This window comes from Psychrobacter sp. T6-4 (assembly GCF_052258425.1).
Classification (GTDB): domain Bacteria; phylum Pseudomonadota; class Gammaproteobacteria; order Pseudomonadales; family Moraxellaceae; genus Psychrobacter.
On the sequence record NZ_JBQQEZ010000003.1, the window covers coordinates 57,672 to 173,014 of the forward strand.

Sequence of the window (115,343 nt, forward strand, 5' to 3'; positions counted from 1 at the left end):
ATAAGCTGGTGGCGCTGTCAAAAGAGGTAAAAAAGCTCATCGATGAGAAGGCTAAATACACCGATTGGAACAAGCGTGATGACATCAAAGCGGAGCTACAGTTTGACTTGATGGTATTGCTCGACGCGTGGGGCTATCCCCCTGTGGATTCAAAAGAGGTCTACAAGGAGATATTCGAGCAGGCTGAGAACTTTAAGAAGCATAAAGTGGTTTAGACAGAGCAGATATACTATTGGTTTAATTGCCTCTTAATATAGTCGATCCACTATAAAATAAATACAGTGCTACTGGGATGAATTTTGTGCAGCATCTGGAGTGACGGAGTCGCACAGCAAGCAAAGAAAATTTATACCAGTAGCACGCCGTAAAAGCTGCACTCTTTTTATTTAGGACTCACTATATGACGTTTAAACCGAACATTTTGATAGCTTACACATAAAAAAAACACCGCAAATCATAACGATTTGCGGTGTTTTTAGTACTGCTATAATGGTACCCGGAGCCGGACTTGAACCGGCACGCTATTGCTAGCGAGGGATTTTAAATCCCTTGTGTCTACCAATTTCACCACCCGGGCAAAACTTGTATTATCTAATACGTCAATCAGTTGATAGACCATCTGATGACTAGATAAGTGCTCGCTATTATAAGCCGTTATATTAAGAATGCAAGCCAAAATTAACGCAAATCTTATAAACAGTGAGCAAAATAAATGGAGGCTGGGGTCGGAATCGAACCGGCGTCTACGGATTTGCAATCCGCTGCATAACCACTGTGCTACCCAGCCAAGGGTCACTATATTAGCAAAACTAATTTAAATTACAAGCTATTTTTTGGCTAAAGGCCTGTTATTTGTCAATCATCTGTGAGTAACTGTTTAATAACAACCTACTATTAAAGCAGCGCCTAGCGTTTGACTAGACTCGTTAGATAATATCTTTATTATTGCGCTGAGCTTTTTTGATATCACGATAGGTTGCAGTGCATATAAGTACTAGTACCCCGAGTGTTATCGCAGGCCAGATCAAAATATAAAGTCCATAGATAAAAGTGCTATCCATACTGTCTTCTCCTGTTTGCTGATGAATAACGGCTATGACATAAATGACTAGCACTCATACTCTAACCGTCATTTTGTATTAAATCTTTGGTACTGGTTGCACTTTGGCTTTTTTATCATAATCACCAACGCGCTGTTTGATGAGATCAAAGTCAAAACGCTCATTACTCATCAAGCTAATGATGATACAAACAACAGCGCTGACACCATAAGCCGTTAAAGAGGCGAGTAGTACCATATAATCACGCAAAAACCCTGTTGCAAATATCAGCATCAAGATAAAAGTGACGGCAGCGGCGACGAGGCCAATCTTGCGACCTAAGAAACCAAAAACCATCAATCCAATAACGACAGCTGCACCGACGCTTGCCATAACTTCGAAGAATAGAGCGGTAAATCCAGTAATAGAGACCAGCTCAAAACGGGCAATACAGAAGAATAACAGTGCTACTAGTACCGCGGCAGTAAAGGCAGTATTGGTCACGCGATTCCAGTACACGCTAGCGATAACAGGGAATACAACCGCGCCCCATAGTGCGCCGACAAATACGAGCATGACTAAAATATCAAGCTTAAAGCTTGCAAATATCAGTCCTGCTGCCGTCGCGACAATCATCGTGCCACGACCAACGAGCATCATGGTTTTGGGTTTCACGCCGCCTTTTTTGGCGATGTTTTTACCATAGACATCAGCCATCATAATAGTCGATAGCGCCGACAAATCAGAATCCGCAGTCGAGGATAACGACCCTATGACCAAGATAAAGAACAAGGCAATAAAGACCGGATGCAAGTACATACTGACCATTTGCGGAATCAAGTTGTTCATATTGCCATCGAGAGGCTCGACACCGATAGTGAGTGCCATAAGACCTATCATACCTAGGCCAATAACGATACCTGCGTAGCCGACAGTAGCGGTAACAAAGGTCGCTTTGATCTTGGTTTTGTCAATCGCAAACAGGCGCTGAGTAATCGTCTGATTACCGATAGCATAAGCCAAGACAGCAACGAAAAAAGGTGCGCCCTGTTGCAAAAAGGCTTCAGAGGAAAAGAAGTCTTGCTGCTCTAAAGTCAAATTAGATAAACCACTTACCATAACCTCAGGGCCGCCCATAGAGAACAAGACGGCGGGAATAATGACCACACCGATCGCCATCAAGGCAACTAATTGCGCAAAGTCAGTAAAGACTGAGGCGCGAAATCCAGAGGTTAAGGTATAACTGAGTACGCCCACGCCTGCGATGATTACCCCAGTTTGAAACGACAATGGCGATAATACAGATACTAGCGCGCCCGCGGCGGTAAAGTTGACCATCAAGCTAATTAAGCTGCCCATAATGTTGGATATGGCTAAAATTAATTGGCTTGATGAGCCATGACGGGCGTGAATAAGCTCGCCTAACGTGTGACCGTTGGGCGCAAGTTCACGAAAGCGCATACCAAAGGGGTAGATGAACAAAATCATCAGTGCGCCCCAAAATCCGTAATGTATGGGACCTGATACGCCGTATTTATAGCCAGAGGTGGCCGCTGCATAAAATGACGCCGCCCAGATCCAAGTGGCGGTCATGCTGGCTGCGCCCATACCGAATCCAACGCCGTGACCTGCGACCATAAAGCCGGAGGTTGATTCTTTGTCTTTTTTAATGAGTAAAGATAATAAATAAGTACCACCATAAAACGCCAGCAGTAACAAAATGACGGTCAACGATGAGAATTGAAACAATGACTCAGTTTTCAAACTTATACCTCGCAATTGTTAGGATAAAATAGTAGTTATTACATATGCAAAATCACATTATCTGCAAAGCTTACAAAGCTTACAAAGCTTACAAAGCTAAAGAGCCCACAAGTTACTGCTTATAGTAAGACCTATAGCCCTAGTTATCTGTAATACGAAAAATGATAGAGACTACTCTATATAGGCGTCTATTTATGAATAAAGCATAAGCTATAGAGAGCAGATATAGAGTAGTGGTTAAGCGGCCTGTACCATATGACTTTGCAGAGAAGAATGGCTTTGTAGAGCAGATATGAGCTAACAGAACATAAGTATTTAACTTAGAGGCTCGATACGTATTGGTAAGCAAAGCAGATGATAAACTTGCGATATGTTTTAGCTATGTTAAATGTTTGTAACTCATTTGCGTCGTAAGAGTAACCTATTGACCGATGAACCTTAAATTAAATGACTGTAGAGTCATATTTGTAATAGAGGTTGTGGACACAAAAAACCCGCAAAGATTTTTAATCCTTGAGGGTTTTAGAGTAATGTTTAGGGTAGCTAATGAGCTGCGGTGTTAACTCAAGATTAGGCTATCATCGTCAACCTTTTCGCCGCGCGTTTGCTCAAACATGTCGAGTAAATCATGAACCGTCATGCCGCGACGAATATCGCCAGCCACATCGAGTACCACTTGACCTTGGTGTAGCATAACCGTACGCGTGCCATGTGCTAATGCTTGCTGCATAGAGTGGGTGACCATCATTGTCGTCAGATTATTGTCAGTGACGATCTTGTCTGTGAGCTCTAAAACAAAAGCGGCAGTCTTAGGATCAAGGGCTGCGGTGTGCTCATCAAGCAAAAGGATTTTGGAGGGTTGCAAGGATGCCATAAGCAAGCTGACTGCCTGACGCTGACCTCCTGAGAGCAGACCCATACGATCGGTCAAACGATTCTCTAAACCAAGCTTTAGCACCGATAACTTTTCACGAAATAGATCGCGATTATTTGGGTTAAGAGCAAAACTCAAACCACGTTTGCCGCCGCGCTTATAAGCGAGCGCCATGTTCTCTTCAATCGTCAATGCCTCACACGTGCCTGCCATCGGATCTTGAAAGACGCGAGCGACCCAATGCGCGCGCTCATGTGCACTTTTTTTGGTAACATCGATACCATTTAACAAGATAGAGCCGCTATCGACGCGAGTGGTACCGCTAACGGCGTTCAAAAACGTCGATTTACCCGCGCCATTCGTACCGATAACAGTGACAAACTCGCCATCTGCAATATTTAGATCAATACCGCGTAGTGCTGGGTTTTCGATAGGGGTGCCTGGATTAAAGGTCAAGCGTAAATCATTTGCTTGCATCATAATCGTGATTCCTTATGTTTGCTGATCACGCATCTTGTAGGGCGTATTAGATAATCAAACATGTCTAATAATATAAGCGAGCGTTAAACTTTTAGCTTACGCGACAAAAGCTGAGTTTTGGCCTTAGGTAGTACCAGCGCCAATACCACGAGTAGAGCAGTAATCAGGTTGAGATCCTGCGGACCAAAGCCGATACTCCGTAGCGTGTCACTTGATAAAGCGACTTGAATAAATAGCTTATAAAGTACTGCACCGACGATAACGGCAAAGGTAATGAGCCAAATACGCTTAGCAGGGATTATTGTCTCACCAATGATGACCGCAGCTAGGCCGATAACGATAGTACCGATACCTATAGAGATATCAGCGCCGCCTTGCGTCTGCACAAATAGCGCACCTGCTAGGGCAATTAAGCCATTAGAGATTGCCATACCGATGATGGTCATCCATGAGGTATTGATGCCTTGCGCTTGCGCCATACGCAGGTTTGAGCCTGTTGCGCGCATCGATAGACCAGACTCCGTACTATAGAACCAGTCCAAAAATAACTTGGCGACCAAAACCACTGCGCCAATGATCAAACAGCGCATCCAAAAGCCATTGTCATTAGTCACAAGTGAGCTAAATACCGTCGTCTCGCCTAAGAGCGGTAGGTTCGGCGCGCCCATAATACGCAAGTTGACTGAGTATAGTGCAACCATAACCAAGATACTGGCGAGCAATTGCAAGATACCAAGCTTGACGTGTAGCCAGGCGGTGACGATACCAGCAACCGATCCTGCAAGCATACCAAAAGCGCAGGCAATCCAAGGATTGATACCGGCGACGATGGAGATACCGGCGACAGCGCCACCAAGCGGAAAGCTACCGTCAGCGGTCAAATCAGGAAAATCAAGCGTACGAAACGAGATGAGTACACCTAGGGCGACTAAGCCGTAGATAAGACCACTCTCAAGCGCACCGAAAAAGGCAATTAAGGACATAAGAAATCAATAAGTCAAAAGCGCTGCAAGTCACAACGACTAGGCGGTGAATGAAACAGATTTAATAACCTGCAAGAAAGGACTTGGTATTATAAAACAGGTAGCATTTTAAGATAAGTGTCATTTAAACGTCAGTATCTCAAACCTTAAAAAAGCGCATTGAGCGCTTAAAAAACAACCCAGCGAGTTCCAATCTTGACTGGCTTAGCTGGGTTGTTTGCACTCTTATTATCTAAAAATACTATTCTACCACTTCTTTAGCATTATCAATAACCGCTTGTGGCAAAGTTACGCCTTGTTCCTCAGCATTTTTTGGACTGACGTACAAATCAAGCTTTTGCGGAGTGTAAACAGGGATATCACCTGCGCTCTCGCCATTTAAGATACGGCTAACGATTTTGCCCGTCTCACGACCCAAGCTATAGTAATCAACGCCAAGAGCTGCAATTGCGCCGCGCTCAACAGAGCTAGTATCAGAGGCAATAAGTGGGATTTTGCTCTCTCTTGCAACTTGATACAGCGACTCATAGGCGGAGACGACATTGTTGTCCGTTGACGTATAGATCATATCAACGCGACCTTCTAAGCTACGAGCTGCCATGGCAATATCGTTGCTACGCGCAGCAGGCGCTTCTTGTACCGAGATGCCCATAGGCGCAAGCTTCTCTTTTAGATTCTTTAAGATGATCGTTGAATTGACCTCACCTGGGCTATACACATAACCGACGTTTTTAAGACCTGGGATGATCTGACGCATCAAGTCAATTTGCGGCTCATAAGGAAGCGCATCTGAGCCACCTGTAACGTTAGTGCCTGAACCATCAAGACTAGTAACAAGCTTGGCTTCAACAGGGTCGGTTACTGCTGAGAACACTAGCGGAATACTACTGGTCGCGGCTGCCACTGACTGCGCTGATGGCGTACCAATAGCGACGATGACGTCTGACTCATCAGCGACGAACTGTTTGGCAATCTGACCTGCAGTTGCCGTATTGCCCTGCGCACTTTGGAAGTTGACGTTTAAGTTCTCGCCTTCGGTAAAGCCTTGTTCAGCCAGCTCATCAATGACCCCTTTACGGACATCATCAAGGGCAGGATGCTCTACGATAGCGGTGATAGAGACCGTCTTGGTCGGTAGCGTCGTATCGCCGCCTGCTGCGCCGTCGATAGTCTCAGGATCATCGGTTGGTGCTTGATTACAGCCGGTCAAAATAGCAGTACATAGACCGCCTAACATAAAAGCTTTACGAAAACGATTGGGGTTAAACATAAGTCTTACTCCTAAAAATAAAAGGGTATCCATACAAGGTGTTGAATTTTAACGGTTTTGAACATGAAAGCGATGCGATCACTCGTCAGTGTTTGGTGTTTGAGTATCGACGTTGATAGCCTCTTTGAGTAGCGCAGCTGGTATACTCACGCCTTGCGCCTTGGCATGTTTGGGACTGACATACAAGGTTAGCTCGTTCATGACCTCAGGTGTGATACTGCTAGTGGCTTCACCATTTAATACGCGATATACCATCTTGCCTGTAGTACGGCCAAAGTCGTAATCGTTAACGCCCAGCGCTGCTGTAGCGCCGCGTCCAACACTGAATTCATCAGAGGCGATCACAGGTATTTTGAGCTCATTGGCAGCGTTTGCCATCGCTTCAAATGCCGAGACGACATTATTATCGAGCGAGGTATAAATAATATCAACACGGCCGCCCAAGCTGCGCGTCGCCATAGCGACATCAGTAGGACGGTTAGCAGTGACTTCTAATATATCAAGCCCGCGTGCAGGTGCTGCTTCTTTGAGCTGCTTTAGGACGCCAACTGAGTTAGCCTCACCTGGACTATAAACATAACCTATGGTCTTGGCATCAGGGGCAATCTGCTGAATGAGATCAAGCTGCGGCTCGATAGGCAACTGGCTTGATAACCCTGTAACATTGTCTTGCATAGGTACATTGTTAGCATCAATGAGCTTAGCGCCTAGGGGATCAGATATTGCCGTATAAATGATAGGAATGCTGGTCGTCGATGCAACCACAGACTGCGCTGATGGGGTAGAGATAGCTACAATGGCATCTGGCAGATCGCCTGCAAACTGCTTAGCAATTTGTCCAGCGGTAGCAAGATTGCCCTGCGCACTTTGAAAGTTGACGTTTAGATTTTCGCCTTCGGTATAACCTTGCTCTGCCAGCTCATCTAATATACCGCGCCGGATCTCATCAAGTGAGGGATGCTCAACGATTTGGGTTATAGCTAGGCTTTTGGTCTCTATACTATCTTCAGTTGCATTGGTGTCTGCCGTATTTGAGCAACCGATCAAGCCCAGCGCGCCAATAGTAGCAGCATATAGATTGAGACGTAGAGTCGTGGCAAAAGTCATAATAGAAGAACTCTTTTATTAAGTGAGGGGCATATCAGTGCTGATGGTATTGTAACCTTTGCTATATTATGACAGCAAGGTTACCTTGTGCAATAAGAAGCGCAATAAAAACTATACTATCTAAGCCAAAAGGCTCAATCAAAAACACGCCAAAGGCTACGAAATAGCCAAGCAATGACATAAAAAGGTATCTCTACTATATCTATAAAGAAAAACCAATCCCATGTATCCCAGTCAACATGACGCTGTCGACGCGATGTGGGTTTGATGTCTGCTGTAAACCAAAAAAGCAGTATACTAATGAGCGCGCAGCCAATAGCTATCCATAATGCGGTTATATCACTAGTCATGTACCAATAAATGATAAGTCCAAATGCGGTATAGATAAGAATATCAGCTAGCAGCCTAAGCAATACCATAAGACGCTCCAGGAACCGCGGCTTACTTAAGCAAGGGTGTCACCAACGACGCACTCATCAGGTAAAGTCACAACGGTCAGTCCCGTTTTTGGATCACCTGTTGATAGCACCATGCCCTCTGATACACCAAATTTCATCTTACGCGGGGCAAGATTGGTCACGCAAATCACCTTTTTGCCCGTTAATTGTTCAGGCTCATAAAACTTACGGATACCACTAAACACATTACGCGGCTGGTCTTCGCCAACGTCTAAGGTAAATTGCAATAACTTGTCCGCGCCCTCGACATGATTACACTCAACCACATGCGCGACCCTCATCTCAACCTTAGCAAAGTCTTCAATACCGATGTAGTCATCAGCACTATCGTTAGTTTGCTCAGTATTTTTCTTATCGGCTACTGCTTTAGTGTCATTACTAACTGCTGGCGCGTCTGTTTGTGTAAGTGACGCTTTTGAGTCTTCAACCATCGCCGCCACGTCTTTTTCTTCGATACGCTGCATAAGCGGTTTAAACTTATTGATCTTGTGGCCTAGCAGCCACTGGTTACGACTGGCGAAGCTTAAATCATCAATATTTAAGAACGCTTTGGCATTGCCCGTAAGCTCAGGTAGTACAGGCGCAAGATAAACCATCAATTGACGGAAAATATTAATCGCCACCGAGCAGACGTCTTGTACTTCTTGCTCAGTGCCCTCAATCTTAGCAAGCGACCAGGGCTTTTTGTCATCAATATACTCATTGGCCTTGTCCGCGCATTGCATAATTAGGCGCATGGCTCGCGCAAACTCACGATTCTCATAAGCGGCGGCAATCTCATCACCCGTCTTGGTGATATCTTCTAGTAGCGTTGACTCTACGCAAGTATCAGACAGCATACCGTCATACTTTTTGACCAAGAATCCTGCACTGCGACTGGCGATATTGACCACTTTACCGACTAAGTCAGAATTAACCTTTTGCATAAAGTCTTCTAAATCAAGGTTAATGTCTTCGACTTTATCAGAGAGTTTACTCGCAAAGTAATAACGTAAGTACTCAGGATGCAAGTGCTCAGCGTAGGTTTCAGCCTTGATAAAGGTGCCGCGTGATTTACTCATCTTCTCGCCATTGACCATCAAAAAGCCGTGCGCGAAGACACCCGTTGGCGTACGGAATTCACTACCTGCGAGCATAGCGGGCCAAAACAGCGCATGGAAATAGACGATATCTTTACCGATGAAGTGATAAACCTCGGTTTTGTGCTCATTCTCTTGCATCCAATAGCGATCAAAGTCCAGCTCGTTATCGCCGCCTTTGCGCTTATCACACAAGTTTTGAAAACTTGCCATGTAGCCCACGGGCGCATCTAGCCAGACATAAAAGTATTTGTCTGGCTCATCACTTGGGGTATCAGGAATTTTGAAGCCAAAGTAGGGCGCATCACGCGAGATGTCCCAGCTGGCAAGACCGGCATCAAACCACTCTTGGAGTTTGTTGGCAACGGAGACTTGCAAGCGATTGTCACTGCGTGTCCAGTCTTTTAAAAACTGCTCAAACCCTGGCAAATCAAAGAAGTAGTGCTTTGAGGTTTTGAGTACAGGCGTCGCATCTGATAACGTCGAATAAGGGTTGATCAGATCTGTCGCATCATAGGTGGTGCCGCAGACTTCGCAGTTATCGCCGTATTGATCCATCGCACCGCATTCAGGGCATTGACCTTTGACAAAACGATCGGCTAAGAACAGCTGTTTTTCGGGGTCAAATAATTGCTCGACGTCGCGGGTACTGATATGTCCTGCGCTATTAAGACGACGATAAATCAGCTCTGAGAAGTGCTTGTTTTCTTCTGAATGAGTGGTGTGATAATTATCAAAATCAATCAAAAATTTTGCAAAGTCCGCTTCGTGCGAGGCTTTGACTGAGGCGATTTGCTCCTCTGGCGTAATACCGTTAGACTCAGCTTTGAGCATGATAGCGGTGCCGTGAGCATCATCGGCGCAGACATAAGTGACCTGATGGCCCTGCGCTTTCATCGCCCGTACCCAAATGTCGGTTTGAATGTATTCTACAAGATGGCCTAAATGGATGTAGCCATTGGCATAAGGTAAGGCACTGGTTACTAAAATCTCACGCACGTTTATCACCTATATTTTTATCTAAAAAGGGTAGTGGTCAATCGCTCTAGGCATCATTGCCATTATCAACAAAGAGGAGTGCAAAGAACGGGACGCACCAAAATAAAAAATTGTGCCTATGATACCGTAATTTAGCCAAAGTTGTGATAGTGCTTAGTAATAAACCTATGCATTGATGCGATCCGTGTAGCACATACTCATTTAATCAGTTTAAAAGTCAAAACCAAAAAGCCCACCAAGCAAGTGCTAAGTGGGCTTTAAATTATATTAAACCGTTTTAAAGGGTACGTTTAGAACGATCCAAACTTAGAATGATCCGAACAAAGTACCCAAAGTGATGACAGCAATAACAGCGATGAGTGGAATTACCATCGTAACGACTGCTAGATTAAGATAAGACTGCTTATGGGTCAGACCACAAATAGCAAACAAGGTGATGACCGCGCCGCTATGGGGCAAGGTGTCAAGACCACCTGCTGCCATGACAGCGACTCGGTGCATCAGCTCAGGGTCAATACCCGCTTCGACCGCCATTCTGAGATAATCCTCACCTAATGTCGATAGGGCAATACTCAAACCACCAGAAGATGAGCCTGTGATACCGGCAAGCGTAGTCATAGCAACCGCTTCTGATATCAGCGGATTATTGGGATTGAGGTTTAAGATACTATCACGAATGATAAGAAACCCTGCAAGCGAGGCGATAACCGCGCCGTAACCCACCTCTGAGGCGGTGTTAAATATCGGCAACATCGAATCATAAGTACCACGGTTAATGGTTTTTTGTAGATTACTCCAGTGACCGATGCGCAGCACAATCAGCACGATAATAGCGATGACCAAAGAGATGATAATAGACCAAAGACCTAGTGAGCCTTCGATATTAAGATCAGGGAACTGCGTTTGTAAGCTGCTAAAGTCCATCGCAGGAAAGATAAAGTAGGTGAGCATGGCGTTCAATGCGATAACCAAAACCAGCGGAATCATCGCAACCACAAAGGAGGTTTGATGAGTGTTGCGCGCTTCACTTGTTGTCGCTAGGTTGCTCTTAGCGACGTTCTCTTGCGCGACGTTTTCCTGAACAGGCTCTTTTTTGGCATCGATACCACCGACGCCGACGTCTTCGTCGTCATGCTGACCATAACCTTCACCTGCGGCATTGGCTTTTTTGGCGCGTGATTGTAACCACAGCCATCCACCAATGAACATGATGGTACCGCCGATTATCCCTAAGATGGGCGCTGCAAAGACATTAGTATTGTAATAAGGAATAGGGATAGCGTTTTGAATCGCAGGCGTACCGGGCAGGGCGGTCATAGTAAAGGTAAAAGAGCCTAGTGCGATAGCCGCTGGAATCAAGCGCTTAGGGATATCAGCCGCTCTAAATAAGTCCTTGGCGATAGGGTAGATAGCAAAGGCTACAACAAATAGCGAGACGCCGCCGTAGGTCAAGATAGCACAGACTAAAATCACCGCAAGGATAGCTTTGCTTGCGCCAAGCTTTTTGACTACGGTATTGGCAATCGCGGTTGCGGCGCCTGAGTCTGCCATCAAACGCCCAAAGAGTGCGCCTAGTAAGAATATAGGAAAAAACTTCAGTAAGAATCCGCTAAGTGCGCCCATAAAGATATCGGTATAGGCGGGGATACTCGTCAAAAAATCACCCGATAGCAATACAGCTAGTGTTGCCATAATCGGTGCTAAAATCAGTACAGAATAGCCGCGATAGGCAAAAAACATGAGCAGTAATAACGTGATGACAATAGCAAGTGTGCTAAACATAAGCCTTCTCCTTGGCATAAAGTAGACCGCGAATAAATGGTATCCGCGGCCCTATAAATTATTTAATCAATCAGTGTGTATAACGCTAATATAAAAATGCTGACCATAGTACTCAAAGCAGCTATAGGATAACCAGTCGCTATGATATAACGACTGTTATCGAAGCCTCTATCTCTTATCGATACGATATAGCTGCTATCTTTACTATCATCTTAACGTTCTTGGCTAGTCGCTAAGATGATAATATGCTAAGTTAGCACATATGTTGTATACAAGATATATTGATACAAGGTGTATTGTTTTAAATTTTCTGTAGATTATGGGTTAATATTAAAAAATGCTAAATTAGCAAGGAGCTGAGCATGAGTCAATCAAAAGTATATAGTACGGCACAAGATGCCCTAAAGGGTATCGTGAGTGATGGACAAACCCTCGCTATTGGCGGTTTTGGCCTGTGCGGCATTCCAGAAGCGCTTATTGAAGCGTTACGCGATAGCGGTGTCAAAAATCTTACTTGTATTAGTAACAACGCCGGTGTCGATGATTTTGGCTTGGGACTATTATTACAAACCCGCCAAATCAAAAAAATGATCTCATCATATGTGGGCGAAAACAAAGAGTTTGAGCGCCAATACTTGGCAGGCGAGTTAGAAGTTGAGCTGACCCCGCAAGGCACATTAGCAGAAAGACTACGTTCAGGCGGTGCAGGTATTCCCGCATTTTATACCGCGACAGGCGTCGGTACCTTAGTTGCTGAAGGCAAGGAGACCCGCGACTTTGAGGGTCGTACTTATATTCTTGAGCGTGCATTAAACGCGGATATCTCCCTCGTCAAAGCGCTAAAAGCGGACAAAGCAGGTAACTTAATATTTAGTAAAACCGCGCGCAACTTCAATCCAGACTGTGCAACAGCAGGCAAAATTACCATTGCTGAGGTTGAGGAAATCGTAGAGACAGGCACGCTTGATCCCAATGAGATACATCTGCCTGGTATCTATGTGCAACGTATTGTACTCAATAGCGCTCCTGAAAAACGCATTGAGAAAATTACGACAAAAGCCGCTGAGAGCGCTTAAGCACTAAGTTGAACTAAGACCAAAAAGAATACGATAATTTTTAAGGATAAATACCATGGCATGGACAAGAGAGCAAATGGCGCAGCGCGCCGCACAAGAGTTGCAAGATGGTTATTACGTCAATTTAGGCATTGGCCTGCCGACACTGGTGGCCAATTACATCCCTGAGGGCGTAGACGTTTGGCTACAGTCTGAGAATGGCTTATTAGGTATCGGCGAGTTCCCGACCGAAGATAATGTCGATGCAGATTTGATTAACGCCGGTAAGCAAACGGTAACCGCAAAACCTGGTGCTAGCTTTTTTAGCAGCTCAGAGTCGTTTGCGATGATTCGTGGTGGTCACGTCAATCTGGCGATACTTGGCGCAATGGAGGTCTCAGAAAACGGTGATCTGGCCAACTGGATGATCCCCAAAAAGATGGTCAAAGGTATGGGCGGCGCGATGGACTTGGTCGCAGGCGTGCAACGAGTGATTGTACTCATGGAGCAAGTGAACAAACATGGCGATCCCAAAATCCTTGCCAACTGTGAGCTACCATTGACCGGTAAAGGTGTTGTTGATCGCATTATTACCGAACTTGCAGTGCTTGATGTCACAGATCAAGGACTTAAACTTGTCGAACTAGCCGATGATGTCAGCTTCGATGAGCTACAAGAAAAAACCCCAGTAACCATAATCCAGTAAGTACGATTATTCAATAAGTCCATTTAATAAAAAATTAAAGTAAGGAATAAAAGTATGGCGACCGAACTACAACATGATTTGACAGGTAAAGTAGCATTAGTCACAGGCTCAGCTAGCGGCATCGGACGTGATATCGCTGAGACTTATGCCAAGGCAGGCGCTGCAGTCGGTATTGCAGATATCAATTTGGATGCCGCTCAAGAGACAGTTGATGCCATCAAAGAGGCTGGTGGACAAGCGTTAGCAATCGAGATGGATGTTACCTCGGAGGATGCAGTCAACGCAGGTGTGCAGCAGCTGGTCGACACCTTTGGCGGTATTGACATTCTTGTCTCCAATGCCGGTATTCAGATTATCAACCCAATTGACAAAATGGCATTTGATGACTGGAAAAAAATGCTCGCTATTCATCTAGATGGCGCTTTTTTGACAACCAAAGCCGCTGTCAAGCATATGTATAAAGACGACAAAGGCGGTACGGTTATTTATATGGGTTCGGTACACTCACACGAAGCCTCACTCTACAAAGCGCCTTATGTTACCGCCAAGCATGGTCTATTAGGGCTGTGCCGCGTACTGGCAAAAGAGGGCGGCGAGCACAACGTACGCTCGCATGTGATTTGCCCAGGCTTTGTCAAAACCCCACTGGTCGAAAAGCAGATCCCTGAGCAAGCCAAAGAGAAGGGCATTAGCGAAGAAGAAGTCGTCAACGATATTATGCTAGTCAATACCGTTGATAAAGAGTTCACTACCGTTGATGATATCGCTCAGTTGGCATTATTTCTAGCCGCATTCCCAACCAATGTATTCACAGGACAATCCATCGTCGCCAGTCATGGCTGGTTTATGAACTAATGGATTAATGAGCCTAAGCCTTTATCCGCTTGCTTATAAATCACCCATCCGCTAGCATCTTCTTTATGAGATAAAAAAGAGCCAATCATATTGGCTCTTTTTTTATTTATAATCAAATCTTCTCGCATCGCACAGAGCAATTATAATGAACTATCAAGATATCGCGTTAACGTTAAGCGCTGCTATTGAGCAGCAGCAGTTTACGCCCGCAATGAATCAACTACAGGCTTTGCGCCCTATTGATAGCGCTGATGTGCTTGCGCTGATGGATACGACGCTCGCTTGGCAGTTATTGGAGCGCCTGCCCAATCGCTCAACTATATTTGCGTACCTAGAGCCTGATGTACAGGTCGCTATGGCGCACAAGTTCCCGCGTGAGAGTATGGCAATCTTGATAGGGGAGATGCCAGCGGACGCGCGCACTGACCTGTACAAGCATCTTAACCAAGAGCAGCGCGATGCCCTGCTGCCCGCATTAGCGCAAGCCAAACGCGAAGACATTCGCAGGCTATCGGCCTACGAGGAGCGTACCGCTGGGGCTTTGATGACCTCTGATTATGCCACCTTAGCGCCAAAGATGACGGTGGCGCAAGCGCTAGATGCTCTAAGATTAGAGGCACCTGACGCTGAGACGATTTATCATGCCTATGTCATAGATGATGCCCGTAAACTCCTAGGCGTGGTGTCATTACGAGTGCTCATTTTAGCGTCCCCTGAGCAAGTGATTAACGATATTATGATGAGTAGTGTGGTGTCATCTAACGCCTCTGACGATCAAGAAGACGTCGCCAAAGTCGTAGCTCGTTACGATCTCATTGCACTGCCAATTACTGACGATAATGGCGCTTTAGTTGGTATCGTCACTCATGATGATGCGATGGATGTTGCTAGCGATGAAGCGACTGATGACTTTCATAAGTCAGCTGGCGTCACGACTATGGTCGGTAGGCTCAAAGATGTGAGCGTTAAAGTGCTGTATCGTAAGCGCGTCTTTTGGCTGGTCTTATTGATATTTGGCAATCTGCTCTCAGGCTTTAGTATTGCCAACTTTGAAAATGTTATTGCCGCCAATTTAGTACTAGTATTTTTCTTGCCGTTATTGGTCGATAGTGGTGGTAATGCAGGCTCACAGTCTGCCACTTTGATGGTACGAGCGCTCGCTACTGGCGATGTGGTGATGAAGGATTGGTTTTCACTACTAGGCCGTGAAGCTTTAGTTGCACTTGTGCTAGGAGCTACGATGGCGGTCGCTGTCGCTATTATCGGCTATATCCGCGGTGACGCTATCGTATCGGTGGTGCTAGCGCTGAGCATGGTGTCGGTAGTTATCATTGGTAGTGTGATCGGCATGAGTCTGCCTTTTGTACTTAACAAGTTAGGCTTTGACCCTGCCACGGCCAGTGCGCCTTTGATAACTTCAATAAGTGATGCCTCGGGCGTGCTTATTTACTTATTCATCGCTTCAAAGTTTTTGGCGATATAAAGTCGGCTTTAAGCATTAACTAACAAATCATTCGTTCACACTAAAAGGTAACAATCTGTTGACTCATAAGAGTTGCTGGTTTTTTAATAGTGTCAATTGGGCTACACTGAACCTCCAATAATGATTGATGATCCAGCCCATAAAAACCATCTTTTTATAAGAAGTAAAAATAGCTATGTTCAACTTTATAAAAAAAATAACCTCTGACAAACCTGAAACCCCGCAGCAGCAAGCACAGCGCGATAGTGCAGTGGACAAGGTATTGCTTGGCTATGAAGTCGGCACTATTAGTATCGCTACTATGGTGACTGGGCTTGAGCGCAATGGTGATGAGCTGACTTTAGATTTGCGTTTGCCTGTTAACAGTGACCCTGAAACCATCCAACAGGAGCTTGGGCAACTACTGCATCCGCACGGCATCAAGACCATTCATATGAATGTACGCCTACCTGCACCAGCCAAAGGCACAGGGTCAACGTTGCCAAAACAAATGCCAAAGACGATCAATGCTATGGACGCTCAGAGCCAGCCAGCAGCAAAACCTGATAGCATGTCTAAAACAACCCCTAGTACTAATGATACTGACGCCGAACCACCGATTACCAAGGCTGCGCCAACGCAAGCCTCCCTAACTGCGCATCCTCGCATTCGTCATATCATCGTCGTCGCCTCTGGCAAGGGCGGCGTTGGCAAATCAACAACGACGGTCAATATTGCGTTAGCTTTACAAAAGCTTGGCGGGCGTGTCGGTGTGCTGGACGCTGATATCTATGGCCCTAGTATACCAACGATGCTAGGCGTCGCCGATGTCAAACCGCAACTAGAGAACGAGCAGTTCGTCCCAGTTGAGGCGCATGGCCTTGCAATGCTATCTATTGGTAGCTTGCTCGATAGTGATAATACGCCTGTTGCCTGGCGTGGTCCCAAAGCTACTGGCGCATTGATGCAACTGTACAACCAAACCAACTGGCCGCAGCTTGATTATCTGGTGATAGATATGCCGCCAGGTACAGGTGATATTCAGCTGACACTCGCTCAGCGAATACCAGTGACAGGAGCGGTGATTGTGACTACTCCGCAGCATGTAGCGCTGTTAGATGCGCAAAAAGGCATTGAGATGTTTAATAAGACCAATATTCCCGTACTTGGCGTGGTTGAAAATATGGCTTTGCATACCTGTAGCAACTGCGGAACTACCGAAGCTATTTTTGGAGTCGGCGGCGGCGAAATTATCGCTGAGCAGTATCAAGTACCGTTATTAGGTCAGTTGCCTCTCGCTAGCGGTATTCGCGCACAAGTGGATAAAGGTGAGCCTAGCGTACTCGCTGATGATGAGTTTGCATCATATTATATAAATATCGCCAAAAACATCGAAGCCAATATTAATAAGTTCGCTAAGCCTGTTGATGACAAGCGGATATTTTAGAAGGGTAACTCATGATCAATAGCATAAAAAGGGATTTTTAGTGAGCATAATGACCTATGATAACTATCTGAAAAGGCTACCTAAGCAGCATAAGTTATTAAAAATGCTGCGTCCGCCCGTGTATGAGATTGAGTTATCAAATAATCAATTGAATGCGACGGCTTACTATAAAGACGGCAGTACCAAAAGCCATCAGGTTAATGCTAACTTTAGCAACCGCCGTCTGCTATTTATAGACTTCTCTACTGCTACACAAGCAATAGTAGACTTACTATCTAAATTTCCCAAACACTCTTATGGGATCAGTGGTATTGCTATTATTAATGTCAGCGAAGCGTTATTGGATGGATTAACGCCTGTTGAAACTAGGATGATCATAGAATTAATTCACGTTGCATCAAACCAAGCAAAAAGAAGAGCAGTAAGTACAGTAATCAGCTACCAAGGACAATCAGTAGCTGATGAATCAGATAAATAATAAAGGCATGGATAAAACTGATATAAACAATCCTTTATATCTGTTATAAAATCTATAAATCAGCGTCTGAGTTCCGTATAATCACCAGTACCAAAACCTCTTACAAATTTATAAGTTACATATTGTACTCAATAGTTAAGGATAAAAATGTCTATCAAGTCTGATCGCTGGATTCGTGAGCAAGCTCAAAATCATGGCATGATTGAGCCGTTCGAAGCAGGTCAAGTGCGCTTTAATGATGCAGGCGAGCGTCTCATTAGCTACGGCACCTCAAGCTATGGTTATGATGTTCGCTGCGCGCCTGAATTCAAAGTCTTTACCAACGTGCATTCTGTCGTTGTCGATCCCAAAAACTTCGATGAAAAGAGCTTTATCGATATCGTAGGTGATGAGTGTATCATTCCGCCCAACTCGTTTGCCTTGGCGCGTACGATGGAGTATTTCCGTATTCCGCGTGATGTCTTGACGATCTGCTTAGGTAAATCGACTTACGCTCGCTGCGGTATCATCGTTAACGTCACGCCACTAGAGCCTGAGTGGGAAGGGCATGTCACTCTAGAATTTAGCAATACGACCAACTTGCCCGCGCGTATTTATGCAGGTGAAGGGGTCGCGCAAATGCTGTTTTTTCAGAGCGATGCTGATGACGTTTGCGAGACCAGCTATAAAGATCGCGGCGGTAAATATCAAGGTCAACGCGGTGTGACTCTGCCAAGAACCTAAGCTAAAAATTAGAAAGGGTTAAGGTTAAAGCTCTTTTAAACAGGCAGCAAAAAGCTGGTCGTATACAATACGACCAGCTTTTTGTATTTTATACTTAGACTATTTCAACACTTTTAAACCTGCTTTGTTATCGCGTTTGGGTTTTGGCGCAGCACTAGGGCTCTTTTTAACAGCTCCTTCTGCATCGTCTTTAGGCTGATAGTTATCATACTCGTTAGGATCAAAGAACATTCCTTGCGAGTTCTCTTTGGCATAAATACCCATGACTGCTGTCAGAGGTACCCAAATCTCCTGTGACACTCCGCCAAAACGCGCACTAAAGTGAATATAGTCATTTTCCATACTCATATTGCCTGTCGCACGGCTGGCGATATTTAAGACAATACGGCCATCTTGCACATGCTCTGTCGGTATTTGCACATTTTCAGCAGTCGCATCTACCATAAGATATGGCGTCAATGCATTATCTTCTATCCATTGATAAAGCGCACGTACCATATAAGGACGGGTTGGGGTAATGGAGGTTGTTTCACTCATGTTCTAACTTCCTATACTAACAATTGTAAAAGGTTCATTTTTTTGATTTTAAATCAGCGTACGCTCTTTTTGAAGCTATCTCTCTCAAATACGCGAGTTTGGTAGTCAAGTAGAGGACGACTAATAGCACGAGGTAGCTCGATATTCATCTCCTCAAGTCGCCATAATAGCGGCGCGAGTAACACATCACACCAGCCAAACTCATCAGCCATAAAATACGATTTATGGGCGAATAGAGGTGATAAAGTAATAAGAGAGTCTGCTAATTGCTTTTTTGCGACGCCAGCTTGTGCCTTATTAAAACTGTCTGGGTGCATAAGTAGGCGCTTACCTAGTACCAGCCAGTCGTGCTGAATACGCCATGCCAATTGACGAAACTGCGCGCGCTCCTGCGGCGTGTCGGGCAGTAGCTTATTGGCGTGATAACGCTCTTCTAAATACTCAAAGATAACGTTGATCTCATACAGAGCAATCTCGCGCTGTTGTAGCACTGGGAGAGTATGATAAGGGTTTAGCTCCGTCAAATCCTCAGGCCGCTCAGAATGTAGGCGCGATAAGTAATAAGCGAGCTTTTTTTCTTCAAGTAATAGGCGTACCACATGACTATCGTAGCCGTCGTCCGCATACAAAATCAGCTGACTACTTGGAATGTCATTCGCATCAATCATGAAAGCCTAATGTTAATAGTGAAGATTGCCATCGTAAACAAAGTCGCCTTATTTATCAAGATAGCATGCGTAAACAGTGACGAGTATTACCTTAACCTTTCTCTATGGTTTTGCGATTTCATGAATAAATGTCAAAACAAAAAAAAGCACCACCGAAGTAATGCTTTTTAATTCATCTGATATTTTAAATATCGCTCTATTTAACGTCTTTCCAGAACTCTTTATTGAGTAAGTATACTGGAATAAGAAGCACTAATAAGAACAAAATAACAAAGAAGCCAATCACTTGACGATCATGACGAACAGGCTCGCCCATCCATGCCATAAAGTTAACCAAATCACCGACTTCAGATTCAAACTCTTCGGTACTCAAATCATTTTGCAAGTTATTTAATACGTGAGGCATTGCTGCATTTTGTAGTACTAAATTATTTGCGCCCCAAGGACGACTTGGATCTTCATAAAATGACAAGAGGTAAGTATAGACCCAATCATCACCGCGTAATCTGTTAACCAGCGATAGATCAGGTGGCGCTGCACCAAACCAAGAGGCTTGGACTTCAGGATCAATTTCAGGATTAATAAAATCACCGATCTGATCGGTTGTCACCATCAGATACTTTTCGACCAGCTCTGGCGGTATCTCTAAATCCTTTGCAATACGAGAGTGACGTACATACTGCGCTGAGTGACACCCAGCACAGTAGTTCATAAACATCTTAGCGCCATTTTGTAGCGAGCCTTTATTAGTAAAATCAATAGGGGCTTCACTACATAGCAGATGCTCTTCTACGCCTTCAGCGTTGACGAAGCTGCCACATCCGCCGCCGCCTGCTGCCATAGCAGTACCTGCTGTCAACATCAAAGTCGCACCTAAGCCCAAACCGGTTAGGGATTTTGTTAAGGTGTTCATCAGTGACCTCCGGTAACGCGTTCAGGTGGCTGTTTGCACGTCTCAATAGACGTATAAATAGGCATCAATAAGAAGAATAAGAAGTACAATACGGTAAAGATACGAGACATTAGCGTCGCTGTTGGCGTTGCAGGCGTCGCACCTAGGTAACCGAGTACTACAAAGCTGATAGCGAATATAGTCAAAGCGATTTTTGATAGTATGCCTTTATAACGCATGGAGCGTACCGGCGATCTATCTAGCCAAGGTATCAAAAATAGCACTGCAATCGCGCCGCCCATAGCAATAACGCCGCCAAGCTTATCAGGAACCGCTCGCAAAATTGCGTAGAAAGGCGTGTAATACCAGACGGGTGCAATATGCGCTGGTGTCTTCAGTGAGTTGGCAGTCTCAAAGTTTGGTGGCTCAAGGAAATAACCACCGCCCTCAGGGAAGAAGAAGACCACTGCAAAGAATAAGATAAAGAAGACTACGATACCGACCATATCATGCACAGTATAGTACGGATGGAACTCGATACCGTCTAAGGGTACGCCGTTCTTATCTTTTAGCTTTTTGATGTCGATACCATCAGGGTTGTTAGAACCCACGTGATGCAAAGCGACCAGATGCATAAAGACAAGGCCGACAAGTACTAGTGGAATCGCCACAACGTGCAAGGCAAAGAAGCGGTTGAGAGTAATACCTGAGATAATGTAATCACCGCGTACCCACTCAGCTAGGCCATCACCAATGACAGGTAGCGCTGCTGGTAAGTTCAAGATAACCTGCGCGCCCCAAAATGACATGTTGCCCCATGGCAATAGATAACCAAAGAAGCCCTCTGCCATTAGCGCAAGATAAATACCCATACCGATAAGCCAAATAAGCTCGCGAGGCTTTTGGTATGAGCCATATAACAGCGCTCTGAACATATGCAAGTAGACGACAACAAAGAATGCTGATGCACCAGTCGAGTGCATATAACGAATGAGCCAGCCGCCTTTGACATCACGCATAATATATTCAACAGAAGCAAAAGCACCTTCTGCGCTAGGGTTGTACATCATTGTCAGCCAAATGCCAGTAACCAGCTGGTTGACGAGTACGATCATTGACAATACGCCAAAGAAGTACCAAAAGTTAAAGTTCTTTGGTGCGTAGTACTTTGACATATGGTATTCGTAGGTTTCAGTCGCTGGAAAACGCGCGTCCACCCAATGCATTAACTTTTTACCCATACTCATATTAAGCCTCTCCAACCGTCAAGATAGACCCATCCAAACTATAATCTGGAACAGGTAGGTTAGTCGGTGCAGGAACGCCACTATAGACGCGACCTGCTATGTCATACTTAGAGCCATGACAGGGACAAAAGAACCCGCCATACCAGTCATTGCCACCTAAATCAGCCGCACCGACGTCAGGGCGGTAGTTTGGCGCGCAGCCCAAATGTGTACAGACGCCTTCAACTACCAGCAAACCTGGCTCTAAAGAGCGAGTCTGATTCTTGGTGTATTCTGGCTGCAGTGACGCATCAGAAGTGGGATCAGCCAAAAGCGGTTCTACAGCGCTTAGAGTGTCTACCATGTCTGGAGTACGCTTTACCACAAAAATAGGTTTGCCGCGATATTTGACGACGATCATCTGACCCTCTTCTATAGAGCCGATATCTTGAGTCACAGCAGCGCCTGCAGCTTCAGCTTTAGCACTTGGCGTCCACGAGCGCACAAAAGGGGTTGCAACAGCAGCTACCCCAGCTGCACCAATCACGGCAGTCGAGGCAATAAGGACTCTACGACGTTGTACATTAACGCCTTCGGTGTTGCGCATTGATACTTCCTCCAGGTGAATGACATGGGATTATCCCACACTGGGTTTATGGCTTAAAGGATTATAGTAAAAAAGGCAAGCCAGATTAGGCTATACCTAGTTTTGCTAATTGTTACTATTCTAAGCTATTTTGGTCATAAAATAAATTGTACGGTTAAAAATAAAACAACCTCAGTAGGCTTAATTGAGCTATTGAAATAAAAAAAGCACCTAGAGCCTACTGGTTATCAGTACCTAGCAGTAGAATCAAGATACTTTTGATTAACAATTACTCTCTATTTCACAAAAACGTATTACTATAGGGAATGATACTTGAAAACGGAGCAATGTTCATTAACTTTAAGTTTTGAGCACACTAATTATATAAGTTTGCGCCTCATTTATATCTATGTTTTGAGCCTATTGGGCCTCTAAAATCTCCCAGCGCTCAAGCTTGTTCATCATCTCATCTTCAATTATCAGCAAACGCTCGCTGGCCGCAGTAGCACTATTGAAGTCCTTGGTGAACCAAGAGCCATCCGCTAGCTTATCTTGCAGATCTTTTTGTTCTGCCTCTAGCGCTGCAATCTCCTTAGGCAAGTTATCAAGTTCACGCTGTTCATTGAAGTTTAGCTTTTTGACTGTTTTTTTTGGGGTAACTGTCGAAGGGGCTTTGTTGCTTGATTTGGTCGCCGTGACCGTTTTGGTAGCACTTGCAGCCTGCATACGGTTTTTTTGCACCAGATACTCTTGATAGCCGCCGACGTATTCTTTGACCACCCCTTTGCCATCGTCTTGATCAAATACCCAAGTAGAGGTCACCACATTGTCCATAAATGAGCGATCATGGCTGATAAGTAAGATAGTACCGTTAAAGCTGCTAACAGACTCCTCTAACAGCTCAAGAGTCGCCATATCTAAATCGTTGGTTGGCTCATCAAGTACCAAAATATTGGCAGGTTTTAATAGCTGTTTGGCTAAAAGTACGCGGTTACGCTCACCTCCTGATAAAGCTTTTACTGGAGTACGAGCGCGTTCTGGTGCGAACAAGAAATCTTGTAAATAACTCATAATATGCGTCTTACGACCACCGACTTCGATAAAGTCTGAACCCTCTGAGACGTTTTGCGCGACCGTTGCCTCAAGATCTAATTGATCTCGCAGCTGATCGAAAAATGCAATTTCTAAGTTAGTACCAAGCTCAACACTGCCCGTTTTGATCACTTCATCATCAGACATGTCGAGTATAGCTTTGATAAGGGTCGTTTTACCCGCACCATTGGGACCAATAATACCGATCTTGTCACCGCGCATAATCGTTGTCGTAAAGTTATCGACCAGTACGTTACCATCGTACTCAAGATGCAGGTTTTTGACTTTGCAGACCAGCTTACCGCTTTTCTCGCCTTCACCCATCGTGATATTGACGTTACCGACTTTCTCACGGCGCTCGCTACGCTCCTCGCGCAAGGCTTTTAGTTCACGGACACGGCCCTCATTGCGGGTACGCCGCGCCTTGATGCCTTGGCGAATCCAAACCTCTTCTTGCGCTAGTTTTTTATCGAAATTAGCGTTGTTCTTCTCTTCTGCAAGCAGCTGCTGCTCTTTAAGCTCTTGATAGCGCGCATAGCCTTTTGCGCCTTGTGTCACGTCATAACTGGTCAATTGACCTCGGTCAAGCTCAACGATGCGCGTGGCTAATTTATCGACAAAGGCTCTATCATGGGTGACAAATAGGAGAGTCAAACCCTGCCAATCAAGCAAAAAACGCTCAAGCCACTCAATACTATCAACATCCAAATGGTTGGTTGGCTCATCGAGAAGTAGCATGTCAGGTTTGGTCACCAAGGCTCGCGCTAATAATACGCGGCGCTTACGACCACCAGACAAGGAAGACAGATCATCTTCAGGATCAAGCCCCATAGTAGTAATAAGGCGGCGAGCTTCGCGCTCTAAATCCCAACCGTGTACCGCATCGATATCGTGTTGTAGCGTTGCCATGCGCTCGCAGGCATCCATATCACCATCAGCGCACAGGTCGGTTTGCTGATTGTAGCTGATGAGTAGATCAGCGGTGCGGCGGCTACCGCCCATGACGATATCTAGTATCTTACCGCTGGTTTCAGGCACGTCTTGCTCGAGCATAGCAACGCTTGCACTACCACTGATAATGACTTCGCCACTATCAGGTTGCAAAGAGCCGTTAATGAGTTTAAATAGGGTAGACTTGCCTTCGCCATTACGACCAATCAAGCAAACGCGCTCGCCTTCATTAATGCTAAAATCAATACCGTCGAGAACGGGCGCTACGCCAAAGGCGAGATGGATGTTTTTTAGATGTATCAGTGCCATAGATTGTCTTAAGCTTATATATAGTAGTGTGAGTGATGATGAGAGAATACACTGGTGAATAGTAATAAAAAGGTGGTACCTCGTTGCCAGCAGTATAACATGTCACCCGAGTAGTTTTGTGCCACCCGCAACTTTTATCCTGATATTTAGAGCGTCATCTGGTATAGACGACTATACAAATTACTGATAACCAAAACACGTTTACTAAGATACAGATCACAATCACAAACAGTGAGAACACAATGAGCACATCAACATTCAATAAATACAATGATGACAAACAGAACAATGATTTGCAAAATGGGGATAAAGGGAGCACCTCCGATACGCAAGATCAGATGATAGACTTGCAGATGAGTATGGCGCATCTAGAGCGGACAATGGAGCAATTAGACGTCGTGGTGACGCGGCAAGATCAGCATATCCAAACGCTACAGCGCCAATTGCAACTCATAAATAAGCAGCTACAAAACCAAAGCGCTGATGAGGGCATTGCACCATTTGACATTATGGCGGACAAACCGCCTCATTACTAACTGGTGACCAAATAGTCATAATCGGGCAATAGTGTATCTTTTTGGTTGTCTTAGTGCTCAAAAGCGATTAGTATCTGTCGGCTCTATAACTGCCTGCTCACTATGGTATGGCTAATCTTTTGGATGTTCGGAGAAATACTATGCGCGTTATCTTTAACCTCAAAACTCTAACATTAGCTATAGCAGCGCTGTCTGCTACTAGCCTAGGCCATACCGCTGGTCTTGATCGCTCAGGTCAAGATGTGACGGCTTTCTTTCAAGACGGCGTTTATGCTGAAGCGGTATATACTTACATAGATGCAGATGTAACGGGTAAAGACTCATCAGGTAATAAAATAGATGACATCGCTGAGGATTATGACTTTTTTCGTTATGGCGTAAAAACAGACATTAATGACACGTTTAGTATCGGTGTTCTATATGACGAGCCTTTTGGCGCGGCAGCAGACTACGTGGGCGAGAATAATTTTATAGCTAATGATAGTGCTGATGCTATTGTCCAAGGATTCTTACAAAATCCCAATTTGACCGAAGCTATCGTTGATCAGAGCATAACAAACTTACAAGGTGCATTGGCGCCAGGTAATCCTGGTGGTCTAACTCCTGAACAATTGCAGCAAGCGCAAGGAGATCTCATTGGATTACAAGCCGCTAGAAACCTTGCTGATACCGCAGGTGAGGCTACGCAAGTAGAAGTTCGTAGCGAGAACCTAACGGGTATACTCGGTGCAAAGTTTGGTGCTAATAAAGAGTTTCAAGTTTATGGTGGTCCCGTTATTCAACAAGTCAAAGCAGATGTGAAACTGCGCGGTACGGCTTACAGCTCCGCTTCAGGTTATACCGCTCACATTGCTAACGATCAAGATTATGGCTGGATAGCAGGCCTCTCTTACAGCAAACCTGAAATTGCTTTAAAGGCCGCTTTGACTTATCGCTCAGAGATTGAACATGAAGCAGATGCGTCCGAGATCTTTCCAATTGCGACTGCAGCTGGCGCTAGAGCAGGTAGGGCAATACCAACTACCAGAAACGATAAAATTGAAATCACCACGCCTGAATCCGTCAACTTTGATTTTCAAACCGGCATCAACCCGACGACACTCGCGACCGCAAGAGTACGCTGGGTACCTTGGGGTGATTTCGCTATCGTACCGTCACTCTATAACGACGTCAGCAAGGTTGCGACGCAGGATGATGATGGTTTAGCGCTAGTCAGCTATGATGACGATCAGTGGGTCGTAGAGTTAGGACTTGCCAAACGTTTATCGAAAGCGTTAGCGGTTAGCGGCAACATCGGCTGGGATAGCGGTGCAGGCAATCCTGTCACCTCACTAGGCCCTATCGAAGGCTACTATAGTGTAGGCCTTGGTGCTAAATACAACGTGACTGAAAACTGGGCGGTATCAGCAGGCGGCAAGTACCTATGGTTCGGTGATGCTGAAGGTCAAATACCGAACGGACAAATCGTTAGTGACTTTGAGGACAATGATGGCTTTATCTTAGGTGCCAAAATCTCTTATCAGGCTAAATAGTCACTCTGTTAAAGAGTAAGTTAAAATAAAAATGGTAAATCAACAAAAAAGCGATCCTCTCAGGGTCGTTTTTTTAATTTGGGCGAAGCGGACTAGGCAAAAAGTTAGACTAATATATTCTATCGCATATATATAAGTCATTTAAACTATCAACACAGAACTGTTTTATTTAGAAACCAGTATATATCATGTACTGTTCAGTCATAATGGAGAAATAAAGTACTTTAAATGTTGTTTTAGTGTCAAAAAGCCATTACTATTCAATTTAGGACATCGTCTACATATTTAGTAACACTTACTTATGTTAACGATTAAACAACTGGGATGTTTGGAGAAATACAATGCGCGCCACCTTTCACTTAAAAACCCTCACAGTAGCTATCGCTGCTTTTTCAGTCGCTAGCGCCGCTAGTGCTGCTGGCCTTGATCGTTCAGGTCAAGATGTCACTGCCTTTTTCCAAGATGGCGTCTACGCAGAAGCTGTTTATACCTATATTGACGCTGATGTTAGTGGTAAAGACAGTGCGAATGGAGATCCCAATAGTAATGATTATGTCGAAGGTAATAGTACTGGCGATATCGCTGAAGACTATGATTTTTTCCGTTATGGGGTAAAAGCGGATATCAATGATACATTTAGCATAGGTCTGATCTATGATGAGCCATTTGGGGCATCTGCTGAGTATACGCAAGGTAATTTTGTGGCTCGTGATGGGGATAATCGTGATGCTACTCTTACTGCGCTTTCTGGTGGGGCTGTCGGTCCAAACTCACCTTTCGGTCTTAATACTTTCGAACAAGCACAGAGTGCAGTAAATAATCTTCGAGCAGGTGCAGCTGCTGGCGTATTAACACCTGCACAAGAAGCACAATTAGCAGCATTATCGCCATTAATTCCAGCAATTGGGATTGTGGATGCAGAGTTTCAAACTGCTGGTGAAAATACTAAAGTTGAAGTACGTAGCCAGAGCTTAACTGCTATTCTTGGTGCTAAGTTTGGTGCGAACAAAGAGTTTCAAATATACGGTGGTCCAGTCGCACAGCGTATTGAAGCGAATGTAAAACTACGTGGACTCGCTTATGGTCCTGCTACTGGCTATACCTCTAATAATAATCCGGAAATGGATTATGGTTATTTAGCAGGTTTTTCATATAGCAAGCCTGAAATCGCTCTTAAAGCTGCTTTAACTTATCGCTCTGAAATTGATCATGACATAGATATTACTGAAACTTACCCTCTACAAGGTACTTTATTAGGAAATCCAGCAGCAGCTACTCAAACGAATAGCTATGAAGTCACTACTCCTGAGTCAGTGAACTTTGATTTCCAAACAGGTATCAACCCAACGACTCTAGCTACAGCAAAAGTACGCTGGGTACCATGGAGTGACTTTACAATTACGCCACCTTTGTATAATGAAGTCAGTAAGCGTAGCTTTGGTCCAGATGGCTTAAACTTGGTTGAGTACGAAGACGACCAATGGCAAGTAGAGCTCGGTCTAGCTAAGCGCTTAGCACCTGCTTTAGCAGTTAGCGGAACTATTGGTTGGGATAGCGGCGCCGGTGATCCAACGACGTCACTAGGTCCTGTTGATGGCTACTACAGTGTTGGTCTTGGTGCTAAGTACAACGTTACCGAGAACTGGGCCGTATCAGCGGGTGGTAAATATCTATGGTTCGGTGATGCAAAAGGCCAACTACCAACAGGAAAAGTTGTTGTCGATGCCGAAGACAATGATGGCTTTATCTTAGGTGCAAAACTATCTTACCAAGCAAAGCAGGGCTTCTAATTTAGTTATTAGAAACTGACTTTTTGAGAAAAACGATCCTTAATGGGTCGTTTTTTTATGGGTGTTTATATTTTAATTTAAGGGACTAAAGAGATTTTTAGATCAATCATGAGCGTTAGATGCATCTCTAATCTGCTTCTATAGGATTAAAGGTCTATCAAACAGCTTATATAGAAACTAGAGATTTAGGAGCAGGCAGGTAGCGTTTACATTTATAACGTGAAATGCTGATGTTAAACGTTCAGGGTAGATAGTGCTGAGTGAACAAGACAATAGTCCAAGCAAACTGTCTTATGTTTAAAGAGTACAAGGTAGCTATTATTTAGTATCAAACAAATACAGGCAGTAAAAAACCTCGCTACTAGAACAGTAACGAGGTTAGTAATTATAGAAATAAAAATGAAAATAAAAATAGAAATTCAGCTAGCGCTTTACTTACTTATGCAAGTTTAGCTCCATCTCTTTGAATTTGGCTGAAACCGTAGACTTAGGTCCACCTGTCATTTTACTGACTACAAAGATGGCGATAGTGCTCAAGATAAAGCCTGGAATAATAGCGTATAGCCAATCGTTTAGTGCCATGCCGTTCGCCTCAAATGGACCATATACCCAAAGGATAACGGTTAAAGCACCAACGACCATACCAGCGACTGCGCCATTACGGTTCATACCACGCCATGTTAGACTAAAGATAACTAACGGTCCAAATGCAGCACCGAAGCCTGCCCAAGCATGAGAGACGAGTTCTAGTACTGAGCTGTCTGGGTCAGAGGCGAGTATTATCGATACCACAGCGACGACGACAACTGAGATACGACCTACGAGTACCTGCCGCGCTTCTGGCGCATCTTTATCAAAAAATAGCTTGTACACATCTTTGGTCAGTGAGCTTGATACTACTAGTAGCTGTGATGAGATAGTACTCATAATAGCGGCTAAGATAGCAGCCAATAAGAACCCTGATACAAGGGGTGTGAACAAGAACTGGGTGAATACTAAAAAGATCGTCTCAGGATCGTCCAAAGTCATTGAGGTTCTTTGCACATAAGCGCGACCTGCAAAACCTGTCATGAGCGAGCCTATTAAACTCACAACCATCCAGCTCATACCGATATTACGAGCCGTCGGCACATCTTTGACCGAGCGTATCGCCATAAAACGTACGATAATATGGGGCTGGCCAAAATAACCTAGACCCCATGCCATGAGTGATGCAATACCCAAAAAGGTCATACCGCTAAAGACATTTAGTAGAGCAGGATCGATATTTCTGACCGCTGTTGTGACCTCAGATACGCCGCCCAAATCAGTAAAGGCAACAATAGGTACGATGACAAGCGCAAATAGCATGATAACGCCTTGCACAAAATCGGTCATCGATACCGCTAAGAAACCACCGAACAAAGTATAAGCTACAACGACGCCAGCAGTGACCCATAGGCCTGTGCTGTATGAGAGATTCAATGAGCTTTCGAACAATTTACCACCGCCCACTAAGCTTGCAGCGGTGTATACGGTAAAGAACAAAATAATGACAATCGCTGAGATAACACGCAGCATGTGTGATTTGTCTTCGAATCGATTAGCAAAATAATCGGGGAGGGTAATGGCATTGTCAGCTACTTCAGTGTAGACACGCAAGCGCGGCGCTACAATGATATAGTTCAGAAGTGCGCCTAAGGTCAAGCCTAGCGCAATCCAAATACTAACCACACCAGAACCATACATATAGCCTGGCAAACCGAGTAATAGCCAGCCTGACATATCTGAGGCGCCTGCTGATAAAGCGGTGACCGCAGGACTTAGGTTACGCCCACCGAGCATGTAGCCCTCAGTGTCGTTGGCTTGCTTAAAATAGGCGTATATACCGATACCTATCATCACTAAAAAGTAAGCGGCAAGTGAAATTAACACACCACTAGAAACTCCGTTCATATCGTTATCCTTAGCCAAAAACTATTGGCTTTAGTTATGTCTATAAGTAAAACTTACTTTATAATAAAATTATTTGTCGATAAAGTTTCAGTGTCAAAAAAACAAAAAAGCCATTCTATTCAAGTAATGGCTTTATATTTTTGCTATTTATCCACTAGCTAGTTGCAGCTACATCACCTATTTGTTAGAACGGGTTTCTAATAAATAGATAATGATAGAACCAAAGTGGCAACTACTATTTTTACTATAATATGCATTGAAGCTCATTGCTGAGTTATCTAACGATTCAGACAATGGCAAACAATATTTTATAATAAAAATAAGCAAACATTTAGCTAAAATACCATTATGGGTTTATCTAAAATATTTGTATGGTTTATACTTTTATTCTTAACTGCGTTATTTTTAACTACGTTTATCGCGCTGACGTTACCACCAAGTTATTAGCGTAACTGCTTGTTACAATAACAAATGACGATGGGCATTGTCACAAATAAATTGTAAGTACGCTAAACTCATTAGTTGTATATGGCCTAAAACGACAAAACGATACTGCAATCATGATCAGTACCGTTTTATGATTTGTTAGTAAAATAACACATTTCTTAAATGACTTAATCAATAGGCGCTAGTAAATCTAATAAGGCGCTCACGCTACTAGAACGTGTCAATTTAGGGTTAATCACCACGCCTAAATAACGTTGCAGCTCAATATTATCAGCCATATTGATACGTTCTAAATCTTGGCTGATCAGCGTCTGTGGCAAGACCGACCAGCCAAGGCCTACGGATACCAGCATACGAATAGATTCTAATGGATTGGTGCTCATCGTCGCATAAGGCTTAAGATTATGCTTAGCAAATTCTGCCAACGTGATTTGACTGGTAAAAGTATTGGCTGAGGGCAAAATAGCAGGATAACGCGCTAGTTGCTCCAAAGTGACATTGGTCTTATTGGCAAGTGAGGAGAGGGTGCCTGTCATAAAATATAGTGGATCTGACCAAAGCGTATGGTAAGTGAGGCGTTTGTCATAAACGGGCGGCAAGGTCAAAAAAGCCAAAGACAGATCACCATCTAGTACGGCCTTGTGCGCTTCTTCTGAATCTACAAAGTGCACCTCTAACTGTACGGCAGGATAAGCTTGAATAAAATGCTTGAGTACTGGCGCTAAATGATGCAAACCAATATGATGACTGGTCCCTATGACCAATTTACCTGATACAATATGCTCGGCATGTTGCAAGTTGATTTTGAAGTTCTCGTAATCCTCAAGCCAGCGTTTAGCATGGGGTAGCATCTCGCTCGCCGCTTGCGTTGGAACAATACCGCGACCTACAGTATCAAAGAGAGTGATTTTGAATTCGTCTTCTAGATTTTTGATGCGTTTACTGACCGCAGGCTGAGTAATAAAGAGCTTTTCTGCCGCCCCTGATATGCTGCCTGTATGCATTACAGTCACAAACGTTGTCAAATTAGTGGTATTCAAACCGATGTCCTTAGCTATTTAGTTAGCTATAAATAAAAGTTGGCTCGTGTGAATGCTAGTGATTGTAAATAAAAAGTTTGCGTATATGCAAAAATCATCAATTATTATTATAGGATTAGACTGGTATAATCACAAGACTCAAAGACATTTTATTTGATTATAAAACGATAAGTTATCAATTAGCGGATACATATGCCCAATGGTATCAAAACGACATTGAGATTTTATCAAACAATACTTATAACCTCTTATATAAACTATTTAATGCTTAAATTACTTTTAGATTGACTCTTATTTATCTCGACTTTTAAATGGTATCCCGATTCAGAACTATACTTAGATCGATTGATCATTAGTCACAAAGAAGGACAGCAAAATGACTGCGCAAACTTTATATGACAAACTTTGGAACGCCCATGAAGTCACCAAACGTGACGATGGTTCAAGCCTCATTTATATCGACCGTCATCTATTACATGAGGTCACAAGTCCGCAAGCCTTTGAAGGGTTAGATCTAGCCAACAGAACCCCTTGGCGCTTGTCTGCGAACATCGCAAGCCCAGATCATAACGTACCTACAGTCAGTCGTGAGCGCCGTGAGGGCGTACAAGGTATCAAAGACAAAGTATCGCGCTTGCAAGTGGTTACTTTAGATGATAACTGCGCTAAGTTTGATATTGCAGAATTTACCATCAACGATGCACGTCAAGGTATCTTGCACGTGGTTGGCCCTGAGCAAGGCTTGGTTTTGCCTGGTATGACGGTTGTCTGCGGAGACTCGCATACAGCAACTCATGGCGCACTTGGCTGCCTGGCACATGGTATTGGTACCTCAGAGGTCGAACACGTGCTAGCGACACAGTGTTTGATTCAAAAGAAATCAAAAAACATGCAAATTCGCGTCACAGGTAAACTCGGTGTTGGCGTGACCCCAAAAGACGTCGTACTGGCTATTATTGCCAAAATCGGTACGGCAGGTGGCACCGGTCACGCTATTGAATTTGCCGGTCAAGTGTTCGAAGATATGAGTATGGAGGGTCGCATGACCGTCTGTAACATGGCGATTGAGGCGGGCGCGCGCGTGGGTATGGTTGCGGTTGACGACACCACTATTGAGTATGTTAAAGGCCGTCCTTACGCACCAACTGATGAGCAGTGGGAGCAAGCCGAGAGCTACTGGCGTACCTTGTATTCCGACGATGACGCGGTGTTTGATACTATCGTTGAGATCGACGGTAGCTCTATTGCGCCGCAAGTATCTTGGGGAACCTCTCCTGAAATGGTCGTCGATATCACTCAATCTATTCCAACGCCTGATCAAGCGGCTGATGAGGCACAAGAAGAAGGCTGGCTGCGCGCTTATACTTATATGGGCTTACAAGCAGGTCAAAAAATTACTGATATTGAGCTTGACCGCGTATTTATCGGCTCTTGTACCAACTCACGTATCGAAGATTTGCGTGATGCGGCGTCCGTGATTAAAGGTCGCAAAGTTGCAGATAGCATTAAAGAAGCTATCGTGGTCGCAGGCTCAGGACAAGTCAAATTACAAGCAGAGTCTGAAGGTTTGGACGCTATATTTACTCAAGCAGGTTTTGAGTGGCGTGAGCCGGGCTGCTCGATGTGCCTTGCCATGAACGCCGACAAGTTAGAGCCAGAGGAGCACTGCGCATCGACATCCAACCGCAACTTTGAAGGGCGTCAAGGTACGGGCGGGCGCACGCATCTTGTGAGTCCTGCAATGGCCGCCGCTGCCGCATTAGCGGGCCGTTTTGTAGATGTACGCACGTTTTGATTTAAGCGTAGCACACTGATATTTTAAGGAATGATTATGCAAGCTTATAACACCCAAACCGGTATCGTCTGTCCGCTTGATCGCGCCAACGTCGATACCGATCAGATTATACCTAAGCAGTTTTTGAAATCTATTAAACGTACAGGCTTTGGCGTTAACTTATTTGACGAGTGGCGCTATCTAGATGAAGGCGTGCCTTCGTTAGATGGCTCTGGGAACAACGATACGCGTCCTATCAACCCTGACTTTGTACTAAATCAGCCCCGCTATGAGGGCGCGACTATACTGCTTGCCCGCCGAAACTTTGGCTGTGGCTCTAGTCGAGAGCACGCGCCTTGGGCACTATCTGAGTACGGCTTTCGTACGGTGATTGCGCCAAGTTTTGCCGATATCTTTTATAATAATTGTTTTAAAAATGGTATGTTGCCGATTGTGCTCGATGAAGAGATTGTCGATAAGCTTATGAAAGCGACTATCGCTTTTGAAGGGTATCAACTTACTGCTGACCTTGAGCGTCAAGTGGTGATAACGCCAACGGGCGAAGAGTATGCGTTTGAAGTCGATGAATTTCGTAAGCATTGCTTGTTAAATGGACTAGATGACATCGGACTGACTTTGCAAAAGAGTGATGACATCAAGGACTATGAGCATAAAATGATGCAAAAAACCCCTTGGATATTTAACCAAGTACGTGCTTAAAAAGCAGAACATCAGCGTTTTATCACATGGTTAAAAATGAATATAATGTTGAGTTATAAGTACTAAATGGCTAGAATGAATAACCATCGTTTCACTTATATGATGAATAGTAGTTATCGCTATGAATAAAAAACGTTTTGCTGTTTTAACTCTAATAACAGGCCTATCTTTGTCAGGATGTCAGATCTTGACAGGGTATAATCAAATTGATGATGACAATACGCTGATAACTGCTCAGGCGCTTGATCCCATTGCAGGCGAGATTAATCTGAGCTGTCAGGGGACTTATCACTGCGAAATCGTACAAATAGACAAAACGCCTATTATCTCAGCGCAAAGTCATGAGCCTGTCAATCCTACGATGCTAGCTGTGATGCAAAGTACAGATACGACGAGTAAGATACCTTTTAGTGATCGGTTTAGGACAACGATAGCGCCAGATATAACGCCTTTATCTGATAAAAATGCTATCAAGATAGTACCGCTATCAGTGTCTAATATCGAGGGATTAACCACTTACTATATACGTCTCAAACCTAGTAAGCGCGAAGTTCAAGTTAATTTTTATCCTGAAAATAATCTAGGTTACATTGAGCGCTTTGCGATGATTCATGAGTTTACTCAGCCAGGTAATTACGAGCTACGAGCGTACCGTAAAAAACCGAGTAGTACTGAGGGAAGTTTGCTAGAAAATGCTTCGCCTAATCCTTTATGTGTAGATCTTACCTTTAATGGTCGCCTGCAACGTCACTTTTGTAAACTGGCAGATATTGAGCGCCAAGGCGAGTTTGTCGAGAGCAGCGTAATAGAAGCATCTTAATACCTGTCTTATTTAAAGTTATCAATCAATTACCTATCAAAAAACAACAAGGATTTATATGGCAAGCATTTTGACATTAGCAGGCGATGGTATCGGTCCTGAGATTATGACCCAAGCCGTTGATGTATTAGAGGCGGTAAACAAAAAGTTTGATTTAGGCTTAACTCTAGAGTCAGGTTTGATCGGTGGCGTCGCTTTTGATGCAACAGGCGAGCCATTGCCAGATGAGACGCTTGAGCGTGCTCGCGCTGCAGATGCAGTATTACTTGGCGCAGTCGGTGGTCCAAAATGGGATACGATTGAGCGTAGCAAACGCCCTGAGCGCGGCTTACTCAAGATACGCAGTGAGCTTGGCTTATTTGCCAATTTGCGTGTGGCAAAGCTATATCCGCAGCTTGCCAACGCCTCAAGCATTAAACCTGAGATCATATCAGGTCTTGATTTATTAATTGTACGTGAGTTGACAGGTGGTATCTATTTTGGTGAGCCGCGCGGTATTCGCACGCTAGATAATGGCGAGCAGCAAGGCTACAATACTATGGTGTACAAGACCAGTGAGATCGAGCGTATTGGTAAAGTGGCCTTTGAGCTGGCAAAAACGCGCGCTCAAAGCTCTGGCAAACCTGCCAAGATATGCTCGATAGACAAGGCTAATGTACTAGAAGTCACTGAGCTGTGGAAGCAGACGATCACCCAGATGCAAGAGAACGACTATAGTGATGTAGCACTATCACACATGTATGCTGATAATGCCTGTATGCAACTTATCCGTGATCCCAAGCAGTTCGATGTCATGGTAACAGGTAACATGTTCGGTGATATCTTATCCGATGAGGCGGCTATGCTCACAGGCTCTATCGGTATGCTACCGTCAGCGAGCTTAGATGAGGATGGCAAGGGTATGTACGAGCCTTGTCATGGCTCAGCGCCTGACATCGCAGGACAAGACAAAGCCAATCCTCTAGCGACTATTTTGTCTGTGGCTATGATGCTGCGTTATACTTTTAAGCAAGAGGCGGCAGCGCAAGCGATTGAAGCGGCAGTGAGCGACGTGCTTGACGATGGTCTACGTACCGTTGATATTTTAGACAAAAATGAAGACAACCTCATCTGCGTAGGATGCGTGCAAATGGGACAGGCAGTATTGGCTAAGCTGGACTCATAACAAATACATCGACTCACCTTAGCAAGTCAAGCTGCCCATAAACTACCTAGTGGTTTATGGGTTTTTTGTTATATGTATACTTTTAAGTGACATAGTGAGCACTATTTAACAAAGTTGTTATCATAGACCCAATTCGTTAACACAAAGCTGTTATATAACTCCTCAGTACTATGACATTATCTTAAGCGCCAGTAATATAAGAACTATAACGAGTAGATTACCAATTATTTTAGGAGCTCAGCATGTATCAGTTAAAAAAAGTATGTACGATGATGGCTGCATTGGGATTGTCCAGTGCTATGCTAATAAATTCAGCTAACGCAGCGACAAGCAATGATAAAAGTCCTGTGACTAATGGCGTTAGTCAACAACTCAAGGGCGATAGCAAAACGGTCAACTCGCTCAATGACTTGTTACCAACCATCAAGTACACCACTGAAAATCTGCCAAAGACTGCTAGAGAGGTCAACAATGCCACGTGGTCAGTCGGGGAGAAGATAGATCGCAATACAGGGACTAAGTTGCAAGCCCTGCTCAATTGGCATCAGCACGGCGTAGGCCCAGTGGATGGATATTGGGGCAAAAATACTCGTAAAGCGATGCAGGCCTTTCAAAAAGCCAATGGTCTCAAAGTAACTGATAATTTAAATGACGAGACTTGGCAAGCGCTTAGAGCCAGTGAACGTCTTACAAGTCAGCCTGTACTGGTTCGTTATACGATAAAAGAGGGCGATGTCAACATCAAAACGACAAACATTCCTGCTAGCGCAGAGGGCAAGTCTGAGCTTGAGGGCATGTATTATGAAAGTATAACTGAGGGACTTGCAGAGAAGTTCCATATTAATGAGAAGTATCTTAAATCTCTCAATCCTAATACAAGCTTTCGTGCAGGCGAGACGATCACAGTCTACAATCCTGGCAACCCTAATACCAAACCTGTGAGCCGCGTGGTCGCTGACAAGGGTACGCAGACGCTATATGCCTATGATGACAACGACAATCTAGTTGCCAGCTATCCTACCACAGTTGGTAGCAGCGCGACGCCCTCACCATCGGGTACGCATACGGTCGAAGTCAAAGTACATGAACCTAATTATACCTATAGCGCAGACGATGGTGGTCAGCTCATCATTCCACCAGGCCCTAATAATCCAGTAGGCATCGTATGGATTGGACTGAGCAAGCCCTCTTATGGTATTCATGGCTCACCAGATCCTGCTCGCATTAGTCGTCAAGCCTCATCTGGTTGCGTACGTCTGACCAACTGGGATGCGCTAGCGCTACTAGGCACCATTAAAGATGACGCTACTGTAGAGTTTAGATAGATACGTTGTCTTAAAGACAGAATATTAAGCCAAAAAAATACCGCTGATTGATAGCGGTATTTTTTTTGGAATAAGCGTAAAGTTAGCATTAACTATGTAGCTCTGATATCGGTTGTTTCAAGTCAGTTGTTAAACCGATAATCGATGCCAACCCTAATGCAATACGGCTTATAATTAATTAGTTCTTACCACGGTAAGTAATGCGACCTTTTGACAAATCATAAGGCGTCATCTCAACCTTAACCTTGTCACCAGTTAGAATGCGGATGTAATGCTTACGCATCTTGCCTGAGATATGCGCGATAATCTCGTGTCCGTTTTCTAAACGAACTTTAAACAATGTGTTTGGAAGGGTATCGATGACTTCGCCTTCAAATTCAATAATATCGTCTTTTGCCATATTTGTATCAATCACTCAAAAATAAGCGGATATTATACGCAAGTTTGAATACTAAAGCAATGGCGAACCCAGTTTTTGCTTGACAGTGTGTATATGGTATGTATGCCAGGTTATAGTCTTATTATCAAAGCCTAATCTGGCAGGTTTAACCAAATAGGAGTTAGCGGCGCATTAGGGAGTCGCGCTTGATAGCGCTCAGGATAATAAGCATTGATAAAATATAGGCCATCACCTGAGGCAGTGGGCGGCGCAATAGTACGATCTTTTTTAGCTAAGATATTTAAAAAGTCAGCAGGCTGTAATTCATGCCTGCCAATAGCATACAGCGTACCCATTAGATTACGCACCATGTGATGCAAAAACCCATCTGCTTGAATATCAAATACAATAAATTGGCCGTGAGCAAAAAGCTTGGCATGTTCAATGGTACGTACAGGTTGATTGGACTGGCAGGCGGCTGCGCGGTAACTGCTAAAGTCATGAGTCCCTACGATATCAGCCGCAGCAGCTTGCATAGCGCTGAGATCTAATGGCTCGTAGATATGCGTGACTTGATGATTTAAGATAGCTGGCCGCTGAGGCTGGTTCAAAGTAATATAACGATAGCGCCGAGCAATCGCTTTAAAGCGCGCATGAAAATCAGCGGGCATAGGCTCAATCCAGCGCAGGGCAACATCATTAGGAAGTAAGCTATTGACGCCGCGCAGCCAGTTGCGCGCAGGTCTATGAGCATGAGTGACAAAATGCGCGATCATATTACCAGCGTGTACGCTTGAATCAGTGCGACCAGCAGCGATTACCTCTATTGGCTCATTAGCCACTTTACTAATAGCGCGCTCCAAGACTTCTTGCACGCCCAGCACCTCTTTTTGCCGCTGCCAGCCGTAATAGTGCGTTCCCAAAAACTCAATGGCAATCGCTAGTGTATAAGTTGGTCTATCATCGCAGACTGTAGATTGGGTCATAGCAAGGTCGTATATAAAGTGAGTTTAAAACGCAAAAGAGTAAATACAGTTAGTATTTAACGTTTTCTAATTGTAGTCGCTGTTTGACTGACATTATTGGTCCAGCGTTGTCGTCTTCGAGCAGGCGATGGATAACGTAGTAACAGCCATAGCAGGCGCGCGTAAATAGCAGGAATGGTCAAGCGGCCGCCTGCTATAACGTGATGATCATACTGCCAACTGCCTGCTGCATAACTGTCACTAACGCCGCCAAAGGGGCACTGGCTGGCACAAATCACCATATGACCTTGCTCATATGCCTGATCTAAAGCCTCAGCCAGCGCTGCTGAATAAGGGACGTTACCTGCACCAAAGCCTAATAAGATAATGCCGCTTGGCGGTTGATCGATAAGCGCCTGTAATTGCTTGCTTAAGATATCAGGATGATTGGGCATACAATAGATCGCATGAACATAAGCGTGTTTAGCATGACTTTGGACATCAGCTACTACTGTATATTGATCGTCGAGCCAATGCTGGCGGCGCGTATCGGTGAATAGTTTGATATAGCTATTAGCAGGATAAGCAGCTCTTGAGTGTCCAGTAAACGCCATAAAATCATGGCTGTGTATTTTTTGTACGGTTTGCGCCGGCCACGATTCACCGCCAAAGCTTATCTTAACCCCAGACTCACCAGCGCTAGCCAGTTTGATTGAAGCTATCAAATTATCCCAAGCATCGCTATGCTCATCTATCGCGTAGTCTTGTATGACCTCAGGATCTAGTAAAGGGCGCATACTACCTGTGACGACCAAACACAAATCACTACCTGCAAATGCCTCAGACAAAAAAGCACCTAGATAGCTTAGGGTGTCAGTGCCTGTGATCAAGACAAAACGGCGAGAGCCTTTACTATAAGCATCTAATACCAAAGTATAAAAATGTACAAAATCATTAGGCGTTAATTGACTGCTGTCTTTGATTAAAGCGTTATCAAGCCAAGTGGTCGCAGGCAGATTAAGGGTGTGGCTATGCGTAGTAATATGCGATTGCACAATAGGCAAAAACGCAGTAGCGTCTAGGGGCGCAAGCGGACGACCATAGCTGCCAAAGGTGCCACCAGCATAGATAATTTGTAAGGTATCAGGTTGGATCATAGGTTATAAGGACTTAGTAAAGAGATAAAAAGCGAATAAGCCAAGCATTGAAACACTTGGCTTAGCTGCGGTAGTATCATTATGCAGTGCGCTCAAGCATCATTTGTGCCTGCTGCTTTTGCTCACTATTGCCTTGAGCGATGACTTCGTTCAATAAGCGTTTGGCACTATCATACTCGCCTAGTCTGACATACTGTGTGGCTAGGTCTAAGGTGACCTGATTGGTATCTAGCGTTTTAACAAAATCAAAGTCAGCTGCAAAGCGCGAAGTCAAGTCAGCGGCTGATTTATTATCGTCGCTGTCTGCTACCTCAACTGGCTTAGCTTCTGTAGGCGCCAAAGCGTCATCAAAATCAAAGCTATCCTCTATGGGTGTATTGTCATCAAATAGCATAGGCGTGTCAGCTTGGTCGCCAGCGCCCTGTGCAGCATTATCAATAGTGACAGGAGCACTGTCTTGAACTGAACTGCCCAAAATTTGACTGTCTTCAAAAACAAAATCGCTCCGTGTTGTGTCATCCTCATCTAGGGACAATGTCAAACTATCACTTGGCGCATAAGTGTCTAAGATTTTGTCATCAGTCTCAGTTTCGGTCTCAAGGTCGGCCAAATCTAATACAAAATCTTCATCATTGGCATCGTTATACTCATTGCTCTCTACATCTAATTCATCTAAAACCAGACCACCGCTTTGACTGACGTCATTACTATCACTATTATTGGTATTAATGCTCTTTGAGTCTGCCTGTAGATCAAAATCAAAGAAGCTATCGTCATTAGTAATAGCTTCTGAAGCAGGCTCATTGACAGGTGGAACAGTAGATGCCTCATCATTTAAATCAAAGCTGTCATCGAAATCAAAGTTTGTATCCAGATCCAAGTCGCTTGAGTCCAAACTCTCTAAAGGTGTGCTATCTACAACATGAACTGGCTGCGTGCCATTAGTTTCAGTGCGGCTATCGTCTAAGAGGCTCTCTTGAGTATCACTATCATTGTCTTCTAGATCATCCAGCGTCAGCTCAAAGATATCGTCGCTTGCCATACTAGAATTACTGATAGTATCTATGTCATAAGAGCTATCAGTATAAGAGTTATCAGCAGTATCAAAATTAGCTAAATCCAAATTATCAAATGAATCATCAAGCGAGTCGGTAGGCTCAAGAGGGCTGGCGCTCTCCACTAGGTGATTTTGGACACTCTGTACAGGTTCATGAGCGCTGGTATCACTACCAACCTGTACAGAGCTTTGTGGCAAGTCAAAGTCTATAGCCTCAACGCTTGATTGATCAAAGCTACTTACAGGCGCTGCCGCAGAGGTCGTCTGATCTTGTAAAAGCAAGGATTTTAGCTCGTTTGCTTGTGGTATTGCCTGAGTATTGTTTTGGACTAGGTCATCGTAAACACGGTTAAATTCGCTGAGCTCATTGGTTGTTGCATATATACTGAGGAGCTTAAGCGATAGCTGCTCGTCATGAGGTTTACGCATAAGTCCGCGCTCTATCGCTTCTATCGCTTTGTCATAGCGCTGCTGGTCTATAAAGCGCTGAGCGATTGTAATATCATCAAATTTCGTTGCACTATTTACCGAAGGCTGCGGCATACGATCCGATGAGACTGGTACTGCTCTGATCGTCTCTTTATTTGTACGCAGGGGTGTGGACGGCGCTGGTTGCTTAGTTTTATTGCGACGTAATACCAAAATAGCGATCAATAAGATGAGCACCAATCCTGCAACGATATATAGCATATTATCCATAGTTATTCTCATGTCTACGATAACTATTCAAGCCATCTGCTTGATAGTTGAATCTATTATTGATCACGCAACTCTTTTAGGCGGGCTTGTAGCGCTGCTAATTTTTGATTTTGTAGTTGTATCTTTTGGGTATAGCTGCTCAAGGTGCTATTCGTATCAACTAGACTTTGAGCTTGATCGGCAGTGCTTTGTCTTGTTGCTTTAAGTGTGGATAATATATCTGTGTTCAATCCATTGCCTGCCTCTGCACTAGCCTTGGTTTGCGTGCCATCAGCACTACCATCGCGACCAGGCGCTACAACAGAAAAGCGTGCTTTTGGTAGCTTCTTTATAGACGCCGGCTCGTTTTGACGTCCAACAATTTGAGTCGTCTCAGTATTGGGCTGTAAAGGCGCTCTGCGTTTGGCTTTGGTTTTTTGTGCGCGCTGAACATATTTTCTTTGCGCATCGATAGCTGCCTGTAGTTTTTGCTGAGAGGGTACAACATCGTAATCAGGTAGAGTGAGCTGAGCATCGGCTCTGAGTTGACCGGCATCTTTATTTATAAAAGCATTAGGGTTTTGCTCTTTAATCTGCGTCATCACTGTTTTGATGCTTAAGTTATTTTGCTCAGCGATTTGCTGCGAGATAATCCATAGGTTGTCGTTAGGCTGTACGGTATAGCTTGTAGCAGTAGCAGTAGCAGTAGCAGTAGCCGCTGTACGAGTTGCCGAAAGCGCCCTACTAAAAACCGCTTCACTACCTAAACTTAAGGGTTCTGATAAGGTTTTAGACGTATCGATAGCTGCCTTAGTTGCAATAACGGCGCTACTCGGTTGAATTTGGCGAGTCACTTGAATACTCAAGGTATCAAGTCGCAGGCTCGAGCCTGTATCAGGCGCTACGTTGTTTGAGACAATAAGGCTAGTATTATTAGCTGATTCACTGGTGCCTAATTGAGCTGTATTGTCAGTAGCAGTAGCGATTTTGTCTGCTATAAAAGGCTCATTAGCAAGGATGTTTTTATCCGCAGAGTCTATAGTCAAAGCACTAGCAGCAGAGCGATTAACTGGATTACTAGTAACAGAGCGATTTACTGTAGTCTTTGTTTCGCTATCAGGATATGTATTTATCGCACTAGTGCTACCCAAAACATTGTCCACTTTGGGTGCACTGACAGCGCTACTCATACGTGAGGTAGTAGCTAACGTCGGCAAGTTAGCAGTTTGTATGGGTAGCAGCGGCGGCGGCATGCCAGCTCTGAGTGTGAGAGGTTTGGCATTGCTGAGGGAGGTAACGGGTAAATTTGGTTGTCTTGCACCTGATATCACAGTACTAACGACTGGCGTCTTCGATATCTTGTTAGACGCTACGTTAGACACCTTAATGGGCAAACTACCCTCTAATGGCATAAGCAAAGTTTTAGGTATTACTGTGCGCTGCGCGCCGTCGTTGAGCGCTAGTACTAAATCTGCAAATGGTTTGGATACAGGCTGCGTGGTACTGATAATCAGCTGGCCTGTAGTCTCTGAGGTGGGCACGAAATTGACGCTCATAGAGTCCGTCGGCATCATACCCATCTGCTGATAAATAGCTGTACTTGCCATATCGATAGAGAAGTCTTTGCTGCGGATATCAGTGACTGAAATACTGGCAAAAAGAGGTTTGTGCTGAGCGGAGCTTACAACAGTCTTGCCAATGGTAGCCGCTTGCGTGCTAGAGGATAGCACCGCGTAGCCTACTGAGTATAGTAGTGCTCTTGATACCGCATAATGTAGAGTCGTTGAGCGATGAGAGGAATACCAAGACATGCAAAACCCTTTAGAATATAAACCACTTACAGTGTTATAACAAAATAAAGATTAGTTTACCAGCTTATTTCTAGGACGTGTCCTTAATTGAATTAGCAAAGCAAAAATGAGCGATATTTTTGTGAATAGAAGGATGCTTTATAGAGAGTATCTTTGTGTTTTTTAACGACCTAAAACAATGACTACCTTTGATTATTCATCCTTATGTAACTGCTCAATTTGGCAAAAACGTTTTTTATTTGATGTTATCTAGCAGCATAGCATCACCGTAACTAAAGAACCGATACTCGTTTTTTATAGCATGCTGATAAGCTCGCTCGATGGCAGCTTTGCCTGAAAACGCAGACACTAGCATGAGCAGCGTTGACTTGGGTAGATGAAAATTCGTCAACAATCGATCCACGACATTAAATTCAAACCCTGGATAAATAAAGATATCGGTATCTCCAGACCAGCTGGCAAGAGGTTGTCCATTGATAGCCGTTCTTTGATAAGCGCTCTCAAGCACACGCGTCACAGTAGTACCAATAGCAATCACTTTGTTGCCGCGAGCATGCGCCTGATTGATTAGCTCAGCGGTCGCTTGCGGTAAGTGCGCATATTCGCTATGCATTTTATGATTGAGTAGGTTGTCAGTCTTGACAGGCGCAAAGGTTCCAGCGCCAACATGCAAGGTGACAAAAGCGGTATCAATCCCTTTATCTTTAAGCGAGGTTAGTACAGCTTCGTCAAAGTGTAAGCTGGCAGTAGGTGCGGCAACGCTAGCGAGCTTGGCAGGATCATGAAAAACGGTTTGATAACGAGTATTATCAGTGGCATCAGCATGACGCTCAAAGTAGGGCGGAATAGGCAGCTCACCATAGCGCTCTAAATCAGGCAGAATAGGCGCATCAAAAGCGACTATAAATAGATTATCTTGACGACCTAGCATGACCGCACTCATCTGACTATCTGCAAGCAATAGTCGCTGTCCGAGTTTGGGTGCTTTACTGGCTTTGATATGACAAAGTGCAAGAGGTTTGGCGCTTGGCACATCAGTATTGGGTAGATCGACATCTGATGCTGTAATCAGACGCTCAACGAGCATCTCGATTTTGCCGCCCGTATCCTTTTGCCCAAATAGCCGTGCCTTCATCACTTTAGTGTCGTTAAAGACAATAAGGTCGCCACTATTTAACAACTTCGCCAGGTCGGTAAACTGCTGATCTTTTATCTCCCCACTTGCGGTTAGATAAAGCAGTTTAGAAGCTGAACGCTTAGTAAGAGGATAGCGTGCGATCAACTTGTCAGGCAACTCATAATCATAGTCCTCAACGTTTAGATACTCTAACGCAAGGTTATCGGTATCAAGTTTGGTGCTAGCTGCAGAGTGAGAATGGCTCATAATTAGTCTTTAAATAGAGAAAATTTTGGCAATATTGTAGCAGAAATCGGCAGACCCTATTCACCAATGACCCTATAGCACATCAAGAATTATAATCATTACAAAATAGCCTAAGCGCTTTAAATAATTGATAAAAATGACAAGTAATCTACATGCTACATTATGAATATTGAATCTAAAACAGGTTAAGCTGCGGGGCGACTTGAGTTTCAGGTACCAAAGAAGAGTAGGTGACGCCAACTAACCTAATAGGCAAATTGCGCGGTATGTCATTAAACAATTTCTTAAGCCAATAATGAGCTGATTGAGCACTAGTAAAGGCGGTAGATAACGTATGCGCGCGCGTTATCTGCGTAAAGTCTGCGTACTTCACCTTCAAAGTTATCGTATAAGCCGTTAGGCGCTTTTGTTGTAGTTGGCTAAAAGCGTCAGCGTTTTGTTCAAATATTTGTGCAAAGAGGGCAGTGTCATCACTTAAGTTGTCTCGAAAAGTAGTTTCTGAGCCTACAGATTTATGCTGGCGCTTGGACTTGACAGCGCGCTCATCGCGTCCATGAGCAATGTCGTGATAAAACTGCCCTCGCTTGCCAAACTCACTAATCAATAATGCAGCCGGCGCGCGCTTAAGATCAGCGCCATTAGTGACACCCATAGTATGTAAGCGTTTAGCCGTGGCTTTACCAATGCCATGAAAGCGCTCGATAGGTAAGGTGCTAATAAAAGCGTTAGCATCCTCTGGTGTAATGACAGCAGTACCATTAGGCTTATTAATATCAGAAGCAATTTTTGCCAGCATCTTGTTAAATGACACGCCAGCGGAAGCTTTTAGTCCAGTTTGCGCTAATATCTGCGCGCGTAGCCAATTGGCCATAAGCGTCGCTGAGCCTTGATGAACGCTTAGCCCGGTTACATCAAGATAGGCCTCATCTAGCGATAATGGCTCGACATGCGGCGTAAGGCTGAGCATTATCGCGCGTATATCAGCGCTAACGGCGAGGTAAACCTCAAATCTTGGCCTGACAAAGATAGCCTCAGGACAACGTTTTCGAGCCTCATAGCAAGACATCGCTGAGCGTACCCCAAATTTGCGTATCTCGTAACTGGCAGCAGCGACAACGCCGCGACCGCTTGGATCCCCGCCTACGGCTATAGGTTTGCCTCGTAGCTCTGGAAAATCGCGCTGCTCAACACTGGCATAAAAAGCATCCATATCTAGATGAATGATTTTTCTTAAATTTGGCTTTAGAGGAGAAGTCATAGCTCTTTACTTACCCGCACTTGTCTCTTTATAGCTTTAGATTAATCGAAAAAATGGTTAAGTGTAAGTCGTTTTTTAGATGTAAATAGTAGTGGCGTATATAATTATACTTGAATATACTAGTTATACAAGAGAGTGCAATAGTTATGTAAGAAAAACTTATAAGTCAACTTTAGTTTTGATTAATAGTCTTATTTAAAGGGCTAACTAAAGTATTAAAGACGGCAACTAATATTTTGAATGCAACTTCTACAAAATTTGCTACCGTTTGTCCTTAAATTTATACCGTTTATCATAAATAGTATATTTGTACTATTACAGTTATTGCTACTAAGTTCTACACTGATACTCAATGATAGAAAGTATTAATCAATGGATAGCTTATACTCTTATATCGAACCGAGCTATAGAGGCACTATCTATTATTTTTTGCACTACCGCCAAAGTCAATCAAGAAGAAGTAAATGTCTTGAGACAAAGAATCAAGGAGCTGATCATGAATAATGAATTAAAAGGAAGCGATTTGACACGTGCGATGCTTGCATGGGGTTATGAGCAAATATGGTGCGCTGTCGATGACGATAACGACGAACAGGCGATGAGAGATCACTGTGGTAATGATTTTACGGCTTGTATAGTATCGTGTGATGGGCAATATTTTTACTGCGATCAAGGCACACCTTGGGCCTGCGCCGTACCGATCAAGATTATTGCTGTCAAGCAAGAAGAGGTCGATATGTACACGCAGTGCATAAGCTAAAGTCACAAAAAAACCTCCAAAATAGGAGGCTTAGTTGATGTATATGGTACCAGTGGTCGGACTCGAACCGACACGCTTATTAGGCAACGGATTTTGAATCCGTCATGTCTACCAATTCCATCACACTGGCATATCTGGTGATACTAGCAGCTAAGAGCATGCTTCTTACTCAAATCAGGTTGCAGGGTAAGCTGTATAGGCTGCGTATTATAACAGCTAGACTTTGAGCGTCAAGAATTATTTATTATAATTGTTGAGTGCCTTATCCTACGAATGCACGTTCAACTGCATAATCCGCTTGCACGCCCATACGCGGAGAGACAGTTAAGCCAAAATCGTCCAATATCGCTGAAACGTCAGCGTTAAACGGCATACTACCGCAGATCATCACTCGATCATCCTCTTTGTTCATTGGCGGCAGGCCAATATCTTCAAATAGTTTGCCTGATTTCATAAGATCAGTGACGCGGCCTGTGTTTCTAAAGTCTTCACGGGTAACGGTAGGATAATAGATAAACTTTTCACGGTACCATTCTCCAAACAACTCATCGTTAGGCAGCTCTTCTTCGAACATCTTTTGATACGCCAAGTCATGCTGATGGCGCACGCCGTGTACTAATATAATTTTCTCAAAACGCTCATACACTTCAGGGTCGCGTGCTAATGCTAAAAAGGGCGCAAGACCTGTGCCTGTTGATAACATATATAAATGCTTGCCCGGTAGTAAGTCATCAAGCACTAGCGTACCCGTTGGTTTTTTGCTGACCAATAGTTCATCGCCAACTTTGATATGTTGCAAGCGTGAAGTGAGAGGGCCATCTTTGACTTTAATTGAAAAGAATTCTAAATGCTCCTCATAATTAGGACTAGCAATAGAGTAGGCCCGCAGTAGAGGTCTACCGTCGACGACGATGCCTATCATCGCAAATTCGCCGTTGCGAAAGCGTAAACCATCGTCACGCGTGGTCTTAATGCTGAACAGATCATCACTCCAGTGATGAACCTCTGTGACGGTTTCGGTGCGAAGTTTTGACATAAAGCCCTCGATTATTTCTCATTATTGATTGATACAAAGCGTTTTTAGCGCTGTCGTTTAATATTTATGTGCGTGTCGTTGTAGCAGTTGGTGTCTTAGTCCTAACCGTCTTATATGATATAACTACTGACCATTAACTCTGTAAAGGTGCAAGCTTGCTAAAAGTGCAAACGCGACTTATGAGCTATTGTTAGTATCAAAGACAAAAATCTCTGTGATAAATAATGTCGGCTATGATAACAAATTTTAAAAATAAAATCTGGTAAGCGCCATTGGCCTAGCATGATAAAATAGAATATCGTTAGTAAGTTTTATTAATATTAACGACTCAGTCTCATATCAATTTTAAACAAGGCAAACCTAGATGGCTCATGTTTTACCTATTATTGGCTATCACCGCGCGCCTTTATCACAAAAGTTTGGCGTGCCAAGACAGCCAAACCTTGTTGCTGTGCCAAGCATCATAGAGATGATCGCACCTTTTAATACGCCAGCTGCCTTTAGCGGATTAGAAGCCTTTAGCCATATATGGGTCAGCTGGCAGTTTCATCACAACGATGTAAAAGCTGCTAATAACAATGAGACCCCATTTTTTCGCGCGCAAGTACGACCACCAAGGCTTGGCGGTAATCAAAAGATAGGGGTGTTTGCCAGTCGTAGTATGTATCGTCCATCAGCTTTAGGATTATCAGTGGTTAAACTTGAGCGTATCGATATTATTGAGGGCCGCGTACTATTATTAATAAGCGGCGCTGATATGATAGAGGGTACGCCTATTGTTGATATTAAACCCTATATCGCTTATAGCGACGCGTTAAAGGACACTAGTAATGGTTTTGCGCCGATAGCACCTATATCTTTAGACGTTGAGATAACTGCTCAGGCATTTGATCAGATCTTATCTATTATTGATGCTCAAAATAAAGGTGATACCCAAAAGACAGGTTTAAACGCTATGATAGATGACGTGCAAACGCGATTGACGCCAGCGGATATCGAGCATATCAAAGCCTTGATCGCTCAAGATCCTCGCCCTGCCTATCGCCGCTGTGAGATAGGAACTACTTTTATCATGCGCTACAAATCAGTTGATATCAGTTTTGGCCAGATAGAGGCAGGACAACTACAAATCACTGCTATCACTGCACTTTAATAAAAGAAGATCCTTATGTCCACTCCAAAATTCTCGCTAGTAATCGATCTACGCTGGTGCCTTGATGAGTTGTTGGCTGATAAAGTTATAGACTCGCGCGGCTATAACCTTGTAATGACCAGCCGCCGTGACAAGGCTCAGCATCCATTAGTGACTATTAGTGAGTTTGGTCTGCCAAATGCTCATCTGATTCATCAGCAAGCTAAGAGCCAAGAAGGCGAGCAAAAACTCACGCTGGCATGGCTCAATCTATGGTTAGCTGCCAAAGCCGATATGAGCTTAATACGTATTGATCCCTTAAAGATTGACGTGCCAGCGGTTACGCAGATTATGTCTTTTGAGTATGCACGCTCGCAGCATATCTTACCGATAGAGGTCACAACCGACGAGGTCGTTGTAGGGACTGATCAGCCGTTCTTTGTAGACTGGCAAGCCACTATCGATAAAATCATTCAAGGGCGACGCTATCGTACGGTCTATATTAGTCCTGAGCAGATTAACCGCTATCGCCAAGAGTTTTATCAAGTCACGCAAGCGATAGCAGGAGCAAATACCCTGCATAAACGCGCCGCTGCTGATGTCACCAATGTCGAAGCCTTATTGCAATTAGGTGACAAAACCAATCCTGATGCCAACGATCAGCACATCGTCAAAGTCGTCGACTGGCTGCTTCAATACGCCTTTGAGCAGCGCGCCAGTGATATTCATCTTGAGCCGCGCCGCGAGACGGGCAAAGTGCGCTTTCGTATCGATGGCGTGCTGCATACGGTTTATGAGATGCCGCTTGCGATTATGGTCGCGGTTACCGCCCGTATCAAAATACTAGGAAGGCTGAACGTCGCTGAAAAACGCAAACCGCAGGATGGACGCCTAAAAACTCGCACGCACAACGGTATGGAGACGGAACTGCGCTTATCGACTCTGCCAACTGCTTTTGGTGAGAAGTTAGTGATGCGCGTCTTTGATCCTGAAGTTTTAGTGCGCTCGTTTGCGCAGTTAGGCTTATCGGGCAAGCAGCTTGAGATGTGGCATGAGCTGACTGCGCATCCCAATGGTATTATCTTGGTCACAGGTCCGACAGGATCAGGCAAGACGACAACGCTATATAGCACGCTTAAGCAATTGGCGTCCGAGCAGGTCAATGTCTGCACTATTGAGGACCCTATTGAGATGATTGAGCCGGCGTTTAATCAGATGCAGGTCAATACAGGCATTGATTTGCATTTTGCCGATAGTATTCGCTCGCTCATGCGCCAAGATCCAGACATCATTATGGTGGGCGAGATACGAGATTCTGAGACGGCAAATATGGCAGTGCAGGCGTCTTTGACCGGTCACTTGGTGCTCTCAACCTTACACACCAACGATGCGCCAAGCTCACTTACGCGTTTGCATGATTTGGGCGTGCAACCTTTTTTGACCTCAGCGACGATACTTGGTGTCATGGCGCAGCGACTACTACGCACACTTTGCCCGCATTGCAAAACAGGCAAACCTGTACCTGCAGATAGCGATATCGCGATTCAGTGGCAAGAGCTTGTACAGCCTTGGCGCGCGCCTTTGCCTGCGCAGATCTATACCGCGCCTGGCTGTGAGCATTGTCGTCATACGGGCTATCAGGGACGTATTGGACTGTACGAGATTATGCCTTTATCTAATGAGATCAAAAAACTCGTCGCCGCTGATGCTGATTTAGATACCCTCAAACAGCAAGCCTACCGCGAAGGCGTGCAACCGCTCAGACTCTCTGGTGCCAAGCGTATTAGTGAAGGGGTGACTAGTATAGAAGAGGTCATGCGAGTGGTGCCCTTACAGTAGTGACTCATCTTAACTTAAGCAAATAAATGCTTGCCAAAGCAGTACTTTATAACGCTGACTTACAAAGCTAGTCACTTGAAATATGCTCTTTGCGTGTCAATCTAATGACCACGATAAGCCTATTTACTTTAAAGTAAAAAGGTCAAACCTATATTATAACGAGAGTGTATATGTTTACAGACAGTCATTGTCATTTAAATCGTCTCGATTTGAGCAAATACGATGGTCAACTATCAGGCGCTATCGATGCCATGAAAGCGGCTAACGTCACGCGTGCTATGGCAATTATGTGCGACTTTGCTGAGTATGACGAGATCAATGGTATTATCCAGACCTATAGTGATGAGCAATTAAACTTGGGGATGAGCGTCGGTATTCATCCTTGTGAGGATATCGATGTGTTGCAATCAGCAACTGTAGAGCGCTTGATTAAGACTGCCGCCTGCGACCACGTCTGGGCAGTAGGGGAGACGGGGCTAGATTATTACTGGTCTACCGAAAACGCTCATGAGCAACGCGAGAGCTTCGCCCGTCATATCCATGCCAGTCAAGCGCTCAAAAAGCCGCTAATCGTACATATGCGTGACGCTAAAGAGGATACGCTTGATATCCTAAAATCTGAGAACGCAGAGCACGGTATTATCCACTGCTTTACTGAGGATTGGGAGACAGCCAAGCGCGCGCTTGATTTGGGTTTTTATATCTCCTTTTCAGGAATCGTTAGCTTTAAGAGCGCGCAGATGATTAAAGAGGCGGCGCAAAATATGCCTAAAGACAGAATACTGATAGAAACAGATAGCCCCTATCTAGCGCCAGTACCTAAGCGCGGTCGTCCCAATGAACCCGCTTTTGTGCCGTATGTTGCTGATTGCTTAGCTGAGCTACACGGGTGTACGACTAAAAAGATCGGTACGCTCACTGCAAAAAACTTTGAAAATTTACTGGCACAGTATCGCTAAAATCGTTATGCTATGACCAATCAGTCATTTATATTTAAATCTGTTGCGTCATCAAGCAGTTACCAGACATTGTCAAGCTAAGGTTTTCCTATTGATGCCATACGCTTAACGCTGTCAGATTTTAGGAGATAATATGAGTCGTCAACACCAGTTCAAGATACGAGAAGAGAATATCTTAGCAATGGCTGAGCAGCTGCTGCTTGAGTCGGGTGATGGTGATATCACATTAGATAGCCTAGCTGACCAGCTTGATTTAGCTAAGGGTACGCTCTATAAGCATTTCTCTAGCAAAGATGAGCTGTATCTGCGCATTATTATTCGCTACGAGGAGCAGCTCTTTGAGATCAATCGTATCGATGATTGTCCCTCAGCTGGTATCTCGCGCATGATATTTCAGCAACTGATGAATCCGCAAAAAGCGATGCTGCTCAATCAAATAGAAGAGCGCCTGGCCGCTTCGGTCACAGGACTTAACCGTTTATTTGGTGAACTGTACGACATTCGTCGTCAGCGCATGAAACACATGCTCGATATTATTAGCACTTATCTTAAAGATCAGCAGAGCAGCTTGAGTACCCGCGACTATTTATCATCATTGTGGGCAATGGGTCAAGGCGGCGCAGGACTACTAAATTCAAGTTTTTACCAGCGTTATTTGGGTCGTCGTGACACTTTGCGCTATGCTTTGGTTCAGCAAATGCTAGAGTTGCCAAGTCATTATCCTGCACATACTAATGAAGTTATTGATGAAGATATGCAAGAGCTGGTCGAGCAGATTGATACCGAATCAGAAGAGCATCGTAATACTAACTATTGATGATCTCAAAAAGTATAGGTGCAACATGCCTGTTACGCCTCAATCAGCACTTTATCTATTACCTACGAGATTGCCCTATAAGGTTAGCAACCATCATGCTAGCCATTACGCGGCTGTAAACGGGAAAAAAATTGAGCAAGCCTGCGTTATTTATATCGATAAATCAGTTACTCCACTGCCTGTAAACATCTCGTCTCAAGCAGGTTTCACTCTCGTTGAGATATTAGTCGTCGTTGTTATTCTCTCTATATTTGCAGGCATGATTAGTCTGTCTGTCGGTAGCAGCGACTCCCGCAAAAACCGCGCCTTTTATGAGCATATAACCGATTCACTCAGTTATGTCAGACTACTCTCTGCTGAGCGCATGCAGCCTATGGGACTGGCTTTGCAAGCAGACAAACAAGGTCAAGTTGCCCCCGTTATCATGACCTTATCTAATCCTTATATTGCTTATCAGAGATCTGTAGAAGCTACTGACATAAGTAGTACACCGAAGAATGCTATGGAGCTGTCAGCAGATATTGCAAATAATGAGCAAACTCAAGCGCCCAGCTGGAATATTGAGCCAGACATCACGCTACCTACTATGCCAGCTGGAGTAAGTGTTAATATTCAAAGATTAGATGATTCTAGTATGAGTAATCGTGTGATAGAGACGCGGACACTACAGCCTTGGTTCACCGATCAAACTGTGCCACAAGTCTTATGGTTTGGGACAGGACAGGCAACCCCTGTCACTATTGAGATACGTCATGACTCCCGTCTAGTGGGTGAGGTCATCACCATTATGCCCGATGGTAATATAGTGATAGGACAGGAAATATAACAATGCCTGACTCCTCCAAAGCCGTCTATCCTAAAAGTAGATCAGAGCATCAAAGCGGTTTTACCTTAATCGAAGTGATGGTAGCGCTGGCTATACTCGCCGTCGTCGCAGTTGCCGCTAGCCGCGCTAGTAGTGCTTATCTAAGCTCGGTAGATACTCTGCGTACGCGTACGCTGGCGCACTTTGTGGCGCAAAATGCTGCTAGTGACTTGTATATTCAAAAAACATGGCTGACGACCAACCGTAGTCAGATGACAAGTGAGCAAGGGCGCGACTGGCAAGTGGAGATGATCCCCTCTGACACCTTATCTTCTGCACTAAAGCAAGTGACTATAACAGTCGCTCCTGTCGTTGACGGGCAAACGCGCTCTGTGGTCACCGATATCACTGTCATGATTAGTGATCCAGAGCAAGAGGTCGGTAGCCTAGACTTGTCCGTGCAAGCACAGTCGCCTCAAGCACAGCCTACCCAAGCGTTAAGAGGCATGCAGTGAAGTATGAGCGCGGCTTTACGCTGCTTGAGTTGATGGTAGCCATGTCGATATTTGCGATGCTCGCTGTGGCAGGCTGGCAAGTATTTGACGGCGTCAATCGAGCGCGAGAACGGGCGCAGTATCAAGCAGATAATCTAGCGCTCTTGCAGTATGCTTACTTGCAGCTACAACAAGATATGGGACAAATCATCCCTTATCAGATACCCTCTATTGAAAACAACAATAACGCGCTCACATCAAACCCTAATAATCAAAACAGCAATGCCCAAGCTAATAATGCTCAAACCAATAGCGTGCAAGTCAGTCCTGCCGAGCCATTTATGAGCGTAAGCACTGAGACGATAAGCTTTATCCGTTTTGCCGATCCAGACCCTAGGTATCAGAGCAGTCCTACTATCGTTCGCGTTGATTACGTCTTTGCTGATCAGCAGCTTATTCGCCGTCAATATCTGAGTCCTCAAGGCGATAGTATCGATGACAATTTTGAGGGGATCAGCTTAGATAGTGTAATATTAAAAGATGTGAGCGATGGACGCATGCAAGCCTATTTACCAGAGCCAAGTAGTACTTTTCCACAAGATAATTCAAATGCCAATACCAATACGGACACCGCTGCAACTGCGCAAAACCCACTACTACCAAACGGCGTTGGTATGAGCTTTACTTATCAAGACGTTCCAATCACTTGGCAATTTGCTTTAAGCGAGCCATAAATCGAGCAGCAGAGCAGCAGAGCAGCAGAGCAGCATAGGGGCAAGGCAATGAGCATAACAGCGAACTCCCAGCGCGGTGTAGCGTTACTGACGGTTTTGCTATTGGTTGTCAGTATTACTGTGGTCGCAGGGGCTATGCTTGCCAGTCAAAAAATTGTCATACGTCGAAGTGGTCTGTTGCTTAATCAAGATCAACTTTTGCAAGATATCCATGCCGGCGAGCAATTGGCAGTAACGATGATCCGCGCTGATAACGAGCTTAATAATACCGATAGCACGCAGGATATTTGGGCGCAGCCGATACCGCCTTACGCTTTGGGCGCACATAGCATAAGCATTGAGCTGCGGGACGAAGCGAGCCGCTTTAATATCAATAATCTGTATCAAAATGGCACGGTTAATAGCGCGGCGCTCGCCATATTACAAAAGTTATTAACGCAATTAAGCTTAGAGCCTGATATTGCTACGGCTATTTTAGATTGGCAAGATACAGATAGTGAGGTATATAAAGATGGCGGTGACGAAGGAGCGGTATATGATTCAGGCTCGCCTGCGCACACTTTGCCTAATCAGCCCTTTATCAGTGTCGATCAGCTACTAGACGTTTCAGGTGTAGATGATAAGGCTTTAGCCGCACTACGCCCGTACATTACAGCGGTGCCTTATGACTTGCCTATCAATGTCAATACCGCAAGCCCTGTACTATTAGCGTCTTTGGTAGAGGGTGCAACCACTGAGCAGATGCAAACATTAACAGATTTGCGTACTCAGCAGGTAATGGGGTCTATTGATGAGTTGTGGCAACTGCCAGCGCTTGTGAGTGTGACTGATGAGCAGCGCCAAGCGTTGACGCCACTTTTATCAGTGGATAGTCGAGCTTTTAGCGGCCTTGTCACAGCCAGTGATAGCGATGGTAAACAACGATTTGCGATCATTTTGATCAAAAATGCGCTTGATGAGGGCAATACGACAAACAATGAGAGCGGTGCAGCTAGTAGCAATTTAAATAATCAAAATACGAGTGGTAACAATGTAAATAGCGGTGCAAATGATGTCAATGGCAGTGCAAATAACGCTGCAGCTAGTAGCAGTGAATCTAGCGCTGACAAAACTGTCAAAGTGATTAATCGTCGCCTTTATGCTTTTAGACCCAGTTTTTAAACATTTGCCTTGATTACTGAGTGATCTAAAGGTTAGCGTACTTAGTCATCCAAAAGCGTCTCCTCAGAGGACTTCCAGTTGTAAGCCCCATAAAACAGCATTTGCGCTTGGCGGGTGCAATTATGCAGCATCAGCTGCTTTTTTTCTTCAATGTCGCCCAAATCCACTTCGTCGTCGTGATCTTCTGAATAAGTCAAATCTAGCCAGTCTATGATCCAAGAAAAAAACATATTGAGACCAGCTGCAGCGAGCAGACGCAAATCATAAATATTAATATGAGCAAAGGCAGGCTGGAGCGCCAAATCATCTGCTAATAATATGCCGTGTTTGGTCATCAGCTCGCTAATAGATTTGCGCACAGCCTCTGAGCCACCAAAACGTTCGCTAACCAAAAACTGCCAATAGCGCGGCTGAGCGCTAACGGTTTGCAAAAATAGCTGAATACTCTTAGCAATTTGCCGATCAAAGCTGCGTTTGCGGCCTATTTGTAAGCTGCTGCTCAATGCAGCAAAAGTGCTGCCTAGCTCCTCATCTACCAAAGCTTGTCCAAGCGACTCCATATCATCAAAATGACGATAAAATGCCGTTGGCACCACGCCTACTTCACGCGTGACTTGCCTGAGACTTATCGAGCTAAACGATTGTCCCATCATACACAAATCGAGCACTGCATTAAAAAAAGCATGCCGGGTTTGAAGTTTTTTTTGTTCGCGACTACTCATAATGATTCAAAGTTTATTGTTGAAGGTTCATCATACGCATTTTGCTAGAAAATTACGAATAAAATACACAGCTTTTGTTAGACCACTAACTATAAAATAATGTCTTTCTAGCACTTTTTTTAGTTAAATAACGGTGCCCCAATGACCTTGCAATTCTTGCGCCAACCGATAAGCTTCATGGTCATTCATACCGGTGATAAAGTCCAAGATATTTAGAATATTGTGATAAATATTGCCTGAGAGCGCTCTTTGCTGCTCATCCAAATGTGGTTTGAGTAGGCTAAACAGTCTTTGCTCTTCAAAAGGCTGCGGGGAGGTGACCAGTTGCGTCCACGCCAGCGGCATAAAGGCATCAAGCAAGCGGCGCAGGCACTGGTTGGCCATAAGCTCCATCCGCACCTTGCTCGGATGATTAAATATTTTCTCGCGTGCCAACAGTTTGGCCTCAGTGATGCCGCTTTGCACACTGATATCACAGTGAGCAAATAAGCTGCCTTGTAGGGTGCCCGCTAGCATCTCATCGCGGTTTATCACAAAGGCGTCTGTGACCGTATTGACCAGACGCATCATAGCTCGTGCACGTAGTGCCGCTAGGCTTTGCCTGATTGACATAGTGGAGGACAAAGGAGTAGGGCGCTCACCTATGAGTTTATAAAAAATATCCGCCACTTCATCAAATTCAAGCATATTGAGATGAATACCGTCCTCTAGATCAATTAAGGCATAACAGATATCGTCCGCTGCCTCTAGCAGGTAGGCAAGTGGATGACGCTCAAAACCATTATGTCGCTCTGAGCGCGGTAAACATAAGATTGCTGCCAGCTCCTCTAGCTGCGCCGACTCACTGGTAAAACAGCCAAACTTTTGAATCTTGCTACGTGCCTGATTTGCTCCTTGCTTGTTGCCATTGCTCTCCAAACTGTTTGTATTGCCATTTGGGTTACTGTGAGTGGCAAGCCAAGGGTATTTCATAAACGCGCCCAAAGTGGCGCAGGTTAAACGCATACCGCCATTATCAGGATGATGCTCGTTACGCACCAATAAGCGAAATCCCTGCGCGTTGCCCTCATAAGCTAAGACATCTAATTGCTCGCTTGGGGTGAGATAAGCCAAGATAGGCGCACGATCAGGATGCATAAACCAATCGCGAATCGCATATTCGCCTGCATGGCCAAAGGGCGGATTGCCAATATCGTGAGCCAGACAAGCGGCTTGTATAATGACGCCGACATCAGCGGGCGAGACGCCCAATGGTAGACCGTTTGGCAGCTTATCATGGAGCTTCTCTGCTGCCATGATACCAAGCGAGCGTCCAATACAGGACACCTCTAGCGAGTGTGTTAGGCGCGTATGAATGCCCAACTGATTGGTTAACGGATGTACTTGCGTCTTTTGGTTGAGCTGACGAAAGGAGTGCGAGAACACCAGCCTGTCATAGTCTTTGTGAAAGGAGGAGCGCGCGCTATCTTGTACAGGCGCTTGTTTATCGCTACCTAAACGCTGGGCGTTGAATAATCTTGCCCAGTGCTCGGTGGCGCTCTTTGATGTTTTGGAGTAAGTGCTCATTATTTATATTCCGTTATTATTTTTATAATCTTGTTTATGATACTTAAACTCTTATAGAATTTGTAGACACTATTAGACAAAGTTTGTAGCGAGAGTGGCAATTTATGGATTACTCTGGCATTGCCTGAGTTAGGCGTAGGGTGCTTTTTAAGCACCGTTAACGGTTCAAAATTCCGCCCAGTGGTGCTTAAAAAGCACCCTACCATCCAAATCATCACCTACGAAAAAAACTAGACGCACAAAAAAGCCAGCACTCAGGCTGACTTTGAATTTTGAGCTATTTTGATTTTTGCGGTTAGGACTGCTTGTCTATAACCCTAAACGTTAAATCTAAAGTGCATCACATCGCCATCTTGGACGATATAGGTCTTGCCCTCTAAGCGAGATTTGCCCGCGGCAGCAGCGCCTTTTTCGCCATTATGTTCAATGAAATCGTCATAGGCAATGACCTCAGCACGAATAAAACCGCGCTCAAAGTCAGTATGAATGACGCCAGCGGCTTGCGGTGCGGTTGCGCCAACCTCAACTGTCCACGCCCGTACTTCCTTGACGCCAGCGGTAAAATAAGTCTGCATATCGAGCAGATCATAGCCGCCACGAATCACCTGATCAAGACCCGCCTCGTCCATACCCATATCTTCTAAGAAGTCTTTTTTGTCATCTTCATCGAGCTGAGCAATTTCAGATTCAATCTGATTGCACAAGGCGATCACGATTGACTCTTCGCCTGTCGCATAATCACGTACGGCGTCAAGATACGGATTATTTTCAAAACCATCCTCAGACACGTTAGCGATATACATGGTTGGTTTGAGCGTGATCAAGCCATAACTTCTAATAAGTTTTTTCTCATCAGAATCTAAATTCGCGGCGCGCGCCGCCTTACCTTCAGCCAGTAATGGCTCGACTTTTTTAAACACATCAAGCAAAGCTTGCGCGTCTTTATCACCGCCTTTGGCTTTTTTGGTTTGGTTGTGGATGGCGCGCTCAACGGCCTCTAAATCAGCAAGTGCCAGCTCAGTATTAATGGTTTCTATATCATCGATGGGGCTGACGCGACCATCGACGTGGACGACGTTGTCATCATCAAAGCAGCGTACCACGTGGGCAATGGCATCGGTCTCACGGATATTGGCTAGGAACTGATTACCCATGCCTTCGCCTTTTGATGCACCAGCGACGAGGCCTGCGATATCGACGAACTCCATCGTCGTTGGCATAACGCGCTCAGGATTGACGATATCAGCAAGCTTTTTTAGCCTTGGATCAGGGACAGGCACGATGCCAGTGTTGGGATCTTTGGTACAAAACGGAAAGTTCTCTGCCGCGATACCCGCTTTGGTCAAGGCGTTAAATAAAGTGGACTTGCCCACATTTGGTAGGCCAACGATGCCGCAATTAAAACCCATAATGGTCTCTCAGTAGTATTAAAAATAGTGTTGTAAAATAAGGGAGGACCGCGCGCTTGGAGCGTCGTCCAAAATTGGGCATATTGTAGCAAATTTGCTAGGGGATGGGTGAGTTGTTACTTTGTATTTATACCATAGCGCACAGGCCTTTTTATGGGTACTCTATAACTACCTTAAGAGTAATGCCTTTGTATTTACTCTCCTAAAGCATTCGCAAACAAATTTATCAAAACAATATGATGGGCACTTAATAACGATGACAATCTTTGATACACGCCAGTACAATTATCCACAAAACTTTGTAGACATAAAACCCAAGCTTGCACGCCTTGAACAAGCTATCGAAAAGTTAGAGGCGAATTTGGTGGATGCTGATGACAAGGTCATTGATGAGCGCCTGCATAATAATTTGGGACTCAAAGTGGATTACGCCCGCGAGCTTAATCCTAATCAACTGCTTGCGGCCACTACTACCCAAGGCAAAGCGCTAGTCATCGCTGGAGCAGGTTCGGGTAAGACTAAAACGCTGACCTACCGTACTAGTTATCTGTTAGAAAATGGCGTTGCGCCTAAGCAAATACTATTACTGACCTTTACCCGAAAAGCGGCCAATGAGATCAAAAGCCGCGCAAAAACCTTACTCACGAATACACTGTCTGATGAAGAGTTATCCGAGGACATCTTACCCACTAGCAAGATGATAAGCGATATCACCAGCGGCACTTTTCATTCATTCTGTAATCGGCTACTACGACAATACTCAGGGCTACTCGGTATCAATCCACGCTTTACTATTTTGGATACCGGCGACGCCGAGGACGCTATTGATCTGATCTATAAAGAAAAAAAGTACCCCGCGCAAACACAAAAACAAGCCTTTCCGCGCAAACGCACCTTACAAAATATCTTTTCAACCTCCAGAAACCGCCGTATCCCGATCAATACTCTGATCGAAGACAGCTATCCTGATATTGCCATTCATATCCCTATCATTGAGCAATTGGCTATCGACTTTCACGAGTACAAACGCGCCAACCATTTGTACGACTTTGACGATATTATCAGCCAAGTGGTCCGCCATCTAAAGTCTAATGATACCTTCCGTCAGCTCTTGCAAGACAACTATCGCTACGTCATGGTCGATGAATATCAAGATACCAATATTCCGCAAAAGCAGCTCATTGATCTCATCTGTGCGCCCGCGTCTGTATCGCTGATGGTCGTCGGCGATGATAATCAAAGCATATACGCTTTTCGCGGCGCTAATTATGAGAATATTTTATTGTTTGGGGAGACCTACCCTGAAGCGAGTCTGATTAAGCTTGAGCAAAACTATCGTAGTACGCCTGCTATTTTAAGCTATATCAATGCCTTGTCTGCGCAAATCACTTTGGGCTACCAAAAGCAGCTGTACTCAAACGCGGCTATAATGGGCGCAAAACCTATCTTTAGCCGTGCTAGCGATGAGACAAAAGAGGCCAAATACATCGCTAATCAAATTATCGAGCACAAAGCTGAGCATGACTATAGCGACTTTGCGGTACTGTGCCGAACCTCCTTTCAGTCCAACTATGTGCAGCTGGAATTTATGGAGCGCCGTATTCCCTTTATCGTCGTCGGCGGTATTAAGTTCATTGAGCGTCGCCATATCAAGGACGTCTTAGCCTTTATTAAAATTCTGTATAACCCCAATGACACGATTGCGTGGCATCGTATTTTGACCTTATTTAAGGGCGTTGGGGCAGTCACTGCTACGCGCTTAACGCAAGCGATCAATAGTGATGACAACTCGTTTGAACCCTTGCTATTACCCAAATTTAGTAAGAAAAGCCCACAGCTTGCACCGCTGCATAGCACCTTGAGCAAAGCGCAACAAGCGCAGTCCGTAGAAACTATTATCGATCTGGTGCTCGACTTTTATATTCCTATTTTAAAGACGGTTGAGGAGAATTGGCGCGAGCGTAGCGAGGATTTTCGTGTGCTCAAGAACTTGGCGACCGAACATAGTAGCCTAGATAACTTTTTAGAGAACTTAGCCCTTGATCCACCCAACGATTCAGTGGCAGCGATGGATGCTCCTGAGGATGACGACACAGACAAGGTCACTATTTCAACCATTCATAGCGCTAAAGGGCTGGAGTGGCCAATTGTTTTTGTGAATTCCTTAGTTGATGGCATGACCCCGCACCATCGCTCATTAGATGACTTTGAGGAATTAGAAGAGGAGCGCAAACTGTTCTATGTAGCCTGTAGCCGCGCCAAAAACAAGCTGTACTTAACTGCGCCTGATTACTTCGCCAGCTACTCTGGATATTTTGATAAGCCCTCACGGTTTGTTGCCGAGCTGTCCGCTAGCGAGGTTGAGGTTAAGTCATCTACTAAAGGATTAGCGGCGCTGGCAAGTGCAGATCCGGTGTGGTGGTGAGCACCATAATGTATATTCTAACCCCCAACCGTCTTAGAAAAAACATTGATCACCACAACGCCTAGGATGATCAAACCGATACCCGTTATCGCTGGTATGTCGATACTTTGTTTAAACAGGGTCACTCCGATAATAACGGTCAATACAATACCCACACCGCCCCAAATGGCATAGGCGATACCTAAAGGAATCGTCTTTAGCGTCTGCGACAAACAATAAAACGAGCCGATGTAGAGTACTGCCATCAAAACAGTAGGCACTAAGCGGGTAAACTGTTCAGACTTGACCAAAAAGGTCGTACCTAATACTTCAAAGACGATAGCCAACGCCAAAAATCCATAGCCGATCACAACAGGATTCATAAAAAAATTATCCTAACCGTAGATATTCAAAGCTATGTAATGCGCCCTTAATAAAACAAATCAAGTCGTGAAATTTGGTGCACATACTTAGTAAAGATAAAAATAAAAAAGTTATATAACCAAAAGTAAGAGTTAACAAAATATTTTGTCAAATAGTGGTTTAAAATCTACAGTAATGCGTTACCATATCGCATTAAACTTCTCTATGCTCTTAGCGAAAAGGATAGGCTATGCGTTATGACGTGATTGTGATTGGTGCAGGTATGGTCGGCACCGCAGCAGCTTGGCACTTACAAAAAAATGGCTCGAAAGTACTGATGCTAGATAGAAAACTGCCAGGGCTTGAAACCTCATATGGTAACGCCGGTCTCATTCAGCGTGAAGCCATTCATACCCATCCTTTTCCGCGTCAGATCACAGAAATGGTGCGCGTATTACCGAATCAAGGCACCGATATTCGCTACCGCATACCTGCGCTGCTACGTTATCATCAAGCGCTACTGCAATATTGGAAATTCTCAACGCCAGATTCGGTCAAAAAGATTGAATCAGAATGGCAAACGCTGATTGCTCATTGCACCAGCGAGCATCAGGTCATGATCGAAGCCTCAGGCGCTGATAAGCTGATCACCCGTGATGGCTGGCTACAGTTGCACCGCTCAGAGGAGACGCTTAAAAAGGCCGCCAAGACCGCTATTGAAGATCGCGAGCAGGGCGTTGAGCACAAAGTTCTCAGCCTAGATGAGTTAAAAGCGATGGAGCCTAATGCTAATTTTGAGGGTTTTGTCGGTGCTATTCACTGGCTCAACTCTTGGCAAGTCTCAAACCCAAGTGCACTGGTAAAAGCATACGCTAAAAACTTTGAAGAGATGCAAGGGATAATTAAAGAGAGCAATGTCAAAGAAATCACACCTTCTGATAACAACGATGGCAAAGGCTGGCAGGTGGTGACGGATAACGAAACCTATCATAGCGATCATTTGGTTATTGCGGCAGGTCCTTGGTCAAATGAGCTAATCAAACCATTGGGCTACAATCTACCTCTGTTCCCGATGCGCGGCTATCATCAACACTTCAAGATCAGTGACAAAAACACCATCCATCATAGTATGTTTGACATGGACAAAGGCTTCGTCATGGGCCCGATGCAGCAAGGCATTCGTATTACGACAGGCGCTGAGATGACGACGATGGATGCACCCAAAAATTTCGGTCAACTAAAAACGGTATTGAAACTGGCAACTAAAATACTGCCTTTAGAGGATGCGGTAGAGAGTGAGGCATGGGCAGGATCGCGTCCTTGTATGCCAGATATGAAGCCTGTCATTGGGCCTGCGGATAAGCATGACAAGTTATGGTTCGCCTTTGGGCATAGTCACCAAGGCTTTACTTTGGGACCAATTACCGGTCGTCTGGTCGAAGAGCTAATCCACGACAAGCCGCTAACGGTTGATGTTGAACCATTTAATGCCCAACGTTTCGCTAAAAAATAATTTTTAAACTAAAGTATATAAGGATAAATAATGATTAAGAAACTGCATAGCAATCAGCGTATGAGTAAGATCGTCGTACATAACCAAACCGTATATCTGTGCGGTCAAGTTGGTAACGCCGAAGACGATATCCAAGCGCAAACACTAACCTGTTTAGAGAAGATTCAAACGCTACTAGAAGAAGTAGGTAGTGACAAATCTAAACTGCTATCTGTGACAGTTTGGATAAAGGATATGGCTGACTTTGCGGCGATGAATGAGGTGTGGGACAAGTGGTTCGAAGGCATTCAACCGCCCGCCCGCGCTTGTGGTGAATCAGCTCTAGCACGTCCTGAGCTACTCGTTGAGATGATCGCTATCGCTGCTGAGTAATACGGTATTTGCATTAGGGCGTGTTGAACATTCAACCATGGCACTGCTGATCGCTGCTAGTTTATCAAAGCTGTGTTCCAGACACGGCGCAAGTCTAGCTAATGTCTAGACCTTAGCTAGACTTGCAACACACTGCTTATATAGAGCTGGGGGGCAATTTTAGCATCAGCCTGAAAGGACAGGACTCTTTTTTGCCGCTCCTTTGATAAAAGTAGACGCTTAGAATGACTAAACTTACTATTTTTATCTTTGAATCGACTAAAAAATAGTCTCTGTCAGTGCGTATTTGTGAATTATCAAATACGCCCTAGTTATACTAAATAAAAAGGACACGATAGTAATATTGTGTCCTTTTTATTTGTGTAGAGATAATGACAGGTCAGACTATATATTGACCGCTTAATCGCCGAGAGATAACCGTTTAATACGCGCCTTCGCTATAAATAAGCTCATAGCTGTGGCTGTATATTTCAACGATATTGCCAAACGGGTCTTCCATATAAATCATACGGTAAGGTTTTTCGCCGGGGTAGTAATAACGCGGTTTTTCCATACGCTTTTTGCCGCCAGCAGCGACAATGCGTTCAGCGAGCTCTTCCACGTTTGGATCTTGAACACAGAAGTGAAAAATACCTGTCTTCCAGTATTCAAAGTTGTTTTCAGGGTTTTCTTGATTTTTAAATTGAAATATTTCAACACCGATACGGTCACCAGTTGAGAGATGAGCGATACGAAAACTGCCCCAGCCTGAGCCAAAGACTTCCGTACACATCTCACCAATAGGGCTGTCATCTTCAACGATTTCGGTCGGCTCCATGATGGTGTACCAACCCATTACCTCGGTATAGAATTTTACCGCTGCTTCTAGGTCAGGGACGGAAAGGCCAATGTGCGAAAAGCTTCTTGGATAGACGTTATTCATCATTCATACTCCTGTTGTAATATGGGAGTAGTTTACAAAGCTATATCCATTACGTAAAATTATCATTTATTATAAAGATAAGTATATATCGTAATGATGAATATCACGTGGCTACGCACATTCTTTACCCTTGTTGAAGTGGGACATTTTACCCGCACTGCCGAGCGCCTACATATGACCCAGTCAGGCGTGAGTCAACACATACGTAAGCTTGAAAGTCAGTTAGATGTCGACTTGCTCATCCGCCAAGGGAAGCAGTTTTCACTAACGGATGCCGGCGAGGAGTTATATAGGGAAGCGGATGATATCTTGCAGCGTCTAGCAAATCTAGAACAGCGTATCGGTGATGACCCCGCCTTTGCAGGGTTAGTGCGACTGATGTCTCCTGGCAGCGTAGGCTTAAAGTTGTATCCGCAGCTTTTGAGCTTACAACAACAGTATCCACAGTTGGTGATTGACTATCGCTTTGCACCAAATAGCGATATAGAGCGAGCGCTTGCGAATCACGACATTGATATTGGATTTATGACGGATATCTCAGATGATGAGGGAATAAGTTGCCAGTCAATAGCTCAAGAAGCGCTGATACTGGTGACGCCTGCGACTACTAATGAACCAAGTTGGGAGGCGCTCATTGAGCTTGGGTTTATCGATCATCCTGACGGTGCTCATCATGCCAGTATGCTACTGAGCGCCAATTATAGCGAGTTCCAGCATATTAATGACTTTAAGAAAAAAGGGTTTTCTAATCAAATTGGCTTGATTTTGGAGCCTGTTAGTAGGGGGCTTGGCTTTACCGTATTACCAGCACACGCGGTTGCAGCGTACGCAAACCCTGAGCTTATTAGCAGTCATCGTTTGCCAATACCAGTGAGTGAAACGTTATATCTTGCCGTGCGGCGACAGCAAGCCCTATCTAATAGAATGCACACTGTCATTAACGAGGTAAAAAAGTGGTTGTAAAATTATAAAGAATAGCGATATTTAGATTTGATGTTAGTCAATGAATGAACTTGCGGGCTATTTCTATTTCATAACTTGCCCTAGCTTCATGGCAGCGGCAATATTGACCGCGGTAGTCTCAATATTTTCATAAGCGTTGTTTAGTACCTTATCAAGGGTGTCCAGCTTTTGAATACTCGGCATGACGACGTCAAACCCAGTAGTCTGAGTAGGATTTAAGCCGTCAACGCTACCGCAAATAGCGATTATAGGCTTATCATTTGCTTTTGCCATCATGCTAATACCGCCAGCGACTTTACCCATTAAAGTCTGCGCATCAAGCTTGCCTTCACCAGTAATCACCAAATCAGCGCTAGCAATATGCTCTTCTAGACTAACGGCCTCAGCCACGGTATCAAAGCCTGATTTAAGATTAGCTTCGCAAAATGTCGTTAAGGCAAAGCCAAGACCGCCTGCTGCCCCTGCGCCTGATATATTTTGACAGTCCTGATAGCCATGCTGTCCAGATACCATTGCAAAGTGACTCAAGGCCTTATCCAATAGTGCGACTTGCTCGGGACTGGCGCCTTTTTGTGGTCCAAAGATAGCACTGGCACCAGATTTTCCGCATAATGGATTGGTCACATCGCAAGCGACTTCAAAGACCGTGTTGCGCAGCTTTGGATGAAGGGTTGAGCCGTCTATCTGCTTTAAGTTGGCCAGTTCGTTACCGCCTTGCGCCAAAGGCTTGCCTTCATCGTCACAAAAAATTATTCCTAATGCCATGAGCAGACCAAGACCAGCATCGTTGGTGGCACTACCACCCAGACCGATAATGATGCGTTTGACGCCTTCGCTCAAAGCATCAGCGATAAGTTCGCCAACACCGTAGCTACTGGCAATGAGTGGATTTCTTTCTTCGTTCGTTAATAAGTGCAGACCGCAGGCTTGCGCGATTTCAATCACGGCAGTCTTATTTTCTAATAGCAGATACTTGGCAGTAATCGGTCGCATTAATGGATCATTCACATCTACGTTTTTCCAGCGTCCACCAAGCGCGTAGGACAACACCGCAGAGGTGCCTTCACCGCCATCTGCCATGGGTAATAAACTATAGTCGGCATCAGGAAAAACCTGATTAAATCCAGATTGGATAGCGCGGCACACCTCGATTGCTTCTAGGCTTTCTTTAAATGAGTCAGGGGCGATTAAAATTTTCATGAAGTGCTCTTGGAATTATGCAAGTTTGGCTCGTGCAACTAGTCTAATCATATCATTATAAATGGGATAATCTGCTACCATAGTGCCCTGTTCCATTTATAACCTTTAGGATGATAGCCTTGACCACTTTTACCGCGCCAACCATTGCCAATACAGAAAATAATAACCTACGTCAGCAGCTACAACAGATTATAGACCTAAAGACCAAACCACTTGGCGCACTGGGTCGCTTAGAGGCATTGGCACTGCAATTGGGCATGATTCAAGGGACGCTCACACCGCATATTGAACAGCCACAGATTCGAGTATTTGCTGCTGATCATGGTTTAACTAAGCATGGAACCTCAGCCTATCCAAGTGCCGTCACTGCGCAAATGGTATATAATTTCTTGCAAGGTGGTGCTGCTATCAATGTCTTGGCACGTCAGCACAATATCGAGCTAAAGGTAGTCGACGCTGGGGTGGATGCAGACTTTGCCAATTCTCCTTTTAAAGACCATCCGCAATTGCTCAATTATAAAGTACGCCATGGTAGCCGAGACGCGCTAACAGAGCCCGCCATGACCGAAGCGGAATGCTTAGCTGCGCTAAAGAATGGCATGAAAGTGGCCGAAGATTTAGCAGGTAATCTGTTGATCGTCGGTGAGATGGGCATTGGCAACACATCAGCGGCGAGTCTTTTACTGGCACGATTAGGTGATGTACCGATTGCTGATTGTATTGGTCGTGGTACCGGTCTCGATGATACAGGTCTACAGCATAAGACGGATATTTTAACGCAAGTATTGGTACGTCATAGCGAGGCACAGTCTCCATTGGACGCGCTTGCTGCATTAGGCGGGCTTGAGATAGCCATGATGGCAGGTGCGCTGATTCAGACCGCCAGTGAACGACATATTTTATTAATCGATGGCTTTATTGCCAGCAGTGCTTTACTGGTTGCGGAGCGCCTAGCGCCTGGTGTCGCCCAATATGCTATTTTTGCCCATCATTCAGTCGAGCCAGGACATGCGCATTTATTAAAATTACTAAACGCTGAGCCGTTACTTAATATGGGTATGCGCTTGGGCGAAGGTAGCGGCGCGGCGCTTGCTTATCCATTATTGCAGTCCGCTTGTGCCATTATCAATGAGATGGCAAGCTTTAGTGATGCGGGTATTAGTGAGCAAAACAACTAATGTCACAGCCATTAAAGCAGGAATCAAAACAGTCATTAAATCAGCCAGAGCCGTCACAGCAGTCATCGTCTAAAGTAAGTGTTGGGCAGTTTATAAAGCACGAATGGATATTGTTACTGGTCGCCATTCAGTTTTTGACCCGATTGCCAGTTCCGCCATTCAAAAATTATAATCCCCAATGGCTACACCAGAGCAGCCGTCATTTTCCCGCAGTCGGTTTGCTGGTTGGACTACTTTGCGCTGGCGTGTTTTGGCTTGCTAGTGTTTTATTCACGCCCCTCGTTGCTGCGGTGCTAAGTACGGTATTCGGGATTAAGCTCACGGGTGCTTTTCACGAAGACGGTCTTGCGGATAGTTGCGATGGTTTGGGGGGCGGTCTGACTCGCGAGCGCACGCTGACTATCATGAAAGACTCGCGCTTGGGGACATATGGCGTGTTAGGGTTAATCTCTGCGCTATTACTAAAGATTTCTTTATTAGCCACCATGCCGTTATCGGTAGCTATTGTCGCGCTGATTATTGGCCATACTGCGTCGCGTTTGCTATGTATTAGCCTGCTTGTGCTGCTGCCGTATGGCGGTGAGATAGAACATGCCAAAGCCAAGCCTATGGCGCAGCAGTTGACAGCGTTACAAGGATTGTTCAGTAGTGGTTGGTTGCTCGTGGCAGGAGTTTTAGTAATGGTTATATCTCCTAATGCCATACAGCAGATTAGCATCGGTCAGTGGTTATTAGCCTTAGTGTTGGCGCTAGTTGCCACTGAATATATGCGGCGCTTATTACGTAGGCGTCTGGATGGCTATACTGGCGATGGTTTAGGGGCGACACAACAGCTGAGTGAAGTCGCTATTTATGCTGGGCTCGCTGCCTCTATACCTTTTTTATAATTCAAAAGAAATCTTTAGAAAAGGCTAATCAATTAATGACTCTTTACATTTGGCGTCATCCTAAACCTATTGCTGCTGAGGGTATTTGTATTGGGCAAACGGACATAGGGGTAGATAGGCGTAAATTAAAGCGTCTTGCCAATCAAATCGAGCGATTTACCCGTTTGCATCAATTACCTAAAGTCATTTGGGTAAGCCCATTACAACGCTCCCTAAAAGTCGGACAGATACTGGCGCAACGTGGTTTTCAGTATCGAGTCGCGCCTGAGCTTGCTGAGATTAATTTTGGCGAATGGGATGGTCGCCCTTGGGAGCAAATCGCTAAGCAAGAGATTGACGACTGGTGCGATAACTTTGCGCACTTTACGCCAGATAATGGGGAAAGTCTGCAGCAGCTATTTGACCGTGTTGAAGGCTGGTTGGCGAAAAGGCTCGTTGAACAAGGCAACACCCCAATACTAGCAATAGGTCATGCGGGCTGGATTAATGCTGCCAAGATGATTACCAGTGGACAAGATATACCACAAGTCGCTGCCGACTGGCCACGTTCAGTGGATTATCTAGAGCGCATTGATATAGCATTGTCTTTATGATTTGATGCTCTTTGAAGACATTGAGAAGTGAGTAGTCAGACACCCTTTATGTTCAGAAATGAACGTAAACTATATATTGCTATTTTTAAACAGGTACCTAATCATTAAAGCTATGAAGTTTAGACAAGATATCAACGGTCTTAGAGCTATTGCAGTCATCGCTGTAGTACTGTTCCATTTCAACGCTTCTTGGATGCCAGGCGGTTTTGCAGGCGTTGATGTCTTCTTCGTCATTTCAGGTTTTTTGATGACAGGGATAATATTTCGAGATATTGATCAAAAAAGATTTTCGCTTTCGAGATTTTATGTGGCTCGTGCGAATAGAATTATTCCAGCCCTTGCACTGCTTTGTACGGTGCTGCTTATCTTTGGTTGGTTTTTTCTAACGCCGCCTGAGTATCGACGTTTAGCGAAGCATGCGGCTACGAGCATAGGTTTTGTCTCCAACTTTATTTACGGCACAGAAACAGGCTATTTCGATGTGGCATCTCATGAGAAGTGGTTATTGCACAGCTGGTCGTTGTCAGTGGAGTGGCAGTTTTATATTGTTTATCCGCTGATATTGGTTGCCCTAAATAAGCTTGTGTCTTTAAAAGCTATGCGCATTATAGTGCTGCTATCGACAGTGTTTGGTTTCTTATTTAGTGCCATAGCAACTTATCAATGGCCTGTTTTGTCTTACTATTATCTGCCTACTAGAGCTTGGGAGATGATGCTTGGCGGGGTCGCTTATCTTTATCCTTTTACTCTAAAACCGCAACAAAAAAGAGCGCTTGAATGGATAGGGCTATTCCTAATAATTGGCTCTTACTTTTTAATATCAGCTGCTAATCCTTGGCCAGGTTATTTGGCTGCTTTTCCTGTAGTCGGTGCTTTTTTAGTTATTCAAGCGCAGCGTGATACTAGTGTATTCACTAGCAATATTATCTTTCAAAAATTAGGGGCTTGGTCTTATTCGATTTATCTATGGCATTGGCCTTTGGTCGTCGCTATATACTATTTTTCATTGAGTGAGGCTTATATTTATCTGGGCATGGCACTCTCAATTGTGCTGGGGTTTTTGAGTTATAAATACGTAGAAAATATTCGGTTTAAAAAAGCACTTACGAACCGTTCTAGTTATTTTTATAATAAACCGCTTTTGATGGCAGTAGTTATCATAGTCATAGGTGGTACCTTGTACGCTAAATCTGATGAGATCACGCCCCATAGGTTGACAACAGATCAGATATCCATCATTAATCAGCAACAAGAGGATCCTAGAGAAGCCGTTTGCGGTAAAGTTGAAAATGGTCACTCTCCTGCTTGTATTTATGGCGAGGGTGAAATCAAAGCTATTGTTATAGGCGACAGCCACGCTCAAGCTCAAAATGTTGCTATTGGTGACAGAGCGGCGCTTCACGGAGGCAGTATTGTAAGCTTTGGTATGGCAGCTTGTCCTACGATAAAAGGGGTATTCAAAGTTGACGATAATGGCAAAAACCCAGATTATAATTGCGGACAGCTGGTAGCTAACGTTATTACTACCGTGGCGACACAGTATCCAGATATACCTGTTATTATCATAAACCGCGTGTCTGAATACCTGAATGGTCCCAACGAAGAAACCACTACTTTCTCCTTATCACCCAATAAATTTGTCGATAAGATTTTTATGGACATAACAGATGACTACAAAGAAAACATAACGGGTCATATGGTTGATACGATATGTGAATTCGCTAAAAACCATCCTGTTTATTTACTCAAACCTACGCCTGAAATGAAGAAAGATGTGCCTATCACTATGTTTAGATCAATACTATTGAAAGGCGCTAATAGCAATATTAAGATGCCAGTTGATGAATATGACCAGCGTCATCAAGATGCTTTTAGAATGCAAAACGAAGCAGCAGAGCAATGCGGTGCAAAAATACTAGATCCTCTTCCTTACTTGTGTGACAAACAATGGTGTTACGGCGATATAGATAAGGTACCTCTTTATTTAGATGATGATCACTTAAGCCTCTACGGCTCAAAAGTCATCGCGCCCGTTTATGACGAAGTGTTAATTTCAAATTAATGGCACATTTTTAGCCTTTAATATGATTCATCATCAAATCTATAAATACAAAAAAGCCAGCAACATAGAGTCACTGGCTTTCTTTAGACTTAAACGAGATGTTCTAAAAATTACTCTTCAGAAGTCTCTTCGCTCTCAGCATTGTCTTCTTCTACGTCAGCATCTTCGTCATCGCCATCTTCAGAAAGAATGGTGACCAAGATAGTTGCCGTAACGTCATGATGCAGCTGAATATCAACACTGTACTCGCCGATTTGACGTAGCGTGCCTTCAGGCAGCTTAATCTCAGCGCGGTCTACTTCTAGACCTGAGTTAGTCAAAGCTTCAGCGATATCGCGCGTACCAATAGAACCAAATAGCTTGCCTTCGTCGCCTGATTTTGCACGCATAATGACATTAACGTCAGTTAGCGCATCAGCACGTTCTTGAGCAGTAGCGACTTCTTTAGCTTCTTCAGCTTCAAGTTCAGCGCGGCGCGCTTCGAACTTTTCGATATTCGCTTTAGTAGCAGGTAGAGCCTTGCCATGAGGGATAAGAAAGTTACGTCCGTAACCTGGTTTTACATCGACAGTTTCACCGAGTTTACCCAGGTTGACGATACGCTGTAACAAAATAATTTGCATGAGTCACTCCTAGTTAACAGTTAACCCTGATGATTATCAGTGTACGGTAATAGCGACAAATAGCGAGCTTGCTTAATAGCAGTGGCAAGCTGACGCTGATACTTTGTAGACGTACCGGTAATACGGCTCGGTACGATTTTGCCATTGTCACTGATGTACTGTTTTAGCAATTCAACATCTTTATAATCGATGTGAGTGATGCCCTCAGCAGTGAAACGGCAGAATTTGCGACGGCGATAGAAACGTGCCATAAGTATTCTCCTTTAATTAGTCTTCACTGTTGTCGTTATCATTGTCGTCTGAACGACGTGGAGTAGTAGCTTTGCGTGCACGTTTTTCATCGGCATTTTTAGCTAACTGCGACTCTTCAGTGACCGCTTCATCACGGCGCATGACTAAGCTACGGATGATGGCGTCGTTATAACGGAACAGCTCTTCAAGCTCAGCTAAAGTCTCACCGTCAGTTTCAACGTTAAATAAAACGTAATGAGCTTTGTGAATCTTGTTGATTGGATAAGCCAGTTGACGGCGGCCCCAATCTTCTAGGCGGTGGATTGCGCCGCCATTGTCTTGAACTAACTTGATGTAGCGCTCAACCATGCCGACCACCTGGTCGCTTTGGTCTGGGTGTACAAGTAACACCAGTTCGTAATGTCGCATTTGGACTCCTTACGGATTAGTAGCTACCGGCCCTATGCAGGTAGCAAGGAGATTTATAAGGTAAACTTAGTCTTAAATTTTATAAAATGTAGTGTCAGCTTTTATAAGCATTAGATTTTATAAAGTAGGGACGAGAAGCTTAGGATATAAAGCGCCGTATTATAGCAGCACTCAAAGGTTAATACAAAGTCTAATATCATATCTTCGAAAACAATACTTTCGAAAGCGAGCACTCACAAAAAAGCAGCGACCAAGCGCTGCTCATTCTGTACTGATTTGCACCTACTTTATTTTTGGCTGTTTGACCAACTGGCTACTATCCGCTTTTACCACTAAGGTTTTAGCTAGTTTATCATGCCAACCAATGTTCTCAGCACTTTTAGACGCCATATAATAATGTACGGCAATGACGACAAAACCTAGAAAGCTAGTAAAAGAAAACAACAAGTTATAAATAATAAATAGCAACAAGGTACGCATACCGATCAGTTTGATAAATGACGGCAGGCGATGAGTCGTTTGATCAACAACGCGAATACCTGTGAGTAGCTTACCTAATGACTGTCCGCGCATAGTGATGAACACCAGCTGCAAAGCAAATAGACCAAACACCATCACTTGCGACATCATCAACGTAGAGCTTGGCAAGCTCTCCATCAAGGTCATAGAATACTGATAAGCGGCGTCCATATCTTGGATGTTTTCAAACTTGCTATAGTCAATATCAAGCTTAGTCAGCGCAAGTACCAAAGGCAAAATCGCAAGTACATATAACAATGCATTAATAACCGTTGCTAGCATGCGAGACATGATAGGCGCTAATACCACATCGCCGAGCACCTTGTCCGTCGCTAGCGCCTTAGGGCCAGATTTATTGAGCGAGACATTATTTGGCTTATGCAGAGGATTACTCGTCATGCCACCTTTGACGTCCGCTTTTGGGCGCTCAGGTTTGCCGTACAATCTATCAAGAGAGACGTTGTTGCCACCTTGAGCGCTGTTGGGCGTATCCTCTGGAAACACGGTCACATTATTGATAATTGAATCATCATGACTGGTATCATTAGTCACAACTGTGCTGGGTCTGTACACAGGCTGATTGCCCGTCAGATTACCGATTCGTTGCCACTGATCTAAACCTTCATGCCATATCAGATCGTCCAGCGTCACTTCACCAGAGGCCAGCATGATGTTGAGCTGGTTTAAATCATAAGGACCTGCTTGTACGTTATTTCGAGCGAGAAAAATTTGCATAGTAGGTTATTTCTTAATTCGCTATTTATGAATTATGGTATTGGGTCAAAGTTGCTTATAACAAGAGCACTGTCATAAAGCCAGCACTAACTCTAAGTACCTTATTGTAAACGTTTGCAATAGCTTTTGTCAGCCAAACTTTGCCAGTTAAAAATAGTTAAAGAGTAAATACAACTTAGGGCCTGCCTGCCATCTCATTAAAAACAATGAAAATGAGCAAACAAACCCTAAAAGGTAGTGCTAATGACTCTTTATGCTGACGTTACGCAACTTATAAATAATTATGAGTCGCTACAAAACGCTATTTAGCTTCTTCACCTGCTAAGAAGAACCAAGTATCTAGGACTGAGTCTGGATTTAGTGACACCGAGGTAATCCCTTGCTCCATAAGCCAAAACGCTAGATCGGGATGATCCGATGGCCCCTGACCACAGATACCGATGTATTTACCCGCCTTGTTACAAGCTTCAATAGCCATAGACAGCAGCTTTTTGACAGCTGGATCACGCTCATCAAATAAGTGTGAGACGATACCTGAATCACGATCAAGACCTAGGGTGAGCTGGGTTAAATCGTTTGAACCAATCGAGAAGCCATCAAAATGCTCTAAGAACTCATCAGCGAGCAGAGCGTTGGTTGGCAGCTCACACATCATGATAATGCGTAGACCGTTCTCGCCGCGTTTAAGACCATTATTTTCTAGTAATTCAATGACTTGCGCCGCTTCATCAACGGTACGCACAAATGGAATCATAATCTCGACGTTGGTCAAACCCATCTCGTCACGTACGCGTTTGAGCGCTTTACACTCAAGCTCAAAGCAGTCACGGAAGTTGTCAGAGACATAACGACTGGCGCCGCGGAAACCGAGCATTGGGTTTTCTTCTGATGGCTCGTATAACTTACCGCCCAAAAGATTGGCATATTCGTTTGATTTGAAATCTGACATACGTACGATAACCGGCTGATCCATAAAGGCAACAGCGAGCGTTGAGATACCTTCAACCAATTTATCAACATAAAAATCAACAGGTGACGCATAGCCTGCAATACGCTCAGTGATGGCTTGTGATATCTCACGCGGCAGACTATTCATGTTCAGCAATGCTTTTGGATGCACGCCAATCATACGGTTGATAATAAATTCAAGGCGGGCAAGACCAATGCCTTCGTTTGGCATCTGTGCAAATGAGAAGGCGCGGTCTGGATTACCGACGTTCATCATAATCTTAAAGGCAAGCTCTGGCATAGACTCAATAGAGTTGGTCTGCACGTCAAAGTCGATCTGACCTTCGTAGATGAAGCCTGTATCGCCTTCAGCACAAGAAGCAGTCACGTCTTGACCATCGACCAAAATTTCAGTGGCATTACCACAACCGACGATAGCAGGAACGCCAAGCTCGCGCGCGATAATAGCCGCGTGACAAGTACGCCCACCTCGATTGGTGATAATAGCAGAGGCACGCTTCATGACCGGTTCCCAATCAGGATCGGTCATATCAGAGACTAAGACATCACCGTCCTCAACCTTGTCCATCTCGTTCAAATTACTGACAACGCGCACTTTACCTGAACCGATACGCTGACCGATTGAGCGACCCTCACAAAGGACTTTGGCGTCGCCTGTGTTGATAACGTAGCGTTCCATAACGTTGCTGTCTTGACGGCTCTTGACGGTCTCAGGACGCGCTTGGACGATGAAGATCTCGCCGCTATCACCGTCTTTGGCCCATTCGATATCCATTGACTGACCATAGTGCTTTTCGATGACCACCGCTTGCTTAGCAAGTTCGGTCAGCTCATTGGTCGATAATGAGAACTGCATGCGCTCTTGTTTTTCGACATCAATGACTTTAACAGATTTAGCCGTGCTGCCTTCATCGCCGTAGACCATTTTCTTGTGTTTGCTGCCCAAGTTGCGGCGAACCACAGAAGGCTTATCATTAGCAAGCAGGCGCTTAGAGACATAAAACTCATCAGGGTTGACCGCGCCTTGCACGACCATCTCGCCCAAGCCATAGCTTGAAGTGATAAAGACCACTTCATCAAAACCACTTTCGGTATCTAGCGTGAACATGACGCCCGCAGCGCCCGTCTCTGAGCGTACCATACGCTGAATACCAGCAGATAGCGCCACGCCTTCGTGCTCAAAGCCTTTATGTACGCGATAAGAGATAGCACGGTCATTGTACAAGGAAGAAAAGACTTCTTTAATAGCGACAAGCACGTTATCGATGCCGCGAATGTTCAGATAAGTCTCTTGTTGACCAGCAAATGAGGCATCAGGTAGATCCTCTGCTGTCGCTGACGAACGGACGGCAACCGCGATGTCTTCGCCGCCACTCATCTCTTCAAACGCTTGACGTACCTCTTTTTCAAGATCTTCTGGCAGCTCTTGCTCTATGATCCAATTACGGATTTTTTTACCCGTAGCAGCAAGCTTATTAACGTCATTAACATCTAAGACTTTAAGCTCATTGTTAATCTTATCAAGCAAACCCGTTTCTGTTAAAAAACGGTTAAAAGCATCTGCCGTAGTCGCAAAGCCGCCAGGAACACTAACGCCCAAATCAGATAGGTGACTGATCATCTCACCGAGTGACGCATTCTTGCCGCCAACCGTATCAATGTCGTTTTTTCCTAGCTGATCTAGATTGATTACAAGTGCTGAAGAGTGCGCTGCCATGATAACTCCAAAAAATAAGGTTATTTAGTAAGGATTATAATGGTGGATTATAACGCTATATTTAGCAGATTTCGAGAGGTGCAATCAAAATTTTTTGAAAATTTACAAACTATAGCGTCAAAAAAGTAGTTTTTACCAAATTAAGTCTATCAATACCATAAACAGACTATATTGATGTATAAGACAATAGTATGGCGCTTGGCTCAAATCTGGGGCAGTTATGGTAACATTGGTTGGGATTACTGACTTATATATAGGTATAATGACTACAATCAATTGAGGTACTTAGCTATGTATTCAAGCCATCCATCCGAACCAGACATGCCTACTATTCAAAATCATCATGCGCTCAGCTTAGACAACTCACAAACGATAAGAACGGCGTTTTTTATATCAGACGGTACTGCTATCACTGCTGAGACTTTGGGTCGCTCTATTTTGAGTCAGTTCGCCTCAGTACCTTTTGAGACCAAAGTATTGCCTTATGTCGATAGCCTAGAGCGTGCTGAGAGCGCGGTTGAGCAGATTAATTTGGCTTATCAGCGTGATGGTTTACTGCCTTTTGTTTTTGATACGATTGTGAGCGACCAGATTAGAGAAAAAATCAATTCTGCGCATAGCTGCAACTTGGATATGTATGAGGGTTTGATTGGGCGCATTGCAGAGGAAATAGGGGTTGAGCCAGACGCGCACTCAGGCCATGCTCATGATAATGTAGACTCTGAAACTTATAAAGAGCGCATCGATGCGGTGCATTTTGCTCTGGATAATGATGATGGCGCGCGTACTCGTCATTATAGTATGGCAGATATCATCTTAATTGGTGTCTCACGCTCAGGCAAAACGCCAACCTCTTTATACTTAGCGCTACAATTTGGTATTCGCGCCGCCAACTATCCACTAACCGAAGATGACTTGTACGATAATCAACTGCCCAAATCACTACGTGAGCACAAAGACAAGCTGTTTGGTCTGATGATTGACACCGATCGTTTGGTAAAGATACGCCAAGAGCGCCGAGCAGGCAGCCGCTATTCTAGCTATCAGCAGGTGCAACAAGAACAGCGCGCCATACAAGGTATTTATACCTCACAAGGTATACCCAATCTTGATGTTTCAGAGATGTCTGTTGAAGAGATCGCCACGCGTATATTGCAAATGACGGGTCTTAAACGCCGTATTGGTTAGGGCGTGTTTGATACTTAAGTTTTAGATACTTAAGTTTTAAGTGTTTAAGTTTTAAGTGTTTAGATTTTAATAGCGTCATAATAAAACTCAATTAAATAGATAGCATGGCTATCGTAAATAAAGAGGGTCCAATGGGAAGTAAAAATAAGAACGAGACGACAGATCAAAAAGACATCAATCATGATGAGACCAATAACGTTGGTGAAGATACGCAGACTGAGGTCTCAAATAAAGAGGGCGGCAAAGTTGCGCTGCCAGAGCAGACACACGATCAGAGCAAACAGGAAAAAATTGAACAAACGCACGAGCAAGTCACTGATGATGTTATGCATCACCCCGATTTGGTTAACCCGCTCGATGATAAGCGTATCGATATCAAATCAGGCTTTACCAAAGACTCACAGCGTATCAAAGGCGATAAGCATGATTTTGAGTACGATGCTGTCATCCTAGGAGCCGGTCCCGCTGGTGAAGCGGCTGCTATGAAGCTGACTAAGTCTGGCAAAAAAGTCGCCGTCATCGATCCACGTGATCAGGTTGGTGGCAACTCAACGCACGTCGGCACTATTCCAAGTAAAGCCCTTCGCCAATCGGTATTTAACCTCATTAATTTTCGCCGTGATCCTATGTTTACCAAGGCGCTTGAGTATCAGCAAGTCCCACTTAACAAAGTACTGGCGAACGCACGCAAGGTCATACGCAGTCAGGTTAGTACCCATACGCGCTTTTATGAGCGCAATAGAATCGATGTGATTCAAGGTTGGGCAAGCTTCGTCGATGCCAATACCTTGCGCGTTGAAACGGATGAAAACATCTTTGAAACCGTCACCTTCAACAAAGCCATTATTACCGTGGGTAGCCGTCCTTATCGTCCTGATATCTTAGACTTTGATCATCCGCGAGTTTTTGATTCTGACAAAATTCTTCAGATGGATTATGTTGTCAGAAAGATCATTATCTATGGTGCTGGCGTGATTGGCTGTGAGTACGCTTCTATCTTTACCGGTCTTGGTTATAAAGTTGATCTGATCAATAATCAGGGCAAACTGCTCAGCTACTTAGATAGTGAGATCAGCGACGCTCTAGCGCATGACTTTAGACAATTTGGTGTGCTTATCCGTAATAATGAGGAAATTGATCATCTTGAGACACATGATGATCATGTGGTCTTGTATCTAAAGAGTGGTAAGAAAATCAAATCCGACGCTATTTTGTGGTCAAATGGACGCTCAGGAAACACAGAAGGGCTAAATTTAGCAGCAATTGGTTTAGAGGCCAATAGCCGTGGTCAGCTCAAAGTCGATGATACATACCGTACTGAGGTTGAGAACATTTACGCGGCAGGTGACGTCATCGGTTGGCCCTCTCTTGCCTCTGCCGCTTATGATCAGGGGCGCTGCGCGGCGGCATTTATGACAGGGGATAGCGACGCAGAACCGGTCTCTAGCGTGCCAACGGGTATCTATACCATTCCTGAGATCTCAAGTATCGGCAAGACAGAGCAGGAGCTCACGGACGAAAAGGTTCCTTATGAGGTCGGGCAGGCGTTCTTTAAGCATCTAGCGCGCGCACAAATCATCGGTGAGCGTACTGGCGTACTCAAAATACTCTTTCATCGTGAGACGCTAGAGATACTAGGTATTCATTGCTACGGTAACCATGCCTCAGAGATTATTCATATCGGACAGGCGGTGATGAAATGTAACGCAACGCTTGAATATTTTGTCAATACCACCTTTAACTACCCAACGATGGCAGAGGCGTACCGAGTAGCGGCGCTAAATGGTCTCAATCGGGTATTTTAATTATCCTGTGAATTGAAAAGTAACTTAGATTTAATATTAAAAAACGTCTACTTAACGGTAGGCGTTTTTTTTTAAAGTAGGGTTAGGATACTTTAGGTTCGGTACGCTTACGCAAAAGCAGCAATAGGACAAAGTACAATAGCCACAAACCCGCCAGCGCATAAAAGCCTGTAGCGACTTGAGAGAAGCTTGCGCCCATCTGATTAAGCTGTACTGAGGTGTTAATCGCAGGCGTCGTCGGTACCAGCCAGCGCAGCACTTGTAGCACCTCAGGCAATTGACTGGCAGGCCAAGGATAACCACTGACAAAAAACAGCGGTAGCGAGCTGAAAATAAGAATTTGCATGCTTCGCTCGCGCTGACGCAGCCAAAGTCCAAACACGCAGCCGAGGGTCGCCACCGTCGGGCAGAACAGCGTCAAGAACAACAAGCTACCAAGCATGTTTTGTCCACGCGGATAATTATTAAGCTCAAACGTCCAGCCATAATAAAAACAGCCCACAACGAAGCTTAGCGTAGCAAAGGCTGCGATACGCCCAAGCCAACCGCGAATAGAGGTGGCGTGCCTGCGCTGCTCATACCAAGTTCCGATGAGCATGGCGACAGCAATCAGTAAGGTCTGCTGCAAAATAATAATAGATACCGCAGGTACGACATAAGCGCCATAGCCTTCGGTTTGATTATATAAAGGGACGATCTGTAGCGGCACGGCCTGCGTGTTTTGGGCAGCAGTAGACGCATAAGCCCCTTGAGCGACGTTTTTTTTGACCTCAATGCCTGCCGACACCGTACTGACTGCCTGCAAAAACCCCATCTGTACGTTTTTGTTTAATAAGAAATAGCCGCCATTACCCAATACGCTGACACTCGCCGCTTTTCCTGAGAGTACTTGCTGCTCAAGCCCGCTTGGGATAATCATAAAGCCTGCGATGTCATCCAACCATATGGCAGCTTTGGCGTCTTGCTCAGTAGCGAACGACCGAGTTTCAAGTTGCGGACTGGCGCTAGCGTAACGCGCAATCGTGCGCGATAGAGTGCTATTGTCATAATCGACGATGCCTACGGGGACATTGTTGACCACTTCAGTGGAGTATGGCCAGGGATAAAAGAAGCCGTAAATGATAGGGGCGATAATCAGCATGAGCAGCACGCCTTTATCTGTGAACACATCCTTTATCGTTTGCAAATAGCTGTCCCAAAAAGTTTTGGGTGCCAAGCTTTGATGAGTCGATGGCTTATCAGAACTGATAGGATTAGGCGTTGAGGACGTAGACATTAGCGTGCTCCCCAGCGCTCAGGATGAGCCAACGCGCGTTTGGTGAGTAAGGTGCTCAGCAGCATTGTCAGACAGCTTGCCAATAGCAAACCGTATACGATAGGCAAGGAGATAGCGACAGGGGCTGCCATCTGTAATTGAGCGATATGGAGCTTAAGATAGTGGGTTAAGGGTAGCGCGTCGGCCCAATATTTAGCGTTATCACTAATAGCAATATAGGGATAAGTGACCCCAGCAAAAGCATAAGAAGGCACGGAGATAAAGCCGGTAGAGGACAGTCCCATGCGCAAAGAGAACGACCCTAGAGTAAAGATGGCTCCTAGCCAAAAAGACAATATCATCAGCAGACTAAAGGCGGCATAGGTAGTCAGCATAGCATCAAGAGCAATGTTATCTTGCGGTGTTGCCAGCCATAGCGTTAACGCAGCCCATAAACTATAAGCCAGTACTGGCCAAAAATACTTACCCAGTAATCCAAATAAAAGTACTGACAAGCTTGCTTTTTTAGTCATATGGTCAAAGGCTACTGACTCACTATGTATAACCTCTTTGCTCGCCAAGCGCTGCTCGCTATCAGTTAAACGCCTCAAGTCAGAAGTACCAGTATGAATATAGCGATACCATTGTCCAAGCGTTCTATCCCGTAGTTCACGACCAATAGTCGTCGCGCCAATGACCATCGCCAAAATATGTAGTAGCGCCGGTATCACCGTTGAGCCCAAAAACTGCTGATAGTTATTAACTGCATTAAACAAGCTGGTGCGCTGAATGGATATGGGCGAGTAGGCGATAGCCGCTTGAGTGGGCGACATGCCTTGCTTGATGAGGCGCTGTATCTCAACGCCTGCTGATAGTGTGCCAACAACGCCCTGCACACTGGTCTGGATGATGCCTGAATGTGTGCCGTATTGTGCATTGACTTGCAGAATAATAGGGGCAGGCTGGCTTGAGTTAATACGGTTTGAGAAGTTCTCGGGGATAATAACCAAGGCATAAATATCACGTTGCAAAATAGCCGCCTTGGCATCAGCTTGTGTATGATAAAGCTGTTTGACCCTCAAACTAGGGCTGGCGTCTAAATAACGCACTACTGTATTGGCAACAGGCCCGCGATCTTCGTCCATAACGCCAATAGGCAAGTTAGTGATCTGCGTCTGCGAAAATATCCACCACACCAACAAGATAGTCGCCAGTGGTATCCACAGCACCATGGCTAGATCCCAAGGATTTTTAAACAAAAACTGGCGCTCATAAGTCGCACTACGCACAAAAACTTTGCCAAGCTCAGTTGAAAACATAGCCTACTCTTGGAGAAGTGACGAGTCGATAGTGACAATAACGCTCATACCAGCGCGTATACGCGTATCAGGACTGACAGGACGCGCTTTAATCTCAAAGGTGCGCACATCAAAGCCATCGTCATTATTGGTCGGGCGCCAAGTGGCAAAGTCAGATAAGCTAGAGCTGGCATAGACTATAAATTGCATATCGAAAGGGTTATTGGCTGACGATAGCGCAGGAATAGTCCCAGTAAACTGCTGACCGATAGCAAATTGATTGAGATAGGTTTCAGTGACGTTGAGGACGACCCACTGATCATCAGTATTAACCAAGGTCAGTATAGGTACGCCTTGACCGATGACCTCACCTGTATTGACGATGACTGAATCCACGACCCCTGATATCGGACTTTTTAAATTGGCTTCCTCGCGGGCGACCAAAGCCTCTTCTAATTGCGCGTCCACTTGTGCTACTTGCGCCGCCGCCGCTGATTTGTCTTCACTGCGTGCGCCCTCCATAGCCAGCTCGTATTGCAGGCGCGCCGCTTCGGTCTGATCTTGGGTAGCTAAGTACTGCGCGTACGCTTCATCACGTTTTTGCCGTGCCATTAGTCCCTCTTCATAGAGGCGATTGACACGCTGATAGGTGTTTTGCGCCAAATCTGATGCCGCTTTATTCGCTTGCCAAGCCGCTTTTGCTTGCGCGATTTCCTGCGGGCGTGCGCCATTCTGTGCTTTATCCAACTGACTTTGCGCTGCCTGCTTGCCTGCGCGTGCTTGGTTGATCTTGGCGTTGATCTCAGGGGAGTCCATCTCTATGAGCTGCTGTCCTGCCTGGACCATATCGCCCTCACTCACTAATATCTTGGCGATGCGTCCAGGGACTTTAGCTGCGATAGAGGTCTGACGCATTTGCATCTGTCCTTGCAACGTAATAGTCTCAGGCGCACTGTTTTGACTACTTTTAAATAGCCCATAAGCGATCAGACCCAGCACACCAAGGATGACGAGGGCAAGTATGGCTTTTTTGATTATCGAAGAGTCCTTATCCTTGTCTGTTGTACGCTGATAGTTTGTAGAGGGATGCTCAAGATCATTTGTAGTGTGACTATCATCCGCTAAGTCTGCTTTGTTTAAATCATTATGAGAGTCAGTCATGACTGCAAAATCCTGTAGCAATAAAGTAAAAGGCTGGTGTTAAAAGTTTTAAAATAATTTTTATTTAAATGTCACGATCGAAAGTGACATGATCATAAGCTAAATAAGTAGTCGCTTATTGATAAACATGGATCGCAACAGGTTTTGAGTTTTCTATGGATTCAAAATTATAAATCGCCCCAAAGGCTACGATAAAGGCGGAATAATACAGCCATAGCATAATGACGACCGCTGCTGATAGTGCGCCAAATTCAGCACTATAGTTATTAAAGTTTTGCACATAAATGGAGAACAGTACCGACAGTACAATCCAAAGTATGGTGGCAAGCGCCGCGCCTGGCATCAGCTTTTTTAATGCGACAGCATCACGATTTGGCCCAAAACGATACAAAGTCAAAAAGCTTAGAAATATAATACCTGCAAGTATAGGCCATCTGCTCCATAGCGCTATCGTCTCAACGAACTGCGAAAAAGGAAAATAGGCGGCTACCAAGGGCACAAGGGCAATAGAGGAGATAGCAACAATAACTACCATGACAGCGGCTAAGGTTAAGCTTAATGATCGAATCGTGCTCTGTATAAATCCGCGCTCCTCATTAATATGAAAGGCCAAATTGATAAGCAAAATCAGATATTTGATACCTTTAGAGCCTGCATATAGAGCAAGCACACTTGAGAGCAGTAGACTAAAGGTCAAGCGCGAGTTGGTATTGGAGGTCAACTCAGTCAGGCGACTGTTTATGACATCGTAGACAGAACCCGGTACATATGCTTGAAGCAGTGCAATCTGCTCTTGCATTTGAGTAGGCGAGAACAGCAAGCCATAAATCAGTACAAATACCGCCATCACAGGAAATATAGATAAAAAACCAAAGAACCCTACGCTGGCGCAATGTGCCCAAACCGTAGAGGTGTTCGCTATACGCCACGTTTGTATTATAGGCTGCGCCGCGTTCGTTATTTTGCTCGTCAAATTTGTCATAGAGGAGTCATTCGCATTAGGGTGAGTAGTAGAGTAGTGCTTAGTAGTTGCTGTTTAATACTGCCTTTAAATAGCTATAAAGTAAGTAATTTTTATATTAAATTATTCGGTATACAAAGTGGGTAGCCTAATATCAGCGGCATTGAGATACGCGTTGAACGCTAGAGGTGTACCCGTGCTCTGCATCAAGGCGGCAAGCGCCTGCACATAATCGTTAGCGGTTTGCGCCTGCTCGGTACGTGCTTTGAGCGCTTGCGTCTGCGCTTGCACAACCTCTATCGTCGTATTGACGCCTTCCTCTAGTCCTAAGCGCCGCAGACGCAATACTTCTGTCGCCAAGTCAACATTGCTCTGAAGGGCTTGATATCGCGCTTGTGCATTATTGACATCGTTCCAGTTCTTCTCGACCAATAGCAGTAGGTTATCACTAACTTCAATCTCTGAGAGATCCGCTTGGCGTATCTTGGCGCTGCTTGAAGCAAGTGATGCCGCTTTATCCAGCCCGCCCCATAGCTTCCAGCTTGCTGACACCCCTGCAATCCAGCTCGGATCTCGCCCGACTTGACTATAGCCATAAAGCATAACCGTAGGCTTGTAGCCTGTGTCAGATAGCGCATGCAGCTGCTCAGCTTGCGCGCGCTTGGCGGCGACTTTTTGGAGTCCAGGATGCTGAGCGAGTGCTAAGTCTTGAAAATAGGACACATCAGGCAGCGGACGACTCGATACAAACAAAGGCGTGGTCGGCTTGATACGATATTCTGTACGTAGCAGACGCTGCAAAGCGATCATGGCTAGGCGCGCGTCATTATTAGCTTTGATAGATTCGCTTTTGGCATCTGCAAGCGCTGACTGTGCCTCTAAACGATTAACGCGTGAAATAAAGCCTTCTTCAAACAAGCGCTTGGCCATATAGTCAGTCTGCTGCAAAGTATCATAAGCATCCTCACGCAGATATGCAGCAATGATAGCCAGCTGCGCCTTAAAATAGCGCTCAATCAAGGTATTATACCGCTCGTTTTTATCCAGTACACTATCTGCTATCGCTTCTTGCGTGCGGGCGTTTGATGCGCCAGTCAGACTATCGGTGCGCTCAGCAGTATAAATGGGCCAAGCAAAGCCAAGACCTGCGCCCGAGGTAGACCCTGAGCGCTCAAAGTCATAAGACTCTGGAATACGCTCGCCGAGCATCTCACCAAAATTAGGCAATATAGGCGAGGGCACAATAGTAGGCGTCATACCATTAATATCAGCGCCGACAGTGTTGACGCCATTGACAATCTCATTGCGTAGAGAGGATAAATCCACATCTTCTTGTACTTTATAAGTACTCGCTGAGAGTTGCGCAAATACAAAGGGTCTGTCTATGGTGGACAGCGCCTGGGTTTGATATTCGCTTGAGGCAATCGCCGCCTGATTAGCAGCCAGCTTGGGCGAGACTTGCAATAAGATATCTTGTGCTTGCGCTAAACTCAAAAAACTAGAGACTTCCAGCGGGTAGCTGTTAGCAATTGTCTTACTAGTAATAGGGTCGATCAAGGTATTTAGCTTAGAAGCTGCGTTTTGAGTTAACGGTGAGGGCGCTTCTATACGTGTCTGAGTATTGCTATAGCGCGCCTCGCCCGTATCGATAATTTGTGTCGTGTCATCAGGTAGCGCTGTATAGTTAAGGGTAGGATCAGCATCAATACCTGTACCAGAACTGATATCTGCAAACGCGGGTGTTGAGAGTGCTATCAGTGAGGCTATAGTAATACAGTGAGATAAAGACAAAGGGGTAAGTTTCATAAACGATAAAGACCTTGCAACAAACCAATACATTTAGATTTTGAGCTATACAGCCCTAGATGCTTATGGGTATATTATAGACAGTAGTGACGTAAGTATCAGCATTATCGCAAATCTAGTCTTACAAACTACTAAAAATCGAATTTATAATAGGTGCAGGGGTAATCAATGGCAGGATATATATTAGCGTTAGATCAAGGCACCACGTCGAGTCGAGCCATACTATATGATGACCGTGCACATCCTATTGAGATGGCGCAGCAGCCCACCACCTTACAAACCCCAAAGGCCAGTTATGTCGAGCAAGACGCCCGCCAAATCTGGCAGACACAGATTAGCTGTGCTCATGACGTCATCAATCAAGCAGGACTACTTGCAACGGATGTCAGCTGTATTGCTATCACCAATCAACGCGAGTCGATTGTCATTTGGGACAAGCAGACGGGGCTGCCACTTGCGCCAGCCATTATTTGGCAAGATAGACGTACTGCGCCGTTTTGTGAACAGCTAGCTGCTGATAGCTCAGCCAATAACATAAGCCAGCAGGTACGAGATATCACAGGGTTGCGACTCGACCCTTATTTTAGTGCCAGCAAAATCTCTTGGCTACTTGAGAATCATCCGAACATAAAAGCGCGCGCAAGTAGTGGACAAATCGCGGTCGGGACGATAGATAGCTGGCTGATATATCAGCTGACAGGCGGCGAGCATGTCATCGATATCACCAACGCCTCACGCACACTCCTTTTTGATATTCACAAACTTGAATGGTCGCAAACGCTGTGCGCGCGTTTTGATATACCTATGGAGGTATTGCCCAAAGTTGTCGCCTCAGATGGCGATTTTGGTAAAACCAAAAAGGGGTTATTTGCTAAGCAGATTCCTATTCAGGCGGTACTAGGCGATCAGCATGCAGCACTGTTTGGACAAGGTTGTCTGGACGCGGGCATGGCCAAGAACACTTATGGCACCGGTTGCTTTATGCTGATGAACATCGGTCAAACACCAAAACTCAGCGCGCATAAGTTATTAACGACCATTGCATGGCAACGAAAATCAATGCCTACTCGTATCGATAACTTATCACTTAATCAAATCGTGCAGTCAGGCAAGCGCATTTTGCAGCCACCAAAGCGTGAGGTAACCTACGCGCTAGAGGGTAGCGTGTTTATGGCAGGCGCTATTGTACAGTGGCTACGAGATAATCTAGGCATGATCAAACAAAGCTGTGATGTCGAGGATTTAGCGCGGCAAGTGGACAGTAGCGATGATGTGGTTTTGCTGCCTGCGTTTACTGGTCTTGGCGCGCCTTACTGGCGCTCTGATGTCAGCGCAAGCATCACGGGTATGAGCCGTGGCACGACCAAAGCCCATATCGCACGCGCAGCATTAGAGGCAGTGGCTTATCAAACCTATGATGTACTTATTGCTATGCAAAAGGACAGCCCGCATCCATTAACAGAGCTGCGCGTTGATGGCGGCGCTGCCAATAATAATCTACTAATGCAGTTTCAGGCAGATCTACTGGGCGTACCTGTATTGCGCCCAAAAGATACCGAAATTACGGCTAAGGGCGCCGCGCTATTAGCAGGTCTAAAAACGGGACTTTATGATGAGTCTACTATGAGTGCGTCGTGGGAGGTTGAGCGTATATTTGAGCCAAGTATGTCTAATGAGATCAGAGAAAAGCATTTACACAAATGGCAAACGGCTATCGATAGGGCACTGCTGAGCCTATGATGCTGTTATGAGTACTTATAGCATGATACATGTTGTAACGTAAGAGCATCGTTATTCTGACGCTGTTTACATAGTTAGCCTATCGCATATTGTGCTTTAGTTCATATACTAATGGCGAGCTTGCAAATTTATAGTTCAAAAAATAAATTTCTATATAAACAATAACTAATAATTTAAGGATGATTTTATGAGTAACAATGATGCCCGTATTATAGGTGATACTGAAATTGTAGCTGCTGATGGTCGTGAACTAACCGATGCTGAACGTATTAGAGCTGAGAATGAGTTGCGTACGCCTGACGCTGGCGTGACCGAAAAGAAGGTCATTATGAATGATCCAGATAATATTGATCGCAGTGAAATCAAGCATATGTCAAAAGAGTCTAAAAAAGACTTGAATGCTGATATGATCACAGGAGAGCCGGGTTCGCATCCAATCGGTACTGGTATTGGTGGCGTAGGCGGTGCAGCAGCAGGCGCCGCAATTGGTTCTATGGCAGGTCCACTAGGTACGCTTATTGGCGGCGCTATTGGTGCTATCGCTGGTGGCGGTGCAGGTCATGCTTCAGCTGAGGCGATTAACCCTACTCACGAAGAAGCCTACTGGCGCGCTGAATTTGCCAATACTGACTATCATGCGCAGGGTCACGATTTTGATCGCGATGCCCATCCAGCTTATGCTGTAGGGTATGCTAATCGTCATCGTTATCCAGCAGATGCTCGTTTTGAAGATCATGAAAGTGAGCTTGAGCAATCATGGAACGAAGTCAAAGGCGAGTCACGTATGCAGTGGAATGAAGCGCGCGTAGCCTCACGTGATGCATGGAACCGCGTTAGCAAATAAGTATTCATATTAATATAAATGAATATTTACCAGACTTTATTAGGGCTTTCAAACCATGTTTTGAAAGCCCTTTTTAATGCTGTTGAGAAAAAAATAAAAGTATCGTATTGACGTTCAACAATAACAATAAGTGTCAAAAAGTTGTGCTAATCTTAGTCTGACAATAATAATGAACATAGAGCAAATGACTGATACCTTAGCAAATCAAAATCTCAAAACTGCATCTGATGCTGCACGTTTTTATCAAGGTAAATCAAGCCAAGGCTTAGCGCCTGGGCTATGGACTTTGGTATTGTCACAAGTCACCACTTGGATATTTGCGCGCTCGTTGATGAATGCAGCCATACTTGGGTTCTTTTATGGTATCGCAGGTGCTCTAGCTTATGCTATGTACTATTTTAGCTTTATCACTGGCGCTCATATTGTCGACAGCCTACGCTTCAAGCATGGCTTTGATAATATGCAAACCTTTATGCAGGCAAAGTTTGGCAGAGTGGGCGAGCATTTCTTTAATGCGGTTATTAGCTTTCGATTAGTCAGTGAAGTCTTTAGCAACTTGTTAGTATTTGGCTTTATCACTACCTTGTTTGTCGGCTTTAATGAGACTTATATTATCTTATTTATCGCGGTGGCCACTTTGATCTACTCGTCTATTGGCGGGTTGCATACTGCGCTTAAGACAGATGTTGTGCAGGCACTGTTGACGATTGGGGCGATAGCGGTACTGTCAGTAGCTATGTTCACCCATCCGCTGTTTTCATTGAGCGAGATTATCAACTCATCAAATAGTACTGATAATAAGGGCTGGATACTTCTTATAGTCGCTTTTATTCAAGTCTGGAGCTATCCGGCTCACGACCCTGTGATGACCGATCGCGGATTTTTGGCAGATCGCTCAACCACCAAAAAGTCGTTTTACTATGCGGCTCCCATCTCCATCATCTGTATTGTACTGTTTGGCCTGCTTGGCGTATTTGCGCAGTTAAATAATGCTGGTGGGGCGACAGAGGTCACTCAAACGCTCAGCACGCTATTTTCACCTTTGGTTATGATGTTATTTAGCTTTGCGCTCATAATCTCAGCGATATCGACGCTCGACTCTACTTATGCCAGCGCCGCTAAGCTGGTAGCTGTCGATATGAAACTCATCAAACCTACAGTCAATAATGGCAGGCTGGTGATGCTTGGATTTTTATTGGTGGGTTTGGCATTTATTGCGACAGGTAGCAAAGACTTATTTGATGCAGTCGCGGTGAGTGGTACAGCCTCACTATTTTTGGCACCAGTAGTATTTTTTAGCATTTGGTCAAGCTGGGAGGTCAAACCTTGGGCGATTGTTATCAGCTTTGTCTCGGCGCTTAGCGCTGGCATTATTTATATGCTTGAGAACGGTGGATACCTCGCTGTGATGACGCCTATATTTGGCGTAGAGCACAAGTACGACAAGCTATTAATACTCTGTGTTGTGGCCTCCGTTGTTGGTGCGATAGCTTTTGTGATAGCAAGAGTAAAACCTACCGCGAATCGCGCTCACATTGGCTAAAGCTATGACACTGACACTGACATTAAAGCTATTACACTGACAATCATATAAAGGGTCTTATGACTGATTCCAATCGTAGTAACACTCGCCGCTCTTTTTACATAGCTACTGCTAATCTTTTAAACTTTGCCAATGCAGAGCGCATCTACTATGAAAACGCGCCAGCTTATAATAAACAAGATTATGCACACAAACTAAAGGGTTTATCAGATCTATTGGCAAAAGCACACGCTGATATCATCGCCGTGCAAGAAGTATGGGATAGCGATGCGCTTGAGGACTTAGCAATGTCACTAGGGTTCAAGCCTGAACATGCCGTCATACCACTAGCCAGTAATGATACGGCTAGTGTGCATACTCGCGGACTCGGTGCTCAAGATACGCCAGCAGTTGGTATTATTACGCGTTTTGAGCAGTTAGAGAGCAGTTTACTTGAACAAATTGCACCAAAAGCGGTCATCGATATTCCTGATGTAGGGCCTTATGAGCGCTTCAACCGTCCACCACTATTATTACGAGTCGATGCCTTTGGGCAGCCAATCACTATAGTTACAGCGCATCTAAAGAGCAAACGTGCTTTTTTCTTACGTGATGACGATGGCAATCTATTAGAAGATATGGATGATCCAAACATACGCATCCGTGCCAAGCTACGTAGCCTATGTATGCGAGCGGCGGAAGCGGCCTCTATCCGTTTGTCTATTATCGAGCGTCTTCATCATACCCGTGAGCCGCTCATACTACTAGGTGATATGAATGATGTGACTGGTAGCGTGACTACTCAGTTGATGACCGAGACAGGGGAGGTAAATTATGATAAAAGTATGCGTGACGTATCATTATTTGATGCCGCCCGTGTGCAAGCTCGCTACGGATGGATGAAAGACGTTGCCTACACGCATATTTACCAAGGTATGCCTGAGGTTATCGATCAATTGTTCGTGTCTGAAGAGTTTTTACCTGAGAGTAAATTTGCGCTTGGGTATGTTGAGAGAGTCGATTATTTTAATGATCATCTCAAATGGGATTATGCCGATAGACCCACTGATCATGGTATAATCAGAGCCAAAATAAAGCTTAACGATTGACCCTTTTGGGGTTAATCGATACATTATTATTTGACCCATTCCTGTCTTTTGCTTGATAATGTACAAGTACTTATGAATGCCTACTTATTAAACATACAGTCAAGTTTAATGCTACTTGCACTATAAACATAGTGGCACGAAAATTGCTGATATAAAGTGTTAAATTAATATCAGATTTAGCATCATTTAATAATGACGGTAGACAAAAACAAAAAGGCATAACGCTAAGAGGTTTGTAATGAGTGAGAGTAAAGACGACAAGATAGAAGACGTACTTGTAGATTCGGAACTGGCAAAGATGCTAGTGCCGAACAAATTTAAATTTACTAGTCAGCAAGGACGCGTACGTCGCCAAAAATTATTGGCGGGTGCCAAAAAGCTAAGTGAAACCCAAGCGATTAATGACATTACTCTAGCTGCTGTATGTGAAGAAGCGGGTATCCCAAGAGCGTCCGCTTATCACTTTTTTCCTAATATCGAAGCGATATTTTTAGCGCTGCGTTTTTTGAATGCTATTGAGTTATTAGAGATATTGCAGACCGTTGAGACAGGTGGCTATGACAGATGGCAGGGCTATTTGACCGCGCTTATTGATCGCTGCGTGCAGATTTTTCATGAAGATCAGACCAAAGCTAAGCTGATATACGATACCAACACCCCTGATTTTGAAGGCGATAGCTTCGGTGAAGACATCGATCATCAAATCGTTAATTTGGTATACAAGCGCTTATCTGAGCGTTATGAGATGCCAAGCTTTGACGATATTCAAGACACTATGTTGATAGCTTATAGCATCATTAATGCAATCTTTACTTTGTCGTATCGTCGTCATCAAGCGATTACAGATGAGTATATACAAGAAGCAAATACAGCATTTATCGCTTACCTGCGCTGTTATCTGCCAGAGAAACTACCAGCAAAAAAGGGTTCATAAATTGGGCTCGCCTATGGGTTTGAGTCAATATTAAACTCATAGGTAGTCTGTACTATATATTGGTAATCTATATATCCACGCAAAGAAGCCAACATTGATATGTTGGCTTCTTTGTATTAGGCGACAATCTATTTAGTTACTGGTCAGCGAGGGTATACGTCGCCGTTGGTTTAGGCATAGGAATAATAGCACTGCTTTGAACCTGACTGTCTACAGGCATGACTTGACCGTTACAGATATCATTTCTAGCATCTAGTGGTTCATACTGCTGGTAATAGTCGTTAATGTGTTTAATCAGGGCGGCGCTATCTATATCAGTATTGGCATTAATATAAGCTTCTCGAGCTTGTTCCAACCAGCGATCAGCCATCCTAAAATGAGGGCTTGATTCGCGCCAACCGCGAGCACAGTGATCTGCTGCCGCCCAAATAAGAGACACCTCACTAAAGGCCAGCTCACGCGGTGCACTATCGATACCGCCTGAATCTTTGAGCGCACTCAATGTTGCCCAAAGGTCAGGGCGCATCATATCAGAGGTTTGAGGAATGTCGCTGACAAGTGCAATGCTTTGCTCTTTATTATTCTTTAGCGCATAAAAAATAGTACTGCCCCTCTCATACGCATAGTCAGCGATAGCGGCGCGGCTATTCATACTATATTTGTTATTGGCATAAATAAGCCAAGCTTGCGCCTTGTACGCTAGGTACTGTTGACGCGCAGTGACATTTGACTGCTCATAGGGCTGCAACTGCGCAATCATACAAGCGATATCGCGCTGCTGTGAGGTCTGATACTTAGACGTTTGTAATTCATTATCATCACAGGCGCTAATTTGATTGGTAACCATGCTACTGACGACAGGGCTTTCTACTATAGGATTAGTCACTGGTTGGACATCAGTTTGGACAATAATGGGCTGTACTGCGATAGGTTGAGAGACTGAGGTAATACGAGTAGTACTAGCAAAGTCTAAATCTGCAGAGGCAGAAGAGGTGATAAGTGCTAGCAGTGTCGCTGATAGAGCAGCTGGGAGATGGCGCTGATAAGTTAGTATTTTAGTTTTGAGGTCTGAGGCAGTCATCATAATACAAACCTTTTATTAAGGGGGTAGGCGTTAAGCGCTTTAGAGGGATCAGGTACACATCAAACGTTACTAGAAACCGTTATTTAAAACCAAGATAACTCTACTTATTATAAAGTAGAGTTATCATTTAGACGCTTATTCTTACTTGGGTCATCACGCTTAAACAGCTCTTCATCAAACTTAAAGCGCAGTCTAAAGTAAGCGCCTTGCTGCGTACTATCATCATAGGCGATATCGTCATCTTCAAAGCCCATGAAGTTGTAACCCAGTGACAACCATAGATTGGTCATAGGACTATAGCCGACCTCAGCACCTAGCATATACGCTAGATCATCCGCTTGATCATTCCAGTAAGTACCCGCTTGCAAGCCGACATCCCAGCGCTCGCTAAGATCATAAAGTCCACGGCCGTAGATGGCGTGAGCAGTGTTATCACTTGAGATGCCATCGGCTTCGTATTCAGTATACTTACCCGCGTAACGACCAGACAAAGTCAGTGGACGCGTCGGATGATAGTTGCCGTTCCATGACCAAATAGTGGTGTCTTTACGATAAGTGTCATCGCCAGTATTGTTGTCATCCAAACGATACTCAAGCTTAGCTAGCATATCAAGCTGATTGCTATTTAAATCACGATAAGCTGCGCCCAACTGAAAACGGTTAACCGTACGGTCGCCATCATCGTAATCAATGCGCGAGTAAGTATCTTTTGCAAGCAAAGTGATATCGTCAGTATAGCGATAAGCAATACCTGCACTACCTAGCAACGTATCACTAGACTCGCCCCAGCGCTTCTCCAAACGCCCTGAGGCCTTGTAGTCCTCTTGTGCTAAATACTCAACACCAATACCGGCTGCGGTTGCGGTATTGTTCTCTTCGCCTTCTAAAGACTCAACACGCTCAAACAGTGTATTAAGGGTCAAGCCTTCTTGCACGTACCATTTGTTTTTGAGACCAATAGCCGCTTCTGCTTCCCGAGCACTGATAGCATCGCGCATACGGTATTCGCTATAGACCTTACCATCTTTCATGTAGTTGGCATCAAACCCAATGACGGTACGTTGACGCTCGTCGGTATCATCGAGACCATAGCTGCCTGACAAGCTATTGATTAAGTCATGACGCGCGTACAGACGACCTAGATTGCCTAGCGGCGTCTCGCCACCAACGGAGGTAGCGTTACGTGAGCTATTCTCAATATCTTGCTCATATTCAGCAAATACTAAGCTGTTATTGAGCTTAGGCAGGCGTGCGGTAATACGAGCGCGAGCTGTCGTACCTTCGATATCTTTATCAGCAGTACTGACGCCATTGAGTGCAGATTGATTGATAATATCATCATCAAATAAAGTATCGTCTGTAGGATCGATGGTATCTGTAGCTGCTTGAGTATTACGTGAAGCTGCAGTTGCGTCTTGCTTGTAATAGCGTACACCAAGCTCACCGACGACATTTTTGCTTAGGCGCTGCTCAATACTGGCCTGAATGCCTTCGCGGCTCGCCTCAGTAGTATGATCTTCTGTGCGTACGCCCTCAAGCTTAAGCGCGGTCTTCTTATCATTGATAAGATGAGTAATCTCGATACCAGACTCAGTACGTCCCGCCGTTAATGGAGACGCGCCAGTAACGAAGCCTTCGTCAGCGTCATTGTAATAAGCTTTTGCACGGGTATTTTTCTTATCATCATAGTCAAGCTCGATACGTAGTGCATCACCGTCAGCGTCTTGCACGTCTAGTTCATCAGCGTTGATCTGATTGCTAGGCTGATAATTTGGATTTTCAGCTTTGTTCATCGCATATTCAGCGACTAGCTTTAACTTATCGTTAAACTTGATGACACTGTTAACACTAGCGAGCTCTTCTTTGTTAAGGGGGTCATCACTATTGACGTAACTACCACCGATAGAGACCTTATCATTTATCTGCTGCTTGGCTGCAATACCACCGACGAAATAGTCTTCGCCGCCTTCGTCTACTTCTACAGTGACGCGGATGTAGATTGGATTGCCGTCCAAGTCTTGACTGGCAATCGGCGTTTTTAAAAATAAGCTACGACTAATAGGGTCAATCTCATAATCAGCAAAGCGAGTAAGCGTCTCACGGCGTACGATTAGACCAGGGTTATTGGCATTACGAGTAATAACTTCAACAGTCTCAGAGTTCTCAAGTACCGCATCGAAGTTCTCAGCAAGCGGGTAGGGGCCTGATATGCCAAGGCCACGCGTCTCATTCACACGCTGCGATGAGCTAGTTTCGGCAAGAAAAGTAGTTACGCGAGTATTAGCATCTTCGTACTGCGCTTTTAGGCCGGTAAGCGTACGATTATACTGACCAAGTTTGATACCATCATCATTGTCGATCTGAGTCTTTAGGTCACCATAAAAGGCAAATGAGCGACCTTTATCTAAGCGTACATAGAGCTTACTCGTTGACTGCGCATCAAAACCTTTAGCTGATGAGTCGCCATAGACAGGGTAGTACTCGCCAGGTTCGATATCACGGAACAAGCGCTCACCTTTTTTGTCACTATCATAAGCAAGCGTCAATAGATAATCACCGCGCACTTTACCTTTGAGAAACATTGCTGCACGGCCCGTCGCTGAGTAATCATCATTGCCCGAAAACTCATGAAGCTCTTCTTCAAACGCGCCTTGAGCATCAGTGATACTACTACCATCAAAGTCTTTTAGTGAAATGGCGCCTTCAACGATACCTACAGCAATCAGTGGACGCAGCTTTGGAATAAACTGCAGATCGATAACTTGCTTGCTACTGCCCGTATCGATGATAAGCTCACCTTTACCCGCGACGCTTGGCGCAATAACAGGGATCAGTATCTCACCGCCATTGACGGTAACCTGCGTGCCCGCTTTATCTTTACTACCGTCAGGTAAATTGATACGACCGATATTGGTATCGATAGTGATCGGCGTTGACGCCACATAAGGACGGTTGTCACGATCCTTTAAGCTGACAACAATCTGGTACTCGCTGATACCGTCAGCTTCAACCAAAGCCTCTTGAGTACGGTATTTAATCGCCTGCAAACTGTCAGGAGTCGTCACGTCAATAGACTGCTCAGAGATAACCTTGCCATTAACATCAGTGGCTACGCCGCGCAAAGTGTTACGACCACGCTTTAGATCAACGGCGTAGTAGTCAAACGCGGTGACGTTTTGCTTTTCTTGCTCAGCCGTTTTACCGATTTGCTCAGCTGATACCACTTTATCATTAGCATATAGAGTAAAGTTTGAGCCTAGCGGCGCTTGTACCTGTACCATCTGTTTATAGGAAGCAAGCTGTTGACCACTGCTCAAATTAATAAAAGCAACGTCGTTGTTAGCAACTTCTTTTAGGTACTCTTCGAGCACTTTTTCTTTGGGTTGAACGACTTTTGTGACGTCCATATTAACGCGCTCAGCACCAGGCTTGACAAGCTCTGTTACTATCGCTGAATCGCATTTGATACTTTGGTCTAAGACATCATTAGACTTACAACCACTAGCATCGACATTATCGGTATAATCGCGATCATAGATAGGTTCTAGATCAAGCTTGCTCTTGACCGCTTGTTCTAAAGTGTTATTTTTGGCACTGATACTTTTGCTACGAGCGACAAGCTCAGTATTTAAGCGCTCGGTACTATCGCCTATACCGCCAACGATAGCGAAATCAGCACGGTGCAACTCGCCATACTTAAGGTCAACAAAACGGCTACCACCATCTCCAACGTTACGATTACTTTGGGTAATCAGCTCACTGGCAGCAGGTATTGTCGTGCGGTCAACTTTGAGCACGTGCGTCTTGGCACTAACGCCATAAAAGTTATATTTACCTTCAGGATCGGTGACGATGAAGTTACCGTTTTCCATATAGATACGTACGCCAGCCACGCCAAGCTCGCCATCTTCTTTTTGCTGAATACCATCGCGGTTGATGTCGTGATAGACCTTACCGATGATGATACCGTCGGTGTTCATAAGGCCACGGCTAACGTCGATTTCCCACTGCGATTCCATCGAAGCAAAGGTATTGCCGCGATCATCACGAGCGACTGCGGTGGCACGGTTAATACCGTCGCCGCCTAATGATGAGGCACCAATAAGCACGCGATAAGTGACATTTTTGGTCTCGCCAGCAGCTAGCGTACCTAAACTTAGAACTTGATATTTGCCATCTGTCTTAAATTCAGTCGTTTGTGCTTGATTGATATCAATATCGGTATCAGCATCGCCCGCGCCTTGACTGATACGTGCACTACCTTTGACATAATCAAAACCGCGCGGCAACGCGTCTTTTAGCTCGACATCGAATGCTGTGGCTGCGCCATTATTGGTAATGTTAATACTGTAGTTGACATAATCACCCAGATCAGCTGATTTGACATCGCCTTCTTTTACCACTTGTAGTCTGGCTGACTGATCCATGACAGTGATGTTGCTGCTAATATTACTATCGATATTAACGCGATCACCCTCTGGCGTGATACAAGCATCAAGCGTTACCGCTAGAGTATCGCCTTGTAGCGTCTGAATGATCTCATCATCGATGGCATTGGCATTGTTTTGGGTAGGCGCCGCGACTTGATATTTACCTGTGTTGTCGCCGGTTTCTGTTGCTTTTAGAGAGTACTTGTCGCCTGTAAGCTCTGAGGTAATTGTCACCCATACTTGATCTTTGGCATTAGGCTGCACGTTACACTGCGCATAGTTGGCTTCAACGTAGACATTTGAGCCTACTTGAGTGTTGTTCTGAGTCGTGTCAAAATTTTCGTCTGTAAAACCAATACTCGGCTTAACGATGATCAGTCTATCAGTCGCAGCGGCCGTTACCGACTTGTCTTCGACCACCACGGCGCCAACCTTAATCTCAGCAGTATCGCCACTAGTAGCGTTACGATCGGTTAGCGCTTGTACAATAAGCTGAATGCTCTCGGCTTGACCCAAGGCAATTTGAGCGCTTAATCCGTCTAGGACAAGCTGCTCATCAGCACCATCTATAATACCGTTATTATTGATGTCTTGATAAACGACAAAGTTAGACAAAGTATTCGGGTAGTCAAAGCTGACGACGACTTCTTCATCAAAGGTACCGTTATTCGATAGGACGTTGATCCACTGAACCGTATCGCCAGCGTTGACAGTCTGTAGTGCAGGTTGAGTGATGCTGACGTCATACTGAGGCAGGGTTAAAGATTTAAAGCTGACCTGATTTGAGGTGCCTGTTTGCGTACTGTTGCCAACTTTATAATTAGTCTGTGCAATATTATTAATCGTGGTCACGCCCTTGCCATCTTCGGCATGAGCGATATTTGCTTGCATAAGTAGCATCGACGCTGCCAACGTCGTCAGGGCAGTTAATGCGCCTGCACGGTAGCGAGGGTTACGAGACGAAAATACAGCTTGACGCATATTCGGTAATCCTACTTATGAAAGAAAATATAATGGATATATAAAGATAAAGGGTAAAAGTGGAGTTTTCTTAACCAGATTAAGAAAACTCCTTTGATCATGATTCAATAATTATGGAGCTGGGTTAGTACCTGTTTGTGAAATAGTAGCAGAGAAGTAGATATTACCAACTTCTTGACCCGTTAGAGTAGCGAAGGTGCCACCAACATTCTGACCTGAGATATCAGCTGTCGCCGGAGCTGAGTTGTTTGACGTATCAGAAACGTAGTCACCTGCGTAAGTCAGTGTACTGGCTAAAACATCTGACAACGTAACTGTGTTAACTTCAGTGTTGGTAAAGGTGTTTGTTGCCTCTAGACGATAGAACGCACACTGATCAGCAGTTGCAACGACATTAGCAGTGGTCCAGTTGCTTATCGATTGTGGATCAGTACCACAAGCTGCCGCTGCTTGGAATTTGAATAAATCAATACCTTGCATAGTTGTCTTTGAACTTTGAGAGATATCATCAGTAGGAGCAGGCGTACCTTCTACTTCACCTTGTGGCAAGACTGTAATAGTGATCGTTTCATTTTTACCGATATCACTGTCTTGACCATTATTACTACCTGAACCATTGGTATCGACTAAGACGCCAATATTAACGGACTCTCCAGGGGCTAGGCCATCTGTATCTGCGTCATTAAGATCGTACTCACCATTACCATTAGGAGTTAATACAGTCTCACCGTTATCTAGTATACCGTTACCATTAGTATCTACAAAAACAGTAGTGATGTCGATAGCATTTCTAGGATCATCACTATCAGTCACTTCAACAGTAAACAACACTTCATCAGGAGCGTCTGCTTCTGTAACATCAGTACCATCATTGCTGATAGTATAGGTGTAACCATTGCCCGTACTCTGTAATGGAACTTCCTTATCAGGAGCGTCAGTGATGTTTAAATCGCGAGTTTGATTGCTCGGAGTAACGGTCGCGTCATCATTGTTGTCTTCACCGCGGTTATTAGGATCATTCGGATCCTCAAAAGTGTTATCAACATTATCGTCAGTACTATCTGTGATATCAGGGATGTTATCACCGTCTAGATCGTCTGTAACAACAGCATAGTTAGTAAAATCACTAGCATCAGTAGCGCCATCAGATTTTTTAGCACGGAAAGTAATCGTAACGGTCTGACCCTGAGCGACATTTACACCACTAGCTGTAATTGTTCTGCCGTCTGACGAAATAACTGGTGCAGTAGTATTACCAGCGCCAGAAGTCGTAGGCGCTCTGTAGTTCGGCTCACCAGTTTGGATAGCTACTAAGCCATTAGGAAGCGCATCTGTAATAGTGATATCAGTACCATCAGCAGTACCTTCGTTCTCAACAGTAATTGTGTAGTCAACATAAGCATTATCATTGTTCAAATCGATAATGTTGTTATTAAGGTTTGAGTTTGCAGACTTTGTAATAGCATAGATAGGGGCAGTAGTAATAGCATTGTCTATGTTAGTAGCTGTAGCAGGCTCACCTTTACCTGTTAGATACTGGCTGGTCGCTGTGACGGTCAATATGCCATTGCTATCAATAACACGATTATCATCAGATATCGCTGTTATAGTGATATCAGCCGATTCACCAGGTGCAAGCTCAATAGAATCGCCTCTATTAATAGTAACAACGCCACCAACAGGATCACCATCAGCACCAATCTTTTGGTAAGTGATAACAGTATCGTCTAAGTCATAATCAAAATTATCATTTGCTTGATTGACTAGATCAATAGTATAAGTATCGGTAACGTTACCTTCGTTCTTTAAGGTATGAGTAAAGTCGACCGTTGCACTAAGTGGTGCTTCGATATCGATATCTGCGTTATCGTCAGCGTTTTGATTGCCATCGGTCAAAGTTGCAACTAAGCTAAAAGCACCAGTTTCAGTAACATTAATAGTCACTTCATTTGATTCAGCAGTTTGAGGGTTGTTGACATCGCCTGCGACATTATAGGTAGCAGTTGCAACGTTTTTGACTTCAAACGCATCTTCTTGATTATAGGTTACGGTATCAGCACTGGCAGTGCCAGCGATACCCATAGCAGCAGTAATGCCGACGGTGAGCACTGAGTATTTAAAAGCGTTAGGTTTCATACGGTAAATCTCCTAAAGGGTGTAAATAAATAGTCCAAAAACGAACTATTCAACGATGGTGTTCAGTGCCACAGCGGCAGACTTCTTGGCGGGTAGTAATTTAATATTCCAGCGCAGGGTACGGTACTCAGAATATGGAATCTTGACCATCTTGCCATCAACTTTACGCATAAGCGGCATATCGGCGTAGTTCTTGCCATCGATACTCGCTTGTGCGCTAGCGGGCGTTGCCTCACCATTAAATGCCATGTTGGCAGGAATAGGCAGGATAACGGCCAAATCGTTAATGTCTTTATTGATAGTATTGGTATAGTTGGCTTTGTACTGAATGACAGTACCAGCGGGCGCCGTACTTACAGGGGCATAAGTCACTTTGCCATCAGCGTCCTTGACAACCTTATTAGCTGTTAATTCCATTTTTAAAGCATCTTCAGCGTAAGCTGTACCTAATAAAGTAGTAGATGCTAGTGTTGCTAGTAGAGCTGCGCGTAGTAGTTTAAAAGTTTTCATATCATAAGCCTTGTTCAATGTATTACTTGTATAAATTCTAATCATAATCATCGATGCAACATCTGTGCCACACTGAGTGATAAAGGTAAATAAGGACAAGTGAGATAAGAGACAACTTTCATGGTTGTATTATCACAAAATAGTAACAATCAGTCATTACAAAGAAGATAAGTGGTAGGTAGGAGTAGTTAAATGGTAATAGAAGTGGGTGTATCTCTATATCTGCGGTTAATTGTCATAAATAACAATCATTTATAAGCTAAAATCTATTAGTCGAGATGTTTTTAGAGCCACCAATTTGAAGCAGTCTAAGTTTGTAAATAGCTCAAAACCGAGCAATTTTATGAATATCAATAGTATGTGCATATGAATAGTAAAAAATCTTATTACATATTGAATACAGTATATTGCATGCATTATACACAAAAAAGTGCCCATAAGCACATTTAATGCTTATGGGCACTTTACTAACAAAAGGTAATATTAACGATTGGTTTTGATTTTTACCGAGAACTTCATTGTCGCCGTGCCTTGGGGTACTAAAGGATTAATAGTAGTACTAATAGCAGTATTAGCTGAATTCAATGCAGCTGGAGCCGTCACAGTCGTACCATTACCTGTAGTAGTCGTTGTTGCAAAAGAGTTGCCTCTATAATCAGCAGTCGCTGAAAAATTAGACGTTGCATCCGATACTACTAGATTCTGTATATCGAACCCTCGCGCCGTAGTAGAAGTATTGGTAGCAACGATCTGGTAAATGATACATTGACCAGGCGTTGCTGCCAACGGATCAGCAGAACTACTAAAGGCAGTATCGGCAGTACCCTTACAAGTAGCATCTAGCGCTTGACTCTTAACCAGAGTCAAACCTTTGATATCGGTTCTGTCGGTTACTGGAGCGACAGTAGGCGCGCCTGTACCGCTTGCAGTGAGTTTTACTACAGTATCTTCTGAAAAACCGATTTCAGCATTCTCTGATGAGACATTATAACTGATCGTAACCGTACCTGTAGGTGCGATACCGTTAGGCAGGGCAGTCTTGATATCATATACGCCGCTGCTATTAGGTGTGATACCGACAGCAGTTTGTGCTGGTGCAGAACCATTAGGACCATCTGGATCATAGGTAAGGGTCACAGAACCAGGTACAATATTTACCGCGTCTGGTGTACCGTTATCATTGTCAGTTATCGTAAACGTCAATCTACCTGCTACATCACCTTCAGTATTTTGACCCGTGTTAGTAATAATCGTTTGATGCGTGGCTTGACCTGCGGTACCTGAGGTCGGTGCGATTTCTTTAACAGTTGGATTAGTGAGCGTCAAATTACGTTTGATAGTACCTAATGGCTGAGTAGAGTCGTTACCGTCGTTACCAGTAGCATTAGTTCCGTTGGTAAAGTCGGTATCATCGACAGGGTAGAATCGAGTAACGTTCTCAACAGTGCTGTCTGTGCTATCGATCAAAGTGTTGTCAGTAGCTGGATTGTTATCCAAATCATCAGTGACTTTGACATGGTTCAAAGCGTTATTAGCTAAGGCAGTATTAGGGTCTTTTTTGACCGTAAAGTTGATAGTGATACTACCATTGACTGGGATATTTACTCCTGTCAACTCAAAGCCTTTATTCGTCTGATTGAGCGTGCCTTTGGTTGCACTACCACTAGTTGTAATGCTATTTGTCGTCAATGCTTGTGCAATAAGCAGGCCCGCTGGCAAGTTATCGGTAATGGTGATATCAGTTGCATTAGCAGAGTATGCGGTCGTTGGATTCTTAATCACGATCTGATAAGTAGCCGTGTCATTCGCATTGTTTAGATCTAATGCGTTAGTTACCGTCTTAACGATACTAAAAGTAGGCAATTTAGTCACTGATTTATCATTGTTAGTCAGTGTTCTATTGGCAGCAGGCAGTAGTGCACTAGTAGCCGTGAGTCTAAGATTCTGTCTATTACCGCCTTTGTTATCTTTGGTTTTGGCATTGATAGTGAACTTGATGAACTGACCTGCCTCTAAGGTAAGGGTGTTTCCATTGACAGTAGCAACTGAAAGATTGGATTGCGTTGATACAGGAGTGTCGGTACCCGGTACTTGGCCTGCATTATATATAGAATAAGACACTGTAGAAGCTGTAAGATCATAATCAGCATCGTCATCTGTCAAATTCGCCAAGTTGACAGTATAAGTATCACTACGGTTACCTGTGTTAGTCAAGGTATGCTGAAACACTGCAAAACCGTTGGGAGCTACGTCTAGATTTTCATTGATGGTATCATTTGGAGTACCATCTTCATTGTTTGCAGTTAATGAAAAAGACAGACGCTCTGATACTCGAACGATAACTTCGTTAGATTTAACTTCTGGCTGCTTAACGCCAGCGACATCATAGTTGGCAGTTGCAATGTTTTTGATATCAACATTAGTAGTAGTAGTACCAGTGGTAGTGTTAGTTGCCATAGCACCAGTTGAGATACCTAGAGCAGCGGTGACGCCGACTGCGATCAGACTATGTTTAAAGGTGTTTGGTTTCATAGAAGACTCCGAGACAAAAAATGGTAAAGATTCAGTTAATTAAGTAATAAAAATTTGGTAAAAGACTTAGTTAGCTAACGGTCGTATTGAGAGCTACAGCAGCAGACTTGTTAGCAGGCAGTAATTTGATGTTCCAGCGTAGAGTGCGATATTCAGATAACGGAATCTTGACCATTTTGCCATCGACTTTGCGCATGAGCGGCATATCAGCATAGTTCTTGCCATCGACACTAGCTTGAGCGCTGGCAGGAGAGGCATCGCCAGTGAAAGTCATATTGGCAGGGATAGGCAAGGTCACCATCAGATTATTGATGTCTTTATTTACAGTGTTGGTGTAGTTGGCCTTGTACTGGATAGTGGTGCCAGCAGGTGCGGTGCTGACAGGGACGTAAGCGACTTTACCTTCAGCGTTTTTGATGACTTTACTAGCAGATAAATCCATCTTGAGTGCGTCATCAGCGTAAGCGGCGCCAAACAAAGCGGTAGAGGCGACTACTGCTAATACTGAATTACGTAAAAAGTTAAAATGCGACATATCAAAATCCTTTCTATAACGGTGATATTTGGATACTCGCAGCACAATGCTTTCGACATAAAGGATATGCTGAAAACGACAATAGACAACTGGTTTTGTATTAATTATTGAAGACAGTGCTTTGATAGTGCTGGGAATTTTTCATAACTGCATATTCACAGAATGATAATAATATGTCATTGAAAAGGTGATAAATGGCAGTTTGAAGTAGCTGAATGGTATACCGAATTTTTAGACTAAGTGATAAAACCTTTACGACGGTCGGTTGAGATTTTGAATAAAAGCATATGCTTCAGCTTACGTACAGCAAACCCAAAACTGCCTCACTAATATCACTATTAGTCAGGCAGTTTTGAGTTAGTTAGGTAGTAGTATGATTACATTACTGACTCGTACCATATTTAGTGTTGAAGTAAAAATCACGTTTAGAGCGCGGCGGTAATACAAGCGATTTAGTAGTTACTATACCGTTTGCACCAATAGCAGGACTGCTAGAGATGTTGTAGTCAGCAGTAGCAAGCGCAGGATTAGCGAGTACCGATGTTACAAGAGCACCAGCTGTACCTTTTTTCTGCAACACATCGTCCATAATAAAGTTATCAATCTTTATATTAGCGCGGTTGGTCGCCGTGATTTTGTATGCAATACACCTGCCAGGTGCTATACCTTCAATCATTGCGGTACTAAACCCTGTAAGGGGAGTAGGCGCGTCATTGATACTGGCGTAGTTTAGCGTAGCAGGGCAGTCGTTTATGTACTGAGATTTTTTAAGCACTAAAGCGACGTTTTCGGCAATAACACGACCAAAGTCGTTATTTGGATAGTTATAAGTAGTCGCTGAAAATCCAGTATTACGACTGTCACTAGTAGTACGAATAGGATAAGTGTTTCCTGTTCGACTCTCAACAAGGCAAAGATTTGTATTATTACCTAAAGTAGTTCTAGGAATACTAATCTGATAAGCACCAGTCGGTGCCCCAGTTTTGAGAACTGATTGGGTTGGATAAGTAGTTCCAGGGTTTGCACAATTTGCCAACCTCACCGTACTTCCGCTGATACCTGACTCTTGAGGAGGATTAAATACGCCATTAAAATAGTTTGGTCTATTAGAATAGGTACCGCTACTGATATTAGCATTGTTTGCATCAGCCTGAGTATCCGTGATTCCGCCATTGTCATTGAATACAGTACCAGAGAAAATATACTGCGGAACATAGCAATAGTTATCTAAACTAAGAAAGATCTGCTGGTTTGTCGGATTGTCATTGTTAAAAATACGAAAATCAGCATTGGAGTAACGAACTTTTACAGATTTTACAGGTTCTGAAAATTGTACAGATCCCTGACAAGTTGTACCTAAAGCGTTGGCGGGGCAATTGGAGGTATTACCAAGAATGTATAACCCTACTCCAGGTGTGTTTGGTCTAGAATCATTAAAAGAACGAATTCTCGAATCAGTTATTGCTTGATAAGAGCCATCAATAATACTTCCATTTGCAGTAACTCCTGTAAACAGAACATAATCATCAAAACTGTTTCCATTACTACTGTTTGCAAAGTCAATGTCAAAAGCACTAAGGGCAACATTAGTTAAAAATATTGGCTGTTCTGTAATTCTATTGCGAAAATCAAATTCAATCGAAGTAACTGATTGCATATTAGGAAAGTCACGGAATACATTAAATACGCCTTTGTTGCTTACTGTTGTTGCAGTAAAAGAACTATTACCTGTAGGAGGCCCGTTGCTCTCTGTTATCGTCATCTTGATTTGTAACGGAATACTACCTGCAGCGTCACCCGCTACATTTACAAAACTGCCTAAAGAGGATGCTAATCTCGAATAATCTGAATCATCTAAACCACTTTTTTCAAAACCAGCATCACAGGTTGCACCGGGGTTAGTAGCTAGTGCATAGGACGACTGACTACTAAAAATTAAAGTCACACACACAATAAAGATAAGTACTCTAAAGATAGACATACTCGTAAAATACGAATATAGAGAATGATGAGTGTTGTACATATTCTTGTGTCCTATGATCTAACTCTACCGAGTAATAAGCCATCTAGTCAAAACAGTAATGCTAATATAACAAGCTATACTAGCCATAGTCGTTACGAAAAACTAATACTATATTATGAAAGGTAGATATAGTAGGACGAAGTGCAAATGAAGGGAAATTTTATATATAAATGGGCACTTTTGGAGATAAAAGTGCCCATTTAGAGTAGAAGTAAAAATTGAGATAAACCGATAACTATCAATTAGTTCGACTGAGTCGTACCGTACTTTGTATTGAAATACAGTGTCGCTAAAGTAGGTTGACTGGTTGCTGCCGCTAAATTAAAGAAATTGGATTGAATCGTACCATTGGTATCGTAAGCGACGCTTGGACTGGCAACTGAGGTCGGCACAAATAACGGTGCTGGACGCTTGAATACTGAGACCACAGGCGTACTTTGAATGGTATCACTAATCTGCACTTGCTGAAGTCCGATATGACCACGGTTATAAGCCTGAATGCGATAAGCAATACAATTACCTGGATCGACATCGCTAATAGGGTTGATACTAAAGCCTAGCGTTGGATTCTCACTGCTACCAACACTTTGATAGTTAAGGCTATCATTACATTCATGAACGTATTGAGACTTGATCAGTACTAGAGCAGCATTTTCAGCGCGTACTTCGCCAAAATCTAAATTGCGAGAACCATTACTCTCAGTTTTATAGTCAAACACACCATTGACTAAGGTAACTTCACGCTTATCTGGCGTGGTATCTACCGTATAATCCCAAGCGCTCGGCTCATTCTGCACCACGCAGACACGAGTTCTATTAGTAAGCGCGCTGGCAGGTACAATAAAGTTGTATCTGCCTCTGGTCGCTTGCGTGTCTGAAACGGGCTGCGGATTGGCTGACGTAGTTGTGATATTGGTATCATTACAATCAGTCAAACGTATGCTCATGCTCGCATCATATATGCCAGATTCAGTCGCACTATCAAAGACTGTATTAAAGTAATTGGCATTACTCGTAAAAGTAGAGGATATGTTTTGGCTGGTGGTGCTGCTTGCTGTAATGCCGCCATTGTCGTTAAAGACAATGCCTGAGAATATGTAATTTGGACTATTAGTAATAGTACAGGTAATCTCATCACCGTAGGCAGTATTGTCGAGTATAAAAGAACGTGTTCCTTCTGCTGCATTATAAATCATAGTACCGCTAGGTACAGTCGTCGTACTACCAGTAGTAGCATTATTACAAGTATAGGTCGCATTATAATTTGCTATGTCAGCGAGCGTTGCACTATTGATGAGCTGCTCAGTAATCGTATAAGTGGTGTTTTCTCTTAAGCTCAGTGTCGAACTACTACTATTATTGACTGTCGAATTGGTGCCTGTCGTAGTAAATTCATTAGCTGCTATAGACCCGCCTGTCACTTTTATACGGAACTGATCATTACTGTTGACTCTATTACCATTTAATTGTTTTTGAACGATGAGTTTAGGCGGTGCTAAGCAAAAGTAGAATTCAGAGTACCCAAGACTGTGTACGCCACTCCTACGGCTAAAAGTGTTGCTATGCTTCATATTTAACAATACATCAGCAAGATTGTATCCCCAACTAGCATCTATAGTACAGGCGCCAACTGCGCAATTTCTGCCTGATCGAGCGGTCACAATGTCTTGACTTGCATTTCTAGTGTGAAAATTGCTATTAAAGGTTAATTGTCCTTGATTAGTAGAGACATCTGCTCGTTCAATATAGGGAACGCGTCTAGCGCTAGTAGTAGAATCTAGATCTTGAATTTTATAACCGATCTTACTAACAGGACGGTTAACACTAATATCTAGAATATGATTGGTCTTAGGGTTATTAGAGGTATGAGACATGTTAATCGCTGAGGTCGTAACACCAGATAATGATCCAAAAAAAGGTGATCTTGGTCTATTGTTACCTAAATATATGTCTCTTACGTCTGAAAAACTAAGACGAAAAACAACATTACCCGAAGTGTCAGAAAAGGTGAAGACATCGCTTAGAGTACCTGTATTCCACGATAGAGTTTTTGGAGTGGCTTTGGGGCTATAAGCGGCAATAGATGGTGGCAGAGGGTTATTTCCAACATAATACATTTTATGGCTAATGGGACATGTACCTGGACCTGAGGTTTCAGTGGACTCAAAATCTGCTTGAGCTGAGTTTATACTCATCCCTAAGCATAATAGTCCAGTCGCAAGAGGTATAACAAAATGCCAGCTAACAAAATTAATTTTATAATAGCGATTTTGTCGCATTACCATTCCTTTAAGTTATTAGGGTACATATCTATTATGTTACATATAGTTACTTATCATAAAATAAATTTTGCTTCTTTAACACCTTTAAGTTAAAAAATTTATTAGCTCAACTTTAATAAGGCATAGTAATAGTTAAGACTGCTCACTTATTAACAACTAAAATTTAGCCATACACCGCACAAACTAAGCCTAAAGTTATCAATATTCATGTAATTACTATTCGCTATTTTTCTGCTAAATACTTGTCAGTTTGTCATTTCTTTAAAGCCATAAACAATTTGTTGTGATGCGCTTATAATAGGTAGATATAGTCTCCTAACTATTGACCGCTTTTTATAGTTACTTATTTGTAGCTTACCGAACCATTTTGTTCTAACGATAATCTGTCATAAGACAGACAAGACTTAAAAAGGATTGATGAAGATGAATTATTACAAGGACGTAGACAGCATAGAAACCCAAGAGTGGCTAGATGCTTTTGAGTCCGTTATCAAGCATACGGACAAAGACCGGGCGCAGTTTTTACTCAAAGCGCTATACAACATGGCGGTACAAGAGGGCCTACCCTTTAACCGCTTAGACACTGCTTATATTAATACTATCGCTGTCGAAGATGAGCCGATGTACCCAGGCGATCACACTATCGAGCGCAAAATTCGCGCTTTGATCCGCTACAATGCGCTCGCTATGGTCATGCGCGCGAACAAAAATGATGATGACTTAGGTGGTCACTTAGCGACTTTTGCCTCTAGTGCGACATTGTATGAGACCGGTTTTAACCATTTCTTTCGCGCCGCAAGCGACCATTTCGGTGGGGATATGATCTACTACCAAGGTCACTCAGCGCCGGGTATTTATGCCCGCTCTTATTTAGAGGGTCGCCTCGATGAAGAACAGCTTGATAATTTTCGCCGTGAAGTCGGTGGTAAGGGTCTCTCAAGCTATCCGCATCCGTATCTGATGCCAGATTATTGGCAGTTCCCGACCGTCTCTATGGGTCTTGGCCCCATTATGTCGATCTATCACGCGCATGTACACCGCTATATGGAAAACCGCGGTCTACTAGAAGCTGAAGGTCGTAAGATTTGGGCGTTCTTAGGAGATGGCGAGACCGATGAGCCTGAGAGCTTGGGCGCGATATCCTTGGCAGGACGTGAAAAGCTCGACAATCTGATTTGGGTCATCAACTGTAATTTGCAGCGTCTTGATGGGCCGGTACGTGGTAATGGCAAAATCATTCAAGAGCTAGAGTCAGTGTTTCGCGGGGCAGGCTGGCGCGTTATCAAGGTCATTTGGGGCGGTCAGTGGGATACGCTGCTTGACAAAGATGAGACGGGCGTTCTTAAACACCGTATGGAAGAAGCCGTCGATGGCGAATATCAACTTTACGAAGCACGCTCGCCTGAATTTGTCCGCAAAGAGTTCTTTGGTAAGTATCCAGAACTAGAAGAGATGGCAAATGAGCTCTCTGATAAAGATATCTCCCGTCTAAATCGCGGTGGTCATGATCCAATGAAGGTATATGCCGCCTTTAGTGAAGCGATGAAAACCAAAGGTCAGCCAACCGTTATCTTAGTCAAAACCGTCAAAGGCTATGGTCTATCAAATCAAGCACAAGCGGTAAACAAATCGCATCAGATCAAAAAGCTGGATCAAGAAGCGCTGATGTACTTCCGTGATCGATTTGATCTGCCCTTTACTGATGAGCAGCTAGAGACGCTGCCGTTCTATCGCCCTGCCGAGGACTCTATAGAGATGAAGTATCTCAAGGGTCGCCGTGAGGCCTTGGGCGGTCATCTGCCTAATCGCCGTAGTGGTCATATTCCACTTAATATTCCAGAGCTCTCGATATTTGATCGCGTCCTACAAGGTAGTAAAGGCAAAGAGCAGTCGACCACTATGGTGTTCGTGCGCCTGCTATCAGCGATGCTCAAAAACAAAGACATTCAAGATCGCGTTGTGCCTATTGTGCCAGATGAGGCGCGTACCTTTGGCCTTGAGGGTATGTTCCGTCAATTAGGGATTTACTCTGCGGCAGGACAAAAATACACGCCGGAGGATAGCGAGGCGTTGATGGGTTATAAAGAAGCCATCGACGGGCATATGCTAGAAGAAGGTATCAATGAAGCGGGCGCGATGAGTACGTGGATAGCACTAGCGACCAGCTATTCAGTCAATGCTTTGCCGATGATACCACTATATATTTACTATTCTATGTTTGGCTTTCAGCGCGTAGGCGATCTTGCTTGGGCGGCAGGCGACTGTCAAGCGCAGGGCTTCTTGTTGGGTGCAACCGCTGGGCGTACGACATTGAATGGCGAGGGCTTACAGCATCAAGATGGTCATTCGCAAATATTGTTCAACACTGTACCCAACTGCGTCACCTACGATCCCTGCTTTGGTTATGAGCTTGCAGTCGTGATGCACGACGGTTTGCGCCGTATGTATGGCGAGGGCGAGCGCGTCTACTATTATCTGACGCTCATGAATGAAAACTACGATCAGCCAGCTATGCCAGAGGGCGTGGAAGAAGGCATCAAGCGCGGCATGTATCTATTAGAAGATAACGGCTCAAGCCAAGTGCAGCTGCTCGGTTCAGGCGTGATCTTGCGCGAAGTACAAAAAGCGGCGCGCATCTTAAAAGATGAGTTTAATATCACATCAAACGTCTGGAGCGTGACCAGCTTTAATGAGCTGACCCGCGATGGTATGGCCTGTGATGACTATAACCGCCTGCACCCCATGGACGATGAAGTCGTGCCTTGGGTCACAGAACTGCTGGCACCGCATGAAGGCATCGTGGTAGCCGCGACTGACTATATGCGTAACTACTCAGAGCAGATCCGCGCTTGGCTCCCTGATAATCGTCCTTATACCACGCTTGGCACTGACGGCTATGGTCGCTCCGATACCCGCGAGCAACTGCGTAGCTTCTTTCATGTCGACGCGGCACACATTGTAGTAGCGACGTTGAAGCGCTTAGCAGATGAGGGCGAGGTGGAAATGCGTTTGGTCAAAGACGCCATTTCAAGCTTTGATATCGATGCCGATCAGCCACCTGCTTGGCAGACGCAGCCGCAGTACGATCATTTTCCAGATGCACCAGCGCCAGCTTCTGACAACATCAACCCAAATCCTGTACCTGAGTTTGTCGGTGAAGACGACGATGAAATCACAAGTGAAGGCCGTGCTGAAGATCAAGCCGATGCCACTTTGCTTAACGATGATGACGTCGCAGAATAAACCTCATGACTAATAATCACACGACTAGGTAATTAAAAGACAAGGATGGACAAGATGGAAATTAAAGCCCCAGATTTAGGTGTTGATAGTGCTGAAGTTAGCGAGATCATGGTAGCAGTCGGTGACGTCATCGCCAAAGACGACAACATTATTTTGATTGAGTCTGACAAGGCCTCTGTTGAAGTACCAAGCTCAGCTGCTGGTAAAGTGACGAATATCAATGTGGCTGTCGGCGATCAAGTCAGCGAAGGTATGGTACTCATTGAGCTTGAAAGCGACGAGGGCAACAATGACAGTAGTGATGCTAAAAGCGACAATCAAAGTTCAGATGAAGACAAGTCTAAACAAGACAAGGCTAAACAAGACAATAAAGAACCCTCTGAATCTGACGATAATCAGCAGCAAAAGGCTGATATTAAAAATGCTGACACGGCAGGCGAAGATAAATCTACTACCAAGTCGGGCGCTAGCACCACCCATGCGCTACCAGATTTAGGCGTAGATGAAGCACAAGTTGCTGAGATTATGGTTAGTGTTGGCGATACGGTGAGCGCGGATCAATCCATACTATTGATTGAGTCGGATAAAGCCTCTGTTGAAGTGCCTGCGCCAGAGGCAGGTACGATTGAGAAAATATTGGTTGAAGCAGGTGACATGGTCGCTAACGGTCAAGACTTTATTATTATCAAAGGGAGTAGCTCACAAAGTAGTGATAGCGACAAAGCGGATACTAAATTCTCTCAAGACAAAGAGTCCAGGAGTAAAGCGTCTGAGAACAAAGAGCCTGCCAAATCAGAATCTAAAGATAGCTCGGACGCAAATACCTCTGCGCAAAACCAAACTACGGGTGAGCCTAAGCAAGTAGCTAAAGGAGCGGATAACAAGCTGACAGAGCGTGAGGTCAATCAAAAGTTGACTGAAGTGTATGCAGGCCCCGCCGTACGTAAGCTGGCGCGTCAATTGGGTATCGATATTACTCAAGTTAATGGTTCAGCGATCAATGATCGTATCCTAAAAGAGGATTTGTTCGCACATGTCAAAGAGCGTATTACCACACAAGAGGCGGTGCCTACTAGTAGCGTGCAAGCTGGTTCAGGGTTGCCAAGTTTGCCTGATATGAGTAATACAGAGATTTGGGGAGAAAGCGAAACGGTAGATTTAAGCCGTTTGCAAAAAGTCTCAATCCCGCAGCTCAACTACAATACCTATTTGCCGCAAGTGACGCAGTTTGATTTGTCAGACATTACCGAAACTGAAAAGCTACGCGGCGAGCTCAAAGGCGGCATGAAAGCGGAAGGTATTGGCTTTACCATACTAGCCTTTATTGTCAAAGCGACCGCTTATGCGCTGACTCAGCATCCGCGCTTTAACAGTCATTTGAGTGATGATAATACGCAAGTCATCCTACGCAAAAGTGTCAATATGGGTATTGCCGTTGCTACTGATGACGGTCTGATTGTCCCTGTTATTAAAGATGCTCAGGACAAAGGTCTCAAGCAGATCGCCGTTGAGATCGGTGAGCTGGCAGCAAAAGCCCGTGATAAAAAGCTTGGTACCAAAGATTTACAAGGCGCAAGCTTTACCATATCGAGTCAAGGTAACTTGGGCGGCACCGCCTTTACGCCTTTGGTAAACTGGCCACAAGTAGGTATTTTAGGCGTGTCTGAAGCGAGTATGCAACCGCGCTGGAATGAGAGCACACAAACCTTTGAGCCGCGTTTGATGCTGCCATTATCTTTGTCTTATGATCATCGCGTTATTAATGGTGCTGATGCTGCTGTGTTTACTCGCTATATTACAACCTTACTCGCTGATCCGCGTCGTATTCTACTTTAGTACTTAGCTTATAAAGTAATAAAACAGCCAGTTTAAAGATAAAAAAGCCAGCTATTGAGCTGGCTTTTTTTAGTGTTTAGCATAAGTCGATTAAAACTGTTTGACAAAGGCAACGCCGTATACCCAAGGATCTATATCCACAGAGCCGATATCATTACCATTTAACTTGACGTCTGTTTCTATATCCATATAGCGTGCGTCAATACGGAATGATTCTGTTGGTGTAAAGGGAATATCTACGCCGACATGACCTGCAACGCCAACACTGTCATCAAGCTCTAAATCATCACCAGTACCGATTCTTTCTTTAAAAAAGGTAGTGTAGTTGACACCCACGCCCACAAAGGGCTTGATGTTCATTGGCATCATACTATTATCAAAATGATACTGCACAGACAAAGTAGGTGGAAGATGCTGA

General features: G+C 44.4%; 92 protein-coding genes and 3 tRNA genes (2 of these 95 cut by a window edge). 42 read left to right on the forward strand and 53 right to left on the reverse strand.

The window, feature by feature from the left end:
* On the forward strand, positions 1-215 hold the end of the coding sequence (locus tag ACTXGE_RS03045; RefSeq protein ID WP_443541874.1) for a type I restriction endonuclease subunit R. It extends 2,983 nt beyond the left edge of the window; the window shows 215 of its 3,198 coding nt (coding positions 2,984-3,198); its start codon lies beyond the left edge, outside the window; it ends in the stop codon at positions 213-215.
* 275 nt (positions 216-490) lie between these two features.
* Here ACTXGE_RS03045 and ACTXGE_RS03050 read toward each other — a convergent pair.
* The 11 genes from ACTXGE_RS03050 to ACTXGE_RS03100 all read right to left on the reverse strand — a co-directional run bounded on the left by ACTXGE_RS03050 (position 491) and on the right by ACTXGE_RS03100 (position 11,836).
* A tRNA-Leu gene (locus tag ACTXGE_RS03050) sits at positions 491-577 on the reverse strand.
* Positions 578-713: 136 nt separating this feature from the next.
* Positions 714-787: transfer RNA gene (locus ACTXGE_RS03055), tRNA-Cys, on the reverse strand.
* Positions 788-926: 139 nt separating this feature from the next.
* Positions 927-1,061 (reverse strand): putative transporter small subunit, encoded by a 135-nt coding sequence (locus ACTXGE_RS03060; protein WP_443560270.1) that lies wholly within the window; start codon positions 1,059-1,061, stop codon positions 927-929.
* A 78-nt stretch (positions 1,062-1,139) separates the two neighbouring features.
* Entirely contained in the window at positions 1,140-2,789 is a 1,650-nt protein-coding gene (locus ACTXGE_RS03065; RefSeq protein WP_443541948.1) for a sodium:solute symporter family protein, read from the reverse strand.
* A gap of 574 nt (positions 2,790-3,363) precedes the next feature.
* Positions 3,364-4,158, reverse strand: a complete 795-nt coding sequence (locus ACTXGE_RS03070; protein WP_317200385.1) for an ABC transporter ATP-binding protein — start codon at positions 4,156-4,158, stop codon at positions 3,364-3,366.
* Between the two features lie 83 nt (positions 4,159-4,241).
* A complete protein-coding gene (locus ACTXGE_RS03075; protein WP_443541871.1) occupies positions 4,242-5,141 on the reverse strand; it encodes an ABC transporter permease in 900 nt (299 codons plus the stop codon).
* A gap of 241 nt (positions 5,142-5,382) precedes the next feature.
* Complete coding sequence (locus ACTXGE_RS03080; RefSeq protein ID WP_317200383.1) at positions 5,383-6,411, reverse strand: ABC transporter substrate-binding protein; 1,029 nt, start codon at positions 6,409-6,411, stop codon at positions 5,383-5,385.
* Positions 6,412-6,489: 78 nt separating this feature from the next.
* On the reverse strand, positions 6,490-7,518 hold the full coding sequence (locus ACTXGE_RS03085; RefSeq protein ID WP_443541869.1) for an ABC transporter substrate-binding protein: 1,029 nt from the start codon (positions 7,516-7,518) through the stop codon (positions 6,490-6,492).
* A gap of 134 nt (positions 7,519-7,652) precedes the next feature.
* Positions 7,653-7,937: a hypothetical protein gene (locus ACTXGE_RS03090; RefSeq protein ID WP_443541867.1), complete on the reverse strand. Its 285-nt coding sequence runs from the start codon at positions 7,935-7,937 to the stop codon at positions 7,653-7,655.
* A 26-nt stretch (positions 7,938-7,963) separates the two neighbouring features.
* On the reverse strand, positions 7,964-10,054 hold the full coding sequence (gene metG, locus ACTXGE_RS03095; protein WP_443541866.1) for a methionine--tRNA ligase: 2,091 nt from the start codon (positions 10,052-10,054) through the stop codon (positions 7,964-7,966).
* Positions 10,055-10,360: 306 nt separating this feature from the next.
* Complete coding sequence (locus tag ACTXGE_RS03100) at positions 10,361-11,836, reverse strand: GntP family permease (protein ID WP_435949193.1); 1,476 nt, start codon at positions 11,834-11,836, stop codon at positions 10,361-10,363.
* 362 nt (positions 11,837-12,198) lie between these two features.
* On the opposite strand from ACTXGE_RS03100, the gene ACTXGE_RS03105 reads away from it, so the two are divergent.
* From ACTXGE_RS03105 to dcd, 7 genes are all read left to right on the forward strand, one after another.
* The gene (locus tag ACTXGE_RS03105) at positions 12,199-12,912 is read left to right on the forward strand and encodes a CoA transferase subunit A (RefSeq protein ID WP_443541864.1); all 714 of its coding nucleotides are present in this window, start codon (positions 12,199-12,201) and stop codon (positions 12,910-12,912) included.
* A 55-nt stretch (positions 12,913-12,967) separates the two neighbouring features.
* Entirely contained in the window at positions 12,968-13,597 is a 630-nt protein-coding gene (locus ACTXGE_RS03110) for a 3-oxoacid CoA-transferase subunit B (protein WP_317200377.1), read from the forward strand.
* Positions 13,598-13,651: 54 nt separating this feature from the next.
* Entirely contained in the window at positions 13,652-14,452 is an 801-nt protein-coding gene (locus ACTXGE_RS03115; protein WP_317200376.1) for a 3-hydroxybutyrate dehydrogenase, read from the forward strand.
* Between the two features lie 145 nt (positions 14,453-14,597).
* A complete protein-coding gene (gene mgtE / locus ACTXGE_RS03120) occupies positions 14,598-15,935 on the forward strand; it encodes a magnesium transporter (protein WP_443541861.1) in 1,338 nt (445 codons plus the stop codon).
* Positions 15,936-16,110: 175 nt separating this feature from the next.
* The gene (gene apbC / locus ACTXGE_RS03125; RefSeq protein ID WP_435949189.1) at positions 16,111-17,361 is read left to right on the forward strand and encodes an iron-sulfur cluster carrier protein ApbC; all 1,251 of its coding nucleotides are present in this window, start codon (positions 16,111-16,113) and stop codon (positions 17,359-17,361) included.
* Between the two features lie 49 nt (positions 17,362-17,410).
* Positions 17,411-17,839: a hypothetical protein gene (locus ACTXGE_RS03130; protein ID WP_317200373.1), complete on the forward strand. Its 429-nt coding sequence runs from the start codon at positions 17,411-17,413 to the stop codon at positions 17,837-17,839.
* A 147-nt stretch (positions 17,840-17,986) separates the two neighbouring features.
* Entirely contained in the window at positions 17,987-18,562 is a 576-nt protein-coding gene (gene dcd, locus ACTXGE_RS03135; RefSeq protein ID WP_317200372.1) for a dCTP deaminase, read from the forward strand.
* A gap of 99 nt (positions 18,563-18,661) precedes the next feature.
* Here dcd and ACTXGE_RS03140 read toward each other — a convergent pair whose 3' ends face one another.
* The 6 genes from ACTXGE_RS03140 to ACTXGE_RS03165 all read right to left on the reverse strand — a co-directional run bounded on the left by ACTXGE_RS03140 (position 18,662) and on the right by ACTXGE_RS03165 (position 24,823).
* Positions 18,662-19,099, reverse strand: coding sequence for a ClpXP protease specificity-enhancing factor (locus ACTXGE_RS03140; RefSeq protein ID WP_317200371.1), 438 nt, complete (start codon positions 19,097-19,099; stop codon positions 18,662-18,664).
* A gap of 53 nt (positions 19,100-19,152) precedes the next feature.
* Positions 19,153-19,767 (reverse strand): glutathione S-transferase N-terminal domain-containing protein, encoded by a 615-nt coding sequence (locus ACTXGE_RS03145; protein ID WP_317200370.1) that lies wholly within the window; start codon positions 19,765-19,767, stop codon positions 19,153-19,155.
* A 196-nt stretch (positions 19,768-19,963) separates the two neighbouring features.
* The gene (locus ACTXGE_RS03150; RefSeq protein ID WP_317200369.1) at positions 19,964-20,680 is read right to left on the reverse strand and encodes a cytochrome c1; all 717 of its coding nucleotides are present in this window, start codon (positions 20,678-20,680) and stop codon (positions 19,964-19,966) included.
* Positions 20,680-21,885, reverse strand: coding sequence for a cytochrome b (locus ACTXGE_RS03155; RefSeq protein ID WP_317200406.1), 1,206 nt, complete (start codon positions 21,883-21,885; stop codon positions 20,680-20,682). Before ACTXGE_RS03155 ends, ACTXGE_RS03150 begins: the two co-directional genes overlap by 1 nt.
* A gap of 22 nt (positions 21,886-21,907) precedes the next feature.
* On the reverse strand, positions 21,908-22,492 hold the full coding sequence (gene petA / locus ACTXGE_RS03160) for a ubiquinol-cytochrome c reductase iron-sulfur subunit (RefSeq protein ID WP_317200368.1): 585 nt from the start codon (positions 22,490-22,492) through the stop codon (positions 21,908-21,910).
* A gap of 399 nt (positions 22,493-22,891) precedes the next feature.
* Positions 22,892-24,823 (reverse strand): ATP-binding cassette domain-containing protein, encoded by a 1,932-nt coding sequence (locus ACTXGE_RS03165; RefSeq protein ID WP_443541858.1) that lies wholly within the window; start codon positions 24,821-24,823, stop codon positions 22,892-22,894.
* 242 nt (positions 24,824-25,065) lie between these two features.
* Between ACTXGE_RS03165 and ACTXGE_RS03170 the strand changes: the two genes are divergently transcribed.
* The 3 genes from ACTXGE_RS03170 (at position 25,066) to ACTXGE_RS03180 (ending at position 28,681) form a co-directional block, all read left to right on the forward strand.
* Complete coding sequence (locus ACTXGE_RS03170) at positions 25,066-25,359, forward strand: SlyX family protein (protein WP_317200366.1); 294 nt, start codon at positions 25,066-25,068, stop codon at positions 25,357-25,359.
* Between the two features lie 140 nt (positions 25,360-25,499).
* Positions 25,500-26,891 carry an outer membrane protein transport protein gene (locus tag ACTXGE_RS03175; RefSeq protein ID WP_443541946.1) on the forward strand — a complete coding sequence of 464 codons (1,392 nt, stop codon included), beginning with the start codon at positions 25,500-25,502 and terminating at the stop codon, positions 26,889-26,891.
* 341 nt (positions 26,892-27,232) lie between these two features.
* A complete protein-coding gene (locus tag ACTXGE_RS03180) occupies positions 27,233-28,681 on the forward strand; it encodes an OmpP1/FadL family transporter (RefSeq protein WP_443541856.1) in 1,449 nt (482 codons plus the stop codon).
* 435 nt (positions 28,682-29,116) lie between these two features.
* On the opposite strand, the gene putP is transcribed toward ACTXGE_RS03180, so the two are convergent.
* The gene (gene putP, locus ACTXGE_RS03185; protein ID WP_443541854.1) at positions 29,117-30,616 is read right to left on the reverse strand and encodes a sodium/proline symporter PutP; all 1,500 of its coding nucleotides are present in this window, start codon (positions 30,614-30,616) and stop codon (positions 29,117-29,119) included.
* A 614-nt stretch (positions 30,617-31,230) separates the two neighbouring features.
* Positions 31,231-32,103: a LysR family transcriptional regulator gene (locus tag ACTXGE_RS03190; RefSeq protein ID WP_317200362.1), complete on the reverse strand. Its 873-nt coding sequence runs from the start codon at positions 32,101-32,103 to the stop codon at positions 31,231-31,233.
* Between the two features lie 376 nt (positions 32,104-32,479).
* Here ACTXGE_RS03190 and leuC point away from each other — a divergent pair, with 376 nt between their 5' ends.
* The 5 genes from leuC to ACTXGE_RS03215 all read left to right on the forward strand — a co-directional run bounded on the left by leuC (position 32,480) and on the right by ACTXGE_RS03215 (position 37,907).
* Complete coding sequence (gene leuC, locus ACTXGE_RS03195) at positions 32,480-33,898, forward strand: 3-isopropylmalate dehydratase large subunit (protein ID WP_435949184.1); 1,419 nt, start codon at positions 32,480-32,482, stop codon at positions 33,896-33,898.
* Positions 33,899-33,934: 36 nt separating this feature from the next.
* Positions 33,935-34,597, forward strand: a complete 663-nt coding sequence (leuD, locus tag ACTXGE_RS03200; RefSeq protein ID WP_435949183.1) for a 3-isopropylmalate dehydratase small subunit — start codon at positions 33,935-33,937, stop codon at positions 34,595-34,597.
* A gap of 121 nt (positions 34,598-34,718) precedes the next feature.
* The gene (locus tag ACTXGE_RS03205; protein WP_443541851.1) at positions 34,719-35,417 is read left to right on the forward strand and encodes a hypothetical protein; all 699 of its coding nucleotides are present in this window, start codon (positions 34,719-34,721) and stop codon (positions 35,415-35,417) included.
* Between the two features lie 58 nt (positions 35,418-35,475).
* A complete protein-coding gene (gene leuB / locus ACTXGE_RS03210) occupies positions 35,476-36,582 on the forward strand; it encodes a 3-isopropylmalate dehydrogenase (protein ID WP_435949181.1) in 1,107 nt (368 codons plus the stop codon).
* A gap of 242 nt (positions 36,583-36,824) precedes the next feature.
* The gene (locus ACTXGE_RS03215) at positions 36,825-37,907 is read left to right on the forward strand and encodes a L,D-transpeptidase family protein (protein WP_435949180.1); all 1,083 of its coding nucleotides are present in this window, start codon (positions 36,825-36,827) and stop codon (positions 37,905-37,907) included.
* 178 nt (positions 37,908-38,085) lie between these two features.
* On the opposite strand, the gene infA is transcribed toward ACTXGE_RS03215, so the two are convergent.
* The 7 genes from infA to dinB form a co-directional block, all read right to left on the reverse strand.
* On the reverse strand, positions 38,086-38,307 hold the full coding sequence (gene infA / locus ACTXGE_RS03220; protein ID WP_021814850.1) for a translation initiation factor IF-1: 222 nt from the start codon (positions 38,305-38,307) through the stop codon (positions 38,086-38,088).
* Positions 38,308-38,438: 131 nt separating this feature from the next.
* Positions 38,439-39,272: a tRNA pseudouridine(38-40) synthase TruA gene (gene truA / locus ACTXGE_RS03225; protein WP_435949179.1), complete on the reverse strand. Its 834-nt coding sequence runs from the start codon at positions 39,270-39,272 to the stop codon at positions 38,439-38,441.
* Between the two features lie 56 nt (positions 39,273-39,328).
* Complete coding sequence (locus ACTXGE_RS03230) at positions 39,329-40,408, reverse strand: asparaginase (RefSeq protein WP_443541848.1); 1,080 nt, start codon at positions 40,406-40,408, stop codon at positions 39,329-39,331.
* Between the two features lie 79 nt (positions 40,409-40,487).
* A complete protein-coding gene (locus ACTXGE_RS03235) occupies positions 40,488-42,164 on the reverse strand; it encodes a FimV/HubP family polar landmark protein (protein WP_443541846.1) in 1,677 nt (558 codons plus the stop codon).
* Positions 42,165-42,220: 56 nt separating this feature from the next.
* Complete coding sequence (locus tag ACTXGE_RS03240) at positions 42,221-43,954, reverse strand: type IV pilus assembly protein FimV (protein WP_443541844.1); 1,734 nt, start codon at positions 43,952-43,954, stop codon at positions 42,221-42,223.
* A 235-nt stretch (positions 43,955-44,189) separates the two neighbouring features.
* On the reverse strand, positions 44,190-45,338 hold the full coding sequence (gene queA / locus ACTXGE_RS03245; RefSeq protein WP_443541842.1) for a tRNA preQ1(34) S-adenosylmethionine ribosyltransferase-isomerase QueA: 1,149 nt from the start codon (positions 45,336-45,338) through the stop codon (positions 44,190-44,192).
* A gap of 175 nt (positions 45,339-45,513) precedes the next feature.
* Positions 45,514-46,596 (reverse strand): DNA polymerase IV, encoded by a 1,083-nt coding sequence (gene dinB / locus ACTXGE_RS03250; protein WP_443541841.1) that lies wholly within the window; start codon positions 46,594-46,596, stop codon positions 45,514-45,516.
* Between the two features lie 496 nt (positions 46,597-47,092).
* Between dinB and ACTXGE_RS03255 the strand changes: the two genes are divergently transcribed.
* Complete coding sequence (locus ACTXGE_RS03255) at positions 47,093-47,356, forward strand: hypothetical protein (RefSeq protein ID WP_435949173.1); 264 nt, start codon at positions 47,093-47,095, stop codon at positions 47,354-47,356.
* A gap of 44 nt (positions 47,357-47,400) precedes the next feature.
* Here ACTXGE_RS03255 and ACTXGE_RS03260 read toward each other — a convergent pair.
* Together ACTXGE_RS03260 and ACTXGE_RS03265 are read right to left on the reverse strand one after the other, a co-directional pair.
* Positions 47,401-47,486: transfer RNA gene (locus ACTXGE_RS03260), tRNA-Leu, on the reverse strand.
* Positions 47,487-47,618: 132 nt separating this feature from the next.
* Positions 47,619-48,392, reverse strand: coding sequence for a ferredoxin--NADP reductase (locus ACTXGE_RS03265; RefSeq protein ID WP_317200349.1), 774 nt, complete (start codon positions 48,390-48,392; stop codon positions 47,619-47,621).
* A 364-nt stretch (positions 48,393-48,756) separates the two neighbouring features.
* On the opposite strand from ACTXGE_RS03265, the gene tsaA reads away from it, so the two are divergent.
* From tsaA to gspK, 8 genes are all read left to right on the forward strand, one after another.
* Positions 48,757-49,545: a tRNA (N6-threonylcarbamoyladenosine(37)-N6)-methyltransferase TrmO gene (gene tsaA / locus ACTXGE_RS03270; RefSeq protein ID WP_443541838.1), complete on the forward strand. Its 789-nt coding sequence runs from the start codon at positions 48,757-48,759 to the stop codon at positions 49,543-49,545.
* 15 nt (positions 49,546-49,560) lie between these two features.
* Positions 49,561-51,363: a GspE/PulE family protein gene (locus ACTXGE_RS03275; RefSeq protein WP_317200347.1), complete on the forward strand. Its 1,803-nt coding sequence runs from the start codon at positions 49,561-49,563 to the stop codon at positions 51,361-51,363.
* Positions 51,364-51,533: 170 nt separating this feature from the next.
* Positions 51,534-52,322, forward strand: coding sequence for a TatD family hydrolase (locus tag ACTXGE_RS03280; protein ID WP_443541836.1), 789 nt, complete (start codon positions 51,534-51,536; stop codon positions 52,320-52,322).
* Between the two features lie 133 nt (positions 52,323-52,455).
* Positions 52,456-53,139, forward strand: coding sequence for a TetR/AcrR family transcriptional regulator (locus ACTXGE_RS03285; protein WP_443541834.1), 684 nt, complete (start codon positions 52,456-52,458; stop codon positions 53,137-53,139).
* 25 nt (positions 53,140-53,164) lie between these two features.
* Positions 53,165-53,965 (forward strand): prepilin-type N-terminal cleavage/methylation domain-containing protein, encoded by an 801-nt coding sequence (locus tag ACTXGE_RS03290; RefSeq protein WP_443541832.1) that lies wholly within the window; start codon positions 53,165-53,167, stop codon positions 53,963-53,965.
* A 2-nt stretch (positions 53,966-53,967) separates the two neighbouring features.
* Complete coding sequence (gspI, locus tag ACTXGE_RS03295; RefSeq protein WP_443541831.1) at positions 53,968-54,459, forward strand: type II secretion system minor pseudopilin GspI; 492 nt, start codon at positions 53,968-53,970, stop codon at positions 54,457-54,459.
* Positions 54,456-55,172, forward strand: a complete 717-nt coding sequence (locus tag ACTXGE_RS03300) for a prepilin-type N-terminal cleavage/methylation domain-containing protein (RefSeq protein ID WP_443541830.1) — start codon at positions 54,456-54,458, stop codon at positions 55,170-55,172. Before gspI ends, ACTXGE_RS03300 begins: the two co-directional genes overlap by 4 nt.
* Before the next feature lie 48 nt (positions 55,173-55,220).
* On the forward strand, positions 55,221-56,333 hold the full coding sequence (gspK, locus tag ACTXGE_RS03305; RefSeq protein ID WP_443541828.1) for a type II secretion system minor pseudopilin GspK: 1,113 nt from the start codon (positions 55,221-55,223) through the stop codon (positions 56,331-56,333).
* A 41-nt stretch (positions 56,334-56,374) separates the two neighbouring features.
* On the opposite strand, the gene ACTXGE_RS03310 is transcribed toward gspK, so the two are convergent.
* From ACTXGE_RS03310 to ychF, 3 genes are all read right to left on the reverse strand, one after another.
* The gene (locus ACTXGE_RS03310) at positions 56,375-57,055 is read right to left on the reverse strand and encodes a TetR family transcriptional regulator (RefSeq protein WP_317200340.1); all 681 of its coding nucleotides are present in this window, start codon (positions 57,053-57,055) and stop codon (positions 56,375-56,377) included.
* A gap of 123 nt (positions 57,056-57,178) precedes the next feature.
* Positions 57,179-58,621: a deoxyguanosinetriphosphate triphosphohydrolase gene (locus ACTXGE_RS03315; RefSeq protein ID WP_443541827.1), complete on the reverse strand. Its 1,443-nt coding sequence runs from the start codon at positions 58,619-58,621 to the stop codon at positions 57,179-57,181.
* 317 nt (positions 58,622-58,938) lie between these two features.
* On the reverse strand, positions 58,939-60,030 hold the full coding sequence (gene ychF, locus ACTXGE_RS03320; protein ID WP_443541825.1) for a redox-regulated ATPase YchF: 1,092 nt from the start codon (positions 60,028-60,030) through the stop codon (positions 58,939-58,941).
* A gap of 256 nt (positions 60,031-60,286) precedes the next feature.
* Here ychF and ACTXGE_RS03325 point away from each other — a divergent pair, with 256 nt between their 5' ends.
* Complete coding sequence (locus tag ACTXGE_RS03325) at positions 60,287-62,455, forward strand: ATP-dependent helicase (RefSeq protein WP_443541823.1); 2,169 nt, start codon at positions 60,287-60,289, stop codon at positions 62,453-62,455.
* Positions 62,456-62,472: 17 nt separating this feature from the next.
* Here the strand turns inward: ACTXGE_RS03325 and ACTXGE_RS03330 are convergent, their stop codons facing one another.
* Complete coding sequence (locus ACTXGE_RS03330) at positions 62,473-62,817, reverse strand: DMT family transporter (protein WP_443541821.1); 345 nt, start codon at positions 62,815-62,817, stop codon at positions 62,473-62,475.
* A gap of 230 nt (positions 62,818-63,047) precedes the next feature.
* Here ACTXGE_RS03330 and ACTXGE_RS03335 point away from each other — a divergent pair, with 230 nt between their 5' ends.
* Together ACTXGE_RS03335 and ACTXGE_RS03340 are read left to right on the forward strand one after the other, a co-directional pair.
* The gene (locus tag ACTXGE_RS03335; RefSeq protein WP_443541819.1) at positions 63,048-64,310 is read left to right on the forward strand and encodes an NAD(P)/FAD-dependent oxidoreductase; all 1,263 of its coding nucleotides are present in this window, start codon (positions 63,048-63,050) and stop codon (positions 64,308-64,310) included.
* 33 nt (positions 64,311-64,343) lie between these two features.
* Complete coding sequence (locus ACTXGE_RS03340) at positions 64,344-64,682, forward strand: RidA family protein (protein WP_443541944.1); 339 nt, start codon at positions 64,344-64,346, stop codon at positions 64,680-64,682.
* 421 nt (positions 64,683-65,103) lie between these two features.
* Here the strand turns inward: ACTXGE_RS03340 and ACTXGE_RS03345 are convergent, their stop codons facing one another.
* Positions 65,104-65,607: a lactoylglutathione lyase family protein gene (locus ACTXGE_RS03345; RefSeq protein ID WP_443560272.1), complete on the reverse strand. Its 504-nt coding sequence runs from the start codon at positions 65,605-65,607 to the stop codon at positions 65,104-65,106.
* Positions 65,608-65,697: 90 nt separating this feature from the next.
* Here ACTXGE_RS03345 and ACTXGE_RS03350 point away from each other — a divergent pair, with 90 nt between their 5' ends.
* A complete protein-coding gene (locus tag ACTXGE_RS03350; RefSeq protein ID WP_443541817.1) occupies positions 65,698-66,567 on the forward strand; it encodes a LysR family transcriptional regulator in 870 nt (289 codons plus the stop codon).
* 63 nt (positions 66,568-66,630) lie between these two features.
* Here the strand turns inward: ACTXGE_RS03350 and ACTXGE_RS03355 are convergent, their stop codons facing one another.
* Entirely contained in the window at positions 66,631-67,767 is a 1,137-nt protein-coding gene (locus ACTXGE_RS03355; RefSeq protein WP_443541815.1) for a glycerate kinase, read from the reverse strand.
* Positions 67,768-67,886: 119 nt separating this feature from the next.
* On the opposite strand from ACTXGE_RS03355, the gene cobT reads away from it, so the two are divergent.
* From cobT to ACTXGE_RS03375, 4 genes are all read left to right on the forward strand, one after another.
* Complete coding sequence (cobT, locus tag ACTXGE_RS03360; RefSeq protein WP_443541813.1) at positions 67,887-68,945, forward strand: nicotinate-nucleotide--dimethylbenzimidazole phosphoribosyltransferase; 1,059 nt, start codon at positions 67,887-67,889, stop codon at positions 68,943-68,945.
* Complete coding sequence (gene cobS / locus ACTXGE_RS03365; protein ID WP_443541811.1) at positions 68,945-69,832, forward strand: adenosylcobinamide-GDP ribazoletransferase; 888 nt, start codon at positions 68,945-68,947, stop codon at positions 69,830-69,832. Before cobT ends, cobS begins: the two co-directional genes overlap by 1 nt.
* 35 nt (positions 69,833-69,867) lie before the next feature.
* Positions 69,868-70,425 carry a histidine phosphatase family protein gene (locus ACTXGE_RS03370; RefSeq protein WP_435949155.1) on the forward strand — a complete coding sequence of 186 codons (558 nt, stop codon included), beginning with the start codon at positions 69,868-69,870 and terminating at the stop codon, positions 70,423-70,425.
* Positions 70,426-70,537: 112 nt separating this feature from the next.
* Positions 70,538-72,487, forward strand: coding sequence for an acyltransferase family protein (locus tag ACTXGE_RS03375; protein ID WP_435949153.1), 1,950 nt, complete (start codon positions 70,538-70,540; stop codon positions 72,485-72,487).
* A 110-nt stretch (positions 72,488-72,597) separates the two neighbouring features.
* Here the strand turns inward: ACTXGE_RS03375 and rplI are convergent, their stop codons facing one another.
* From rplI to ppsA, 5 genes are all read right to left on the reverse strand, one after another.
* On the reverse strand, positions 72,598-73,110 hold the full coding sequence (gene rplI, locus ACTXGE_RS03380) for a 50S ribosomal protein L9 (protein WP_317200328.1): 513 nt from the start codon (positions 73,108-73,110) through the stop codon (positions 72,598-72,600).
* Between the two features lie 20 nt (positions 73,111-73,130).
* Positions 73,131-73,361, reverse strand: a complete 231-nt coding sequence (gene rpsR / locus ACTXGE_RS03385) for a 30S ribosomal protein S18 (protein ID WP_010198808.1) — start codon at positions 73,359-73,361, stop codon at positions 73,131-73,133.
* 16 nt (positions 73,362-73,377) lie between these two features.
* On the reverse strand, positions 73,378-73,770 hold the full coding sequence (gene rpsF / locus ACTXGE_RS03390) for a 30S ribosomal protein S6 (RefSeq protein ID WP_435949150.1): 393 nt from the start codon (positions 73,768-73,770) through the stop codon (positions 73,378-73,380).
* A 282-nt stretch (positions 73,771-74,052) separates the two neighbouring features.
* Positions 74,053-75,024 (reverse strand): RDD family protein, encoded by a 972-nt coding sequence (locus ACTXGE_RS03395; RefSeq protein ID WP_435949148.1) that lies wholly within the window; start codon positions 75,022-75,024, stop codon positions 74,053-74,055.
* Positions 75,025-75,325: 301 nt separating this feature from the next.
* The gene (gene ppsA / locus ACTXGE_RS03400; protein ID WP_443541808.1) at positions 75,326-77,710 is read right to left on the reverse strand and encodes a phosphoenolpyruvate synthase; all 2,385 of its coding nucleotides are present in this window, start codon (positions 77,708-77,710) and stop codon (positions 75,326-75,328) included.
* Between the two features lie 321 nt (positions 77,711-78,031).
* On the opposite strand from ppsA, the gene ppsR reads away from it, so the two are divergent.
* Complete coding sequence (ppsR, locus tag ACTXGE_RS03405) at positions 78,032-78,898, forward strand: posphoenolpyruvate synthetase regulatory kinase/phosphorylase PpsR (RefSeq protein WP_317200403.1); 867 nt, start codon at positions 78,032-78,034, stop codon at positions 78,896-78,898.
* Between the two features lie 326 nt (positions 78,899-79,224).
* Positions 79,225-80,703, forward strand: a complete 1,479-nt coding sequence (gene sthA, locus ACTXGE_RS03410) for a Si-specific NAD(P)(+) transhydrogenase (protein ID WP_435951054.1) — start codon at positions 79,225-79,227, stop codon at positions 80,701-80,703.
* Between the two features lie 82 nt (positions 80,704-80,785).
* Here the strand turns inward: sthA and ACTXGE_RS03415 are convergent, their stop codons facing one another.
* The 5 genes from ACTXGE_RS03415 to ACTXGE_RS03435 form a co-directional block, all read right to left on the reverse strand.
* Positions 80,786-81,979: an ABC transporter permease gene (locus ACTXGE_RS03415; protein ID WP_443541806.1), complete on the reverse strand. Its 1,194-nt coding sequence runs from the start codon at positions 81,977-81,979 to the stop codon at positions 80,786-80,788.
* A complete protein-coding gene (locus ACTXGE_RS03420; RefSeq protein ID WP_443541805.1) occupies positions 81,979-83,277 on the reverse strand; it encodes an ABC transporter permease in 1,299 nt (432 codons plus the stop codon). Before ACTXGE_RS03420 ends, ACTXGE_RS03415 begins: the two co-directional genes overlap by 1 nt.
* A gap of 3 nt (positions 83,278-83,280) precedes the next feature.
* The gene (locus tag ACTXGE_RS03425; RefSeq protein WP_443541803.1) at positions 83,281-84,417 is read right to left on the reverse strand and encodes an HlyD family secretion protein; all 1,137 of its coding nucleotides are present in this window, start codon (positions 84,415-84,417) and stop codon (positions 83,281-83,283) included.
* A 115-nt stretch (positions 84,418-84,532) separates the two neighbouring features.
* Entirely contained in the window at positions 84,533-85,399 is an 867-nt protein-coding gene (locus ACTXGE_RS03430; RefSeq protein WP_435949138.1) for a YihY/virulence factor BrkB family protein, read from the reverse strand.
* A gap of 102 nt (positions 85,400-85,501) precedes the next feature.
* A complete protein-coding gene (locus tag ACTXGE_RS03435) occupies positions 85,502-87,184 on the reverse strand; it encodes a TolC family protein (protein ID WP_443541801.1) in 1,683 nt (560 codons plus the stop codon).
* A gap of 168 nt (positions 87,185-87,352) precedes the next feature.
* Between ACTXGE_RS03435 and glpK the strand changes: the two genes are divergently transcribed.
* From glpK to ACTXGE_RS03460, 5 genes are all read left to right on the forward strand, one after another.
* Positions 87,353-88,924 carry a glycerol kinase GlpK gene (gene glpK, locus ACTXGE_RS03440; protein ID WP_443541799.1) on the forward strand — a complete coding sequence of 524 codons (1,572 nt, stop codon included), beginning with the start codon at positions 87,353-87,355 and terminating at the stop codon, positions 88,922-88,924.
* Between the two features lie 328 nt (positions 88,925-89,252).
* Positions 89,253-89,768: a hypothetical protein gene (locus ACTXGE_RS03445; RefSeq protein ID WP_435951053.1), complete on the forward strand. Its 516-nt coding sequence runs from the start codon at positions 89,253-89,255 to the stop codon at positions 89,766-89,768.
* Between the two features lie 184 nt (positions 89,769-89,952).
* Positions 89,953-91,311 carry a hypothetical protein gene (locus tag ACTXGE_RS03450; RefSeq protein ID WP_443541797.1) on the forward strand — a complete coding sequence of 453 codons (1,359 nt, stop codon included), beginning with the start codon at positions 89,953-89,955 and terminating at the stop codon, positions 91,309-91,311.
* A 59-nt stretch (positions 91,312-91,370) separates the two neighbouring features.
* Positions 91,371-92,399, forward strand: coding sequence for an endonuclease/exonuclease/phosphatase family protein (locus tag ACTXGE_RS03455; protein ID WP_443541795.1), 1,029 nt, complete (start codon positions 91,371-91,373; stop codon positions 92,397-92,399).
* A 238-nt stretch (positions 92,400-92,637) separates the two neighbouring features.
* Positions 92,638-93,333 (forward strand): TetR/AcrR family transcriptional regulator, encoded by a 696-nt coding sequence (locus tag ACTXGE_RS03460; RefSeq protein ID WP_317199029.1) that lies wholly within the window; start codon positions 92,638-92,640, stop codon positions 93,331-93,333.
* 136 nt (positions 93,334-93,469) lie between these two features.
* Here ACTXGE_RS03460 and ACTXGE_RS03465 read toward each other — a convergent pair whose 3' ends face one another.
* From ACTXGE_RS03465 to ACTXGE_RS03500, 8 genes are all read right to left on the reverse strand, one after another.
* A complete protein-coding gene (locus ACTXGE_RS03465) occupies positions 93,470-94,417 on the reverse strand; it encodes a hypothetical protein (RefSeq protein WP_443541794.1) in 948 nt (315 codons plus the stop codon).
* Between the two features lie 107 nt (positions 94,418-94,524).
* Complete coding sequence (locus ACTXGE_RS03470) at positions 94,525-99,828, reverse strand: hypothetical protein (protein WP_443541792.1); 5,304 nt, start codon at positions 99,826-99,828, stop codon at positions 94,525-94,527.
* A gap of 111 nt (positions 99,829-99,939) precedes the next feature.
* Positions 99,940-101,964, reverse strand: a complete 2,025-nt coding sequence (locus ACTXGE_RS03475) for a hypothetical protein (RefSeq protein ID WP_443541790.1) — start codon at positions 101,962-101,964, stop codon at positions 99,940-99,942.
* Positions 101,965-102,009: 45 nt separating this feature from the next.
* Positions 102,010-102,474, reverse strand: coding sequence for a hypothetical protein (locus ACTXGE_RS03480; RefSeq protein WP_435949127.1), 465 nt, complete (start codon positions 102,472-102,474; stop codon positions 102,010-102,012).
* A 483-nt stretch (positions 102,475-102,957) separates the two neighbouring features.
* A complete protein-coding gene (locus ACTXGE_RS03485) occupies positions 102,958-105,006 on the reverse strand; it encodes a hypothetical protein (protein WP_443541788.1) in 2,049 nt (682 codons plus the stop codon).
* Between the two features lie 70 nt (positions 105,007-105,076).
* Positions 105,077-105,541 carry a hypothetical protein gene (locus ACTXGE_RS03490; RefSeq protein ID WP_317199023.1) on the reverse strand — a complete coding sequence of 155 codons (465 nt, stop codon included), beginning with the start codon at positions 105,539-105,541 and terminating at the stop codon, positions 105,077-105,079.
* Between the two features lie 382 nt (positions 105,542-105,923).
* Entirely contained in the window at positions 105,924-107,564 is a 1,641-nt protein-coding gene (locus tag ACTXGE_RS03495; protein ID WP_443541786.1) for a hypothetical protein, read from the reverse strand.
* 242 nt (positions 107,565-107,806) lie between these two features.
* Entirely contained in the window at positions 107,807-109,759 is a 1,953-nt protein-coding gene (locus tag ACTXGE_RS03500; protein WP_443541785.1) for a hypothetical protein, read from the reverse strand.
* A gap of 510 nt (positions 109,760-110,269) precedes the next feature.
* On the opposite strand from ACTXGE_RS03500, the gene aceE reads away from it, so the two are divergent.
* Positions 110,270-113,089 (forward strand): pyruvate dehydrogenase (acetyl-transferring), homodimeric type, encoded by a 2,820-nt coding sequence (aceE, locus tag ACTXGE_RS03505; RefSeq protein WP_443541783.1) that lies wholly within the window; start codon positions 110,270-110,272, stop codon positions 113,087-113,089.
* Positions 113,090-113,143: 54 nt separating this feature from the next.
* The gene (locus ACTXGE_RS03510) at positions 113,144-114,925 is read left to right on the forward strand and encodes a 2-oxo acid dehydrogenase subunit E2 (RefSeq protein ID WP_443541782.1); all 1,782 of its coding nucleotides are present in this window, start codon (positions 113,144-113,146) and stop codon (positions 114,923-114,925) included.
* Between the two features lie 90 nt (positions 114,926-115,015).
* Here ACTXGE_RS03510 and ACTXGE_RS03515 read toward each other — a convergent pair whose 3' ends face one another.
* A protein-coding gene (locus ACTXGE_RS03515) for an OmpW/AlkL family protein (protein ID WP_443541941.1) crosses the window boundary here: on the reverse strand, positions 115,016-115,343 show its 3' portion. It continues 299 nt past the right edge of the window; 328 of the gene's 627 nt are visible here — the last part of the coding sequence; its start codon lies off the right edge, out of view — the gene reads right to left on this strand; the stop codon is at positions 115,016-115,018.

Coding starts and splice junctions, on each gene's coding strand:
- ACTXGE_RS03060 (WP_443560270.1), bottom strand. CDS start 1,061: ATGGATAGCACTTTTATCTATGGACTTTATATTTTGATCTGGCCTGCG.
- ACTXGE_RS03070 (WP_317200385.1), bottom strand. CDS start 4,158: ATGATGCAAGCAAATGATTTACGCTTGACCTTTAATCCAGGCACCCCT.
- ACTXGE_RS03075 (WP_443541871.1), bottom strand. CDS start 5,141: ATGTCCTTAATTGCCTTTTTCGGTGCGCTTGAGAGTGGTCTTATCTAC.
- ACTXGE_RS03080 (WP_317200383.1), bottom strand. CDS start 6,411: ATGTTTAACCCCAATCGTTTTCGTAAAGCTTTTATGTTAGGCGGTCTA.
- ACTXGE_RS03085 (WP_443541869.1), bottom strand. CDS start 7,518: ATGACTTTTGCCACGACTCTACGTCTCAATCTATATGCTGCTACTATT.
- ACTXGE_RS03090 (WP_443541867.1), bottom strand. CDS start 7,937: ATGGTATTGCTTAGGCTGCTAGCTGATATTCTTATCTATACCGCATTT.
- ACTXGE_RS03100 (WP_435949193.1), bottom strand. CDS start 11,836: ATGTTTAGCACACTTGCTATTGTCATCACGTTATTACTGCTCATGTTT.
- ACTXGE_RS03105 (WP_443541864.1), top strand. CDS start 12,199: ATGAGTCAATCAAAAGTATATAGTACGGCACAAGATGCCCTAAAGGGT.
- ACTXGE_RS03110 (WP_317200377.1), top strand. CDS start 12,968: ATGGCATGGACAAGAGAGCAAATGGCGCAGCGCGCCGCACAAGAGTTG.
- ACTXGE_RS03115 (WP_317200376.1), top strand. CDS start 13,652: ATGGCGACCGAACTACAACATGATTTGACAGGTAAAGTAGCATTAGTC.
- mgtE (WP_443541861.1), top strand. CDS start 14,598: ATGAACTATCAAGATATCGCGTTAACGTTAAGCGCTGCTATTGAGCAG.
- apbC (WP_435949189.1), top strand. CDS start 16,111: ATGTTCAACTTTATAAAAAAAATAACCTCTGACAAACCTGAAACCCCG.
- ACTXGE_RS03130 (WP_317200373.1), top strand. CDS start 17,411: ATGACCTATGATAACTATCTGAAAAGGCTACCTAAGCAGCATAAGTTA.
- dcd (WP_317200372.1), top strand. CDS start 17,987: ATGTCTATCAAGTCTGATCGCTGGATTCGTGAGCAAGCTCAAAATCAT.
- ACTXGE_RS03140 (WP_317200371.1), bottom strand. CDS start 19,099: ATGAGTGAAACAACCTCCATTACCCCAACCCGTCCTTATATGGTACGT.
- ACTXGE_RS03145 (WP_317200370.1), bottom strand. CDS start 19,767: ATGATTGATGCGAATGACATTCCAAGTAGTCAGCTGATTTTGTATGCG.
- ACTXGE_RS03150 (WP_317200369.1), bottom strand. CDS start 20,680: ATGAACACCTTAACAAAATCCCTAACCGGTTTGGGCTTAGGTGCGACT.
- ACTXGE_RS03155 (WP_317200406.1), bottom strand. CDS start 21,885: ATGCATTGGGTGGACGCGCGTTTTCCAGCGACTGAAACCTACGAATAC.
- petA (WP_317200368.1), bottom strand. CDS start 22,492: ATGCGCAACACCGAAGGCGTTAATGTACAACGTCGTAGAGTCCTTATT.
- ACTXGE_RS03165 (WP_443541858.1), bottom strand. CDS start 24,823: ATGGCACTGATACATCTAAAAAACATCCATCTCGCCTTTGGCGTAGCG.
- ACTXGE_RS03170 (WP_317200366.1), top strand. CDS start 25,066: ATGAGCACATCAACATTCAATAAATACAATGATGACAAACAGAACAAT.
- ACTXGE_RS03175 (WP_443541946.1), top strand. CDS start 25,500: ATGCGCGTTATCTTTAACCTCAAAACTCTAACATTAGCTATAGCAGCG.
- ACTXGE_RS03180 (WP_443541856.1), top strand. CDS start 27,233: ATGCGCGCCACCTTTCACTTAAAAACCCTCACAGTAGCTATCGCTGCT.
- putP (WP_443541854.1), bottom strand. CDS start 30,616: ATGAACGGAGTTTCTAGTGGTGTGTTAATTTCACTTGCCGCTTACTTT.
- leuC (WP_435949184.1), top strand. CDS start 32,480: ATGACTGCGCAAACTTTATATGACAAACTTTGGAACGCCCATGAAGTC.
- leuD (WP_435949183.1), top strand. CDS start 33,935: ATGCAAGCTTATAACACCCAAACCGGTATCGTCTGTCCGCTTGATCGC.
- ACTXGE_RS03205 (WP_443541851.1), top strand. CDS start 34,719: ATGAATAAAAAACGTTTTGCTGTTTTAACTCTAATAACAGGCCTATCT.
- leuB (WP_435949181.1), top strand. CDS start 35,476: ATGGCAAGCATTTTGACATTAGCAGGCGATGGTATCGGTCCTGAGATT.
- ACTXGE_RS03215 (WP_435949180.1), top strand. CDS start 36,825: ATGTATCAGTTAAAAAAAGTATGTACGATGATGGCTGCATTGGGATTG.
- infA (WP_021814850.1), bottom strand. CDS start 38,307: ATGGCAAAAGACGATATTATTGAATTTGAAGGCGAAGTCATCGATACC.
- truA (WP_435949179.1), bottom strand. CDS start 39,272: ATGACCCAATCTACAGTCTGCGATGATAGACCAACTTATACACTAGCG.
- ACTXGE_RS03230 (WP_443541848.1), bottom strand. CDS start 40,408: ATGATCCAACCTGATACCTTACAAATTATCTATGCTGGTGGCACCTTT.
- ACTXGE_RS03235 (WP_443541846.1), bottom strand. CDS start 42,164: ATGGATAATATGCTATATATCGTTGCAGGATTGGTGCTCATCTTATTG.
- ACTXGE_RS03240 (WP_443541844.1), bottom strand. CDS start 43,954: ATGTCTTGGTATTCCTCTCATCGCTCAACGACTCTACATTATGCGGTA.
- queA (WP_443541842.1), bottom strand. CDS start 45,338: ATGAGCCATTCTCACTCTGCAGCTAGCACCAAACTTGATACCGATAAC.
- dinB (WP_443541841.1), bottom strand. CDS start 46,596: ATGACTTCTCCTCTAAAGCCAAATTTAAGAAAAATCATTCATCTAGAT.
- ACTXGE_RS03255 (WP_435949173.1), top strand. CDS start 47,093: ATGAATAATGAATTAAAAGGAAGCGATTTGACACGTGCGATGCTTGCA.
- ACTXGE_RS03265 (WP_317200349.1), bottom strand. CDS start 48,392: ATGTCAAAACTTCGCACCGAAACCGTCACAGAGGTTCATCACTGGAGT.
- tsaA (WP_443541838.1), top strand. CDS start 48,757: ATGGCTCATGTTTTACCTATTATTGGCTATCACCGCGCGCCTTTATCA.
- ACTXGE_RS03275 (WP_317200347.1), top strand. CDS start 49,561: ATGTCCACTCCAAAATTCTCGCTAGTAATCGATCTACGCTGGTGCCTT.
- ACTXGE_RS03280 (WP_443541836.1), top strand. CDS start 51,534: ATGTTTACAGACAGTCATTGTCATTTAAATCGTCTCGATTTGAGCAAA.
- ACTXGE_RS03285 (WP_443541834.1), top strand. CDS start 52,456: ATGAGTCGTCAACACCAGTTCAAGATACGAGAAGAGAATATCTTAGCA.
- ACTXGE_RS03290 (WP_443541832.1), top strand. CDS start 53,165: ATGCCTGTTACGCCTCAATCAGCACTTTATCTATTACCTACGAGATTG.
- gspI (WP_443541831.1), top strand. CDS start 53,968: ATGCCTGACTCCTCCAAAGCCGTCTATCCTAAAAGTAGATCAGAGCAT.
- gspK (WP_443541828.1), top strand. CDS start 55,221: ATGAGCATAACAGCGAACTCCCAGCGCGGTGTAGCGTTACTGACGGTT.
- ACTXGE_RS03310 (WP_317200340.1), bottom strand. CDS start 57,055: ATGAGTAGTCGCGAACAAAAAAAACTTCAAACCCGGCATGCTTTTTTT.
- ACTXGE_RS03315 (WP_443541827.1), bottom strand. CDS start 58,621: ATGAGCACTTACTCCAAAACATCAAAGAGCGCCACCGAGCACTGGGCA.
- ychF (WP_443541825.1), bottom strand. CDS start 60,030: ATGGGTTTTAATTGCGGCATCGTTGGCCTACCAAATGTGGGCAAGTCC.
- ACTXGE_RS03325 (WP_443541823.1), top strand. CDS start 60,287: ATGACAATCTTTGATACACGCCAGTACAATTATCCACAAAACTTTGTA.
- ACTXGE_RS03330 (WP_443541821.1), bottom strand. CDS start 62,817: ATGAATCCTGTTGTGATCGGCTATGGATTTTTGGCGTTGGCTATCGTC.
- ACTXGE_RS03335 (WP_443541819.1), top strand. CDS start 63,048: ATGCGTTATGACGTGATTGTGATTGGTGCAGGTATGGTCGGCACCGCA.
- ACTXGE_RS03345 (WP_443560272.1), bottom strand. CDS start 65,607: ATGATGAATAACGTCTATCCAAGAAGCTTTTCGCACATTGGCCTTTCC.
- ACTXGE_RS03350 (WP_443541817.1), top strand. CDS start 65,698: ATGATGAATATCACGTGGCTACGCACATTCTTTACCCTTGTTGAAGTG.
- ACTXGE_RS03355 (WP_443541815.1), bottom strand. CDS start 67,767: ATGAAAATTTTAATCGCCCCTGACTCATTTAAAGAAAGCCTAGAAGCA.
- cobS (WP_443541811.1), top strand. CDS start 68,945: ATGTCACAGCCATTAAAGCAGGAATCAAAACAGTCATTAAATCAGCCA.
- ACTXGE_RS03370 (WP_435949155.1), top strand. CDS start 69,868: ATGACTCTTTACATTTGGCGTCATCCTAAACCTATTGCTGCTGAGGGT.
- ACTXGE_RS03375 (WP_435949153.1), top strand. CDS start 70,538: ATGAAGTTTAGACAAGATATCAACGGTCTTAGAGCTATTGCAGTCATC.
- rplI (WP_317200328.1), bottom strand. CDS start 73,110: ATGCAAATTATTTTGTTACAGCGTATCGTCAACCTGGGTAAACTCGGT.
- rpsR (WP_010198808.1), bottom strand. CDS start 73,361: ATGGCACGTTTCTATCGCCGTCGCAAATTCTGCCGTTTCACTGCTGAG.
- rpsF (WP_435949150.1), bottom strand. CDS start 73,770: ATGCGACATTACGAACTGGTGTTACTTGTACACCCAGACCAAAGCGAC.
- ACTXGE_RS03395 (WP_435949148.1), bottom strand. CDS start 75,024: ATGCAAATTTTTCTCGCTCGAAATAACGTACAAGCAGGTCCTTATGAT.
- ppsA (WP_443541808.1), bottom strand. CDS start 77,710: ATGGCAGCGCACTCTTCAGCACTTGTAATCAATCTAGATCAGCTAGGA.
- ppsR (WP_317200403.1), top strand. CDS start 78,032: ATGCCTACTATTCAAAATCATCATGCGCTCAGCTTAGACAACTCACAA.
- sthA (WP_435951054.1), top strand. CDS start 79,225: ATGCATCACCCCGATTTGGTTAACCCGCTCGATGATAAGCGTATCGAT.
- ACTXGE_RS03415 (WP_443541806.1), bottom strand. CDS start 81,979: ATGTCTACGTCCTCAACGCCTAATCCTATCAGTTCTGATAAGCCATCG.
- ACTXGE_RS03420 (WP_443541805.1), bottom strand. CDS start 83,277: ATGTTTTCAACTGAGCTTGGCAAAGTTTTTGTGCGTAGTGCGACTTAT.
- ACTXGE_RS03425 (WP_443541803.1), bottom strand. CDS start 84,417: ATGACTGACTCTCATAATGATTTAAACAAAGCAGACTTAGCGGATGAT.
- ACTXGE_RS03430 (WP_435949138.1), bottom strand. CDS start 85,399: ATGACAAATTTGACGAGCAAAATAACGAACGCGGCGCAGCCTATAATA.
- ACTXGE_RS03435 (WP_443541801.1), bottom strand. CDS start 87,184: ATGAAACTTACCCCTTTGTCTTTATCTCACTGTATTACTATAGCCTCA.
- glpK (WP_443541799.1), top strand. CDS start 87,353: ATGGCAGGATATATATTAGCGTTAGATCAAGGCACCACGTCGAGTCGA.
- ACTXGE_RS03445 (WP_435951053.1), top strand. CDS start 89,253: ATGAATGATCCAGATAATATTGATCGCAGTGAAATCAAGCATATGTCA.
- ACTXGE_RS03450 (WP_443541797.1), top strand. CDS start 89,953: ATGACTGATACCTTAGCAAATCAAAATCTCAAAACTGCATCTGATGCT.
- ACTXGE_RS03455 (WP_443541795.1), top strand. CDS start 91,371: ATGACTGATTCCAATCGTAGTAACACTCGCCGCTCTTTTTACATAGCT.
- ACTXGE_RS03460 (WP_317199029.1), top strand. CDS start 92,638: ATGAGTGAGAGTAAAGACGACAAGATAGAAGACGTACTTGTAGATTCG.
- ACTXGE_RS03465 (WP_443541794.1), bottom strand. CDS start 94,417: ATGATGACTGCCTCAGACCTCAAAACTAAAATACTAACTTATCAGCGC.
- ACTXGE_RS03470 (WP_443541792.1), bottom strand. CDS start 99,828: ATGCGTCAAGCTGTATTTTCGTCTCGTAACCCTCGCTACCGTGCAGGC.
- ACTXGE_RS03475 (WP_443541790.1), bottom strand. CDS start 101,964: ATGAAACCTAACGCTTTTAAATACTCAGTGCTCACCGTCGGCATTACT.
- ACTXGE_RS03480 (WP_435949127.1), bottom strand. CDS start 102,474: ATGAAAACTTTTAAACTACTACGCGCAGCTCTACTAGCAACACTAGCA.
- ACTXGE_RS03485 (WP_443541788.1), bottom strand. CDS start 105,006: ATGAAACCAAACACCTTTAAACATAGTCTGATCGCAGTCGGCGTCACC.
- ACTXGE_RS03490 (WP_317199023.1), bottom strand. CDS start 105,541: ATGTCGCATTTTAACTTTTTACGTAATTCAGTATTAGCAGTAGTCGCC.
- ACTXGE_RS03495 (WP_443541786.1), bottom strand. CDS start 107,564: ATGTACAACACTCATCATTCTCTATATTCGTATTTTACGAGTATGTCT.
- ACTXGE_RS03500 (WP_443541785.1), bottom strand. CDS start 109,759: ATGAGTATAAACTCAGCTCAAGCAGATTTTGAGTCCACTGAAACCTCA.
- aceE (WP_443541783.1), top strand. CDS start 110,270: ATGAATTATTACAAGGACGTAGACAGCATAGAAACCCAAGAGTGGCTA.
- ACTXGE_RS03510 (WP_443541782.1), top strand. CDS start 113,144: ATGGAAATTAAAGCCCCAGATTTAGGTGTTGATAGTGCTGAAGTTAGC.